Raw genomic sequence first — 112,283 nt, 5'->3', positions numbered from 1 at the left:
ACAGGGTCCGGCTTCGGTCGGGAGTGGACGCTGCCCGCCACCGGCACGCAGCTGCTGTCGGCCGTCGCGCGCGACGTCGTCGATGTGCTGACCGGCCCGCACGCCGACCGGGTGCGCGAGTGCGGCGGGAACCGGTGCGGGCTGGTCTTCCTGGACACCTCGCGGCCCGGCAGCCGCCGCTGGTGCTCGATGGAACGCTGCGGCAACCGCAGCAAGGTGCGCGCCCTGCGGGAGCGGCGCGCACCTGAGCCGGGTTAGCTCAGCTCTTGCCGCCCTTGTCCTGCTTCCAGGACCACGGGCCGGGCAGGTCGACGCGGTGGGCACGGGTGCGGGAGTTCCACGACCAGCGACCGATGCGCAGACTCCAGGAGGACATGCCGCCCTTGGTGAAGTTGAACCGCAGGGGGCCGAATTTGAAGGACTTGCGGAACAGCAGGCTCATGCACCCCATGTAACCGCACGCGCACCACTCAAAACGTCGTGGCGCGTGCCAGAAGCGCGGACCGGTCCAGCGGGTCCACTTCGGTCGCCGCGACCGTGCACGCGTGCGCCCCGGCAATCGCACCGTACGTCGCGCACCGCTCCGGCGGCAAACCGGTGAGCAGTCCATACAGGAACCCGGCAGCGAACGCGTCACCCGCGCCGTTGGAGTCCACGACCGGCCGCGGCGGGGTCACCGCGGCGAACCGGCGCACCGTGCCGTCGTCGCGGGTGAGCAGGTGACCGCCCCGGTCGCCGTCGGTGGCGACCGCGATCCGCGCCCGGCCCAGCGCCAGCACCCGGCGCAGCGCCGCCTCGGGGTCGGCCAGCGCCGTCGCCGAGACGAAGACCACGTCGGCGGCCGCGGCGAACTGCTCGTGGTACGGGTTTGCGCCGTCCCAGTTGTGCAGGTCCGTGGAGACGGTCACGTCCAGGTCCGCGAGCTGCGCCAGGGCGTACGCCCCCGGATGGGTGATGCACACGTGCACGTGCCGGCAGCCCGCGGCCAGCTCGGCCAGCAGCGGCTCCGGGAAGCGGTCGTGCTCGCCGCCGCGGCTGATGTCGTACAGCGACAGCCGCCGCCCGGCCGGGTCCACCAGGTTGACCGCACGTTTGGTGCCGGTGCTGCTCGGCAGCGCGGTGAACACGATGCCCGACTTCTCGTGCAGGGCCCGCACCAGCGCGCCCTCCGGGTCGTCGCCGAGCACGTCGACGTGGTGGACCGGCAGGCCCAGCGCGTGCAGCCCGAGCGCCAGGAAGTCCCCGGTCTGCCCGGCCCGCGTGGTGATCGCCGGGACCAGGTGGCTGTCCGCGTAGGGCAGCGGCAGCTGCGGTACCTGCACGATGGTGTCCACGCCCGCGCCGCCGAGCACCAGCACGCCGAGTTCAGGGTGATGAGGAACACGCATGGTGTGTCGCCTTTCGTCGATGGGTAGTCGACGTTTCAGCCCGTACGGTCCGCAGCCGAGGTCATGCGGTGTCCGCCGAGGTCGCGACAGGTGCAGTCGATCATCACGGAGACCGGGTGCCCCGTCAAGGCTGTGTCGTCCCGAGAGGCGACCATGGCGGAGCCTGACTAGGCTCCTGGAGCTGTGCCCCGGGACCGTATCCGGGCACCGATGGGGAGGGAACCACGTGAAGACACGACGTTTCGGTGTGGCGGCAGTAGGCCTGATCGCGCTCGCCACCCTGGCGACCGGCTGTAGCAAGGCGGCCGACAAGCCGGGCGCGACCGCGTCCGCGAGCACGTCGGCGGCGGCGTCCGCGCCGGCGGCGGCGCAGGGCTCGGCGTCCGACGCGCTCGCCGCGGCGGCGGCCAAGTTCAAGGACACCACCGCCAAGATGACGATGAGCATGGCCGGCGGGGGCGCGGCCGTGAAGATCACGGGCCAGCTCGACGGCCCGGGTAGGAAGTCCGCCTCGGTGATGGACGTGCTGACCCTCAAGATGGAGGTCCTCCAGCTCGCCGACCAGGTGTACATGAAGGCCGACGGCGTGCCCGGCATGCCGAAGGGCTGGATGCACATCGACGTCTCGAAGCTCGGCGCGCAGAGCTCGCTGCGCAAGTCGATCGAGGACCCGTCGTACAGCGCCAAGATGCTGACCACGGCCGCGCAGGTGCAGTGGGACGGGACCGGCAAGGTCAAGGGTGTGCTGGACCTGTCCCAGTCGCCGTCGATGAACCCGGCCCTGGTCGGCACGCTCGGTGACAAGATCAAGGCCGTGCCGTTCACGGCGACCATCGACGGCCAGGGCCGGCTGACCACGATGACGGTCGCCCTCGGCGGGCTGGCCCCGACCGCGGGCGTGGGCGACATGACGATCGCCTACAGCGACTTCGGGGCTCCGGTGACCATCGAGAAGCCGACCGGCGAGATCGTCGAGGCCCCGGCCGCGCTGCTGGCCACGCTCTGACACCGCCACGGCGCTGACGCCGCCCGCACCCGTGACCGGGTGCGGGCGGCGTTTTGCATACGGCCGCCCGGGTAGGGGTGGCGACGTGATCATTGAAACGGTGAACGGTGACGACGTGCCGACCTGTCCCGGAGTCCGCTGATGGACGCCGAGCGGCTGCTGCGTGCCGTGGTGGTGGTGACCGCGGCGCTGCTGGCGGCCATGGTCGCCGGATGGCTGTCCGCGCTGATCGTGCGCCGGGTCGGCCGCCGCCGGTACCGCCGCTTCATGGAGCAGCTCAGCCAGGCCTGCCGCCGCCCGTGGCGGGCCATGCTCGTGGTGGTGGCCCTGCTGGTGGCTCTGCCGTTCACCGACCTCGCCGGGTCGGCCCGGGAGATGGTGCACCACGCCCTGGTCATCGCTCTGATCGGGGCGTCGGCCTGGCTGGCGGTGCGGGTGCTGTTCGTGCTGGAGGACGCGGCGTTCCGGCGGCTTCCCGTGGACGTGGCCGACAACCGGCGCTACCGGCGGGCCCGCACCCGCATCGGCATGCTGCGCCGGCTCACCGCGGTCACCGTCACCGTGCTGGCCGTCGCGTCGATCCTGATGACCTTCGCGCCGCTGCGCACGCTCGGCGCGTCCCTGCTGGCGTCGGCCGGACTGGCCGGTGTGGTCGCGGCGCTGGCCGCGCACGCGACGCTGGCGCACATCTTCGCCGGCCTGCAACTGGCCTTCACCGACGAGCTGCGCCTCGACGACGTGGTGGTGGTCGAGGGGGAGTGGGGCCGCATCGAGGAGCTGCGGCTGACCTACGTCGTCGTGCGGCTGTGGGACGAGCGGCGGCTGGTGCTGCCCACCACCTACTTCACCACCACCCCGTTCCAGCACTGGACCCGCAACGACTCCCGGGTGCTGGGCGCGGCGATCCTCTACCTGGACCACCGCATGCCGGTCGACGCGCTGCGCGCCGAGGCGCAGCGCGTCGTGGAGGCGTCGCCGCTGTGGGACCGCCGGGACTGGGTGCTGCAGGTCGTCGACACCACCGAGACCACCATGGCGGTACGCGTGCTGGCCTCGGCCGACGACGCCGCGAAGGCATACGACCTGCGCTGCGAGATCCGCGAGAAGCTCATCGCGTACGTGCGCGAGCACCACCCGGAGGGCCTGCCGCAGACCCGGGTCGCCGTCATCGCGCCACCCGAGCAGCCGTGACCGCTCAGTAGCGCACGCTGATCCGCCGCTGCACGCCGTCGACCCGCACGTCCCCGCCGATCGGCAGGATCAGCTGCGGGTCGGTGTGACCGAGGTCGAGGTCGAACACGAGCACCGCGTCAGGCGCATACGCCGCCACGGCCCGGCGGACCGCGTCGCGCTGCTCGTCCCGGTACACCGCCTTCTGCTCTGCCGTGCAGCGCCGCTCGAAGCTCCACGCCTTGGGCCGTCCGACCAGCACGGCGGCGAAGCGCCGCAGCATGTCGCGCTCGCCCATGTTGCGCAGTGTCCGGAAGACCTCCTCGGCGGCGGGCATCTCCTCCGAGGTCTCGATGACGAGCAGGTGCCCGTCGAAGCGCTGGGGCGGCGCGACGAAGCCCGCCTGCAGCAGCCAGGACAGGATCTCCAGGCAGCCACCCCACAGCGGTCCCTCGACGAGCCGCTGGGGTCCTTCCCAGCTCCAGCCGTCGACGGGCCACATCCGCGGCGGCACGTGGCGCAGCGAGGCGTCGGCCCAGTCGTTCGGCTCGTCGCAGAAGTCGGCCGACGCGGTCAGCTCGTGCCAGCCCGGCGTGAAGAGGGCCGCGCGCAGGCTGCTCGCCGACAGCGGGTGCATCGCGCCGCCCCGGGCCAGCGAGGTCATCACCGCGCCGCCGTGGAAGGCGACCACACCGAGCCCGAACAGGTGGTTGAGCAGGTTGGTGTTGTCGGAGAAGCCGAAGAACGGCTTGGGGTTGGCCCGGATCACGTCGTCGTCGAGGTGGCGCAGCACGGTGATCTGGTCGTCGCCGCCGATGCTGGCCATGACCGCGCTGATCGACGGGTCGGCGAAGGCCGCGGTGATGTCATGGGCGCGCTCACGCGCGGAGGCGGCGGGCGCGCGGGTGGTCGGGAACTCCACCGGGATCAGCCCGAACTCGTCGCGCAGCCGGGACAGGCCCAGCTCGTACACGTCCGGGAAGACCGCGGGCAGCCCCGCACTGGGCGACAGGATCGCGATGCGGTCACCGGGGCGGGGCTTGGGCGGATAGCTCACGGCCATGCGCGGAACCTAATCGATTCACCCGGCCGGGGCACCCGAATTCAGTCGAGCAGGCCCTGTTCCTCGGCGCGGGTGATGGCGTCGGCCAGCACGTCGAGGTCGACGACCGCGTCGCGGATGGTCGCGGCCACCTCGAGCAGCGGCTCGGTCTCGGCGGCGCGCACCGAGAACAGGTCGGCCTCGGAGTCGAACTCGACCAGGTCGAGCACCTCCGGCGTGCGTTCGGCCAGCAGCACCTGCACCACGCCCTCCCAGGCGTAGCCGTTGCCGAGCCAGCCCTGCTCGTCGAAGATGTCCACATAGTCGTCGAAGTCGTCGAAGGTCAGGCTGAACTCACCGGAGTCGTGCTCGACCAGCTTGCAGGGGTCGAAGTCGGGGTCACGTGCCATGACCGCGAGCATAGGCCGTGACGCATGTCATTGCCGTTTCGTCGAAAGGCCGACTTCGCCTCCTCCGAACCGGTGAAATCTGCGCGGTCAACCCGCTGTTCGCAGCACGTCCACCCGCAGGGCACGCGAAGCGGGGAGTCCGGGCCGAGGTGAATTCCGGCCGGTGTGAGCAGGAAGAAGTGCTCTGAGTGGCGAATCAGCGGTTCGACCATCTGTGCGACCGCGCGAGAACATGGCAGGCTTTCTCATCGTGACGATGGTCAGGCAGTGGCAGCGGGTCTCGGCGTACGGATTGGCGCGCGAGGGCGACACCGTGCTGCTCGTGCAGATCGGCCGCAGCGCCCACGGGGACCTGGGCAAGTGGATGCCGCCCGGCGGCACCATCGAGCACGGCGAGCACCCGGCCGAGACGGTGGTGCGCGAGTTCGCCGAGACCACCGGCCTGGAGGTCCGGGTCGACGGGCTGCTGGAGGTCGGTTCCGACCACCGGCAGCTGACCGGCGGCATCGACTTCCACGGCGTGTTCATGCTCTACGGCGTGACCGTGCTCGGCGGCGACCTGCGTCCCCAGCCCGACGGCATCATGGTGGAGCCCAGCTGGCACAGCGCCTCCGAACTGGACTCCATCCCCATGCTCGACGCGGTGCGCGACGTGCTGCGCACCGCCGTCAAGAAGTAGGCTCGACGCCCACCGCCTCGCGCCGGGCCTGGCGCAGCGTCTCGGTGATGCGCGGGCCGCGGCGGGTGAAGCCCAGCTGCGTGGTGGCCTCGGCGACGACCTCGTCCTCGGTACGGTTGAGGCCGTCGCTCTCGATCCAGCGGATCAGCTCGACCAGCGTCTGCCGCGGCACCTCGGTGATCTGCGTGGCCGGCGGCAGTTCGGGCTTCGGGGCGCGGCGCGCGGTCGCCGACGGCAGCCGCAGGGTGACGCCCTCGGCGACGGTGTCGATCGGCAGCCCGGCCGACTCCGACACCGCGAGGTCGTACACGGCCCGCGCCTTGGCGATCTCCACCTCGCGCTGGCGCATCCAGTCGGTGGACCAGATCCGGTGGAAGCGCCAGCCCAGCCGCTCCAGGTGCTGCTGGCGCAGGCGGTCGCGGTCGCGCACGGTCGGCGAGGCGTGGTACGACGCCCCGTCGGCCTCGATCGCCAGCACCAGCCGCTCCGGGTCGTCCGGGTGCGTTGCGGCGAAGTCGATCCGGTGCCCGCCGACTCCGTGCTGCACCACCAGCGGGATGCCCGCCGCGGTGAGCTTGGCCAGCACGTCGGCCTCGAACGGGTTCAGCGCCGGCGCGGTGACCGTGGCCAGGGTCTCGCGACGGCCGCCGGAGGAGGCGTACGCCAGGAAGTCGCGCAGCATCACCGCGCCCTCGGCCCGCAGCCGCTGCGGGTCCATGTCCAGGTGGGTGAACGAGCTGACCACGGTCATCCGGCGGCGGGCCCGCGTGATCGCCACGTTGAGCCGCCGGTGGCCGCCCTTGGTGTTCAGCGGCCCGAAGCGGTAGAGCATCCGCCCGTCCAGGCCCTTCGGGTAGCCGACGGTCAGGATCACCGCGTCGCGCTCGTCGCCCTGCACCCGCTCGATGTTCTTGACGAAGAACGGCTCGTGCCCGTGCTCGGAGAAGTACGGCTCCAGCTCCGGGCGGGTGGCCAGCGCGCGGCGCAGCGCGGCGTCGACGCGCTCGGCGTGGGTGATGCCCATCGTGATGACGCCGAGCGACTCGGCGGGCCGCTGCGCGGCGTGGGCGAGGATCAGCTCCACCACCCGGCGCACCTCGGCACTGCCGCTCTCCGCCGACGCGTCCGGGTCGGCTTCGCCGGTGACCAGCACGTGGCTGATGCAGTCCCCGGCGTCCGCGCCCGGGAACGTGGTCAGCGCGTTGCCGTTCGGGGCGTACACGTGCCGGTCGGAGAACGCGATGAGCCGCTCGTCGCGGCTGCGGTAGTGCCAGGCCAGGTGCCGCACCTGCGGCAGCGGCAGGGTGTGCGCGAACGCCTGCAGCAGCGACTCGACGTCGTCGCCGAGCGCGGTGCCGTCGTCGGGGGTGTCGGCGTCGCCGTCGGCGCGCTGGAAGAAGTTGGTCGGCGGCAGCTGGTGCTCGTCACCGGCCACCACCACCTGGCGGCCGCGCATGATGGCGGGCACGCCGTCGACCGGTTCGACCTGGCTGGCCTCGTCGAAGATGACCACGTCGAACAGCACCCGGGCCGGCAGCACCTGGCTGACCAGCAGCGGGCTCATCGCCCAGCACGGCTTGAGCGCGGTCAGCGCGTCCGGGGCCTGCTCGAACAGCCGCCGCACCGGCAGGTGCCGGGCCTTCTTCGCGGCCTCGCGGCGCACCAGCTGCTGCTGCTCGGGGAACTCGTCCAGCACCGCCATCAGGTTGCGGGCGGCCAGGTGCCGCACCCGCTGCGCGGCCGCGGTGATGTGCGCGGCGTCGGCGGTGTGGAACTCGGTCACCGCGGCGTGCAGGGCCGCGCCGTGGAACGTCGACAGGTGCTCGTCGGTGAAGCGCACGTGCTCCAGCACCGAGCTGAGCCACGCGTGGTCGAACGCGGCCCCGGCCCGCTTGGTGTCGCCCCCGACGCCGCGGACCGCCAGCTCGTCCAGCAACCGCCGGGCCCGCCACTCCACCAGGGACGCGGCCAGCTCGTTGCGGCGCGCGGTGCGCAGCAGGTCGGCCTGGTCGCCGGCGAGCCGGTCCAGCTCCGGCTGCAGCAGTCCCAGGTCGTCGTTGTCGATCGGCACGTAGCCGCGCAGCGACTCCAGCGCCCCGGTGAACCCGGCGAACACCGCCAGCGAGGCGGCGGCCGACGGGCTGGTCCGCGGCGGCTGCCCGTCGCGGCTCACCACGCGCCAGCGGGCCAGCTGGTCGGCCGCGGCGACGGCGGCCTCGTGCAGCTCGGCGGTGCTCGGCCGGCCGGGCGCGAGCCAGTGCGCCCGGATCTGCTTGAGCACCTTGCGGCGCGGCCAGAAACCCATGCCGTCGCGCTCGGGGCCGGTGGCCGAGGCGGTGACCCAGGCGGAAAGGTCCGCGGTGTACGCCTCCGGGCGCAGCCGCCGCAGCGTGGCGTCCACCTCGGACAGCAGCGCGGCCATCTTCTGCGCCGAACTCAGCGTGCCCGGCACGGACAGGCCCAGCTGCGCGGCCAGCGCGGTGAGCTGCTGGCGGGCCGGGGCCAGCGTGGTCGCGGCCTGCCCGGCCAGCGCGTACGCCGACTGCGCGGCCGCGCGATCGGGGATCGTCGAGCGGACCCACGGCCCCGGGCCGGGCTCGGCGTCGAACGCGCCGAGCTGCGCCAGCTCCGTCACCGCGGCGCGCAGCCGGGCCGCGGTCGGCGCGTCGAGGCGGGCCAGGTCGTCGCCGGACCAGCGCTGCGGGGTCATGTCCGCGGGACTGATGCCCAGCAGCCGAGACTGCAGCTCGAACATGGACAGGCCCCACGGGTCGTGCTTGGTGTGCAGCGCGGCGTGGTGGGCCGACAGCGCGGTGCGCGCGTCGACCAGGCTGCGGTCGGTGTCCTCGGTGGTCGGCCGGGTCTCGTGGCGCGCCCGCTGCAGCCGCGAGTCCAGCGCGCGCGCCAGCTCGCGGCGGCTGCTCTGGTCGCCGTGCAGGTTCTGCACCAGGTCGTCGAGGCCGACCTGGTTCAGCCGGTCCAGCACCGCGTCGATGGCGGCGCGTTTCTCCGCGACGAACAGCGCCGTGCGTCCCCGCGCGGCCAGCGCCATGATCATGTTGGCGATGGTCTGGCTCTTGCCCGTCCCCGGCGGACCCTTGACCACCAGGTGGTGCCCGGCGACCGCGGCGTTGACCGCGTAGCTCTGCGACGAGTCGGCGTCCAGCACCAGGAACTCGTCGGCCGGGGGCAGCCGGTCGGGCGCGTCGGCTTCGACCGGCGCGGTGGCGTACAGCTCGCTCAGCGCCCGGGGGTCGCCCGCCAGCGCGGCGATGACCTCGCTGCTCTCCAGCAGCTCGCTGTGCTCGGTGATGTCGGCGACCATCGGCAGCTTCTCGTACAGGAACGTGCCCACCAGCAGTTCGGGGCTGACCGTGAAGCCGCGCACGTCCTGCGCCGCCTTGGCCAGCTGCTCGAACAGCGGCGCGGGATCGTAGGGCCCCTCCGGCAGCGCGTCGAGCAGCGTCTCCGGGTCGATGTCGAGCCGGTGCTCCTTGAACAGCTTGAACAGCAGCACCGGGTTGACCGTCGGCTCCGGATCGAGCGTCAGCGCGAAGTCCGTCTCCGCCGCCGACGTGGTGCGCACGGTCAGCCGGTGCAGCAGCACCGGCGAGCGCGGCGTGCGGTCGGCCTCCCACCAGCTCGCGATCCCGCTGGCCAGGTAACCGACGTCGACCCCGCGCTCCTCGGCCAGCGTGCGCATCCGGGTCCGGATGGTCCGCGCGCGCCGCATGGCATCGGCGTGCGCGACGTCGTCCGGAAACAACTGACGCAGCGTGACGGTGCGCCCGGCGGTCAGCACGGTCACCGCCTCCGGCCGCGCGCCGTCGAGCCGCAGCGTTCCGGCCCGCAGATCGCGGTAGTACGCCAGCTGGTTACGCCCGGAGTCGTCCACCAGCGCATCTGCCCACCGCCTGGTGGCGAGCGCGACATGGGACGGCTGCGGCAACTGCGGGGCACTGTCGGACACGGTCACGGCCCAACGATGGCAGACGCCCGCACCACCGCCAAGCGCCCCACCGAAAGGAAGGGCGCCGTCGGCTCGCGTCAGCGAGACGAGCAGCAACTCTGCACATCGCCATGTGTGGCGGAGGGGCGCCTTCCTGACGCCGGAGCGGCGTTGACCCGGCAGGACGGATCGCTGTGGTGGGGTCGGCGTGTCAGCGGGACGCCGAGCCGCGTTTCGCCAGGTCGCGCGCGGTGGGGTCGGTGGGGACGTGGTTGGTGATGACGTGCATCAGGTCGTCCAGGCCGGCGCCGAACTCGGCGTCCCAGTCGGGCGGCTGTGCCAGTACCCCCGAGAGTTCTTGATGTGCGGGCGCCTGACTGCCCGCGGCCTCGGCGCGCGCGTGGCGTCGCGGATCGACCGGCGCGAAGCGACCGGTGATCTCGCCGACCGCGTAGCCGAGCACGTAGGTCGAGACCAGCCGCTCCAGCCGTGGCACCTGCGCCGCCGGCACGCCCGCGTCCAGCAGCGCCGTGTAGAGGGCGTCGACCAGGCGCACCGCGTCGGGCGTGACCGCCGGGCGCGACAGCAGCAGGGGATAGGCGGTCGGGTGCCGGTGGGCGAGGGCGCGGCCCGCGTGGGCGATGGCGCGCAGCCGCTCGTGCCATGCGCCGGCGGTGCCCGCCGCGGGCAGCAGTTCGGCGAGCAGCAGGTCGACCAGGCCGTCGAGCAGGGCGTCCTTGTTGCCGACGTACGGGTACAGCGCCATCGGCGTCACTCCGACCCGCGTCGCGACCGCGCGCATGGACAGCACATCGAGGCCGCGCTCGTCGGCCAGCGCCAGTGCGGCGGTCAGGATCTCCCGCCGCCGGGTCTCGACACCCTGCTCCGCCATACTCTACAGTGTAGATCTATACAGCGTAGATCACAAAGGAGCGCGCCGTGCTGTACGCGTCCGGCCTGCGCAAGGCGTACGGCCCGGTCACCGCCCTCGACGGCTTCGACCTCTCCGTCGCGCCCGGCGAGATCTGCGGCCTGATCGGCCACAACGGCGCGGGCAAGAGCACCTTCGTCGAGATCGTCACCGGCCTGACCCGCCCGGACGACGGCGTCGTCACCATCGGCGGCCTGCCGCCGGCACAGGCCCGCCACCTGATCGGCCTCGCCCCGCAGGAGATCGCGCTCTACCTGTCCGTGACCGTCGCGCACAACCTGCGCCTGTTCGGTGCGCTCGCCGGGCTGCGCGGGCGCGGCCTGCGCCGAGCGATCGACGACACCGCGCAGGCGCTCGGCCTCACCGACGTGCTCCGCCGGCCCGTCGGCCTGCTCTCCGGCGGGCAGCGCCGCCGCGCCCAGGCGGCGACCGCGATGCTGCACCGGCCCGCGCTGCTGCTGCTCGACGAGCCGACCACCGGCGCCGACCCCGGCACCCGCGCCGCGCTGCTGCACCTGGTGCGGTCGCACGCCGCGGACGGGGCTGCGGTGCTCTACACCACCCACTACCTGCCCGAACTGGTCGACCTCGGGGCCACGCTGGCGGTCTGCCGGGCGGGGCGGGTCATCGCCCGAGGCAGCCAGGACGAACTGCGGGCCGGGCACGACACCCTCGACGACCTCTACCACGCCCTGGCGGCCGACCATGCGTAGCCTCGCCCTCGTCCGGATCAACGTGGCCTTGCTGGCGGCCGAGCCCGGGGCGGTGATCAGCCGCATCGGCATGCCGCTCGTGATGATCACCGTGCTGCGGCCGCTCTACCGCGCCGCTATCGGCGACCAGGGCACCACCCACGCGGTCACCGGCATGCTGGTGCTGTTCTCACTGCTGGGCCTGTCCATCGTCGGCGGCTCGCTGCTCACCGAACGCTCCTGGCACACCCTGGACCGGCTGCGGGCCACGCCCGCGTCGCCGGGGCAGATCCTGACCGGCAAGGCGGTCGCGCTCGGCGGGGTGCTGCTGGCGCAGCAGGCGGTCGTGCTCGGGTACGGCGTCGTCGCGCTCGGGCTGCGGGTGGCCCGCCCGGACCTGCTCGCCCTGGCCGCCCTGGCCTGGGCGGTCACGCTGCTGCTGCTCGGCGCTGCCGCGGCGATGACGGTACGCAGTCACAGCGAACTCGGCGCGGTCAACGACCTCGGCGCGCTGCTGCTGTCCACGCTCGGCGGCGCGATGGTGCCACTGTCTCTGCTACCCGGCTGGGCGCAGGCCGTCGCGCCCGCGTCGCCCGGCTACTGGGCGCTGCAAGCGCTGGGCGGCGCGGCGACCGGCGACGTGGCGGCGGCGCTGCGCGGCGTCGGCGTCCTGCTCCTGGTCGCGCTCGCCGCAGGCCTGTACGCCGCCTGGCGCATGAACCGCGGCTGGGGCCGCAGTCGCCTGCTCTGAACCCGGCCTCGCGAGCCGCCGGCCCCGTTTGTGATAGACGTTGGCCTATCTGGATGAAAAATCGGCGATCGTACTCATCTGGATAGGCCGACGTCAATGCAAGGCGCGGCTCGTGACGCCCCTCGGTTCACAGGTAGCAGCCGGTGGAGGGTTCGGGTGTGAGCTGGACCAGGTCGCGGTCGCCGCGCTGGATGGCGAACAGCTCCGCCAGCGTGGCACCGGACGAACTGAGGCCTACCGTGCTGCCCAGCCAGGCGCTCGCCTGGGCGAAGGGCAGCGGGCCGACCTCGATCTGAGCCAGGCAGCGGCCGGGCCGGACCACGGCGGGGTGCAGCTTGTTGAGCGGTTCGTTGGTGGTCAGGCCCACGAGCACGTCGCGGCCCTGCGCGAGCAGGCCGTCGGTCAGGTTCAGCAGGCGCGACAGCGCCTGGCCGCTGGACGCCTTCGCGGCCGAGGAGATCAGCTCGTCGCAGTCCTCGACCAGCAGCAGCCGCCAGCGCCGCTCCTCCTGCTCGTCGTCGCCGATGGCGACCTCCATCAGGTAGCTGGAGTCGTGGAACAGGTGCTCCGGGTCGAGCACGCAGTCGACCTGGCACCACGACGACCACGCCCGCGCGAGCGCGCGCAGCGCGGTGGTCTTGCCGGTGCCGGGCACGCCGTGCAGCAGCAGCAGGCGGCCGGAGATCGAGTCAGGGGTGAGCGTCATCAGGCGTTCCAGCGAGCCCGCGACGTCGGCGGAGTAGTTGTCCCGAATCGCGTCCCACGACGGTGTGGTGATCGGCCGGGTGCTGCGCTGCGCGCCGCGCTTGGCGGAGTGGTGCCAGAAGCCCATCGGCACCGTGTCGGCGCGCTCGACGTGGTCCTCGCGCGCGTTGCGCGTGGCGTCGTCGAGGATGCGCAGCGCCAGCTCCTCGGTGGTCGCGGTGACGGTGACCTCGGCGACGCCGCCGCGCCAGCGCGCGGCGCGCAGCGTCCAGCCGTCGCCCGCGGCGAGGTGGCTGCGCAGGCCGTCGTCGGTGGCCACGCGCAGCACCCGCCCCTCCTCCGGCAGCAGGTTGGCGTCCTTGCGGACGCGGGGCAGGCGGGCGGTGTGGGCGTACGGCTGCTCGCCCGTGCTGAACGGGGCGAGGATCATCGCGTCGACGACGTCCCGAGGAGTGTCGGAGTCATCAAGGGTGAGGTTGGTCGACAGCTGTGGCAGAGTGCCCATACGTCGATGATCTCGCAATTGGACCTGCGCACATAGCAGTTTTCCGGCCCCGTCGCCCGGGCTGAGCGTGCGCCGCGCTCAGATTCCGAGTTTCGCCCATGGCCCCCAGATCGCGAACGTCATCCCGTGTATGGCCAGGACGTTCACGAACAGCGTGTGCCCGTCCGGGCTGAACGCGCAGCCGGCGAACTCGTCGGCCTCGCGGGACACCCCGGCGCGGTTGGTGAGTCGGTTGAGCGCGATGTCGAGCACCTGCCCGTGCCGGGTCAGCCCGCGCACGTAGTTGTTGTTCGCGCCGTCCTCGCACAGGATGAGCGTGCCGTTGGGGCTGGTGGTGATGTTGTCCGGGAAGTCCAGTCCGTCGACGGCGGGGGCCTGGTAGACCAGCCGGAGCACCTCCTCCGCGCAGTGGTAGGCCCAGATCTGCCCGTGGCCGTTGCCGTAGCCGCTGTCGAAGGGCCCGTCGTCCTTCTCCGGCCGGCCGCCGCCCTGCGTGGAGGTGAAGAAGACGACGCCCTGCCGGATGGTCGAGCCCTCCAGGCGCGAGAACAGCGCCGCGCCGCCGTCGCGGCCCTGGTCGCCCACGTGCCGCAGCGCTTTGTGCTCGCTCGTCGGCGCGGGCACGCCCGCGGTGTACGGGAAGCTCGGCGCCGGGTCGTCGATGTCGACCCAGGTGACGGGGAAGACCGCACCGGGCTCCTGCGCGGCGGCGAGGTCCAGGCGGGGGCGGCCCTTCACGGCCAGCGCCTGGAGCCGGCCCCCGTCGGCGATGCCGCGCCCGTCGGTGCGCAGCGGATCCGGCGCACGCGGCGGCAGGTACCGGTAGAAGCAGCTGGCGAAGGCGAAGTTGTCCTCGGTCAGGTAGAGCGCGCCGCCGGCGGGGTCGTAGGCCACGGACTCGTGCGCGAAGCGGCCCGCCGCCGTGATCGGCCGCGGCTCGACGGCGCCCTGTGCGGGCACCTCGAAGATGAAGCCGTGCCGCTCCCGCAGCTGGTAGTTGCCCACCCCGGCCACGTCCGGGCCGTGCACGGTCTCCTCGCAGCTGATCCACGTGCCCCACGGCATCCGCCCGCCGCAGCAGTTGGTGTGCGTGCCGCTCAGGCTGGTGTGCGAGCGCACCACCTCGCCGTACCGGGTCACCTCGATCGTGGTCGTGCCGCCGCCGGCCGCCGGGTCGTAGGTGACGTGGCCGGGCCCGAACGCCGACCCGGTGACCTTGACCTCGTGGTTGCGCACCAGGATCGTGTTGCCGCCCGGCGCCTGGAACGCGCCCATGCCGTCGTGGCTGCCCGGCAGCCGGGAGCCGTCGTCGAGCACCACCGGCCACTCCGTGTCGTGAAAGGAGCGGTACGCGAAGCCCTCGGGCACCCACAGCCGCGGCACGCCGTCGCGCAGGTCGGCGGTCGGCGCGAGTTTGATCCGTGACGGCGGCTGCGGCGGCGTGCTCTGGCGGGCCAGGAAGCCGCTGAAGGGACCGGCGGCGAACAGCCCGCCCGCCACGGCCGCACCGCCGAGCAGCGAACGCCGTTTGATCACCATCATCGCGCTCACTTCCGTGCGTCGAGGGAGCTACGGAGGTGCAACGAGCGAACCACCCGCATGATCACGCATCGACGCCGGCGGAGGTCCCTCCGTGTGCGGCCATCCGGTCGAGCACCTTCGCGGCCTTGGCCGACAGCACCTCCGCCGGGTCGAAGCCCAGGCTCCGGATCGCCACGAACGACGCCAGCGCCACGTCGGCCAGCTCGTCGGCGACCTCCCGGGGCGTGTGCGTGACGCCCTTGCGCGGGTTCTGGCCCTGCACGCCGATCCAGGCGCTGGCCGCCTCACCCGCCTCCTCGGTCACCTTGAGGATGCGCATGGTCTGCTGCTGCGGTCCGCTGCCGTGGTGCGTGTCCAGCCACCGCACCGCCGCGTCCACCGCCCGCCGGCTCGTCTCGTCCACCCGGCGCACCCTACCGGGCCGGCGCTGCGGCGCGGGCTGTCGTACCGGGTGGTTAGCGTGCGGGCCATGTCGTTGGATGTGACGGTCGGGACGGGTCAGGTGGCCGAGGCGGCGGCGCAGTTGCTGCGGTTGCTGCCGGTGCGGGCGCACCAGCCGGCGCTGGCCGGGGTGCTGCTGCGGGGCGACGCCGACGGGCTGGAGCTGGCCGCGTCCGACGGCGAGGCCTGGGCGCGGGTGCGGGTGAGCGCCACCGCGCACACCGACGGCGAGGCGGTGGTGTCGCGGCGCGCGCTGGCCGACACCCTGGCCACGCTCGACGCCCCGCAGCTGCGGCTGTGCACCGAGGGCGCGCGGCTGGCGGTGCGCACCGACCGGGCCCGCTTCGCGCTGCCCCGGCTCGACCTGGACACCTTCCCCCGCCCGCCGCAGGCACCCGCCGCGGTGGGTGTGCTCGCGGGCGCGGACTGGCGGGCCGCCGCCGCGGTGGCCGGCGCCGCCTCCCGCGAGGACGCGCTGCCGCTGTTCACCGCGGTGCGGATGCGCTCGGCGGGCGCGGTCGTCTCGATGCTGGCCACGGACCGCTTCCGGCTCGCCGCGGCGCGCCCGGCCTGGTCGGCGGAGCCCGGCGCGGAGCTGGACGTGCTGGTCCCGGCGGTGCTGGTGGCCGAGCTGGGCCGCCAGGCGGGCCGCTCGGCCGAGGTGCGACTGCACGCCGAGGACGGCCGGTTCGCGCTGTCCTGGCCCGGCTGGACGGTCGGCACGGCCTCGCTGGCGGTGGCCTTCCCCGACCGGCAGCTCGACCGGCTGCTGGCCGCGCAGCCCGAGGCGACCGTGCGGGTGGACGCGGACGAGCTGGCCGCCGCGGTCGGCCGCGCGGCGCACTACGCCGGCCCGCGCGGCGCGGTCACCCTCGAACTCGGCGACGGCGAGCTGTGCGTGCGCGGCAGTGACCCGCTGGCCGGCGAGTCGTCCGAGACGCTCAAGGCCGACCTGCTGGGCGACCGGCTGACCCGGCAGTACCAGGCCCGGTACCTGCTCGACGCGCTACGCCCGTTCGCCGGCCGCCAGGCGCGCCTGGAGATCCAGTCGGCGCTGCGGCCCACCGCGTTCACGGCCGTGTCGCCCGAGCCGGGCATCGACCTGCGCTACCTGGTCGTGCCCCTGCGCCCCGCGGACACCACCCACCACGCCTGACCCTCGGTCAACCACGAGGACCGCCGACCCCCCAGGGTCGCCGACGCCGGGCGGCCTGCAGTTTCGGGGAAACTGCAGGAATCGACGTCCCCTTACGCGCACTTTCCCCGAAACTGCGAGACGGGCACGGTCAGAGGGGCGTCGCGGTGCCGGCGGCGCGTTGCTCGGCGGCGAGGGTGACCAGCTCGGGGTACCAGGGGCCGTCGGTGAGGAGCAGGCGGCGGGCGTCGTCGAGGGCGTGTGCGCGTACCTCGAGGACGGTCTCGCCGTCGTCGGGGTTGTCCGGCGCGCCCTCGACGCTCACCTCGGCGAAGCACCACAGCCAGGCCATCTCCGGGTGCGGCTGGTGCGGCCGGTAGGGCGCGGGCTGGTCGGACACCGCGTGGTGCGCGCCGATGACGTGCAGCGGGCCGCGCAGCACCGCCCCGGCCTCCTCGCGCAGCTCGCGGGCGGCGCACTCGGCGACGGTCTCGTCGGGCTCGCGGGTGCCGCCGGGCAGGAACCACACGTCCCGCTCGTCCCGGCAGAGCACGACCCGATCCCCGGCGAAGCCGACGACGTGCACGTTGGTGACGAGCCGGTCCGGCGGCGCGGTCGTGGAGAACCGGCAGTCGACGCCGGCCCACTCCCATCGCTGTGGGGCGAACAGCAACGGAAAACGGTCATGAGGGGATGCCACGGCCGGATCGTACCGGCGGGCGGCTCAGGACAGGGGGTTCGCGGCGGGGACGGCGAGCAGGTCGAGGAAGGCGTGCTGGGTGTTGCCGGTGTCGCGCAGCAGCTCGCGGGCCTTGGCGAGGGGGATGAAGCGGCAGGTGACGACCAGGCCGGTGTCCCAGACGCCGGGATCGCCGATGACGGTGTGCCGCCACTGGCCGCGGTCGTCGTCGGTGCGCAGGTGGAAGTAGACGTTCAGGTACGGGCGGCGGGTGTCGGCGAACCGGCCGCTCTGCACGCCCACGACGCTGAGCACGGCCAGCGCGCCGGACACGCCGGTCTCCTCGTACGTCTCCCGGACCATCGCGTCGTTGAGCAGCTCACCCCGCTCGACGCCCCCGCCGGGCAGATGCGTGCCGGGGGTGCTCGGATACTCAAAGATCAGCACTTCCAGCGCGTCGTTCGCGCCGCGTGTCACGTAGCCGGTGACCCGCACCCGGGTGGGCCGGTGCGCGCCGATGCCGCTGACCGAGACGAACAGCCCGACCTGCACCAGCGTGACGAGCAGCGCGCCGACCGCCCACCACAGTGCGAAGTCGCCGAGCACCGACGCGAGGACCAGGCCGAGTCCGAGGCCGCCCGCGATGGGCGCGGTGATCTGCCACCACAGCGGTGCGGCGGCCAGCCGGCGGCGGTCCCGCCAGATCCACCACCAGGCCAGTGCGGATCCGGCCAGGGCCAGCACCGCGCCGACCGTGTCGAGCAGGCCGGGGCCGTGCGCGTCGCTGAACGAGATCAGGCGGGGCCCGTCGTCGGGCAGGGCCAGCAGCGCGCCGCCCAGCAGGGTGCAGACCGCCCAGGCGGTGATGACGTGAGCACGGCGCACCTTGGGCTGCTCCTCCACTGACGACGGTGGTTGCACCATATCGGCCCGCCTCACCGCTGTGGGGGAGCGTCGTGGTGTCCGGCCAGCAGCTCCTGGAACCAGATCTTCGCTTTGATCGCGGGGCGCCGCAGCTGCACCTCCCGCCAGGTCGACTTGGCCAGCTTCGCGGCGGCTTTCGGGGTCGGCCGCTGGTAGCGCCAGCGGGCCCAGGGGGAGTGCGGGCGGGCCAGCCGGATGGCGCCGACGATCAGCAGCACCGGGATGAACAGGCCGATCAGCCCGGTCCAGATCTTGCCCTTGACCAGGGTGAGCAGGACCAGCCCCAGGTGCGTGGACGCGATGGCCCCGGCGATCACCCAGCCGATGCCGCCCGCCGCGGCAGCGGCCAGCATCAGGGAGTCGATCCCCGCCGGGCGTATGCCGAGCACCAGCAGCCCGGTCACGGAGACCGCCACGAACACCGCGTCGATCGAGGTGCGGCCCTTCTCCGACCAGTACACGTCCTCCAGGTGCAGGATCAGCGCGAACTCGTCGAGGACCAGTGCCGAGCCGATGCCGAACAGCGCGGCGAGGACCGACCGCCAGAACACGTAATCGTCCGGCACGACCAGCGCGGCCACGCCTGCCACCAGCATGAACACCACGCCGAAGACGACATGGTGGATGTGCAGGCCGCCGCCGGGGGTGACGTTGCCGGGCCACCACTTCACCTGCGCCCGGATCATGCGCACCGAGAACCGGATGAAGACGAACCCGAAGATCACTCCGGCGAAGAAGCAGAACAGGGGCAGCCGGCCGGTCTCGACGACCGTGCGGTGGAACCAGTCGGACACCGTCCCACCCCCGCCCCCATACCTGAGCTTTCATCATATTTGCTGCGTTAAGTGTAGTGAGTGCCATATGTTCGTGTTGACGGCCCGGATACATCGCCGACGAGACGAGGTGGCACGTGGTTCCACCTGCTGCAGACGCGGCGACCCGCGCGAACGGACGGAACTGGCGGGAGAAGGTCCCCCGCGTCTTCGCCATCCTGATCGCCTGCATCGCCGCGATCAGCGCGCTGGCCGCGGTCGGCGGCGCGCTCGGGCACAGCACCCAGCCGGTACGCCGCATCCTCGACGACGTCCTGATCCCGGTCCCGGCGAACCTCGCGTACGCGGCGTTCATGGCGGTGCTCGCCGCGGCCACCGCCCGGCGTAAGAAGATCGCCTGGTGGACCATGATCGTCTACCTGATCATCGACGTGGGATCGAGCGTGCTCGCGCTCGGCGTGATCACGCTGGTGCCCGAGGGCGAGCTGGTCGACGACGCCGGAGTGCCGCTGTTCAGTGGCTGGGGCCGGGTGGCCACCAGCATCGCGGTGCTCGTCGGCGTCGCGGCGCTGGTCATCCTGTTCCTGGCCCGCAAGCAGTTCTACGCCCGGATCCGCAAGGGCGCCGTGTGGAAGGCCCTCGCCGTCTTCGCGGGCGTCGCCGCCGTCGGCATCGGCCTGGGCTACAGCCTGGTCGCCGCGTTCCCCGGCACGCTCGGCTCGGACGCCGGGGAGCAGCTCGCGTACGCGGCGGAGAAGGTCCTCGGCGGCGCGTTCGAGTTCGACGTGACCCGCGACGGCGCCGCGCCCGGCTGGGTCAACTTCGTGCTCGGCCTGTTCGGTGCGATCGCGGTGTTCGCGGCGCTGTTCACGCTGCTGCGCTCGCAGCAGGTCAACTCCGTGCTCGAACCCGCCGACGAGGTGAAGGTGCGCGGCCTGCTGGACCACTACGGCGAGCGCGACTCGCTGGGCTACTTCGCCACCCGCCGGGACAAGCTGGTGACCTTCTCACCGAGCGGCAAGGCCGCCGTCACCTACCGCCCGGTCAACGGGGTGAGCCTGGCCAGCGGCGATCCCGTCGGCGACCCGGAGGCCTGGGGCCAGGCCATCGACGCGTGGCTGGAGGAGGCCCGCAGCTACGCCTGGACCCCGGCGGCCATGGGCGCCAGCGAGGAGGGCGCCACGGCGTACCACAAGGCCGGGTTGAAGGTGCTGGAGCTGGGCGACGAGGCGATCCTGCTGACCGACCGGTACTCCCTGGACGGGCGGGAGATGCGCCAGGTGCGCCAGGCCGTCAACCGGGTCGAGCGGGCCGGCTACACCTCGACGGTGCGCCGCCACGCAGAGATCCCGCCCGACGAGATGAAGGAGATCGCGGAACTGGCCACCCGGTGGCGCGACACCGACAGCGAGCGCGGCTTCTCCATGGCGCTGGGCCGCCTCGGCGACCCCAACGACGGGCAGTGCGTGCTGGTCGAGGCCCGCGACCGCGACGGCATCGTGCGCTCGATGCTGTCGTTCAGCCCGTGGGGCCGCCGCGGCCTGTCGCTGGACCTGATGCGCCGCGACCACGAGGCCGAGAACGGCGTCATGGAGTTCATGGTCACCGCGCTCATGAACGCCGCGCCCAAGCTGGGCGTGGAGCGGGTGTCGCTGAACTTCGCGGTGTTCCGGGCGGTGTTCGAGGAGGGCGGCCGCATCGGCGCCGGGCCGGTGCTGCGGCTGTGGCGGCGGGTGCTGATGTTCTTCTCCAAGTGGTGGCAGCTGGAGCAGCTGTACCGGTCGAACATCAAGTACCAGCCGGAGTGGGTGCCGCGCTACCTGTGCTTCGGCGAGCGGCGCGACCTGGCCAAGGTCGGTCTGGCCTCGGCGATCGCGGAGGGCTTCCTGACCGTGCCGGGCACGCCGGTGGCCGCGCTGGACGCCACCGCGGCGCCCGTGCTGGCGGGCCTGCCCGCGCCCGCGGAGCCGGCCGAGCCGGCCGGTGCGGCGCACGACGAGAGCGCCAACGAGCAGATGGCGGTACGCCTGGCCAAGCTGGAACGGCTGCGCGCCGACGGCGTCGACCCGTACCCGGTGGGCTTCCACCCGACCGCGACCTGCGGGCAGATCCGCGACCGGCACCCGGAGACGCCCGCCGACACGCGCACCGGCGACCGGGTGTCGACGGCCGGCCGGGTGATGCTGCTGCGCGACCACGGCCACATCGCCTTCGCGACCATCCGCGACTGGGACGGCGACCTGCAGCTGATGATCGACCGCGACGTCGCGGGGTGGACCGAGGCGATCGACATCGGCGACCACGTCGGCGTCACCGGCGAGGTGGTCACCACCAAGCGCGGCGAGCTGTCCGTGCACGTGGACACCTGGGAGATCACCGGAAAGTGCCTGCGCCCGCTGCCGGACAAGCACAGCGGCCTGACCGACCCGGAGGCCAAGGTCCGCCAGCGCTACCTCGACCTCATCACCAGCAATACGGCGCGCGACCTGCTGCGGGCACGCAGCGCGGCGGTGCACAGCCTGCGCCAGTCTTTCAACGACCGCGGCTTCATCGAGGTGGAGACGCCGATCCTGCAGCGCATCCACGGCGGCGCCAACGCCCGCCCGTTCACCACCCACATCAACGCCTACGACCTGCGCCTCTACCTGCGCATCGCGCCCGAGCTGTATCTGAAGCGGCTGGCCGTGGGCGGCGTGGAGAAGGTGTTCGAGCTGGGTCGCACCTTCCGCAACGAGGGCGTGGACTACAAGCACAACCCCGAGTTCTCCATGCTGGAGGCGTACCAGGCCTACGCCGACTACGACTCGATGCTGACGCTGACCCGCGAGGTGGTGCAGTCCGCGGCGCGGGCCGCCAACGGCGAATGCGTGATCATGCACGACGGCCAGCCGCACGACGTGTCGGGGGACTGGACCGTGCGCACCGTCGACGAGGCGATCTCGTCCGCGCTCGGCGAGGAGATCACCGCCGACACCGATGTGGAGAAGCTGCGCAAACTCTGCGACGACGCGAAGATCCCGTACGACCCGAAGTGGGGCCGCGGCGCGGTGGTGCTGGAGATGTACGAGCGGCTGGTCGAGGAGAAGACCATCATGCCGACGTTCTACAAGGACTTCCCGACCGACGTGTCCCCGCTGACCCGGCAGAGCCGCGTCGACGCGCGGCTGGCCGAACGCTGGGACCTGGTCGCCTTCGGCACCGAGCTGGGCACGGCGTACTCCGAGCTCACCGACCCGATCGAGCAGCGCCGCCGGCTCACCGAGCAGTCGCTGCTGGCCGCGGGCGGCGACCCGGAGGCGATGGAGCTGGACGAGGACTTCCTGCAGGCGCTCGAATACGCCATGCCGCCCACCGGCGGGCTCGGCATCGGCGTCGACCGGCTGGTCATGCTGCTCACCGGCCGGTCCATCCGGGAAACACTGCCGTTCCCCCTCGTTCGCGGTGCGCGCTGAACACATACGACCTATTTGGTCATTTTGGTATGGTGCTGGTACGTAGGCCGCAGGAGGAGTCATGCGCGCCGGATCGGCACCCGGGAACCGCCGGCGCGCTATCGTCACCGCGCTGGTGCTGGTCGTCGTCATCCTCGTCGGCGGATTCCTGCTCGGACACCTCGCCGGCAGCCGTTCCCGGACCGGGCTCGGCGACCGGTCGGACACCCCGAAGACCTCCCGTGACCGGGTCGGCCCGAACGCCCGGCTCGCACTGCCGCCGCTGCCGCCCCGGCCCCAGCCGATCACCGGGCCGGACCGGCCCCCGCTGCCCGTCGAGAAAGGCGGCCCGTTCGGCAGCCGGCTGACCACCGGCACCCCCGAGGTCGCGCTGACCTTCGACGACGGCCCGGACGAGGTGTGGACGCCGCAGGTCCTGGCGCTGCTGCGCGACTACGGCGTACGGGCCACCTTCTGCATGATCGGCGCGAAGGCCGCGAAGTATCCGCAGCTGGTACGCGATGTCGTCGCGGACGGGCACACGCTGTGCAACCACAGCTGGAGCCACGACGTGTGGCTGGGCCTGCGGGACGAGCCGACGGTGCTCGCCGATCTGCAGCGCACCAACGCGGCCCTGGTCGCGGCGGCGCCGACGGCGCGGATCTCGTACTACCGCCAGCCGGGCGGCAACTGGACGGCCACCCTGGTGGCGGCCGCGCGGCGGCTGGGCATGACGTCGCTGCACTGGCGGGTCGACCCGCGCGACTGGCAGAACGGGCCGTCGTACCGCATAGCGGCGGACGTCACCGGGCAGGCCGCCCCGGGCGCGATCGTGCTGCTGCACGACGGCGGCGGCGACCGCGCCCGCACGCTGTCCGCGCTGCGCACCATCCTGGCGAACCTGATCACGCGGTTCCATCTGGCCCCGCTGCCGCCGGGCATGGAAGAGCCCCGGCCGTCCGGAACCGGTCGGTTCCGACGGCCGGGGCAGTGACTCACCGCCGCGGTGGCGTGCGGTTATCGGGTCAGTGCGTCCACGACCTGCTGGGCACGGGTCTCGTGCTTGGCGTAGTGGTACGGGAAGGCCGACACCTGGACCTCCTGGATGGCCAGGGTCAGCGGCATGTCCTGCCAGCCCGCGACGTTGTCGAGGGCCTTGTAGAACTGGGTCGCCGCGTACTTGGGCTGCATCAGGTCGCGCACGGTGCCCCAGCCGGAGGTCGGGCGCTGCTGGAACAGGCCGACCGAGTCGTGGTCGGAGCCCTCACCCTGGTTGGTGTAGTCGTACGACTCCGCGTACACGGTGCTGGCCAGGTTGTACAGCTGGCTCTCCTGCATCGCGCAGGCGACCGCCGCCACGTAGGCGCGCTTGGGCAGGCCCAGCTCCTTGCCGGCCTGCACGATCGCCTGGGCGTTGCGCATCTGGGTCATGTCCAGCCCGGCGACGGGGCGCAGGACCGGCTTGGGGGCGGCCTTCGGCTTCACGGCCACCTTGGGCTTTGCGGCGATCTTGGGCGCTGCCTTCGGGGCGGCCTTGGGCGCTGCCTTGGGGGCTGCGGCCTTCGGCTGGGCCTTGGGCGCTGCCTTGGGGGCCGCGGCCTCGACCGGCTTGCTCGCGGTGGTCGCGGCGCGGTCCATCGACCGCGTCGCGGCCTGGTCGGCCACGGCCCGGTTGGCGCTCGCGGTCTGCAGGGTCACCTGGTGTTCGGGTGCGCCGGCGCCGGCCGCCACTCCGCCGACCGTGGCGGCGCCCAGGGCGCCGACGAGGCCGGTCACTGCCATCAGCTTGCGCGAGTCGGCCGACTTGAGCCGGCTGATCGCCTCCGCGAGGGACTTGAGGGGACTGGTCAGGGGATTCTGGCGGGTTGCCGCTCGGTGACGGCCGACTCCGCGCTGCTCGTGTGCTCCGTTGCCACGCATTCGCCGATCCTAGAAAGGCGATCGACCGCTGCCCACCTGCGAATAGTGGTCGGGACCACTGTTGAGCGCTACGAAGGCGCAGGTCGTAGGTCTAGTCCATGCATTCAGGCTGTGTTGATGTAGTACTTTCGGACGAGGGTGATACGGACATTTCGCGCTGCCCGGGTCCATGACCAATCGGTCTGAAACGGTTCGAAACCGGATAACCTGAGAGTCGGACTCAGGCAGGAGCGCTATGGACTGGAACCTGCTGGCCTGCGCCCGGCACCACCTCACCTACGCACCGGACGAGCCCGAACTTCGCGATCACCTGCGGGTGGACACCGTCGACGGGGCAGCCTGGCGCTGCCTGCGCTGCGGGGACTACGTGCCCGGCCCGCCGCGTGCCGCCGGCCCCGCCGACGAGGCACCCGTGCCGCTGCGCGGGCAACTGCTGCGCGACGCCGTGGTGCTGCGGGCCCTGGCGGTCGAGCGCGCGATCCGTGGCGGGCTCCTGCTGCTGGGGGCGTACGCCGTGTGGCGCTTCCGCGGTGCCCAGCCCGCCGTGCGGATCGCGTTCGACCAGGATCTGCCCCTGCTGCAGCCGCTGGCCGACCGGCTGCACTGGAACCTCGCCGAGTCGCCGCTGGTGCACCTGGTGCGCACCGCGCTGGCCACCCGGCCGCAGACGCTCACCTGGATCGCCGCCGCGCTGGCCTGCTACGGCCTGCTCCAACTGGTCGAGGGCACCGGGCTGTGGCTGCTGCGCCGCTGGGGCGAGTACCTGGCCGCGATCGCCACCGCGGCGTTCATCCCGCTGGAGGTGTACGAGCTGATCGAGCGCGTCACCTGGGTCCGCGTCACCGCCCTGCTGATCAACATCGGCGCCGTGGCCTTCCTCGTCTACCGCAAGCGCCTGTTCGGCGCACGCGGCGGACGCGCCGCATACGACGCCGAACGCCACCACGCCAGCCTGATCCAGGTGGCCCGCGCCGCCACGGGCGCCTGAACGCCCACGGTCCCCGCCCGCCGGGGTGCGCAACTCTTGACGAGTCGCGGCTTCCCGGACCTTCTGATGCCGCAACTCCTTAAGAGTTGCGACCGGGGGCGGGGGTGGGGGCGGGCGGCAAAGCGCCCGCCCGGCGGGGCCGGGCGGGCGCTGGTGCAGGCGGTCGCTGGTGGGTCACTGGCCGAACAGCTTGCCCATCATCTGCTGGAGCTGCTGCGGGTCGGGCATCTGGCCCTGCGGCGTCGCCTGGTTGACGATCTCCGGCAGCACCTTGGCGAGGTCGTCGGCGGCCTGGCGCGGCGTGGTGCCGGCCTCCTGGGCCACGTGCTCGAGCGTGCCGCCGCCCAGTGCCTGCTGCAGCTGCGCGCCGGTGACGTTCTCGTTCTTGCCGGTGCCGATCCAGGACTGCACCTGGGGGCCTAGGCCCGACTTGCTCAGCTGATCCACCAGACCGCTGAGGTTCGCCTGACCGCCACCGCCGCCACCGCCGCCGCCGCTCATCTGGCTGAACAGGCCCTTGAGCAGGTTCTGGATCTGCGGGTCGCTCATCAGCTTCATGATCTGGTTGAGGTCGACTGCCATTTCCCGTTACCCCCGTACTCGGTGCTGGACACTCTTCCTCGAACCCTAGAAGGTCAGCCGAACGGCTGAGGCAAAAGCGGTGAAATGCCCTCAGGCATGGGCTTGCTTCGCCCAGAATGTGCCGCATGACGGAATACACCGATCAAGAGCGCCAGACCCTGCGTACCGCGGCCTTCGGCGCAGTCTTCCTCGTGTCCCATGCGGACCCCGGCTTCTTCGCGAGCTTCAAGGAGAGCATCGCGGGCGCCAAGGCGCTCGCCGGCGCGTCACCCGAGCTGCAGAGCGTGTTCAAGTCCGGCGGCCTGCCCGAGATCCCCAAGGGCTCGCCCGCCGAGCTGGAGTCCGGTGTGCTCACCGCGCTGCAGCAGTCGGCGGGCATCCTGCAGGCGAAGTCCCCACAGGACCTGACCGAGTTCCGCACGGTCATCACCGGCGCCTGCGACAAGGTCGCCAACGCCTCCGGCGGCGTCAAGGACACCGAGACGGCCGCCATCGCCAAGGTCAAGTCCGCCATCGGCGCCTGACCGCCCTCGATCGTCCGACTTGCCTGGCACCTGGGCGTATCCCTGACCAAGATACGCACGGGTGCCGGGCAAGTCTGTTGATCGTGGAGCGAGATCAGGGGAGCAGGTGGGCGGCGGCGCGGAGCTGGGTGGCGTGGCGGTGGAGGTCGGTGACGATCTCGGCGACGGTGGTGTCGCGCAGGCGGGCCAGGGGCACCGAGACGCTGATGGCGTCGACGGCGGGGGTGCGCAGCGGCACGGCGACGGCCAGGCACATGATGCCCTCGGTGTTCTCCTCGCGGTCCTCGGCGTGGCCGGACTCGCGCACCCGCGCCAGCTCGGCGTGCAGCGCGTCGGGGGTGGTGAGCGTGTGCGGGGTGAGCGCGGCCAGCGGCCAGTCGAGCAGGCGGTCGACCTCGGCGTCGGCACGGGTGGCCAGCAGCGCCTTGCCCAGCGCGGTCGCGTGGGCGGGCAGGCGGCGGCCGATCGCGCTGAACAGCCTTAGCGGGTGTGCCGATTCGCGTTTAGCTATGTAAACGACGTTCGGCCCGTCGAGCCGTCCCAGGTGCACGGTCTCGCCGAAGCGGGCCGACAGCGCGTCCAGGGTGGCGTTGACCAGCCCGATCGCGTCGTCACTGTCCAGATAGGCCGCCCCGACCTGCAGTGCGCGCACGCCCAGGCCGAAGCGCGTGCCCGTGGCGTCGGTCTCCACCCAGCCGCGCTGGCTCATCGTACGCAGCAGGCCGTGCAGGCTGCTCTTGGGAATGTCCAGCTCCCGGGACAGTTCGACGAGCCCGCGCGGACCGCCGGCGGCGAGCGCCTCGAGCAGTTCGAGGGTGCGGTCGGCGGACTTCACCGGCGGGCGGTCGGCCCCCTGCTGGTTCATTGCCAATCCCTTCGTCTGCCACTAGGGTCACATACGTGACTGTAGTTCACCAACATGAACGCTCATCCGACATCGTCCGGCTGCTGGCCGGTGACCGGCTGCTGCCGGTCGTCATCCTCCCCGACGCCTCCGCGGCTGAGCCGCTGGCCGCCGCGCTCACCGCGGGCGGCCTCCACTCCATAGAGGTCACCCTGCGTACGCCTGCCGCGCTCGACGCGATCAAGCGGCTCGCGGCCTCCTCGGACCTGCTGGTCGGCGCGGGCACCGTGCTCAGCCCGGAGCAGGCCGAGCGGGCCGTCGACGCTGGCGCCCGCTACGTGGTCTGCCCCGGCTTCAGCGCCGCGGTGGTGCGCCGCTGCCAGGAACTCGGCGTGCCGGTGTTCCCCGGCGTGGCCACGCCCACCGAGATCCAGATGGCCCTGGAAGCGGGCCTGGAGGCGGTGAAGTTCTTCCCGGCCGAGCAGCTCGGCGGAGCCCCGATGGTCAAGGCGCTGTCGGCCCCGTTCCCCGGGGTGCGTTTCGTGCCCACGGGCGGGGTGACCACCGCGAACCTCGCGGCCTACCTGGCCGTGCCGGCTGTGCTCGCGGTCGGCGGCACCTGGATGGTCGCCGCCGACCTGCTGGCCGCCGGGGACTACGCCGAGATCACCCGCCGCACCGCCGCTGCCGTCGCGGCCACCCGCCCGGCCGAGACCGACCCGAGGGGAGAGTCCGATGCCCGTTGAGGTCCGTCCCGCCGAGGCCTGCCGCTACGACCTGGTCTCCCTCGGTGAGGTGATGCTGCGCCTGGATCCAGGCGAGGGCCGGGTGCGCACCGCGCGCTCGTTCCGCGCCTGGGAGGGCGGCGGCGAGTACAACGTCGCGCGCGGGCTGCGCCGGTGCTTCGGCATGCGTACCGCGCTGGTCAGCGCGTTCGCCGACAACGAGGTGGGCCGCCTGCTGGAGGACATGATCCTCACCGGCGGCGTGGACACCTCGCTGGTCAAGTGGCTGCCGTACGACGGCATCGGCCGCACCGTGCGCAACGGCCTCAACTTCACCGAACGCGGCTTCGGCGTGCGCGGTGCGGTCGGCGTCTCCGACCGCGGGCACACCGCCGCCGGCCAGCTGCGCCCGGAGGACGTCGACTGGGAGCACCTGTTCGGCACGCTGGGCGTGCGCTGGTTCCACACCGGCGGCATCTACGCGGCGCTGTCCGACACCACGCCCGACGTGATCGAGGCGGCGATGGCGGCCGCCCGCCGGCACGGCACGATCATCTCGTACGACCTCAACTACCGCCCCAGCCTGTGGAAGGCCATCGGCGGCAAGGCGCGGGCGCAGGAGGTCAACCGGCGGCTGGCCCGCTACGTCGACGTGATGATCGGCAACGAGGAGGACTTCACCGCCAGCCTCGGCTTCGAGGTGCCCGGCACGTCCGATGACCTGTCCGACTTGGAGGCCGAGAACTTCGAGAAGATGATCGGCCAGGTCGTGCAGGAGTACGACAACTTCAAGGTGGTCGCCACGACGCTGCGCACCGTGCGCAGCGCGACGGTCAACGACTGGGGCGCGGTGGCCTGGAGCCGCGACGGCTTCGCGCACGCCACGCACCGCCCCGGCCTGGAGATCATGGACCGGGTCGGCGGCGGGGACAGCTTCGCCAGCGGCCTGATCTACGGCCTGATCAGCACCGGCGACCTGGGCCGCGCGGTCGAGTACGGCGCGGCCCACGGCGCGCTGGCGATGACCACCCCCGGCGACACCTCGATGGCGACCCGCGCCGAGGTCGAGTCCCTGATGGCAGGCGGCGGCGCCCGCGTCCAGCGCTGACCACCGGTTCCGCCCAGGCCGTCATGACGGCCTGGGCGGAACCTCGCCGGCTCGGCGCGCAGCGGAGCGTCACGGACTGCGGGGCAGGGCTTCTACGGCCCGTCGGCGCCCTACGCAGCGACAGCCGCGTGCCATATTCTTGCGTGAGAAGGGCGGGTGCGGTCGTGGAGCATCGAGCAGACGGAAAGAAGCGCACGGTGACCAAGGAGGCCGTCAAGCGCTTCGCGGCCAGGTCCGCGAAGGCCTCGGCACAGTTGGAGCGTCGTGACGTTCCGGCAGGGTACGTACGCTCCGCGAATGTCGAGGCGATCCTGGCGGCACGCCGGGCGCAGGGCTGATGCCGCTCACCCCGGGATACGGCGAGACCCCGATTCCTGATGACGAACTGGTGGGCCTGCTCCCGGGCATCCGGGATGCGCTCGGGGAGCCGGTCGGCAAAGCCGCCATTTACGACCTTGAGCAGGCGGTGTATGCCGCTGTGGTGGAACGACTAGTGCCGGAGATCATCGACGGTGACCTCACCCTCAGCATGCTCCTGAGCGACAGCTTCGTCCGCGACCTGCACCGACAGCTCTAGGCGACATCTGGACCTGGGCGGGCATGTACCGCAAGCACGAGGTGACCATCGGCGTCGCGCCGGAGCAGGTGGCCGTCGAACTTCGGAATTCGCTGCAGACGATCCTCTACCGCTGGGAACACACCGACGACTGGACACCACGTGAGCTCGGTGTGGCGGTTCACGCTGAGACGGTCAGAATTCATCCGTTCACGGACGGCAATGGCCGCACCACCCGGCTGCTTGCGGATCTGGTGTTCCTCGCCTCGCAAGACGGCGAGACGCTCGAGACCTACGACTGGAACCTCGACAAGCCGACGTACATCGAGCTTCTACGCCGGTACGACGGGAATCGTGACCCGCGCGATCTTGCCTCCTTCGTCGCAGTGCAGCCGCTCGAGTAGGTGCTGCCGCCAAGGCCGCGCCTGTCCGCCCGCTCAGGCGGCGGGCAGTGGGTGGTAGAGGTCGCGGGCGTGGTCGGCGACGGCTGCGCCGACGATGGTCGCCTCCAAGGGCAGCATGTCCAGGCACAGGCGGATCGCACCGGTCATGCGCACCAGCGGCACCCGCATGGACAGCGTGCAGTGCGGCACCCAGGCCCCGGGCTGGTAGAACGAACCGGTCTCGATGCCCGCCGCGGTCAGCCGCCCGTGCACGGCTGCGTGGTGGGCCAGCAGTTCGGCGGTCGGCACCGGCCCGAGCCAGAGCACCCGACCCAGGAACTGCCCGATGTGGTCGAACGTCAGCTTGATCGGCGGTGCGATCGCCAGCCCCTGCAGCGCCGCCTCCACGGCCGGCCCGTCGAGCACGTCCGCGCTGGTGATGGAGAGGTGCGGCCGGTGCTTGCGGTGGGTGAGGTCGCGCAGGGTGGGCACGCCCTCGGCCTCCAGGGCATTCCAGAGGGTACGCAGGCGCGCGGTGGCGACGGGGTCGAGATAGAGCTCCAGGGCGGCGGCCATGGTGGCAGAGACTACCGCCATGATCGTTCCCGGACCACGCAGTATTGACGGCTTAAAAGGGGCATTTCGCCGTACGATCGAACACCGTGGACCTGGACCCGTTCTACGCCGCGGTGGCCGCGATCAACTTCACCCTGCTCGGCCTATGGCTGGTGGTGGTGACCGACCGCAAGGAGCTCAGCCGCCACGACGCCGCGTCACGCCGCATGGCGTACCTGGTCTCGCTGCAGTTCGCCATCCCCGGCACGCTGTCCCTGCTGGCCCAGGTCGCCCCGACCGTGGTCCTGCTCTGGCGCACCGCCTTCACCCTGGCCGGCATCGCGGGCGGCATCGGCGCGATCCTGCTCACCCGCCAGATCCACCGCCAGACCGGCAGCCAAGGCATCGCCAACCTGCTCCGCTACATAGCCGTCCCCGCCTACGCCCTGGTCACCCTCATCGCCGTACTCCCCCCGAGCGCCGTGAAGTCCCTAGGCATCGGCCTAACCCCACTCCAACTCGAAGCCGTACTCCTGTCCATCCTGGTCTTCCTCGGCGTCCAGGAAGCCTGGGCCGTAGCCATGGCCCCTCGCCCCACCGACACCCCACCCGCCGCCCCCGTCCCCTGATCACGACGATCTTGCGCGGCCTGTGGGTACGACACGCCCGTAACGGGCATATCCTCAACAGTTCGCGCAAGATCGTCGTGATCTTCAGGACGGGTGGGCGGCGATGAGGGCGGCGACCATGCGGGGCAGGGCCTCGCCGATGGGGTCGCGGACTACCTCGTCGGCCACGACGTCGTAGGGGGTCGGCTGGGCGTTGACGATGGTGGTCTTCGCTCCCTCTGTCATGGCGATGGCGCACAATGAGGCGGCCGGCTGGACCTGCAGGGAGGTGCCGACGGCCCAGAAGATCTGGCACGCCTTCGCGATCGAGCCGGCCTGGTTCAGGGTGTCGGAGTCCAGGTTCTCGCCGAACATGATGGTGCCGGCCTTGAGGATGCCGCCGCAGGACAGGCAGGCCGGGTCCGGGTCGCCGGCCTCGACGCGGTCCAGCGCGTCGCGCATGGTGCCGCGCTCGCCGCAGCCCATGCAGCGCACCGTGAACATGGTGCCGTGCAGCTCCAGCACCTTGCGCGGGGCCGAACCCGCCTTCTGGTGCAGGCCGTCGATGTTCTGCGTGATGATCCGCACCGGGAAGCCGGCCCGCTCGAGCTCGACGAGCGCGAGGTGGGCCGGGTTGGGCTGGGCTGTCCACGCCGCGTTGTCGGCACGGGCCCGCCACGAGGCGCGGCGCACGGCCGGGTCGGCCATGTAGTACTCGTACGTGAACATCTTCTCCGCGGCCGGATCCCGGGTCCAGACACCCTGGGGACCTCGGAAGTCGGGGATTCCGGAGTCGGTGGAGATCCCTGCCCCGGTGAGCACGGCGATCATCGGCTTGCGCTCGGTCATGGCAGCACGATAGTGAACAGCAGTGGACTCAGCAGCTCGATATACCTGGGGCAGTGGTTGTGAGTCCGTGCCGGATACCGTGACCGGACGCGAGAGTCGGGGGACGAGACATGGACAGGCTTCCGGTCCGAAACGTAGGCGACCGTGTGGTCTGCCTCTTCATCGAGCCGCTCGGCATGGACTACTGGATGCTCCCCGGAGACGAGTTCGTCGTCATGGGCGACCCGGAGGCGCCCGACTCCGGACTGTCGATCGACACCATGCCCGACCACGTGATCATCCTCGTCAACGAGGGCGACTGCTACAACGTCACCGTGCACGACCGCCGGACGGGCGCCGAACTCGAATGCGGCCACCAGCGTCCCGCGGCCGGCTGATCACTGCGCTGGCTCAGCCCTGACTCGGCGGCAGCACGCCTTCGCGTGGGCGGCGGTGGTAGCCGGGGCCGCCCGGCTTGTTCATCTCACCGCGGTAGACGCCGTGCCGGATCTCGGACTCGTATTCCGCGTACTCGGGCATGCCCATCGCCCGGGCCACCGCGAGCTCGGCGTCCACGTCGTACGGCACCCGCACGAACTGGATCGAGAACGGGGCCTCCGCCGCGGAGCCGAAGACGCCCTCCATGATCACGTAGACCGGGGTCGGGTCGTCCATGGAGTTGCCGACGCTGCCGGTGTTGAACAGCGTGCGCCGAGCGCGGTCCACCTCGTAGTACGGGTCGTGGGTGTCGCCGTACCCGACGACGGTGGGTTCCGGCCCGTCGCCGGTCGCCGGAGTGTTGGCGAACATCGACAGGAACTCCGCCTCGTCGTGGTCGAACCGCACCCGGTGGTGCACCGAGTCCGACGACGCGTGGAAGAGCCGCACCCGCCGCCCGCTCATCAGGAAGTCGTGGCTGAACGGCAGCGCCCGCAGCCATGCGCCCTGCCCGTCGGACAGCTGCGCCAGCCACCATGCGATCGCCCCGCTCGGGGTGTCGAAGGTCCGATCCGGATCGGGCAGGGAGTCGTCCCAGTTGCCGAGGATGTTGACCTCGCACTGCTCGCGGCACAGGTCGATGACCTCGCGCCCGCGCGGTCCCTTGCCGACGTAGTCGCCGAGGTTGAAGATCCGGGTGATTCCGCGGGCGTCGATGTCGTCGAGCACCGCTTCCAGGGCGGTCAGGTTTCCGTGTACGTCGGAGATCAGGGCGATGCGGTCGAGGGGCTGGCGCATTTCATGATCCTATTGCCGGCGCCGGCAGGCCGCTGTCCCGTCCGCGGCGTCCGGTCAGCGGGCGGTCAACGGTTTGACCCAGCGGGACCACTGCGGCTGCGGCCGGTATCCGGCTGCGGTCCAGGCCGTGGCGGCGAGGTCGTTGTCGTCGAGCACCATCGCGTCGGCCCGCCGGCCGCCCAGCGCTGCGAATCGCTGCTCGGCGGCGTCCAGCAGGGCACGCCCGATGCCCTGGCGGCGGCGATCCGGGTGCACCGCGTACCGGTAGAGGTGGCAACGCCACCCGTCCCATCCGGCGATCAGCGAACCTACGATCTCGTCGCCGTCCACGGCCAGCAGCAGCGCCTCGGGGTCGCGGGCCAGCAGCGCGGCCACCGCCTCGACGGCGTCGTCGCGGTCGGTGTTCTCGGCGGCGGTCTTCCAGAAGGCGAGCAACTGCTCGATGTCGGCGGCGTCGGCGGTGCGCAGGGAGAAGGGCATGGCGGGATTCTGCCTGCCGTGGTGGAGCGGGGTGTGGTCGGCTATTCCGATCGGGTGAGCGACATCGGCGACTGACGCCGACCGGCTGCCGTGCCCGACGTCGGGTGAGCGGTCGGGTCGCCCCCGTCGACGCTGTGCCTGACTGCCTGAACGGGTCGACCCGAGGGTCCGCGCGGCCGTGCGGCGGCCCGCACCTGTACCGCTGCGGCGCCCGCGAAGAGCGCCAGTGCGGCGAACAGGATCACTCGCACGGCTTGGTCGCCGATCAGCCGCACCGGGTGCAGGGGCAGCGATGCCAGGCCGAGAGCGAACACCAGGGTCACCACGGACCAGAACGGGACGGGCCGTGGCGTGGCCGTCGACGGTCCCGGACCGTACCAGCGCCGCAGCAGGCGGGTTCGGCCGACATGGACCAGCAGCGCGATGGCGGCGGCGAAGCCGACGAGGTTGGAGGCGGCGGACAGGAACTCCCACCACGGCATGCCCGGCCATGCCTGGCGATGCAGGACCGGGAAGAGGACGCGGCCGCCGTCGACGGTGGGATGGGTGAACGCGTCCCAGCCGATGTGGCTGAGCGCGCCGATGAGCGCCGAGGTGGCGGTGACCTGCCATCGGTGACGGGCCAGGCCCAGCGCGCCGTAATCGCGCAAGGCCAGCGGGCCGCCCGCGGGCAGGTGCGCGGCGACCGTCGGCGCTGCCCAGCGGACCAACCGGGTGCCGACGACGGTCAGCGGCAGCGCCCACCACAGGAGCGCGTGCCACGCATGGCTGTGGATCGTCACGCCGTAACCGTCGGCGGCGAAGGCGAGGTCGGGCGCGACCGCGCCGACCGTCAACGCGACACCGTCGAACCAGCGGGGACGCCACAGCTTGAGCGGGACGACGGCGACAGGGTGGGTCGGCAGCGTCAGTGGCATGATCCGACTCTAGAGAGGGCTCGGCCGCGACGATCACCCCGCATCGGCCATGCGAGGCGGGCGGCGTCAGCCCTGACGGGTGTACGCGGTCAGGAACGCCAGCTCGTCCGCGTACAGGTCCAGGGTCCGTGACACGGACCGGCTGCCGTGCCCCACGTCGCCCTCCCGGCGTAGCAACACCGGTCGCGTGCTCGACGTGGCGTGCTGCAGCGCGGCCGCGAGCTTGCGGGCGTGCAGCGGATCCACCCGGCTGTCGCCGTCGAACACCGTGAACAGCACGGCCGGGTAGTCCGTGCCCTCGTGCACGTGGTGGTACGGCGAGTAGGACAGCAGCCAGCCGAGCTGCTCGGCGTCGACCGCGGTGCCGTACTCCCCGGCCCAGGTCGAGCCGAGGCCGAACAGCTCGTAGCGGACCATGTCCAGCAGCGGCGCGGAGCAGACCACGGCGGCGTACGCGTGCGGCCGCTGGGTGAGTGCCGCGCCCACGAGCAGGCCGCCGTTCGAGCCGCCCATGATCGCCAGCTGGCCCGGTGTGGTCGTGCCCGAGGCGACGAGCCAGTCCGCGGCGGCGTGGAAGTCGTCGAAGACGTTCTGTTTGCGGGCGAGCATGCCGTCGCGGTGCCACTGCTCGCCTTCCTCGCCGCCGCCGCGCAGGTTCGCCACCGCCCACACCCCGCCGGCCTCCGCCCAGGCGATGGCCATCGGCGAGTACCAGGGGGTCAGCGAGATGTTGAAGCCGCCGTACCCGTACAGCAGCGTGGGCCGGGGCCCGGTGGCGGCCGCGGCGGGCGCGACCACGAACATGCGCACGTCGGTGCCGTCGGCCGAGGTGTAGGTGACCTGCTCGGTCACCACGTCGCCGACCACGACCGCGCCGGGTGGCCGGGCCCACAGGCCGACGGTGTTGTCGCGGGCGTCGAGGCGGTGCACCGTGCCGGGCGTGGTGTGGTCGCCATAGCTGAACCAGGCCTCGTGGCCGCCGTCGCGGCGCGACGTCAGCGGGCCGAGACTGCCGACGCCGGGCAGCGCCACCTTGGCGATCTCCTCGCCGGTGGCCAGGCCGTGCACGGTCAGCTCGCTGAGCGCGTGCCGGGTGGTGGCCACCAGCAGCACCGGCGACTCCAGCGCCGGGCCGTCGAGGATCTCGTAGTCGTCGAGCACCGCCCCGGCGTCCTCGGCGATCAGCTCGCGCCAGTTCGCGTACGCCGGATGGGCCGGGTCGGCCACGCACAGCCGCCACCGGGGTGCGTCGCGGTTGGTCTGCAGGTAGACCAGCCCACCGTGGAAGTGCGGGTAGGTCATCGCGTCGACGCCCTGCTGCACGGCCCGCAGCGCGGGCGCGTCGGGCGGGCTCGCCGACAGGTCGGCCAGCCACAGGTCGTTGCGCGGGTCGGTGCCCTGGGTCTCGCTGATGGTGAGCCAGCGGCCGTCGCGGGACACCCGCGGCATGAAGTAGCGGCCGCGGGGCGAGCCGTCGCCGAGGATCAGCGGGTCGGTCTCCGGGTCGGTGCCGAGCCGGTGCAGGTACACCCGGCGGTGCAGCTTCGGGTCGTCGCCTTCGACCGCGCCCGGCGCGAGGAACCGCGAGTAGTAGAAGGCCTCGCCGCCGGGCAGCCAGGCGATCGCGGTGTGCCGCAGCCGGTCGATCGGCCCGTCCACGATCACGCCGGTGGCCACGTTCAGTACTCGCAGCAGAGGCTCCTCGGTGCCGCCCACCGACAGCGCGTACGCCAGCAGCGTGCCCTCCGGCGACGGGTAGTACCAGTCCAGCGTCGTCGCGCCGGTCGGGTCGACGGCGTTCGGGTCGAGCAGGACCCGCTCGGTCCCGTCGGGTTCGATCACCAGCAGCACCGCGTGGTCCTGCTCGGCCGCCCGCCGCTGGAAGAAGCCGTGCTCGCCGTACCAGACTGGCGCCGTGACCGCGCCGACGGCGAGCAGCTGCGCCAGCCGGTCGCGCAGCGCGGCGCGGTCGGACCAGCCCGCCCGGTGCCCGGCCAGCAGCTCGTCCTGCGCGCGGGACCAGGCCGCGGTGTCCGGGTCGGCGGGGTCCTCCAGCCAGCGGTAGGGGTCGGCGATCCGGTGCCCGTGGATCTGCTCCACGAGGTTCAGCCGAGCGGCGGGCGGGTAGGCGGAGGGGACGCGGTCCGTGGACATGCCGTAAAGGATGCACTACACGCGGTGTTGTCGCACGTGCGAGCAGTGGCGTCTGACGCTGGCCGATAGACCCGGCAAGCCGGGCATCATGGACACGGCCGGGCCGGCGGGCGAATGCCTGTCGGATGACGACCGACGAGCCTAGGGTGACGGCTATGCGAGGTTTGATCGTCGAGGCGGGACGCCCGAACTCGGCCCAGTACGTCGACGACCTGCCCGAACCGGACGAATCCGAGGGGCAGGTGCTGGTCGCCGCGCTCGCCGTCGGCGTGTGCGGCACCGACCGCGAGATCGTCGCGGGGGAGTACGGCACCGCGCCCGGCCCGGGCGACCGCCTGGTGATCGGGCACGAGTCGCTGGGCCGGGTCATCTCCGACGACTCCGGTCGCTGGCAGCCGGGCGACCTGGTGGCCGGCATCGTCCGCCGGCCCGACCCGGTGCCCTGCCTGAACTGCCTGGTCGGCGAGTGGGACATGTGCCGCAACGGCCGGTACGTGGAGTGCGGCATCAAGGAGCGGCACGGCTTCGCCCGCGAGCGCTGGCGTGTCGAGCCCGACTTCGCGGTCGGCCTGGACGCCTCCCTGCTCGAGGTGGGCATGCTGCTGGAGCCCACCAGCGTGGTCGCCAAGGCCTGGGAGCACATCGAACGCATCGGCCTGCGCGCCCGATACGACCCGAGGACCGTGCTGGTCACCGGCGCCGGCCCGATCGGCCTGCTGGCCGCGCTGCTGGGCCGCCAGCGCGACCTGGAGGTGCACGTGCTCGACCGGTCCACCGACGGGCCCAAACCCGAACTGGTCGCCGGCCTCGGCGCGACCTACCACACCGGCCAGGTCTGCGACCTCGGCTTCGAACCGGACCTGGTGCTGGAGTGCACCGGCGCGCCGCCGGTCATCGCGCAGGTCATCGACCAGGTCGGCCCCAACGGCACGGTCTGCCTGACCGGCGTCTCCAGCGGCGGCCGCAAGCTGGCGCTCGACCTCGGCGGACTCAACCGCGACATGGTGCTGGAGAACAACGTGGTCTTCGGTTCGGTCAACGCCAACCTGCGCCACTGGCAGGAGGCCGCCCACGCCCTCCGATCCGCCGACCCCGCCTGGCTCTCCGCCCTGATCACCCGCCGCGTTCCCGCCGCCGACTACGCAACCGCCCTCGAAAACCAATCCGACGACATCAAAGTCGTCCTCGACTTCGCCTGAAACGAAGGAAGGGCACCTTCTTAACGGACGTCCGTGTAGAAGGTGCCCTTCCTAACTCGTCACGGGCGCTGATCAGGTGCGGCGGGTGGTGGCGAGGATGACCTCGGCGAGCAGGGCCGGGTCGTCGCTCATCGGCACGTGGCCGCACCCGGGCAGGGTCACGTGGCGGGCCTGCGGCAACCGCTCGCGGGCGATCCCGGCCTGGCGCGGCAGCAAGACCCGGTCACGGTCGCCCCAGGCCACTGTCACCGGCACGGACGGCTCGCCGCGGAACTCGTAGCCCCGCGCGGCGATCCGCGCGACCGGCCCGAACCCGGCGCCGGTCCGCAGTGCGAGGGCGTCGGCGACCGCACGCTCGGCGTCGATGCGGCCGGGACGGCTCATCAGCATCGCGAAGGCCAGCGCCCGGGTCCGTGAGGGCCGCATGTTGGCGCGCACCACCGGCTGCGGCAGCAGCGTGCCCCAGCGCAGCGCGGTCAGCACGGTCAGCGCGTACCGCACCTGCCAGCGCTTCCAGAAGCCGGCCGGGGCGATCGCGGTCGCGGAGGCGACGAGCCCGGCCGCGGCCAGCTCCAGCGCGATCGCGCCGCCGAGGCTGTTGCCCGCCACGTGCGGCCGGTGCAGGCCCTGCTCGTCGAACCACTGGGCGACGGCGGCGACGGTCTGGGCCATGTCGCCCGGCATGCCGTCGGCCGGGACCGGCGATCGGCCGAAGCCGGGCAGGTCGATCGCGATCACGTCGTGGGCCTCGGCCAGCAGGTCGAGCACCGGTTCCCAGGCCCGCCAGTGATGGCCGATGCCGTGGATCAGCACCAGCGGCTCGCCCGCGCCGCGGCGCTCGTACGCCACCTCGATCGTCATGCCCGCACCCGCTCCCGTCACCTGCTCATCGGATCTGTCCGCGGCCCGACTCGGCGCTGTGCACGCCGAACGACCGGCCCAGCGCCGCCACCTCCTGCTCCAGCTGCGGCACCAGCGACCGTGACCGCCGCCCCACCAGCCGGTCGGCGAACGCGCTGTTCACCGCGGTGCGCAGCAACTGCACGCCGCCGATGGCGCGTGGCACGTACACCCGCCTGCGCCGCCGCTCCAGCCCCCGCACGAACGCCTGGGCGCACCGCTCGACGGAGCTGGTCGCGCCGACCGGCCAGGGCAGGCTGCCGAACGCGGCGCGGAACGACGGCAGGTCGTCCTTGGCGTCGCGGACCAGGTCGGTGTCGACCCACCCGGGGTGGGCGGTGCCGACGGCGACGCCGTGGTGGGCCAGCTCCAGCCGCAGCGCGTTGCCGAAGTGTTCGACCCCGGCCTTCGCCGCGCAGTACGCGGACATGCCGGGCAGCGCGGTGAACGCCGCCGTCGACGACACCAGCAGGTAGTAGCCGCGGGCGGCGATGACCGGCGCGGCAGTGGCGGCGGCCGTGCGCATCACCCCGATCAGGTTCACCTCGACGGTGCGGGCCAGCGCCTCGACGTCGCCGGTCGCGACCGTGCCGAGACCGGCGATCCCGGCGTTGGCGAGCACGCAGTCGATGCGCCCGAAGGCCTGCAGCGTCCCGGCGACGGCCTGTTCGAGCGCGGCCGAATCGGTGACGTCGGCCTCGAACCAGGCCGCGTTGCCCGCGCCGGCGGTGTTCAGCTCCTCGGCCAGCAGGCGCAGCCGGTCCGGTTCGAGCCCGACCAGGGACAGCCGGGCACCGTGCGCGGCGGCCAGGCGGGCGGTGTGCGCGCCGATGCCCCGGGCCGCGCCCGTGATCAGTACGACCTGGTCACGCAGCGGCTGCTTCATGCCCGCTCCTCGCTGCGCTCGTCACCGGCATGGGGACCTGGCGACATGATTCGCTCGCGATGCTCGCTCATCGGTGCTCCTCGGCGACGGAGGTGCGGGCCGGCACGGCCCGGTAGGCGGCGGCGTCGAAGCGGCGCGTGCGCAGCCAGTACGACCAGGTGTAGCCGGGCCACAGGGTGGAGTTGCGGCCGCTGGGGTCGAGGTACCAGCTGCGGCAGCCGCCGCTGGTCCACACCGTGCCGTCCATCGCGCGGTCCAGCGCGGCGTTGTACGCCCGCTGCGCGTCCGGCAGTGGCTCGATCGCGTCGGCGCCGGTGGTGTCGAGGTGGCGCAGCGCGCCGAGCAGGTAGCCGAGCTGGCATTCGATCATGAACACGACGGAGTTGTGGCCGAGCCCGGTGTTGGGGCCGAGCAGCAGGAACAGGTTCGGGAAGCCGGTGACCGCGGTGCCGCGGTACGCGTACATGCTGCCCGCCCAGTGCTCGGCCAGGGTGCGCCCGTCGGCGCCCCGGATCGCCCGCGCCATCGGCAGGTCGGTGACGTGGAAGCCGGTGCCGAACACGAGGGTGTCGACGGGGTGCGCCCGACCGTCGGCGGTGACCACGCCGTCGGCGGTGACCCGGGTGATCGGCTCGGTGACCACGTCGACGTTGGCCCGGCCGAGTGCCGGGTAGAAGTCGTCGGACAGCAACACCCGCTTGCAGCCCATCGTGTACGAGGGTGTGAGTCGCTCGCGCAGCCCCGGGTCGGCGACCGACCGGCGCAGATGCCGGCGGGCCATGCCCTGCCCGAGCCGCATCAGTGCCGGGCGCAGGAATGCGGTGGCCTGGAACTCCCGTCCCCAGTACACCCCGGCCCGCATCAGCCAGTGGAGCAACGGCGCGGAGCGGAACAGCCGCCGCTCGACGGCCCTGATGCGCCGGTCGCGGCGCGGCAGCACCCAGGCGGGGGTGCGCTGGAACAGCGTCAGCGCGGCCACCTGCGGCGCGATCTGGGGTACGAACTGGATCGCCGACGCCCCGGTGCCGATCACGGCGACCCGCCGCCCGGTCAGGTCGAGGTCGTGCCGCCAGCGCGCGGAGTGGAACGTCTCGCCGCGGAAGTCGGCGAGGCCGGGCAGCTCGGGGATCGACGGTTCGGTGAGCGGCCCGCCCGCCGCGACCAGGATCTGCGCCGTGTAGGCCCCCTGCGAGGTGTCGAGCCGCCACAGCCGGGCCTGCGCGTCCCAGGTGGCCGCGTGCACCTCGTGCCCGAGCCGCAGGTGCGGGCGCACGCCGTGCTCGTCGGCACAGCGGCGCAGGTAGGCCCAGATCTCCGGCTGCGGCGAGAAGCTGCGGCTCCAGCCCGGATTGCGGACGAAGGAGAAGGAGTAAAGGTGCGAGGGCACGTCGCAGGCGCAGCCGGGGTAGGAGTTGTCGCGCCAGGTCCCGCCGACCTCGTCGCCGCGGTCGAAGACCAGGAAATCGCGGTAACCCGCGCCGCGCAGTCGGATGGCGGTGCCGATCCCGCCGAAACCGGCGCCGATGACCGCGATGCGGGTGTGGCGCTCCGCATTGCCGCTGCTCACGAGCGACCTCCTATGTGGTACCACTGCGTACCAGTCCTTGCCCGAGAAATTACCATCGGGTAACAGGGCAGGGAAGGCCCGAAATCGTCACGAGCCACCGGTACAGTCTCCACCCATTCGACCCCTGACGCGCCCGACCAGCGGAGGAGCCTTGGCCGCCCCCACCCGGACGCCCGAGTCGGTCCGCCGTGACCTGACCACGGCGCTCGCCACCTGCGTGGCCGAGAAGGGCTACGCATCGACGACCATCGCCGACATCGTGGCGCTGGCCAGGGTCTCCAAGCGCACCTTCTACGAGCACTTCACGGCCAAGGAAGAGTGCCTGATGGCGCTCTACGAGCACGTCTGCGACCGGCTGATGCTGATGATCCGCGCGGCGGCCTCCGGCGACCAGCCCTGGCCGCAGCGCATCAGCGACGGCGCGGCGGCCTACCTCGGCGCGCTGGAGACGATGCCGGCGTTCACCCGGACCATGCTGATCGAGGTGCAGGCGGCCGGGCACCGCGCGTTCATGCTGCGCCAGCTGACCCTGCAGCGCTTCGCGGGCACCCTGGTCGACCTGGTGGAGGTGGGCCGGCTCAGCGACCGGGACCTGCGGCCGCTGTCGCAGGCGCAGGCGCTTGCCATCGTCGGCGGCATCAACGAGCTGCTGCTGCACGCCATCGACCCGTACACCGGGTCGGCCGGCGCGGACGTCGAGGGCCGGTTCGCGGCGCTGCACGAAGACGTGGTCCGGCTGATCTCGGCGGTGCTCAACCACCGCGGCTGAAACTTTCACCGGCAGGTCAACGCATAGATGGCCGGTATTGTGTCGCGCTTGTTTCGTGTGCGACGATGACCGCATTCGCGTTGGGAGCACACGCGATTTTCATCGCCGAGGGCACCCGGTGTCTCACCGGGACGGCGTTGTCACGGACCGCGTTCCGGTCGTCTGCGTTCACCTCAGTTCCGCCCGCCGGGCCGGGCAATCCGCACCACCTTCGTGGCGCCTCGGCGCGGCCCTCCTCCCGGCCGTGCCCGGTCCACACCGGACCCCTGCCCGGGGCTCCGGACACGGCCCAAGGAGAAGGCAATGAGATTCCCGATCAGGCTGTCCGGAAGGCGCAAGGTGATCGCGCTGACCGGTGCGAGCGCCCTTGTGGTCGCCGGCCTTGTCACGCTCCCCGCGGCGATCGCGCACGCCGCGCCCGGTTGTGACATCACGTACACCACCAACGACTGGACCGAAGCCCCCGGCAGCGGCGGCTTCACCGCGTCCATCACCGTCAAGAACACCGGTGACCCGATCACGAGCTGGTCGCTGAAGTTCGCGTTCCCGTCCGGCCAGACGTTCACCCAGGGCTGGTCGGCGAACTGGACCGCCTCCGGCGCCAACGTGACCGGCACCAGCCTGTCCCACAACGGCAGCCTCGGTACCGGCGCATCGACCAGCATCGGCTTCAACGGCCGCTGGACCGGCAGCAACCCCAAGCCGACGTCGTTCACGCTGAACAACAACACCTGCACCACGGGTGGGGTGACGCCGACGCCGACCGGCGGCCCGAGCAGCAGCCCGAGCACCCAGCCGAGCCCGAGCACCAGCCCGAGCCCGCAGGCCCGTTCGATCATCATCACCCCGTCGTCGGTGAGCGTCGCCGAGGGTGGCAGCTCGTCGGTCAACGTCAAGCTCAGCGCCGCCCCGACGGCCAACGTGACGGTTGCCCTGGCCCGCAGCGGCGACACCAGCATCAGCGCCCCGACGTCGGTCACGCTGACCCCGTCGAACGCGGTCGCCGGCGTCAGCGTCTCCATCACCGCCGCCGAGGACAGCGACCAGACCAACGGCACTGCGACGGTGGCGGCGTCCGCCTCGGGCTACACCGGCGCCTCGCTGGCCGTGACCGAGATCGACAACGACATCACGCAGAGCGGCAAGGTCGACAACCCGTACGCGGGGGCGCGCGGCTACGTCAACCCGGAGTGGAGCGCGAAGGCGGCCTCCGTCTCGGGTGGCAACCGCGTGTCGAACGTGTCCACCGCCGTCTGGCTGGACCGGATCGCGGCGATCGCGGGCACGTCGGGCAGCAGCTCGAACGGCTCGATGGGCCTGGCCGCCCACCTCGACGAGGCGCTGCGGCAGTACAACGCGGGCACCGGCCCGCTGGTGGCCCAGTTCGTGATCTACAACCTGCCCGGCCGTGACTGCTCCGCGCTCGCTTCCAACGGCGAGCTGGGCGTGGACGAGCTGCCGCGGTACAAGTCGGAGTACATCGACCCGATCGCGGCGATCATGGGTCAGAGCAAGTACGCGCCGCTGCGCATCGTGGCGGTCATCGAGATCGACTCGCTGCCGAACCTGGTGACGAACCTGAGCGTCGCCAAGTGCGCGACGATGAACTCCAACGGCGGTTACGTCAAGGGCGTCGGGTACGCGCTGAACAAGCTGGGCGCGATCTCGAACGTCTACAACTACATCGACTCGGCTCACCACGGCTGGATCGGCTGGGACACCAACTTCGGCCCGACCGCGCTCAAGCTGAAGGAGGCGGCCGTCGCCGAGGGCAGCACGGTCAACAACGTGCACGGTTTCATCACCAACACCGCGAACTACTCGGCACTGGTGGAGCCCTACTTCACCATCAACACCTCGGTGAACGGCACCTCGGTGCGCCAGAGCAAGTGGGTGGACTGGAACTACTACGTCGACGAGCAGTCGTTCGCGCAGGCGTTCCGGTCCCGGCTGGTGACCGAGGGCTTCAACTCCAACATCGGCATGCTGATCGACACGTCTCGCAACGGCTGGGGCGGCGCCAACCGGCCCACCGCGGCGAGCACGTCGACCAGCGTGGACACGTTCGTCAACCAATCGCGCATCGACCGCCGCATCCACGCCGGCAACTGGTGCAACCAGTCCGGCGCGGGCATGGGCGAGCGTCCGCGCTCGGCCCCGGCGACCGGCATCGACGCGTACGTGTGGGTCAAGCCGCCGGGCGAGTCCGACGGCTCCTCCTCCCTCATCCCGAACAACGAGGGCAAGGGCTTCGACCGGATGTGCGACCCGACCTACACCGGTAACGGCCTCAACGGCAACAACCTCACCGGCGCCCTGCCCAACGCCCCGATCTCGGGCGCGTGGTTCTCGGCCCAGTTCGCCGAACTGATGGCGAACGCCTACCCGCCGCTCTCGTAGCCGGCTAGCACGAAGGAAGGGCACCTTCACAACGCCATGCGTTGTAGAAGGTGCCCTTCTTAACCCTCTGTGGCAGTTGGCCTGCGCCTGTGCGACAGCGCCGGCGTCAGCGGCCCGATCCGGGCAGCTGACCGCCGCCCGCCTGGCCGCCCCCACGGCCCGGTCGGCCGTGACCGCCGGAACCGCTGCCGCTGTTCCCGTCGCCGTCCGAGCCGTTGTCGCCGCCGGAGCCGTTGTCGCTCCCGCTGTCGCCGTTGCCGTTGCTGTTGTCGTCGCCACGGCCGGGTCGGTCGTCGCCGTTGTCGTGGGAATTGTTCCCGTCGTGGGACTCGTCCCGGGGCTCGTCGGAGGGTTCCGGGTCGGGCTGGGACGAGAACGCCGATTCGCGCAGCGGGGCCGGGAAGTCCTTGACCTCGAGCCCCTGCGAACCGGTCGCCAGCGTGGCCCCGACGGCCCGGTACACCTTCGACAGCACCGCCGCGCCGACCGCGTCGGTGGGCGTGTCCGGGTTCGCCGCGATGGCGGCCGCGGCCAGCTGCGGCGTGTACGCCACGAACGACTCGGTCATGTTGTCCGTCGAGCTGCCGGTCTTGCCGGCCACCGCGCGCCCGCCGAGCAGCCCCGACACCGCTGTGGCGGTGCCGCCGTCGCAGCGGCCGAACGCCCCGGACTGCCCGACCGGGCAGCGGGCCGCGTCGGTGGCCGCCCGCGCGATCTCCGGGCTGATCGCCGGCGCGCACGACGTGTTCGCCACGTCCAACTGCCGGCCGGCGCCGTCGGTGACCGCGGTGACCGGCAGCGGCGAGCAGTACACGCCGTCGGCGGCCAGCGTCGCGTACGCGTTGGCAAGGTCCAGCGGGGTGGTCAGCGAGACGCCCAGCACGAACGAGCCCCAGCCGGCCGCGTCCGTGGCCGCGTGCGAGGCGTTGTCGGGGTGCCGGAACCTGACGCCCAGCCGCTGCGCCATCTCGATCGTCTTGTCCGCGCCGACCTGCTGCTCCAGCCAGACGAAGTAGGTGTTCACCGATCGGCCGAAGCCGGTCCACATGTCGCGCTCGCCGTCCATGAACTCCGGGTTGGCGTTGCGGGGGCACCAGAACCCGTCGCAGCTGGCCGGGCCGGGCGCCTCGGGCCAGGCGGTGGTGAGCTTGGTCGGCGCGTCGAACCGGGTGTCCAGGGTCTTGCCGGCCTCCAGCGCGGCCAGCATGGTGAACATCTTGAACGTCGAACCGGCCTGGTAACCGTGGATGCCGGTGCCGCCGGCGACGAGCTGGTTCATCGTGTTGCCCGCGCCGGGCGCGGCGCTGTAGTAGCGGTTCACCGCGAGCGCGAGCACCTTGCCGGTGCCGGGCTCGACGACCGCCATCGGCAGGGCGCGCTTGTCGGTGTTCCCGTACACCTTGGTCACCTGGGCCTGCGCCGCGTTCTGGAGCTTCGGGTCGAGCGTGGTGACGATGCGGTAGCCGCCCTGGCGCAGCGCCTGCTCGCGGTCCTCCGCGGTGTCGCCGAACGTGTCCTGGTCGCGCCACCAGCTGCGGAAGTAGTCGCAGAAGAAGCCCCAGCCGGCCCGTGACGCGGTGCAGTCGTTGGGGCTCGAACCCTTCTTGACCACCGGCGTGCTCGCCTTGGCAGTCGCGGACTGCGCGGCGGTGATCGCGCCGGTGCCGGTCATCGCGGTGAGCACGTAGTCCCGGCGGGCCAGGGCACGCTCGATGCCGCCGTTGAGCGGGCTGTCCGCCTCGGGCGACTGGAGCAGCCCGGCCAGCAGCGACGCCTCGCTCAAGCTCAGCTGCGCGGGGTCCTTGGAGAAGTACGTGTGCGAGGCGGCGTAGATGCCGTACGCGCCGGAGCCGAAGTACGCGATGTTCAGGTAGCGCTCAAGGATCTGCGCCTTGCTCAGCTCCTTCTCGACCGCCAGCGCGTACCGGGCTTCGCGGATCTTGCGCGTGGGGGTCTGCTCGGTGGCCGTGGCCCGCTCCTCGGCCGACAGCGAGGGGTCGCTCTTGAGCACGTTGCGCACGTACTGCATGGTCAGCGTGGACGCGCCCTGGGAGACGCCGCCGCTGGCCCCGTTGGCCACCACGGCGCGCAGCACGCCCTTGAGATCCACGCCGTGGTGGGAGTAGAAGCGGGCGTCCTCGGCGGCCACCACGGCCTGCGGCACGACCGGGTTCACCTCGGCCAGCGTCACGTCGCGGCGGTTCTCGTCGTAGAAGGTGGTGACGACGGTCTTGCCGTCGTTGGCGTAAAGGTAGCTGGCCTGCGCCGTGGTGGGGTGCTTGAGCACCTCGGGGAGCGTGTCGTAGGCGGGCGCGGACTTCTCCACCGCCCAGTTGGCCAGTGCGGCGGCGGGCATCGCTCCGGCGGCGACCACGGCTCCCGCGACCACGGCGAGCAGCGTGAGTCGAGTCATCCGGTTGAGCGGCATCGCGGCACCTTCGGGGGAGAGGAGCGGGATGCTCAAGACTGCACGGAGTTCCCCGTTGTGCCAGGATTTGTGGCGTGCATCTCATCTGAAATGGGCATATGTCGACCGGCTACGCGGTCTACCTGTTAATGCACCTGTGGTGGTGACCCGGAAAACAGCGTGGCGTTGGGGGAAATATCGTTGCGATGCGTATAGTTGAACCGTCACGTAAACAGCTTCGACCAACCGGAAGGCACTGACATGACCACGCTGAGCGCTCGCACCTGGAACGGCCTGACCATCCCCACGGCGGGCACCTACGCCATCGACCCCGCGCACACGCGCGTCGGCTTCGTGATCAAGCACATGGTGGTCAGCAAGGTGCGCGGTTCGTTCAAGGATGTAGCCGGCGAGATCGTGATCGCCGAGGACCCGCTGGCCTCGTCGGTGAACGCCGTCGTCCAGACCGCGAGCATCGACACCGGTGTCGCCGACCGCGACAACCACCTGCGCACCGGTGACTTCCTCGAGGTCGAGAAGTTCCCGGAGCTGAGCTTCCGCAGCACCGGCCTGCGGGCCGTGTCGGGGGAGGACTTCACCCTCGTCGGCGAGCTCACCATCAAGGACGTCACCAAGACGGTCGAGCTCTCGCTCGAGTTCGGCGGCGTGAACAAGAACCCGTGGGGCCAGGAGATCATCGGCTTCACCGCCACCACCGAGATCGACCGCGAGGACTACAACGTGACCTGGAACCAGGCGCTGGAGACCGGCGGCGTGCTGGTCGGCAAGACCCTCAAGATCGAGATCGAGGGCGAAGCCACCCGCCAGGCCTGAGCCCACTCGGGCTCCGCGCGGCCGCGACCAGAGGTCCGCTGACGCCCCGCCCCGTGGTGCTTGGGGGAGCACCTCGGGACCTGCGGGAGGCGTCCGGCCGGTCACGGCCGCAACCCGCCGGGCGCACACGTGGCCGCGTGTGGCGCCCGGCGATCGGGGAACCCGCCGCCTTCCTTCTCCTCGAGGCGGCGGGTTCCCCGACACATGTCCGGCGGCGGCCCCGCTGCGGCCGAGCTGCCCGACTTACCGGAGGGCCGGACCGCGCAGCTGTCGCAGATGCCAGGGGTAGATTCGCGGCATGACCGCATTTCGGATCGGTGAAGCCGCGGAGCTGCTCGGCGTCAGTGCGGACACGGTGCGGCGGCTGGTCGACTCGGGCCGGCTGCGGGCGCACCGCGACGAGCACGACCACCGGATGGTGGCCGGGGCCGACCTGGCGGCGTACGCGCGCAGCCAGGCCGACGATCCCGACGGCCGCGCCGACCGCTCCTCGGCCCGCAACCGGATGCGCGGCATCGTCACCGCCATCGTCAAGGACACCGTGATGGCCCAGGTCGACATCCAGGCGGGCCCCTTCCGGGTGGTGTCGCTGATGAGCCGCGAGGCCGTCGAGGAACTCGGCCTCGACGTGGGCAGCGTCGCCGTCGCCGTCATCAAGTCCACCAACGTGGTGGTCGAACGTGACTGACCCGCGGACCGCCGTCGGCACGGGGTCGACGGTCGGGGGCTGGCCCGCGGAGCGGGCGCTGGTGTCCGCGCACCTGGTCGTCGAGCGGCCGGGGTTCCGGCTCGACCTGGCGTTGTCCCTCGACGCCGGCGAGGTCGTGGCGCTGCTGGGGCCCAACGGCGCGGGCAAGACCACGGCCCTGCGCGCGCTGGCCGGGCTGCTGCCGCTGAACGCCGGGCGGCTCCGGCTGGGCGAGGAGGTCCTCGACGACCCGGCCGCCGGGATCTTCATCCCGCCGGAGCGCCGCCGCGTCGGCGTGGTGTTCCAGGACTATCTGCTGTTTCCGCACCTGTCCGCGCTCGACAACGTCGCCTTCGGCCCGCAGGCGCGGGGCGCGTCGCGCCGTGTCGCGCGCGCTGAGGCGGCCCGCTGGCTGGCCCGCGTCGACCTGACCGCGCTGGCCGGGCAGCGGCCCCGGCAGCTCTCGGGCGGGCAGGCCCAGCGGGTGGCGCTGGCGCGGGCCATGGCGGTGAGCCCGGACCTGCTGCTGCTCGACGAGCCGCTGGCCGCCCTGGACGCCCGCACCCGGATGGAGACCCGGGCGCGGCTGCACCACGATCTGCGTACCCATGAGGGCGCGACCTTGCTGGTCACCCACGATCCGCTGGACGCGCTGGTGCTGGCCGACCGGCTCGTGATCGTCGAGGACGGCCGGATCGTGCAGGAGGGCGACGCCGCGAGCGTCACCGCGCGGCCGCGCACCGAGTACGTGGCGCGGCTGGTCGGCCTGAACCTGTATCGCGGCCGGGCCGCCGGGCACACCGTCACCCTGCCCGGCGGGTTCGCCATGGTCGCCGACGACGAGGTGCACGGTGACGCGTTCCTGGCCTTCCCGCCGTCCGCGGTCGCGCTGCATCCGCAGCAGCCAGCGGGCAGCCCGCGCAACACCTGGGCGGCCACCGTCGTCGGCGTGCTGCCGCACGGCGATCACCTGCGGGTGGAGCTGGGCGGCCCGATCCGCGCCGCCGCCGAGATCACGCCCGCGGCCGCCGCCCAGCTCGGGCTGCTGCCCGGCACCGAGGTATGGGCCGCCGTGAAGGCCACCGAGACCCGCGCGTACCCGTACTGACCCGGCACCCGTCCCGGCAGGCGTTTGAAGGGCACCTTCCGCTACGCATGGCGATGCGAAGGTGCCCTTCCTTTCACACGTGGGCTAGGTAGGTGGGGGAGGGGTGGCGGGTGACGGCGGTGATCACGCCGGCGTCGCGGACGTCGCGTTCGATGAGGGAGAAGGCGTCGTCGTCGGGGGCGGTCAGGGTGCGCAAGGGGGTGCGCATCGAGACCTTGGCCTCGGACTTCGCGCGGCGCACCGCCTCGATCGCGGCCGTCGCGGCGGCCAGCGGCGCCGGATCGCCCGCCATGGCGTCCAGCTCGGCCGGGGTGGGCCAGGCGGCGCGGTGGATCGAGCCGGGCTGCCACCACGACCAGGCCTCCTCGGTCACGAACGGCAGCACCGGCGCGAGCAGCCGCAGCAGCACCGACAGCGCGGTGCGCAGCGCGAGCCGGGCCGAGTCGCCGGCGGCCGGGCCGTGCTGGCCGTAGGCGCGCAGCTTCACCAGCTCCAGGTAGTCGTCGCAGAACAGCCAGAAGAAGCGCTCGGCGGCGTCCAGGGCCCGGCTCTGGTCGTACTGCTCCAGCGCCGCGGTCGCCTCGGCGATCACCGGCTGCAGCGCGGCCAGCAGCGCGCGGTCCAACGGCTCGGTCACCTGGGCGTCCGGCGCTGGTTCGCCGAGGCCCAGCACGAAGCGCGTCGCGTTGAGGATCTTCATGGCGAGCCGCCGGCCCACCCGCATCTGGCCGGTGTCGAAGGCGGTGTCGGCGCCCGGCCGGGCCGCCGCGGCCCAGTAGCGCACCGCGTCGGAGCCGTGCTCCTCCAGCAGGCCCAGCGGCGTCACCACGTTGCCCACCGATTTCGACATCTTCTTGCGGTCCGGGTCGAGAATCCAGCCCGCGATGGCCGCGGTGCGCCAGGGCAGCGCGTCGTGCTCGGTGTGCCCGCGCAGCACCGTCGCGAACAGCCAGGTACGGATGATCTCGTGCGACTGTGGGCGCAGGTCCATCGGGAACACCCGGGCGAACAGGTCGTCGTCGAACCCCCAGCCGCCCGCGATCTGCGGCGTCAGCGACGAGGTGGCCCAGGTGTCCATCACGTCGGGGTCGGCCGTGAACCCGCCCGGTCGGCCGCGCTGGTCCTCGGCGTACCCGGGCGGGGTGTCCGAGCTGGGGTCGATCGGCAGCGCGTGCTCGGCGGGGGTGATGGGCCGGTCGTGGTCGGGCACGCCGTCGGCGTCGAGCGGGTACCACACCGGGATCGGCACGCCGAAGAAGCGCTGGCGGCTGATCAGCCAGTCCCCGGCCAGCCCGTTCACCCAGTGCTCGTAGCGGGTGCGCATGTGTGCGGGCTGCCAGTTCAGCTCCTGCCCGCGTGCGCGCAGCCGCTCGCGCAGCGCCTCGTCGCGCCCGCCGTTGCGGATGTACCACTGCCGGGTGGACACGATCTCCAGCGGCTTGTCGCCGCGCTCGTAGAACTTCACCGGATGGTTGATCGGCTCCGGCTCGCCGAGCAGCTCTCCACGCTCGCGCAGCAGCGCGATGATGCGCTCACGGCCGGTGTGCACGGTCGCCCCGGACAGCGACGCGTAGGCCGCCCGGCCGTCCTCGGACAGGCCGTCCGGGGCGTCGGGCAGGAAGCGGCCGTCGAAGCCGAGCACGGGCCGGGTGGGCAGGTCCAGTTCACGCCACCAGATCACGTCGGTGGTGTCGCCGAACGTGCACACCATCGCGATGCCGGTGCCCTTGGCCGGGTCGGCCAGCCGGTGCGCCAGCACCGGCACCCGCGCGCCGAACAGTGGCACGCGCACCGTGCCGCCGAACAGCGGCCGGTATCGCTCGTCGTCCGGGTGCGCCACCAGCGCCACGCAGGCGGGCAGCAGCTCCGGGCGCGTGGTCGCCACGACCACCGGCTGGCTCTGCGTGGCCGCGGTGATCGGTGCGGCGCCGGCCGCGTCGGGGTGGAAGATCAGCTGGTGGTACGCCCCCGGGCGGTCCCGGTCCTCCAGCTCCGCCTGCGCCACCGCGGTGCGGAACGTGGTGTCCCACAGCGTCGGCGCCTGTGCCGGGTAGGCGTCCCCGCGGGCCAGCGCCCGCAGGAAGGCGCGCTGGGACACGGCGCGGGCCCGCGCACCGATGGTGGTGTAGAGCAGCGACCAGTCCACGGACAGGCCCACCAGCCGCCACACCCGCTCGAACGCCTCCTCGTCGCGGGCGGTCAGCCGCTCGCACAGCTCGATGAAGTTGCGCCGCGACACCGGCACCTGGTTCTTGCCCGGTTTGTCCGGCGGGGTGAAGCCCGGGTCGTACGGCAGCGACGGGTCGCAGCGCACCCCGTAGAACTGCTGCACCCGGCGCTCGGTGGGCAGCCCGTTGTCGTCCCAGCCCATCGGGTAGAACACCGCCCGGCCGCGCATGCGCTGGTACCGGGCGATCATGTCGGTCTGGCTGTACGAGAACACGTGCCCCACGTGCAGCTCACCGCTGGCGGTCGGGGGCGGGGTGTCGATGGCGAACACGCGCTCGCGCGGCGCGTCTCGGTCGAAGCGGTACACGCGCTCGGATTCCCAGCGCTGCGCCCACTTGTCGGGCAGACCGTCGATGGTCGGCTTGTCCGGAAGGCTCATGACCTCACCTCGGTGGGGAAAGGCGCCCGAACGCGAGAGAGGTGGGGTGACCGCCACGCGCCCTGGGGCGCGGCGATCGAAGAGACTACGCGCGGCCCGAGTCGGCTACGCGTACGACGAACGACGTGAAGAGCGTGTGGGTCATGGCTCCTCCTCCGACGTCGTCCGTTGCGTCGATGATAACCGGTCGCCCGGTTCCGCGCCGTCCCGTGTCGCGCCCGTTCGGCGCCGGGGGCCGCCGCTGTATCCTGATTCTCTTGTGACCACCTCTGAGCTGGCCGACGCCCTCGACGGCGACCGCCACATGACGCGCATCACCACGTTCTACCCCCGTCGCGGACGGGTGAGCGGGCGGCACGAGGACGCGTTGACCAGGCTGTGGCCCGTCTACGGGGTGACCATCGCCGACCCGGCCGAGCCGCCCACGCACCTGCCGCTGGACACCGCGGCCCTGTTCGGCCGCCGGGCCCCGCTGGTGCTGGAGATCGGTTCCGGGATGGGTGACGCCACGGTCGCCATGGCCGCCGCCGACCCCGGCCGCGACTACCTGGCCGTCGAGGTGTTCCCGCCCGGCCTGGGCAACCTGCTGGCCGTCGTCGAGGAGCGCGGCCTGGCCAACGTCCGGGTCGCCCAGGGCGACGCGCTGCACCTGCTGCGGCACATGCTGGCGCCGGACAGCCTGGACGCGGTGCACGTCTACTTCCCCGACCCGTGGCCCAAGGTGCGCCACCACAAGCGGCGGCTGATCCAGCCGGACAACGTGGCGCTGCTGCGCTCGCGGCTGGCCGTGGGCGGCGTGCTGCACTGCGCCACCGACTGGGCCGACTACGCCGAGCAGATGGCCGAGGTGCTCGACGCCGCGGACGGCCTGGCCAACCTGCACGACGGCTTCGCCCCGCGCCCGGCGCACCGCCCCGTCACCAAGTTCGAGCAGCGCGGCATCGCCGCCGGTCGCCGGATCTTCGACCTGCTCTACCGCCGCACCGCCTGACCGCCCCCGCCTCAGCGACCTTCCCGGGGGTTCGCGTGCGCGTGTTCTGGAGTTAAGTTTCGTCGTCGAGTTGTTACTCGTAGGTTATCGACGACATCGATGTATTCTCATTAATGTGTGGCCACCAGATCCTCTTACCCCGGGAGGCCTCGAATGGTGGCTACCGCCACACCCCTGCTGCGCCGTGCCGCGGCGTTCGCGGGCGGCGTCGCGCTGACCCTCGGCGCGCTGCTGTCCGTGCCCACCGCCGCGCAGGCGAGCACCGACTACGGCCCGGCGGCCTGGGTGCCCGCCAGCACCAGCAACTACACCAACGCCAGCCGTGAGTCCGACTACAACATCAACTACGTGGTCATCCACACCGTCCAGGGTTCGTACACCAGCGCCATCAACTGGTTCCAGAACCCGGCCGCGCAGGTCAGCGCCCACTACGTGGTGTCCAAGGGCGGCGCGGTCACCCAGATGGTGCGCGAGGCCGACGTGGCCTGGCACGCCGGCAACTGGACCTACAACACGCAGTCCATCGGCATCGAGCACGAGGGCTTCGTGGAGCAGGACGGCTGGTACACCGAGGCCATGTACCAGGCCTCGGCGGCCATCGTGCGCAGCGTGACCAGCAAGTACGGCATCCCGCGGGACCGCGCCCACATCATCGGCCACAACGAGGTCCCCGGCGCGACCCACACCGACCCGGGTGCCCGCTGGAACTGGTCTTACTTCATGCAGCTGGTCAACGGCACGACGCCGCCGCCGTCGTGGACGTCGACCGTGGACAACACCACCGCGGGCCGGTTCACCGCCTCGGCCAACTGGGGCACCTCGACGTACTCGGCGCAGCGCTTCGGCGCGGACTACCGGTTCGCCAACCCGGAGGCCGTCTCGGACGCCGCCTGGTACAAGTTCAACATCCCGGCGACGGCCAGCTACCGGGTCGAGGTCTGGTATCCGGCCAACACGGGCTACAACGCGACCACGCCGTACGTCGTCGCCACCACCGGCGGCAATCAGACGGTGCACGTCAACCAGCAGGGCAGCGGGGGAGTCTGGGTGAACCTGGGCACCTTCAGCCTCGCCGCCGGCGACTACAACGCCGTCGGGGTGAGCCGCTGGAGCGGCGGAGCCGGCTATGTCATCGCCGACGCCGTGAAGCTCACCCGGGTCTGACCCGCACTGCCAGACCGCAGCCGTGCCCGTGCCGCCCCGGCGGCGCGGGCACGGCTGCGTGCGCAGGCCCCGTTGCGCGGATGCGGATCATCGTGCGGCCTGCTAGGCTCCTGCGCATGTACATCTGAGCGTGATCCCCACGCCCGCGCCGTGTCACCTGCGCGGCGAGCGTGCCGCGCCGGCCCACGGGCCCGCGCCGTCTGATCCGTCTTTAACCACGCCCCTGCCCGTACCGGCAAGCGTCGGCGTGCCCGCATCCGTAGGAGACATTCATGCGTGAAGATCACAGCTCGGAGACCCCCGCCGCGGACGAGACCGCGGAAGAGGTCGAGCAGCAGCCCATGAACCGCGCCGAGCGCCGGGCCAAGGGCAAGAAGACCCAGCAGCAGGCGTACGGCAAGCAGGCGGTCACGCCCAAGTCGAGCCAGGGCCACGGCCCGCGGCTGTGGGCCAATCGCCGCGCCGGCTGAACCGCGGTTCGCCGTCCACCGTCACCGTCCGCCGATCCCGGCCGCACCCGCGGTCCGGGGTCGGCGGATCTTCTTTGTCGGTGCCCCTGCCTACACTCCCGCGGCATGACGATGCAGACCATTGTGGACCGTCTCGCCTGGGCGGGTGGCGGATGTCCGGCCTGGTGACCTACACCGAACTGCTCGACCGGGTGGAGCGCCTGGCCGGCGGCGGAGAGTTCGACGCGGCCGCGTCGGCGCTGGTGGCGCTGCGGCGCTCGGGCGGCGCGGCGGGAGTGGACGGGATGCGGCCGCTGCTGGAGCTGGCGGCGGCGATGCCGCCGGCACGGCTCACGGCACTGCTGCGGGCGCTGCTGCGGCACCGGAGCGCCGACCGCGGCTGGCACGTCGACAGCGTGATCGGGGCGCTGTGCCCGCTGCTGCCCGACGAGCTGCCCCCGGACCTGGTCGCCGAGCTGCTGACGTTCGCCGAGGACAGCTCGTACGACATACCGGTGATGACGCTGGCCAAGCTGGTCGCGCTGCACCTGCGGCACGCCCCGCTGCCGGCCGCGGTGCTGGCGACCATGGAGCGGCGCAAGCGGGAGAGCCTGTGGCTGCGGGAGCTGGCCGCCACGGCGGCGGCGCGGTCGTCCCGGTGACCGCGCCGGTGGCTCGTCGCAGCGATCCGCCTGGACGGCGCACGGCTCCAGCGGCGATCAGGGGCGGGCCGCGGGGGACCGCCGCCGGTCGGTGCACACCGGGGCCGCCATCACCGTCTGGTCGGCGCTGTACGCCAGCGTGACCGTGACGCAGTAGTCCCGGCGCGGGTCGAAGCCGGGCAGGGTGACCGTCTCCGTCCCGGCGGGCAGCGACTGCAGTGCGCGCATCGGCTGCCCGGCGGGGGCGGCCGACAGCACCACCGCCGCGGCCGCGCCGTCGGGGTAGGACCAGCTGATCCGCAGCCGCGTGCCCAGGTCGGCCACGGCCAGCCCGGTCACCGGCGGCGGCGCCGACGGGGCCGGGCCGCTCGGGGTGGCGGCGGGCGACGGCGTCGCCTCACCCGAGCCGCGGTCCGTGGCCAGGATGAACGTGCCCACCAGTGCCACGATCGCGACCACGGCCGCGACCACGGCCAGCGCCGCCGCCCCGCCTCCGCGCCGCCGTCGTGGGGGCGGTGTCGTTCTCGGCGCCACGAGCAGCCCGGCCGGGGGTGTCGTGGCGATCGGGTAGGCCGGGTCGGCGGGCACGTAAGGCCGGCCGGGCGCGAGGTACAGCGCGGGAATCACCTGCGCCGCGCGCACCGGGTCGGTCTCCCGCGTCGGGCCGCGGTAGTCGGGCAGGTCATCGAATTCGCTGTCGGCGTCGTCCCCGCGGTGCGGCGGCGCGCCCGCCCGGCCGGATCGCCCGGCGCGGGCCTGGCGGGCCGGATCGTCGAAGCGTTCGAAGATCTCGTCGTCGGGCCACTCGTCGGGCTCGGCGGTGCGCGGTGCGGGCTGGTGCGGGCCGGAGATGAGGTCCTCCGCGTGCGGGATCAGCACCGGCAGCACGCCCGGCCCGGGGTCCTGCGCGCGCCCGGCCTCCTCCGCGGAGGGCGCGGTGCCGCACCGGTGGTCGGTCTGGGCGCGGGCCCGCACCGCCGCCTGCAGCAGCCGGTGCACGTCGTCGTCCGCGGGCAGCGTGGCGGCCTGTTCCCGGGCCGTGGCCAGCAGGGCGTGCGCCTGGTCGAAGTCGCCGCAGTCGCGCCACATGCCCGCCAGCCGGATGGTCATGCGCAGGTTGACCGGGTGCCCGGGGCCGTGCCGGGACAGGTGCGCCGCGAGCACCTCCGACAGCTGCCGGCGGCCGTCGGCGCAGCTGCCGCGCGCGTGCTCCACCCCCGCCGCGTCGGCGCGGGCGGACAGGGTGCGGTCGGCGTCGGGCCCGTCGGCCGTGGACAGGTCGCGGACCAGGTCGCGGTAGAGGTCCGCCGCGTGGTCGAGCGCGCCGGTGCGGTGCAGGCAGACGGCCAGCACGCCGAGGGCGTGCAGGGTGCGCCGGTCCAGGTCGCCGTGCAGGGCCTGGGCGGCGGTGTGGGCGTACGCCGCCCAGCTGCGGGCCGCGTGCGGCTCACCCAGGTGCAGCAGCACTCCGGCGTACAGCGCGGCGGTGTCCGCCTCGGTCGCGTCGGCGTGCCGCGGATCCTGGTGGGCGAGTGCGAGCTGTTCGCGCAGCTGTTGCTGGGCAGCCGGGAAGTCGAGCCGGCTCACCAGCTCGCGGGCACGCGCCAGCCGTCCCCCCTCAGGCATGGGACCCATCGTGCCCGCACCCGCACGATCTGTAAAACCCCGGACTCCCGTCACTCCCACCCGGACGGTCACCCCGCGGCCGCCGTACCCAAGCGGGGAGGCGTGGGGGACGCGGGCGGCGTTAGGGTGTGCCACCCGCGCGTGCGGGAGTGGGCGAAGGGGTGCGGGGCATGGGGCGGGACGTCGTGGGGCTGACGGTGGCGGTGACCGGCGCGGCCCGGGGGATCGGCCTGGCGATCGGCGCGCGGCTGGCCGTGGCCGGCGCCAACGTCGTGCTCGGCGACCGTGACCTGCCCGCGTTGACCCAGGCCGCCGCGGCGCTGCCCGGCACCCTGGCGGTCGGGCTGGACGTCACCGACCAGGCGAGCATGGACGCGTTCCTGGACCGTGCCGAGGAGGCGTTCGGGCCGGTCGACGTGCTGGTGAACAACGCGGGCGTGATGTGGGTCGGGCCGTTCGCGCAGGAACCGGCGCAGGCCGCGCGGCGGCAGTTCGACGTGAACGTGCACGGGGTGCGGCACGGGTTCCTGGCCGCCGCGCCGCGGATGCGCGCCCGCGGCCGGGGGCAGATCGTCACCATCGCCTCGGCGGCGAGCCGGATCAGCCCGCCCGGCGAGGCGACCTACGCCGCGACCAAACACGCGGTGTACGGCTATGCCGCCGCCGTCCGCCACGAGCTGCGCGGCACGGGTGTGCAGGTCAGCCTGGTCATGCCGGCGGTGGTGGAGACCGAGCTGGCCGCCGGGACCAGTCACGGCGGGGTGCCGAGGCTGCGCCCGGAGACCGTCGCCGCGGCGGTGGAGCGGGTGATCAGGCGTCCCCGGTTCGAGGTGTTCGTGCCGGGCCGGCTGGACCCGCTGACCCGGTTGCTGGCGCTGCTGCCGCAGTCCGGCCGGGACCTGGCCTACCGGCTGCTGGTGCCGGACCAGGTGGCGCTCGGCGACGGCGCGGCACGGGCGGCGTACCAGCGGGACGCGGGACTGTCCGAAGCGGACGACCAATAGGGATTCCGGGTCTTGTGACCTAGGCCACACGGACATTACCCTTCGGTAACCGCGTGCCCGCGCGGTGGTTCGTACCCCCTTATCCGCGTTTTCCGTACCCCCGGAAGGCAGGCTCCCATGCGTCTCGCGCGTCCGTCCCTCGCGCTCGCCGCTGCCCTGGCCGCGGTCGTCCTGTCGGCGAACCCGGCAGCAGCCGCAGGTCCCATCCCCAACTCGATGGCCAGCATGGGTGACTCGATCACCCGAGGCTTCAACGCCTGCGGCTGGTACGTCGACTGCACCGCCCGCTCGTTCAGTACCGGCAGCTACGCCTCGGTCAACAGCCACTACCGCCGCGTCCTGGCCAAGAACGCCGCGATCAACGGCCGCAACTACAACGACGCCAAGAGCGGCGCGAAGGCCGCCGACATGCCCGGCCAGGCGAACACCGTGGCCGGCCGCAACGTCGACTACGTGACCATGCTGATCGGCGCGAACGACGCGTGCACCGGCTCCGAGTCGAGCATGACCTCGGTGGCCGCGTTCCGGGCGTCCATCGACACCGCGCTGAGCACGATCAAGACGCGCCTGCCCACCGCGCGGGTGGCCGTGATCTCCATTCCCGACGTGAAGCGGCTGTGGGAGGTCGGCAAGGGCTCGTCGTCGGCCCGCAACACCTGGTCGCTGTTCGGCATCTGCCAGTCCCTGCTGGCTAACCCGACCTCGACGGCGCAGGCCGATGTGGACCGCCGCGACCGGGTGCGCCAGCGGGTCGTCGACTTCAACGCCCAGCTCGCGCAGGCGTGCGCGGCCTACGGGGCCAACTGCGACTTCGACGACAACGCGGTGTTCAACTACCCGTTCGCGCTGTCGCAGGTGAGCACGTGGGACTACTTCCACCCGAACACGGCCGGGCAGACGGTGCTGGCCCAGATCTCGTACGCCGCCGGCCACAACTGGTGAGCTGACGGGACCGGGGGCGCTCCGCGGGGTTGGGGCGCCCCTTCGCGCATGCCAGAATCGACAACACTCTTTACTGTTAACCGTCTTTAAATTAGTGTGGCATTCAAGCTCATGAGCGTATGACCGTCCCACAGCTCGCCGTCGGGCGACGTGCTCCCCGCAGCCGTCGCCCGCCGCGCGCTACCTCGAAAGGACCACCGCCTCATGAGAAGGTCCCTGCGGGCCGGGCTCGCCACGCTCGGCGTGGCGCTGCTGGCCGGCGCACTGTCCCTCGTCGCGTCGTCGCCGGCCCACGCCGCGACCGCGACGTTCACCAAGGTCTCCAGCTGGGGTACCGGCTACGAGGGCAAGTTCACCGTCACCAACAACACTTCGTCCACCATCACCAGCTGGAACGTGCAGTTCGACCTGCCCGCCGGCACCACCATGGGCGTGTTCTGGGACGCCGCGGTGACCACCTCGGGCCAGCACGTCACCGCGACGAACGTGGGCTGGAACGGCACCCTCGCCGCCGGCGCGTCGACCAGCTTCGGCTTCAACGCCGCAGGTTCGGGCAACCCGACCAACTGCACCGTCAACGGTGCGAGCTGCGGCGGCGGCACGCCGCCGAGTTCCTCGCCGCCGCCGGCGGGCGTGCCAGGCAAGCCCGGCAACCCGTCCGTCACCTCGGTCACCAACAGCTCGATCTCGCTGAGCTGGGGCGCGTCGACCGGCACGGTCACCGGCTACCGGGTGTACGAGGGCAGCACCGTGCGCGCCACCGTCACCGGCACCTCCGCCACGCACAGCGGCCTGGGCACCTGCACCGCGCACACGTACACCGTGAAGGCGTACAACAACAGCGGTGAGTCGCTGGCCAGCAACGCCGTCAGCGGCACCACGACCGGCTGCCCCACCTCGAACTTCAAGGGCGCCGCGCCGTACTACTACGTCGGCTGGGGCAACCCGCCCGCGCCCGCCACGGTCATGAGCGCCACCGGCATCAAGTGGTTCACCATGGCGTTCATCCTGTCCGGCGGCGGCTGCACGCCGGCCTGGGACGGCAGCCGCCCGCTGACCGGCGGGGCCGACCAGTCCACCATCAACGCGATCCGGGCCGCGGGCGGCGAGATCGTGCCGTCGATCGGCGGCTGGAGCGGCAACAAGCTCGGCCCGAACTGCTCCTCGGCGGCCGCGCTGGCGGGGGCGTACCAGCAGGTCATCAACGCGTACAACCTCAAGGCGATCGACGTCGACATCGAGAACACCGACGAGTTCGAGAGCGAGGTCGTGCAGGACCGCATCCTGGGCGCGCTGAAGATCGTCAAGCAGAACAACCCCGGCATCAAGACGATCCTCACGTTCGGCACCACGACCACCGGCCCGAGCTACTGGGGCACCCGCCTGATCAACCAGGCGGCGGCGACGGGCGCGAACATCGACATCTTCACGATCATGCCGTTCGACTTCGGCGGCGGCGCCAACATGTACCAGAGCACGGTCAACGCGGCGGTCGGCCTGCGCAACGCGCTGAAGACGGCGTTCGGCTGGAACGACGCCACGGCGAACGCCCACCTGGGCATCTCCGGCATGAACGGCCTGTCCGACCAGCAGGAGCTGACCAGCACCGCGACCTGGACCCAGATCAAGGACTGGGCCAACGCCAACGCGATCGCGCGCCTGGCGTTCTGGTCGGTCAACCGTGACCGCGGCTGCGCCGGCGGCGGAGTCCAGGCCGCCTGCAGCGGCATCGCCCAGCCCGACTGGGAGTTCACCCGGATCACCGCGGGCTTCACCCGCTGACCCGAACCCCCGGCCCGCGGCCATCCCCCGATGCGCGGGCCGGGTCCCCTCCCGGCGGGGTAGGCCGGCCGCGGCGACGCGACGATCCACCGATTTGCCTGGCAACCGGGCGTATCCGCGGTCAAGATACGCACAGGTGCCCGGCAAGTCGGTGGATCACGGGTGAACCCGGAACATGAGGCGGATACGCCATTATCGTGATCACATGGACCGCAGTGGCGAGCTGAGCTCGGTGCGGCGTAACGCCGTATTCGGGACGGTGGCGCTCGGGCTGCTGCTGGCGGCGCTGGACCAGACGATCGTGGGAACGGCGCTGCCGACCATCGTGGGGGACCTGGGCGGGGCGTCGCACCTGTCCTGGGTGGTGACGGCGTACCTGCTGGCCGAGACGATCGCCACCGCGCTGGCCGGCAAGCTGGGCGACCTGTTCGGGCGCAAGCTGCTGTTCCAGATCAGCATCGCGGTCTTCATCGTGGCCTCGTTCTTCTGCGGGTTCGCGCACAACATGGCCTGGCTGGTGGCCTGGCGCGGCGTGCAGGGTGCCGGCGCGGGCGGCATCCTGGTCACCGCGATGGCCCTGATCGCCGACTACATCCCGCTGCGCGAGCGCGGCAAGTACCAGGGCGCGCTGGGCGGGGTCTTCGGCGTGGTGACCGTGCTCGGACCCCTGCTGGGCGGCTTGTTCACCGACCACCTGTCCTGGCGGTGGGCGTTCTACATCAACATCCCGCTCGGCCTGCTGGTCATGCTCATCTGCGGCTCGACCATGCCGAAGCTGCCCACCTCCCGCCGCCCGATCATCGACTACCTCGGCATCGCCATGATCGCGGTCGCCTCCACCTGCCTGATCCTGATGACCAGCTGGGGCGGCACGGAGTTCCCATGGCTGTCCCCGGAGATCATCGGGCTGGGCGTCGGCGGTCTGGTCGCACTGCTGCTGTTCGTGGTCGTGGAGCTGCGGGCACGGGAGCCGATGCTGCCGATGCGGCTGTTCCGCAATCCGGTGTTCACCGTCTGCGGGCTGCTCAGCTTCATCGTCGGCTTCTCCATGTTCGGGGCGCTGACCTTCCTGCCGACCTTCATGCAGTACGTCCAGGGCGCCTCGGCGACCGCGTCGGGCCTGCGCATGCTGCCGCTGGTGTTCGGCCTGCTGATCACCTCGATCGCCAGCGGCACGATCGTCGGTCGCACCGGCAACTACAAGTGGTTCCCGGTCGCGGGCGGGCTGATCACGGCGCTCGGCATGTGGCTGCTGGCGCAGATGACCGCGCTGACCACGCTGTGGGTCGAGTCGGCGTTCCTGTTCGTGCTGGGCCTCGGGCTGGGCATGAGCATGCAGACCCTCACCATCGTCGTGCAGAACACCGTCAACTACCACGACCTCGGCGTGGCCACCTCCGGCGTGACGTTCCTGCGCACGCTCGGCAGCGCGTTCGGGGTGGCGCTGTTCGGCACGGTGTACACACACTCGCTGCAGACGCAGCTGGAGCGGTTCGGACCGCTGCTCGGGGCGCTCGACCCGCGCCGGTTGGAGAGCCCCGCCGGCGTGCACAGCCTGCCCGCCCCGATCCGGCTGCTGGTGGTCGGCGGCTACACCGAGGCGTTGCAGATGGTGTTCATGTCGGCCGTGCCGGTGGGTCTGCTGGCCGCGTTCATCGCACTGTTCCTCAAGCAGGTGCCGCTGCGCGACACGGCTCGCGCCGCGGCCACGGATCTCGGCGAGGGCTTCGGCATGCCGGAGTCGCCGGACCGCACCGAGCAGCTGGAGCGGGCCGTCGCCACGGTCTGGCGGCAGAAGGGCAACGCCGTCGCACCGCAGGTGCTGGCCTCGGCCGGGGTCGACGGCGGGGTCGGGCTGGCCTGGTGCCTGTCGCGGGTGGTGCTGTTCGCCGAGCACTACGGGCAGGCCCGGGTGGCCGACATCGCCGAGCACTACCACCTGCCGCCGCAGGTGCTCTGGCCCGCGTTCCAGCGCTACGTCGTCGACGGCTACCTGGGCGCGGTCGACGGGACGGTGGCCCTGACCCCGCGCGGCACCGCCGAGTACGACCGCATCGCGACCGCCTGGCGGCAGTGGCTGTCGGGCGAGCTGTCCGACTGGGACGACACCTCCGACGAGGAGTTCGAGCAGGCGGTGCGCCAGGCCGGCCGCGAGCTCGTGTTCGAGGACGAGACCCCGCCCGCGCCGGTCTCGGCGGTCCCGGCACTCCCGGCGGCTCCCGTACGGGCAGGTCCCGGCCGGCACCGGGCGTAGGCGCCCGGTGCCCGTGTCCTGCGCCGGATGCGAGCCGACGGCCGGGCGGGTTCGCGCCGCGGTGCGTGAAAACGGCGTTGCCGGAGTGTGAACCGCGTCCGATCCTCGGGATGATCATCGCCAGACCGGGTGATCACGTGTCACGCTGGCAACCATGGACCTGACCGGGCTGATCGTCGGAGGCGTGGCGTTGCTCGCCGCCTCCGCGTACGGCGTGGTCCACCGCCGCCGGGCGGGTAGGGTTCGCGCCGTGCCCGCCACCGCCGACCCCGTGCCGCCCCTGCAGGCCGACCTGCTGGCCGAGCTGGGCGTGCCATCGGGTCAGGTCACCCTGCTCCAGTTCTCGTCGGCGTTCTGCGCCCCGTGCCGGGCCACCCGTGTCGTCTGCGCCGAGGCCGCTCGCACCACGCCCGGTGTGGCCCACGTCGAGGTCGACGCGGAGAGCCGCCTGGACGCGGTCCGCGCCCTGGACATCTGGAAGACCCCGACCGTGCTGATCGTCGACGCGCACGGCCGCATCGCGGGCCGGGCCCAGGGCGCGCCGACCCGCGCCCAGGTGCTGGCCGCCGTCGCGCCGCTGCTGCCCGCCGCGGCCGAGCTGACCGAGGAGAAGGCATGACCGACCCCCGTGGCCCCCGGTTCGCGGCGGCCGTCACCACCGTGGTGATGGTGGCCGTGCTGCTCACCGGCTCCGGCTGGCTGGCCCTGGCGCAGGCGGCCGTGTTCGCGCTGACCGCGGCGTCACCCCGCCTCGGCCCGTACGGGCTGGTCTACCGCACCCTGGTCGCCCCGCGCCTCGGCAAGCCGGCCGAACTGGAGCCGCTGGCCCCGGTGCGCTTCGCGCAGGCGGTCGGTTTCGTCTTCGCCGCCGTCGCGACCCTGGGCTACCTGCTCGGCTCGCCGCTGGCCGGGGCGATCGCCGCCTCCTTCGCGCTGGCCGCGGCCTTCCTCAACGCCGTCTTCGGCCTGTGCCTGGGCTGCGAACTGTTCCTGGCGTACCGCCGCCTGACCGGCCGCCCCCTGGCCGCTCGCGTCCCGGCATCCTGACCCCGGCTCCTGTCGGACCCTCCTGTTAGAACGGCGGGATTGACCGGGCAAGGCGAAGGAGTGGACTGATGGCGACACGGATCCAGGTGACGATCGACTGCGCGGACCCGGGACGGCTGGTGGAGTTCTGGGCGCTCGCGCTGCACTACCAGCCCCAGCAGCCGCCGGACGGGCACCCCACCTGGCGCTCGTACTGGCTCAGCAAGGGCATCCCGGAGGAGGAGCTGGAGGGCGCCGACGAGCTCGACTCGATCGAGGACCCGGACGGCGTCGGGCCGCGCTTCTGGTTCCAGCAGGTGCCGGAGTCGAAGGCGGGCAAGAACCGCCTGCACCTGGACCTCGCGGTCAGCGGCGGCCGCAGCGTCCCGCTGGAGATCCGCCGCGAGCGCGTCGCGGCAGAGGCCGAGCGCCTCATCGCGGCCGGTGCCACCCGCCTGCGGGTGCTGCATACCGAGGGCGCCGACCACTACGGCGAGGTCATGCAGGACCCCGAGGGCAACGAGTTCTGCCTGCACTGATCGATCGCGCGGCGGGCTCGCTCCAGCGGGGACAGCGCGGTCGCCTGAGCCGCACTATGCTCCCGCGATGATTCTCTCCGAGCAGGAGTCACCCCGTGCCGTGAGCCTGTGGCGCGACGGCGACTTCGTCCGGCTGTGGGCGGCACGGGTGGTCTCGGTGGCCGGCTCCGCGGTCACCGCGGTGGCGCTGCCCGCGCTGGTGTACGCCCAGACGCAGTCCCCGGTCCTGACCTCCTTGCTGGCCGCGGCCTCGGCGGCGCCGTACCTCGTGTTCGGACTGCTCGCCGGGGCCATGGCCGACCGGACCGACCGCCGGCGGCTCATGGTGTGGACGGATCTGGCCAGGGGCGCGCTGCTGGCCACCGTGCCGCTCGTCGCGCTGGTCGCCGAACCCGCCTGGTGGCACCTGCTGGCGGTGGCCTGGCTGGTGGCCAGCGTCGGCGTGTGGTTCGACGCGGCGAGCTTCGGCGCGCTGCCCACCCTCGTGCGGGCCGAACAGCTGGTGGAGGCCAACAGCCGGGTGTGGTCGGCGAGCACGGCCGCCCAGATCGCCATGCCTGCGCTGGCGGGCCTGATGATCGCGTCGATCGGGGCCGGTGCCTCCATCGCCGTGGACGCGGTCAGCTTCGCCGTCGCGGCGGCGCTGGTGTACGCCATCGGCCGACCGCTCAACCTGCCCCGCGACGCGGCCGAGCGGTCCGGCCGCAGCCTGCTGGCCGACGTGCGGGAGGGGCTGCGGTTCCTGTTCACGGAACCGACCATCAGGCTGTTCACCGCACTCGGGGTGAGCAGCGCGTTCAGCGGCGGTGCGCTGATCGGCCTGCTGGTCGTGTACGCGGACCGGCGGTTCGGCATCGGCCAGAGTGACAGCAGGCTCGGCCTGATGTTCGCGGCCGGCGGCGTCGGCGCGCTTTTGGCCACCCTGCTGCTGCCGCGGCTGTCGCGGCGGTTCGCCCCGCAGCCGCTGACCCTGGTCGGCATGGCCGCGGGCGCCGTCGTGCTGGTCGGGCTGGCGTTCGCGCCGAGCTGGCCGGTGGGCGTGGCGCTGCTGGCCGCGTGGGGTGTCGCGTCGATGTTCGTCATCGTCAACGGCATCAGCGTCCGGCAGGCGCTGACGCCCGAGCACCTGCAGGGCCGGGTGAACATCGTCGGCCGCATGCTGACCTTCGGCGTCGGCCAGCCGCTGGGCGCGGTCGCGGCCGGCCTGCTGGCCGAGCGGCTGTCCGTGACGACGACGCTGCTGCTGTGCGCGATTCCCCTGGTAGTCGCCGTGGCACCCGGCATCGCCGCCGCGCGCCGCGAAACATCTGACGACGTCCGATGAGCCGCGGCCCGGCCTGATCGTCGCCGGCCGTACATGATCTGTTCTTGTGGACGCTGGACGTCGCCCTGGCAACGTCCAGCGTCCACAAACAGATCTTCGTGCTGGGTGGGGGCCGGAGATGGACGGAGCCCCGTCCCCGCCGGTGTGGTGGCGGGGCCGGGGCTCCGTGGTCGGACCGGTCAGGAGCGGCCGGGCTCGTGGCGGCGCAGCGCCAGGCGGGTGAGGAAGATCAGCACGATCATCTGCACGCCGAGTAGGACCATGCACTTGATCCAGTTCTCGGCGGTGTGCGTGAACAGCGGATCCTGGAAGGTCTTGGGCAGCATCGCGCCGACGTCGACCGTGGCCGCCGCCGCGCCGAAGCCCCAGCGGGTCGGGAAGATCCAGGAGATGATCTCCATGACCTGCTGCCCGGCCAGCACGAACAGGCCGCCGGAGAACACCAGCTGCGCCATGACCAGGACCACCATGATCGGGGTGGTCTGCTCCGTGGTGCGGGCCAGCGCGCTGACGAGCAGGCCGAACACCGTCGACACCAGGGAGATGCCGACCATGGCGACGATGATCTCCGCGGTCTGGCTCGGGATGACCAGCGACTCCGTCGGCGGGCCCTCGAACAGCGTCAGGTAGACGAACAGTGCCACCTGCGCGGTGTTGATGATGAAGAAGACCGTGATCTTCGAACTCAGGTATGCCGCGGCCGACACACCCACGGCCCGTTCCCGGGCGTAGATCGGCGCTTCGGCGACGATCTCCCGGACCGAGGCGGCGGTGCCCAGGAAGGCCGCACCGGTCACCAGCACCACCAGGAGCTGTTGTGCCTGCAGGCTGAAACCGGGCAGCTTGACCAGGCCGTCCGAGCCCGGGACCGTATAGGCGAGCACCGCCAGGATCAGCGGCATGGCCAGCAGGAACGCGCTGAAGCCCCGGTCCGACAGGATGACGTTGATCATCCGGAGGCAGAGCGTGAAGTACTGCCGGATGGGCGCGCTGGGGTTCCGCGCGAACAGTGAGAACTTCCGCCGGTCGATGTTGGCCCGGCCGGGTTTCGTGGCGGCCACGTTGGGCCTGACCCGGGCCAGGGCGTCGTCGACGCTGACCGAGGCGGGCTCGGCGTCGTCGACCGGTGCGTCGGGCACGGGCAGCACCGCGACGGGCTCCGTGAGGTCGGGCTCGTCGGTGCGCTGCGTCGGCACCAGCGGCTGCTGGGTCGCCGTCGGGTCGAACACCACGTCGGCCGGCGCGGGCGGCACCGGCAGCACGGCGGGCTCGGCCCGGTTGGACGGGGTGACCGCGCTGACGTAGCGGGCGTACAGCGGGGAGTTGCGGAAGGCTCGGGTCCACCGCTCCGGCTCTTCGGTGATCTTCGTGAAGACGTCGGCGTAGTCCTCGGCGCCGAAGAAGGCGAGCAGCTGGTCCGGCGGGCCGAAGTAGCCCATCGTGCCGCCCAGGCACATCACCAGCACCCGGTCGCAGATGTCCAGGTGCAGCACGCTGTGCGTGACGACGACGACGGTCTTGCCCTTGTCGGCCAGCTCCCGCAGCTCGCCCATCACCTCCTTGTCCAGCGCCGGGTCCAGGCCCGAGGTGGGCTCGTCCAGGCACAGCAGCGACGGCTCGGTGAGCAGCTCCATCGCCACCGAGGCGCGCTTGCGCTGGCCGCCGGAGAGCACGTCGATGCGGGCCTTGGCGCGCGGGGTGAGCCGCATGGTGTCCATGACCTCGTCGACCTTGGCCCAGCGCACCTTGCGCGGCACGTCGTCGGCGAAGCGCAGCGCGGCCGCGAAGCGCAGCGCGGTGCGCACCTTGAGCTGCTTGTGCAGCACGTCGTCCTGGGGCACCATGCCGATGCGGTAGCGCAACTGGGCGTAGTCGGCGTAGAGGTCGCGCCCGCCGTACCAGAGCCGGCCCTGGGTGGCCGGGCGCAGCCCGGTCAGTGCCTTGAGCAGCGTGGACTTGCCGCAGCCGCTGGGGCCGATCAGGGCGAGCAGGCTGCCCTCGGGCAGGGCGAAGCTGACGTCGTCGATGAGCACCTTGTTGCCCAGGCGCACCGTGAGGTCGTCGGCGATGATCGACGCGGGGCCGGTGTCGACGTGGTCGTGCAGCTGCACGCCGTCGAAGAGCAGCTCGTGCCGCCCGATCGAGACGATGTCGCCGGCGTGCATCAGGGTTGCCTTCTGCACCTGCCGTCCATTGAGGAAGGTGCCGTTGCGGCTGCCCAGGTCGACGATGTGGAAGGCGTCGCCGAGGCGGCGCATCTCGGCGTGGTGGCGTGAGGCCTGCAGGTCGGCCAGCACGATGTCGTTGTCGGCGTCGCGCCCGAGCCGGGTGCGGATCGAGCCGTCGGCGGCGGTCGTCTGTCCGGAGGCGACCGCTGAGGCGGCGCTCTTGCGGCGTCGAGGCGTGCGGGAGATGGAGGGGTCTGTTGACACTCGCACATCCTTGCGGCAAGACCAGTGCAGATCAAGCGCCATCCGGTCGGATCCGGCCGCCGTCGGGAACCCGATCGAGCAGGGGGCAGGCCCGCGCGTCCGGGTGATATTCCCGCACCATCGTGAAGATCGTCACGGCGGCGGTGTTCGGCGCGCGCGGATTTCGGAGCTAAGGTGGTCGAGGTCGGTGCGTGGACAGTGTCCCCGGGCCTCACTTACAAAAGCCTTCACGGAATACCGTTCGGCTGGAGCCGTGTCGCGCCACTCGCCGCGAGGCGACCGCACGCACCGACCATAAATCTCGCAGTTGCCCGCCCGCTCCGGTGCCCGATCATCACCGGAGCGGGCGGTGCTCTCTGCCCGCGGCAGGGTGGCTGCCGTCGTTACTTCGGCGAGACTACCAACAAACTCGCACGAAATCCATGGCCGTCTCTTGATCGTGTCGTGCCGCTGTTAACGCCAGGTCATGACGTGCAATGGGCGGTATGGACCAACGCACCGTCATCCTCGTGCTGCTGGTGCTCGGTCTGCTCTGCGTGCCGGTCGGCGCACGGTTGCGACTGCCGGCGCCCGTGGTGGCCACCGTGTTCGGCGCCGCGCTCGGCCTGCTGCCCGGCCGCTCGCTGTCCCTGCATCCCGAAGTCATCCTGCCCGTGCTGCTGCCGCCGCTGCTGTTCGCCGCGGTCCAGCGCAGCTCCTGGCGGCGCTTCGCGCGCGGCTGGAAGCCCATCCTGCTGCTCGCGGTCGCCCTGGTCTTCGTGACCACGGCCGCGGTCGCCGCCGTCGCGGCCACCGTCCACCCCGCGCTGGCGCTGGGCGCGGCCGTGGTGCTCGGCGCGATCACCTCCCCGCCCGACCCGGCCGCCGTCTCCGCGATGGCCGGCCGGCTGGGCCTGCCCCGCCGCACCGTCACCCTGCTCGAAGGGGAAGGGCTGTTCAACGACGTCACCGCGCTGACCATCTACCAGGTCGCGGTGGCCGGAGTGCTCACCGGAACGCTGTCGGTCTGGAGCGCGGTCGCCTCGTTCGGCTACACGGCCACGGCCGGCGCCGGCGTCGGCCTGGCCGCCGGGATCGTCTTCGGCTGGCTGTTCGACCGGCTGCCGACCGCCGAGCTGCGGGCCGGGCTGAGCCTGCTCACCCCGTACGCCGCGTATCTCACCGCCGACTCCGTGCACGCCAGCGGGGTGCTGGCGGTGCTCGCGGCCGGGTTCTGGCTGGGCGCGACCCGGGCCGACCCCGACGACGTCGCCGGGCGGCTGTCCGGACGCAACTTCTGGGACGTGGTGGAGGAGCTGGTCACCGGCTTCACCTTCGGGCTGATCGGGCTGGAGTTCATCGAGGCGCTCGACGACCTGGACGCGGGCGTGTGGCCGTACACCCGCTTCGCGATTTTGATCTGCCTCACCCTGGTGGCGGTGCGCTTCGCGTGGATGTTCGGCGTCGGCGGGCTGGCCAAGCGGATGGGCTCGCGCGATCCCGCGGACGTGCCGGTGGGGTGGGGCGAGACCCTGATCGTGGCGTGGGCGGGCATGCGCGGGGTGGTCACCATCGCGACCGCGCTGGCACTGCCCAGGGACTTCCCGGCCCGCTCGCAGATCGTGTTCGTGGCGGCGGTGGTCGCCGTGGTCACCCTGCTGCTGCCCGGCGTGACGCTGCCCTGGCTCGTGAAGCGGCTCGGGCTGAGCACCGGCGCGAAACGCCGCCGCCAGGCCGAACAGGAGGTCATCGCGATGGCCCAGGAGGCCGGGCAACGCCGCCTGGAGCAGTTGCGGGCCGACGGCACGGTGAGCGCGGAGACCGCGCACCGGCTGGCGCAGTGGCAGCGCGCCATTCTCGTCGACGAGGAGGCGGAGGACGACGACTGGGTACGCCAGCGCCAGCGCCTCGGTGACGTGCGGGCGGAGCTGCTGGCGGCCTCGCGGGCCGCGGTGCTCGACCACCGGACACGCGAGCCCGAGGCGGTGGACGACGTGCTGCGCCGGCTGGACCTGCACAGCGCCGTCTACTAGGCCGAGCGGCCCGGACACGCCTCCGGCCACGGTCATCCGCGCCGCCCGCCTCTCCCGACAGGCGCGAGCCCTCACCCGCACGTCGCCCGACGGCGTGTCCCGCCGTTTGCCGGGCCGCCTGAGGCGATGCTGTCTTGGCCGCGTGACCTGCGGTTATGCACCTATCCCGACATGGAAGGCGGTCTCGATGAGACCTTGGCGAATGTTCGCCGCACTCGCCGGCCTCGCGCTGGCGACGGCCCTGACCGGCGGCGCCGCGCAGGCCGCTCCGCCGGCCGAGCACGACTGCATCACGCCCTCGGGCGCGAACCTCAACCAGATCTACGGCATCAAAGAGCGCATCGTCAGCCCGCCGATCTGCCTGGAGGTGCTCGCCGGCGAGCGGTGGGTCGTGTTGGCGAACTCGTGGACCACGGCGGCCGGCCCCGACGGGGCCGTCTACCCGGCCGGGTACACCCCCGAACTGCCCGCCCCGATCGACGACCTCAGCGCGAAGTTCCGCAGCGCGAAGTACGTGATCGACGGCGGCACCGACCGGGAGCGGGTCGTCACCGCAGGCCCCGAGGTGCTGCGAACGTTCGTGGGCGAGGACGGCCTGCCGTTCGCGACCTTCCCGTCGCCTGCGCTCAAGCCGCTGCGTCCGGGCACGCACACGTTCGCCGTGTACCTCGTCCTGTCCGCGCAGCACTGCGACGGCCTCGGCGTCAACGTCGCGCTGAACTGCCTGCCCGCAGGGGAAACCGAGTGGTTCGCGCAGACGCCGTTCGAGGTGGTCGAGAAGTACGGGACGCCGGGGCGGCCCTGAGCCGTGCCGACGGGTGGCGCCCCCGCGGACGGGGGCGCCACCGTTCATCGGTGCGTCACGGACTCGTGCAGGTCAACGTCGGCGGGTTGTTGGTCCCGCTGTGGTTGCCCAGGAACCCGAACGTGGTGCTGGCACCCGAGCCGAGGCTGCCGTTCCAGGCCACGTTCTTGAACGTGGTGGACCCGGTGGCGTTGGTGTAGGTGCTGCTCCAGCTCTGGTTCACGGTCTGGCCGTTGGCCCAGGTGGCCTTCACCGTCCAGGCGGTGATCGCGGTGCCGCCCGCGGTCACCTTGACCTCTCCCTGGAACCCGTTGTTCCAGTTGCCGATCTGGGTGTACGTCGCCGAGCAGGCGCCCGGCGGGACGGACGGCGTCGCGGGTCCAGGCGTCGACGGCGCCGGGCTGCTCGGCCGCGGTGAGGCGGCACTGGGCGACGGCGACGCCGACGGCGGCCGCGACGGCGAGGCCGACGCGGACGGGATCGGCGACGGGGTGGTCGGCGGGTTGTTGATGCCGGTCACCTGGCCGTTGCCGCCGTCGAAGATGACGTCCGAGCAGCCGTAGAAGGTCTCCTGGCTGTCCGAGCGCTTCCAGACGGAGTAGATGACGTGCCGGCCGGACTTGCCCGAGGGCAGATTGCCGTTCCAGTAGTAGTAGCCGTCCGGGGCCGGGGCCGACATCGGCGGGTGGTCGATGCTCAGGAACGGCTGCTCTTCCATGTTCGCCCAGGTGAGCGCCTGGTTGGGGTTGTAGCCGTCCTTGGTGATGTAGAGGTAGAACCAGCCCGGGTGGGCGGCCCAGTTGCTGTAGCGCCAGCTGTGGTTGGCGCCGGAGGTGAGGTGGGTCAGCGGCCAGTCGCTGCGCGGCGCGTCGAAGCCCGCGAACTTGGTGAAGCCGCCGCTGCACAGCGCGCCGTCGGGGATGAAGCCGCGGGTGCGGCCCTGCCCGTCGGAGCGCAGCACGCCGAACCAGTCGTAGAACGGCTGGGTGCCGCCGACGGCGGCCGCGTTCTGGCAGGCGCCGTTGGTCGGCTTGATCTCACCGGTGCTGGACTTGCCGTCCAGATAGCACAGGTAGGTGCGGCTGCCCGGGGTGAGCAGCGCGCCGTGCGCCGCCGCGGTGCCGGGATTGATCATCGTGATGGCGAGGCCGGCGGCGAGCGTGGCGGCCGCCGCCAGAGCGGCGGCCTTCAGCTTGTTCATGTGCTGTCCTTTCCAGCACGGGCGCGCGCCACGTCCGGCGGAGGATCCCGGCGGCGCCGCCGTAGGGGCGGACCGCGGGGAAGACCGGAGTGGACGGGACGAGCCGTGCTGCGGATGCGGGATCACCCCTGCCGCGGCCACGGTGGACCGGGGACAGGGGTAAGGGACGATCCGTCGCGTCGGCGCGGCTCACGCACAGGCCGCGGCGCGCTCCACGTCTGCCCTCGCAGCACCACGGCATCGACATTCCACCATGTGATCAACCACGTCGGCAATGGTTGCGCCGTGCCATCGCGGGTGCGAGCATGTGCGGCGTGTCGATGTCCGCGGTACGCCGCAACGCCTGGTGGCTCCTGCCCGAGCTGCTGGCGCTGGCGTTGGTGGCCGGGCTGTTCGCCGTGGCGGCGCCCGCGGATCTGAAGGACGTGCTCGCCGACCGCGTCGCGGTGATCCTGGCGCAGTCGTCGCCGTCCGAGCACCATGAGCACGGCCACGACGTCGCCGCCGAGGACACCGTGCTGTGCACGGCGGAGACCATGGGCATGGAGCCAGCGGACGCGACCCGGGCAGCCGACGTGCGCGTGGTGTACGCGTACTTCTTCTGCGCCGCCGGGGAGCCGGGACAGCCGTGGGACTTCGCCGCCCGCATCTCCGGGCCGGTCGTCGTCGAGCTGACCGACCCGCCGCGGGTGCGCATCGCCGAGGCGGGACTGGGCTACCCCGACCGGGTCAAGGCCATGCTGCCCGACCAGTACGAGCCGTGGGCCTTCGGCGGTTTCCACGACCCGAGCCTGCCGACCGCGCTGCAGCAGCGCTATCTCGACGAGGTCGCCAAGGCCTGAACGGCACCGCGTCGCCGCCGTGGCGGCCGAGGCCGGGCGCGCACAGGCCGCCGCCGCGCCGGACCGGTGGGCGACTAGGCTGATCTTCATGCGATTCGGATTGTTCGGCACGGGCTACTGGGCGGAGCAGACCCAGGGCGCGGCACTGGTGGCCCACCCCGAGGCCGAGCTCGTCGGCGTATGGGGCCGCGATCCGGCCAAGGCCGCCGCGCTCGCGTCGCGGCTGGGCACCCGCCCCTATGCCGACATCGACGCGCTGATCGCCGACGTGGACGCCGTCGCGGTGGCGCTGCCGCCGGACGTGCAGGCGCCGATCGCGGAGCGCGCCGCCCGCGCGGGCCGCCACCTGCTGCTGGACAAGCCGCTGGCGCTCACGACCGCCGACGCCGACCGCGTGGTCGACGCCGTCGCCGAGACCGGCGTGGCCAGCGTGGTCTTCTTCACCGCCCGCTTCGACCCCGACGTCACGCAGTCGCTGGAGCAGGCGGCCGCCGCGGGCGGCTGGAGCTCGGCCCGGGTCACCATGTACGCCTCGATCTTCGCGCAGGGCGGCCCGTACAGCGAGTCGGCCTGGCGCAAGGTGCACGGCGGCCTGTGGGACATCGGCCCGCACGCGCTGTCGCGGCTGCTGCCCGTGCTGGGCCCGGTGACCGAGGTGACCTCGCTGGCCGGCGCGCACGCCACCAGCCACGTGCTGGCCCGCCATGAGAGCGGCGCGGTCAGCGTGCTGATGCTCACGCTGGACGCCCCACCGACGGCGTTGCTGTTCGAGTACCAGCTGCACGGCGAGGCCGGCGTGCTGGACCTGCCCGGCGGCTCCGGCGACCCGGTGGCCGCCTTCGGCCGGGCGATCGACGAGCTGCTCGTGCAGGCACGCCATCCGGGCGAGGGCGGCCCGGCGCACCCGTGCGACGTGCGTTTCGCCCGCGAGGTCGTGTCGGTGCTGGAGGCGGCGCAGCTGTCCCAACAGGAGGGACGTGCGGTCGCCGTCCGGTGACCGGGGTCGCGAGGACCCGGACCGGTGGGGAGCTGGATCGTTCAAGCGATCCGGAATCGTGTCCGGGCAACCGTTGACACCACAGCGGATCATGCAGCAACGTGCCGTTCATGACCGAGTACGCCTACCCGCTGCGCGCCGGCGACCTGATGGTCGAGCGGTATCGACTGATCGACAGGATCGGTGTCGGCGGCATGGCGGTCATCTGGCGGGCCCGCGACGAGACGCTGGACCGCCTGGTGGCGCTGAAGGTGCTCGACCCGCGGCTGTCCGGCGACGAGCGGCTGCGCGAGCTGGCTCGGCGTGAGGCGTGGGCGGTGGCCCGCCTGAACCACCCGGACGTGGCCGGGGTGCACGACTTCGTGCGCACCAGCACTCCGGACGGGCAGGAGATCGCGGTCATCGTGCTCCAGCTGGTGGCCGGAGAGCCGCTGGCCGACCGGATCGCGCTGGGTGCGCTGCCCTGGCGGGAGGCGGTGCGCATCGGCGTACGCATCGCCGCCGTGCTGGAGGTGGCGCACCGTCGGGGCGTGGTGCACCGCGACATCACCCCGGACAACGTGATGGTGCACGGGGAGCAGGTCACCGTCCTCGACTTCGGCATCGCGGCCCGCGTCGGCGAACCCGACGACGACAGCACCGGCGCCAGCTTCGGCACCCCGGCGTACGTCGCCCCCGAGCGCCTCGACGGCATGCCCGCCGAACCCGCCACCGACGTGTACGCCCTCGGTGTGGTGCTCTACGAGATGCTCACCGGCCGCCCGCCGTTCCGGGTGCGCGGCTGGGACGACGTCGCGGCAGACCACGGCCCCGTGGCGCCGCCGGATGTGCTCGGGCTGCCCCGCTCGGTGGCCTCGGTGGTGACCGCCGCGCTGCGCCGCGATCCCGCGACGCGCCCGACGGCCGCCGAGGTCGCCCGCGTCCTGCGTGCGGTGCCCGCCCGCTCGCCGCGGCGGCTGCTGCCGATGGCGGCCGCGGCGGCCGGGGTCGCGGTGCTCGGCGTGCTGGTGTGGACGCTGCCCACCCGGGAGTCGCCGCGGGACCCGGGCCAGGCGGTGGGCACGCCCCCGGCGAGCACGCCCGGCTTCGGCGCGCAGTCCGCGTCGGCGGCCCCGTCCGGCACGACCTCCCCGACCCCCGCCCTCTCAGCCACCGCGAACGGTTCGCGGCCCGCTGCGAGCACGCCGCCCCCGGCGGGGCAGAGCCCCGGCCCGTCGCCGGCGCCGGTGCTCACCGTCAAGCAGGCGCAGGACGCCGCGCTGAAGACGATCGACGACGCGGCCCGCGACGGCAGGGTGCGCACCGACGTTGCGACCGACCTGCGCAACACCGTGAACAACCTGGTCCAGGCCAGGCCGACCGGAGCGTTGCTGGCAACCCAGGTGCAGGCGGCCCACGAGAAGATCGACCAGCGGGTGGGCGAGGGGGACACGCTGGCCTGGGAGGTCGGCGAGCGGTTGCACGGCGACCTCGCGGCGCTGGCGCGGTCGCTTGCGGCCTGACGGCTGGAAACGCTACGGGCCGGGCGACCGTTGAGGTCACCCGGCCCAGTCACCCGGCAGCGTGGACGCGAGGGTCACCCACCGCCGAGGAGGCTCTACAGGCCGTTGTCGCGGATCACTCCGCTGTACCAGCGCGCACTGGCCTTGGGGGTGCGCTGCTGGGAGGCGTAGTCGACGTAGACCAGGCCCCACCGCTCGTCGTAGCCTTCCTGCCACTCGAAGTTGTCCATCAGCGACCACACGTGGTAGCTCTCCAGGTTCACCCCGTCGGTGATGGCCCGGTGCGTGGCGGCGAAGTGGTCGCGCAGGAAGGCGATGCGGCCGGTGTCCTGCACGGTGCCGTCGGGGCCCATCACGTCGGGGCAGGGCAGCCCGTTCTCGGTGATGGTCAGCGCGATGTCGCCGTAGTCCTTCTTGATGCGGGTCAGGATGTCGTACATGCCCTCGGGGTAGATCTGCTGCCAGAACGCCTCGCTGGTGGGGTGCTTGCGCACCGTCTCACCGGCGCCGGTGACGTAGATCGGGCAGTAGTACTGCACGGCCAGCAGTTCCACCGGCGACGAGATGACCTCGAGGTCGCCGTCCTTGATGTGCTGCTGCATCGGCGAGAACCGGGCCACGTCGTCCAGCACGTCCTGCGGGTAGTGGCCCTTCAGGATGGGGTCGAGGTAGAGGCGGTTCTCGTAGCCGTCGTACAGCACGGTGGCCTGCTGCGCCTCGGCGCTCTCGTCGGCGGGGTAGCACGGGTGCAGGTTCAGCGCGGGGCCGATCCGGGTCTGCGGGCCCAGGTGCGGGCGCATCGCCTGCACGGCGAGGCCGTGCGCGAGCAGCTGGTGGTGTGCGACCACGTAGGCGGCGGCCTCGTCGCGCTTGCCGGGGGCGTGCGAGCCGTACAGGTAGCCGTTCTGCACGACGGTCTTGGGCTCGTTGAGGGTGAGCCAGTTGGGCACGACGTCGCCGAGCGCCTCGGCCAGCACTGCGGCGTACTCGGCGAAGCGGAAGGCGGTGTCGCGGTTCTCCCAGCCGCCGATGTCCTGCAGCTCCTGCGGGGTGTCCCAGTGGTAGAGGGTCACCATCGGGGTGATGTCGCGCTCGCGCAGGCCGTCCACCAGCCGGCGGTAGAAGTCCAGGCCCTTGCGGTTGACGGGGCCGCTGCCGCCGGGCACCACCCGGGGCCAGGAGACGGAGAAGCGGTAGGACCGCAGCCCCAGCTCCTTGATGAGGTCGAGGTCCGTGGACCAGCGGCGGTAGTGGTCGGTGGCGACGTCGCCGGTCTCACCGTTGCGCACACGGCCGGGAGTCTTGGCGAAGGTGTCCCATACCGACGGTCCGCGGCCGTCGACGGCGGCGGCGCCCTCGATCTGGTAGGCCGACGTCGCGGCGCCCCAGACGAATCCGTCGGGGAACTGCAGCCCCGTGGCGGTGGGCGACGGATCCGGCGTCGGATCCGTCGCGTCGCTGCTCGTCAGCGTGGCGGCCACGATCGGGGTGGCCACGCCGGTGGCGGCGCGGGCTGCGGTGGAGGCGTAGGCCGCGGTCCAGCCGGCACGGCGTGGCACCGCGCGGCGGGTGAGAGATCGGCCGACAGGACCTGGCATGTGGTGCTCCTCAAATACTGGGATAAGGACTGATCATGGATGGGAACGCTCCCATGATCAGGTACAGTTGTCCTCATCCCTGTGACGGGTGGAGATTGGTGTTAAGACTTTCGCACATGTGGCGTAAGTCTGGTGCTGCTGGGCGCTGAGGCGGAGAATGCCGTTTGGTATGGGGACGGGGAAGGGCAGTCCCCGCCCCCATCGGGTGCTCACGCCCTGTGTCTGCCGAGCGGCAGGGTCACGAGGCAGCGTGACGCGCGGGAGCCGTTGGCACGCGACGTAGTCGCGAGCTTCACCTCCTCTCCGGCACCCGGAGGGAGGTCGGTCGCCGGTCGTAGGGAGATCGGCGACCGACCGCCTCTGGGAGCGGCCGGCGATGGCGTCCGGGCGGGCCATCGACGGGACGAATTCTTACATTGATGAACATCCGTGGAAGCGTTCCCATGGACGTTTGTTGGAACGATAGCGACAACTTCGCCGGAGGGGAAGACCCTTCATCGCCCCAGAATCTGTAGGCAACCACCAGGAAATCCTTGGCTGGTAACCGAATCGGCCCCTACCTGCGGAAGCGCTCCCACGGGCCAGGCGTCGATGTGTCGGGCATGTTTCCACATTGACACGAACCGACGCCCGGACCGCCCTGGACGGACCCCGGCCGGGGCGCTTCGGCCGGGTGCCCGGGCTCGGCGGAAGCTAGGGACGGTGGCCCCGGCGACCATCAGGCCGCGGCGGGATCGCGCCACAGCGTCCACTGTGGCGGGCCGGAGCGCATCGGCGGCTGTCCGGTGACCGAGAAGCCGTGGCGGCGGTAGAAGCTCAGGTTGCGCTCGTTGGACGACTCCAGGTAGACCGGCAGCCCGGCGGCGTCGAAGCGGGCCAGCGCGTCGGTCAGCAGCAGCGAGCCCAGTCCGGTGCCCCGAGCGGCCACCGTGGTGCCGATGAACTCCAGGTACCAGTGGTCGGCCGGCTGGCGCTCGTGCAGGCGGTCTATCTCGCCCATCCGGCCCAGCAGCCGGGGCAGCCGCGTGCCGGTGGCCCGCAGCAGCGGCACGGCCGCCCGGACGACCGCGGGGGTGGGCAGCTTCCACTCGTGCGGCGGGGCCCACATCGTGACCGCCTGCCGGTCTGCCGTGGTGTAGACGTGGCCGCGCGGGATCGCATACCGCAGTAGGGCGCCGAAGATGCGCTCCAGCCGGGCGGGGCGGCCGTGCGGGGGAACCATCCAGGTCCATACCGGGTCGTCGCCGAACGCCTCGGCCAGGGTGGTGGCCAGGGCCGGCAGGTCGGCGGGTGCGGCGACGCGAACACTATTCACGTCTGGCATCCTGCCCCACTTCCCGCCGCCGCACGAGCCCCTTCCTGGCGACCTTCGCCCCGTCGCGGGTCACCCCTACCTGTGGTCGGCGCTCGTGCGTCCGCGCGTGATCATCTGCAGTTTCGGGGAAACTGCACGAATCAATGGTGCGATCCGTGCAGTTTCCCCGAAACTGACGTCCGGCTCGCTCGCGTCGGGGCGTCGGGCGCGTCCGTGTGTCGAGGCGGGGGGTGTCGGTGGGCCGGGTGCGAGGGCGTGTCGACGGTAGGGTCGCCGCATGAACGATCATGGGGAGAACAGGCCGCTGGCGGTGATCAGTGGTGCGGGCACCGGCATCGGCTCGGCCACCGCGCTGGCACTGGCCGCACGCGGACACGACATCGTCGCGATCGGACGCCGGGCGGACGTGCTCGAACAGTCCGCCGCAGGCATCCGTGCGGCGACCGGGGCGGCGGTGACGACGATCACCGCCGACCTGAGCGTGCCCGCGGGGGCCGAGCGCGTCGCTGTGGCGCTGGCCGGGCGGGTGGTGGACGTACTGGTGAACAACGCGGGCGGATACGTCGGCCGCGACGGCGCAGGGCTGACCGCTGTGGCCGACCAGTGGCGGGCCACCTTCGAGACCAACGTGCTCACCGCGGTGCTGCTCACCGAGGCGGTGCTGCCGCTGTTGCGACGTCCGGGCGGACGGGTGGTGCTGCTGAGTTCGATCGCCGCGCAGCGAGGCGGTGGCGGCCCCTATTCCGCAGCCAAAGCGGCGCTGCACGGCTGGGTGATGGACCTGGCGGCACAGCTCGGCCCGGACGGCGCGACGGCCAACGTCGTCGCACCCGGCTATGTCGCCGAGACGGAGTTCTTCGACGGCCGGATGACGCCGCAGGGCCACGCCTCGCGGGTGGCGCAGACGCTGGTCGGGCGGGCGGGACGGCCGCAGGACATCGCGGACGCGGTGTGCTGGCTGGCGGGGGAGTCCGGCGGGTACGTCACCGGCCAGATCGTCAACGTCAACGGCGGTTCCGTGCTCGGCCGCTGACCGTCCGGTCCCGGATGCCGGGCGCGCGCACCCACCACAGCGCACGGCATCGGTCCTGCACGGCCATGGGAAGACGTCAGGAAGGGCACCTTCTGCAACGCACAGCGTTAAGAAGGTGCCCTTCCTTCGGGCGGGTCAGCCCTTGACGCTGCCGGCCAGGAGGCCGCGGACGAAGTAGCGCTGCAGGGACAGGAACACCGCCAGCGGGACGATGATCGAGACGAAGGCGGCGGCGGTGAGGCGCTGCCACTCGTTGCCGCGGTTTCCGGCCAGCTCGGCGAGGCGCACCGTCAGCGGGGCGTTCTTGGGGCCGCCCGCGAAGATCAGGGCCACCAGCAGGTCGTTCCAGACCCAGAGGAACTGGAAGATGGCGAAGGACGCCAGCGCCGGCACGATCAGCGGCAGCACCACCGAGCGGAAGATCTTGGCGTGGCTGGCGCCGTCCACCCGCGCCGCCTCGACCAGGTCGCCGGGCAGCTGTGCCATGAAGTTGTGCAGCAGGAAGATGCCCAGCGGCAGGGCGAAGCAGGTGTGCGCGAACCAGACCGTGATGAACTTGGCCGGGCCGTCGAGATCCCAGGCGGGCAGCAGCTGCACCCCGCCCAGCGAGACGCCGTAGTTGAAGAACGACAGCAGCGGGATCAGGGCCATCTGCAGCGGGACGATCTGCAGGGCGAAGATGGCGATGTAGATCCAGTCACGGCCGCGGAACCGGGTCCACGCCAGCGCGTACGCGGCGAGCGCGCAGAAGGCCAGCGGGAACAGCACCGACGGGATCGTGATGACCAGCGAGTTGATGAAGTAGCCGGCCAGCCCGCCGGAGGCGGACCGGGAGCCGAACAGCACCTGCTCGTAGTTCTCCAGGGTGAACTGCGGGTTGGCGAAGAAGTTCCACCAGCCGTTGGACTTGATCTCGTCCTCCGGCCGGATCGACGAGACCAGCACTCCGATCGTGGGCACGGTCCACAGCAGCGCGATCACCAGCGACACGGCGCTGGCGGTGCGGCTGGTCAGCTTCTTGCGCACCCGGCCCGCCACGGTGGGCGGGACCTCCGCATCGGGCGCGGCGAGAACGGTCTCGGTGCCGGTGCTCATCGTTCCTCCTCGCTGCGCTCGTCGTCTCGATGAGCTTCCCTGAGCTGCTGGATTCGCTCGCAAAGCTCGCTCATCGGGCGCCCTCCAGCCGGCGGCGGCGCATGAGCCTGACCTGGTAGATCACGATGGGTATGACGAAGAGGAACAGCAGCACCGCCAGTGCGGCGCCCTTGCCCTTCTCGTCGGCCCGGAACGAGTACGTGTACATCTCGTTGGCCACCACGCTGGTGCCGAACTGGCCGCCGGTCATGGTGCGCACGATGTCGAACACCTTCAGGGTGCCGATGGAGATGGTGACCAGCACGACGACCAGGGCCGGACGGATGCTCGGGATGGTGACGCGCCAGAACATCTGCCAGGGTGTCACGCCGTCGATGTGGGCGGCCTCGACGATGTCGGCGGGGATCGCCTTGATCGCCGCGGAGAGCACCACCATGGAGAAGCCCGCCTGGATCCAGACCAGCACCACGATCAGGAACAGCGTGTTCCACGGCCCGTCCAGCAGCCACTGCTGCGGAGTCCCGCCCAGCGCGACCACGAACTGGTTGAGCAGGCCGATCTGCTCGGACCCCTCCTGGCGGTACTCGTAGACGAACTTCCAGATGATGCCGGCGCCGACGAACGAGATGGCCATCGGCATGAAGATCAGCGACTTGGCGAACGACTCGAATCTGGCGCGGTCCACCATGACCGCGTAGACCAGGCCGACCGCGGTCGACACGGTGGGCACCAGCAGCACCCAGAGCAGGGTGCTCAGCAGCACGCCGTACTGCACCGGGTCGGTGCTGAAGTCGGGGAGCATGCCGGAGTTCTTGTCGGTGAACATCCAGCGGAAGTTCTCCAGGCCCACGAACTCGCTGGAGTCGGCGTTCATGAAGGCCAGGACCATGGTGCGGATCGCCGGCACGATCAGGCCCACGAGCAGCAGCAGGCCGGCCGGCGCGAGCAGCCCCAGCGCGATCCACCGGTCCTTGCGCGCGGGCAGCACGTCCAGCACCAGCAGCAACAGGCCCACCACAGCGGCGAAGGCGATGACGCCGTACAGCAGCATCATCAACTTCGGGGCTTCGGCGGTGAAGTCGAAGTTCAACGCGTTCTCCTCGGGGACCCGGTCGGGAGGAAGACTACGCCGTGTGGGCCCCGGACCGGGACCCACACGGCGTAGAAAGATCAACTACCGGCTCACTTGGGCCAGGTGCCCTCGATGTAGTCGAGGGTGGCCTTGGTGTCGGTGCCGTTGATCCAGTTGGTCATGCCCTTCCAGAAGGAGTTCGCGCCGACGGCGGCGGGCATCAGGTCGGAACCGTCGAAGCGGAACACCGCGCCGCTCTCCTGCAGGATGCCGACCGCCACCTTGTCGATCGGGTTGGACACGTTCGCCACGTCCAGGCCCTTGTTGGCGGAGATCCAGTTGTTCAGCTTGGCGCGGCTGTTGGCCCAGTCGGCGCTGGCCAGGTAGGTCTGCACCGCCTGCACGGCCGGGGTGTCGGTGAACGCGCCGACGAACTCGCCGCCGCCCAGCACCGGCTTGCCCTTGGCCGGGTCGATCGCCGGCAGGTAGAAGGCGAACGCGTCGCCGTCCTCGGCCACCTTGGTGCCCTGCGGCCACTGGTTGGCGTAGAACGAGGCCTGGCGGTGCATGCCGCACTTCTTCTGCACGACGGGCAGGCCGCCGTCCTGGAAGGTGGTGGTGGCGATGGACTTCACGCCGCCGATGCCGCCGTTGACGTACTTCTCGTTCTTGAGGATCGAGCCCACCCGGTCGGTCGCCGAGACGATCCGCGGGTCGTTGAACGGGATGGTGTGGGCGACCCACTGGTCGTACACCTCGGGACCCTGGTCGCGCAGCAGCACGTCCTCGATCCAGTCGGTGGCCGGCCAGCCGGTGGCGTCACCGGAGCCGATGCCCGCGCACCACGGCTTGATGCCGCCGGCGGCCATGGTGTCGCTCAGCTTGATCATCTCGTCCCACGTCTTCGGGACGGTCCAGCCCTTCTCCTTGAACAGGGAGGGGGAGTACCACACGAACGACTTCACGTTGGCGCCCAGCGGGGCGCCGTACAGCGTGCCGTTGACGGTGCCGTACTTCAGCCAGTCGGGGGAGAAGTTCTGCGTGGCCATGGCCTTGGTCTTCTCGCCGGCCGCCTTGAGCTTGCCGCCCTTGGCGAAGAACTCCAGCAGACCCGGCTGCGGGATGAAAGCGAGGTCAGGCGCGTCGCCACCTTCGACACGAACCTTCAGCTGCGCCTCGAACTCGCCGCTGCCCTCGTACTCGATCTTCACGCCGGTGCAGTCGGCGAACTTCTCCCACGACTTCTCGAGGAGGGTGGCCTCGGTGTCGCGGATCGAGGCGTAAATGCTGACCGATTCGCCGGAGATGCCCGTGTAGTCCTTGTATGCAGCGCACTCGGGGGTGTCGAGCTTGCCCTCCGAGGTGTTGCCGGAGTCGCCGCCGCCGCACGCGGCGACGGTGAGCGCGAGCATTGCCGCACCGGAAAGGGCGAGCAGACGCCGCTGTCTGTTGGATGCCATGGAGTTTCCTCCTCGTGAGCTTGTCGGAGCGCAGTCCCCTGGTACCGGACTACCGCAAGGTGACGCAAGCCATGCAAGCGCTTTCGGTCTCGAACTGTCCAGCGCTGACAACAGTAAGGTTCGTAACGATTCGGAAACCACCCCGGAACCTGTAATGACGATCATCCCGGCCTCCCACAGCCGCGCGATGTGGGCTACACTCGTGCTTGGTTTTTGATGTACGTGGTCTGCTCGCGTTGCCCTCCCTGAGAATGAGAGGACCGCCGGTTGCCGCTACTCAGTGGCCAGCCCCCGCACGAGGTGTGCGGCGCGGTTCAGTTTGTGCAAGGAAATGGTGAAAATGGCTCAGGGAACCGTCAAGTGGTTCAACGCCGACAAGGGCTTCGGCTTCATCTCCGTCGACGGTGGTGGCGCTGACGTCTTCGTGCACTTCTCTGCGATCCAGGCCAGCGGCTTCCGCAGCCTCGAGGAGAACCAGCGCGTCGAGTTCGAGATCGTCCAGGGCGCCAAGGGCCCGCAGGCCGACGCGGTCCGCCCGCTCTGATCTTCCTAAGGTGACGCCACCGGGGCCTGGTGCTCCGGCGGCGCTCGTCTGACCCTAACGGGCCGGTTCACGCCGGCCCGTTTGTCGTTCCGCGTGGCCTGTGGGCCCGCCGGAGCGTGTCGAGCCCCGCATCATGCCCTGTATGCGGGGCTCGATGCTGTTCCCGGACCAGGTTGCGGAAACTTCCGGCGGCAGGCTATCTTCAAACCAAGACGTACGTACGGTTTGTTGAGCTGGAGGCCCGCCATGTGGAACCCCGACACCTACCTGCGCTTCGCGGACGACCGCGGCCGCCCGTTCCACGACCTGGTGGCCCGGGTGGGCGCCGAACGGCCGTACCAGGTCGTCGACCTGGGCTGCGGGCCCGGCAACCTCACGGCCACCCTGGCCGCGCGCTGGCCCGGGGCGCAGGTGAGCGGCATCGACTCATCGGTCGAGATGATCGACAAGGCGCTGGCCGACCAGGGCGGCCCGGGGCCGGTGGCCTACCGCGTCGGCGACGTGCTCGACTACCTGCCGGGGCCCGAGGTCGACGTGATCGTCACCAACGCGGTCCTGCAGTGGGTGCCCGGCCAGGAGGACCTGGTCGGCCGGTGGGCGCGGGCGCTGCGCCCGGGCGCGTGGCTGGCGCTGCAGGTTCCCGGCAATCACGACAATCCAGCCCACCGGGCGCTGCGCGAACTGTGTCTCACCTCACGCTGGTCCCCGCTGCTCGGTGAGATCGGCGAGCGGCCGCGGTCGGTGCCCGGGCCGCAGGAGTACGCCCGGCTGCTGCGCGAGGCCGGCTGCACAGCCGACACCTGGGAGACCACGTACGTGCACCAGCTGCCCGTCGGCGAGGGCCCGCACCCGGTGCTCACCTGGCTCACCGGCACCGCCCTGCGGCCTGTCCGCGCCGCGCTGGCCGGCGAGCCCGGCGCGTGGGAGGCGTACTGCGCGGAGCTGGAGCCGGCGCTGCGCGAGGCCTACCCGGCCGACGGGGGCGTGGTCGACTTCCCGTTCCGGCGCGTGTTCGCGGTCGGCCACCGGACCTCCGCAGCCTCGTGACCGGGGTCCGGACGGTAAAGTGCCGGCATGGCTAAGGACGATCTTGCGAGTTTCGTGGCGGGACTGCCCAAGGCCGAGCTGCACGTGCACCACGTGGGTTCGGCGTCCCCTCGCATCGTGGCCGAGCTGGCCGCCCGGCACGAGGGCCGTAGCCCGGTGCCGGCCGACCCCGCACTGCTCGCCGAGTACTTCACGTTCACCGACTTCGCGCACTTCATCGAGGTCTACCTGAGCGTCGTGGACCTGATCCGCGACGCCGAGGACGTGCGCACGCTGACCTACGGCGTCGCCCAGGATCTGGCCGCGCAGCAGGTGCGCTACGCCGAGCTGACCGTCACGCCGTACTCCAGCGTCAACCGGGGCATCCCGGCCGAGGCGTTCTGCGAGGCCATCGAGGACGCGCGGCGCGAGGCGGAGAAGGAACTGGGCCTGGTGCTGCGGTGGGTGTTCGACATCCCGGGCGAGGCCGGTCTGGCGTCGGCCGAGCAGACCCTGCGCATCGCGCTGGACCAGCGCCCGGACGGGCTGATCAGCTTCGGCCTCGGCGGTCCGGAGATCGGCGTGCCCCGGCCGCAGTTCAAGCCGTACTTCGACCAGGCCCGCGCGGCCGGGCTGCACAGCGTCCCGCACGCGGGGGAGACCACCGGCGCGCAGACCGTCTGGGACGCGATCCGCGAGCTCGGCGCCGAGCGCATCGGCCACGGCATCTTCGCGGCGCAGGACCCGCAGCTGCTGGCGTACCTGGCCGAGCACGCGATCCCGCTGGAGGTGTGCCCCACCTCGAACCTGCGCACCCGGGCCGTGGCGGACCTGGCCGAGCACCCGCTCGCGGCGATCGTGGCCGCGGGCGTGCCGGTCAGCATCAACTCCGACGACCCCCCGATGTTCGGCACGACCCTGAACAACGAGTACGAGGTGGCCGCCCGGCTGCTCGACCTGGACACGGCGGGCGTGGCCGAGCTGGCCCGCCAGGGCGTACGCCACTCCTTCGCCACCGACCAGGTCAAAACCACCCTGCTCGCCGAGATCGACACCTACACCACGACGGCCACCGCCTGACCCCGATTTGCATAGACGTTGGCCTATCTGGATGACAAAAACGCGATCGAAGTCATCCGGATAGGCCAACGTCTATAAAAAAGGGGGGCGGGCCGGGGGCGGGCTGCGGTGGGTCAGGCGTGGTGGAGGGCCTTGACCTTGCGCCAGGTGGGGGTGTCCAGGGCGCCGGCGCGGTTGGAGAAGGCGGCCGTGGTGATGGTGATCGGGTCGCTGAGGTCCAGGTAGCTGTTGTGGTCGGCGTCGGCGTCCCACGACCTCGTCGCGATCTCGATGTGGTCGCTCCGGTGGCTCTGGTCCTGGCTGGTGATCTTCAGGATCTCGTACGCCCCGCCCTTGGCCCGCAGCACCACGCACGGGCGCACCTTCGACCCCGGACCGTCCTCGTAGGGCACGTCGGCCCACCAGATCTCGCCGGGCTGCGGTCCGCCCGCGGGCGCGGGAGCCTTTTTCGTGGCGGTGGGACGGCCGGGCGGGCGTTTGCCGGCGGGCCGCCTGGCCGCGGGGCGGGCGGCCGGGCGCGACGTCTTGCGCCACCGCCACCAGATGGCGGCCGTGAGCACGGCGACCGAGAACAGGGTCAGGAACAGCCACATGATCGGCAGTCTAGGCGGGCTCGCCGAACAGGGTGCAGGCCACGTCGGCGGGCACCGGCCGGGAGAACAGGAAGCCCTGGCCGTACCCGCAGCCCAGACGGATCAGGAAGTCCCGCTGCTCGGGCGTCTCGATGCCCTCGGCGATCAGGTCGAGCGACAGGTTGCGTCCCATCAGGACGATGGTGCGCACCAGCTCGCCGCTGCGCCGGTCGGTGTCGATCTGCCAGACGAAGGAGCGGTCGATCTTCAGTGCGTCGATGGGCAGCCGGTGCAGGGCCTCCAATGAGGAGTAACCGGTGCCGAAGTCGTCGATGTGCAGCTGGCAGCCGAGGTCGTGCAGGGTGTGCAGGATGTCGCGGGCCGGGGCGACGTTCTCCATCACCACGCCCTCGGTGATCTCCACGGCGAGGCTGCCCGCCGGCGGCTGGTGCCGGTCCAGCGCCTCGGTGATGTCGTCGATGACGTTGCCGCTCCAGAACTGGCGGTTGGACACGTTGACCGCGACGGACAGGCCGGGGGTGGCGATGCCGGCCGCGTACCAGGCGGCCAGCTGGCGGCAGCACTCGTCGACGACCCAGCTGCCGATCGGGATGATCAGACCGGTCTCCTCGGCGACCGGCATGAACGCGGCCGGTGACAGCAGCCCGCGCAGCGGGTGCCGCCAGCGGATCAGCGCCTCGAAGCCCTTGGTCCGGCCCGAGCGCAGCGCCACGATCGGCTGGTAGTGCACCTCGAACTCGCCGTTGTCGAGCGCCTGGCGCAGCTCGGTCTCGATCTGCAGCCGGGTCACCGCCTTGGCATGCATCGCCACGTCGAAGACGGCGTGGCGGCCCTTGTGCCGGGACTTCGCCGAGTACATCGCGATGTCGGCGTCGCGCAGCAGGTCCTCGGCGTTGCTGTAGCGGCGGCTGCTCATGGTGATGCCGATGCTGGCGGTCACCACCACGTCCTGGCCGTGCAGCTGGAACGGCTGCGCGAGCACCCCGTGCAGGCGCTCGGCGACCTGGGCGGGGGTGTGCGGCGCGGTCACGTCGTCGAGCAGCACCAGGAACTCGTCGCCGCCGAAGCGGGCCACCGTGTCCGACTCGCGCAGGGTCGACTTGATCCGCTTGGCGACCTGTTTGAGCAGCCGGTCCCCGGCGGAGTGGCCGAGGCTGTCGTTGACCACCTTGAACCCGTCCAGGTCCAGGAACAGCACCCCGAACGGCCGCCCGCTGCGCCGCCGCGACTGCCGGATCGCCTGGCGCAGCCGGTCCAGGAACAGCGACCGGTTGGGCAGGCCGGTCAGCTCGTCGTAGAGGGCCGCGATGCGCAGCTGCTCCTTCTGCCGCAGCGACTCCTTCAACAGCGCCTGCCGGTCCAGCGCCACCGCCAGCAGCGCGGCCCACTGGTTGAACGGCTCCCGGCCGGTCGCGCCGCCGGTCGACACGGAGTCCACCACGGCGAGGAAGCCCCAGTCGCTGGCCCCGCCCTTGACCGGCACCACGAAGACGATGAGGTTGGCCGCGGGGTCGGCCAGCTCCCGCACCCGCAGCGGCGGGAACGCGCTGACCGGCACCGACGGCTCCGCCGACGGCGGCGCGCCCGGCACGAACAGGCCCGCGATCTCCAGCGCCGCGTCGGCGAGCGAGGGCGGCAGGCCGCCGGCCCACAACCCGAGACAGCCGCCGCGGACCCAGGTGCGCCGCATCCACTCCAGCCGGGCCGGTTCCCGGTGCCCGCGCAGCAGCTCCATGCCGACCTCGTACTGCGCGGTCAGCGTCTCGCGCAGCAGGGAGCTGTCCCGGAACAGGGTCCGGCCGCGCATCTCCATGAGGATGAGCAGCACCCCGTTGGCAGGCTGGCCGTAGTCGCGGATCAGCTGCGCGATCTCGTACAGCGCCTCCGGCCGCCCGCCGGACATCCGGAGCAGCAGCTCCAGCGCCAGCCGCACCTCCTCGCAGGCGGGCCGTCCCGCGGCCGCGCCGGCGGAGGCGTCCTCCACGGCGCGCGCCACCGTCTCGGCGGCGTGCACGAGGTCGGCCGCGTCGGCCGTGGACAGCGATCCGTGCACCGGCGCGACGGTGGTGGCGATGAGATCGGCCAGGCGGCGGTGCGGCGGCGGCGGGTCGACGTCGGCGTGGAACGCCACATCGCCGACGCACCCGCAGGACTCGCGCACGATGAGCGAGGTGGGCACGAGGATGCGCGACGGCGGTTCGGGCACCGCGCGGATCAGATCGAGCAGCGTCGTCACGGCCGCCCGTCCGATCATCTCCGTCGGCTGGCGCACCGTGGTCAGCCGGGGGACCAGGTACGCGCTCGAGCGCAGGTCGTCGAAGCCGATCACCGCCTGGTCCCCGGGCAGCCGCAGCCCGGCGGCGGCCAGGGTGCGCATGATGCCGGTCGCGTTCTCGTCGGTGCCCGCGATCACCGCGGTCGAGGGCAGCCCGGCGGCCAGCATGAGCTCGGCGGCGAACTCGCCGCCGTCGACCTGGTTGGTCGGTGCGGCGAACAGCAGCCCCGGGTCGGGTTCGATGCCGTGTACGGCCAGCGCCTTGCGGTACGCCTCGTACCGCTCCCGGATGTCCTCGGTTTCCAGCCGGCCGGCGAAGGCGATCCGGCGGTGCCCGTGGGCGACCAGGTGGTCGACCGCCTCGGTCACGCCGGTCCGGTTGTCCGGCATGATCACGGGGTAGTCCAGGTCGTGCAGCTCGTGGCTGACGGACACGAACGGCCGCCCGGTATCGGCGAACAGGTGCAGGTAGCGGTGCGTCACCGCCTGCAGCACCACCACGAAACCGGACACGTGCTGCCAGGCGACCGGGTAGGACAGGTCCGGGGCCTCGGTGACCTCGATGTGCTCGGTGCCCGCGTCGAGGGTCTGGATCGCGATGATCCCCGCACCCGCCTCCGCCGCGGCGCGCGCGATCCCCGCCAGCACGCCGCCGTAGTACCAGCCCCCGAGGAACGGGGACAGGACCCCGAGCGTGAGGTCTGGTGACACCTTCAGACGGTACCGCGCAGAGCAGTCCTCACCGGGCGAAACGGTCGCTCAGGGCCGCCGCAGCACCCAGCGGTACGCCTGCACCAGCCCGGTGTCGAAGCTGGCCGCCGAACCCCACAGGAACAGCCGGAACCGGCGGTACAGCGGGTCTCCCCAGCGCCGGACGACCTCCTCGCGGGCCGCGTCCAGTCGCCGGGCCCACTCGGCGCAGGTCAGGTGGTAGTTGTGCCGGTCGTCGTCGACGCTGACCAGCTCGAACGGCGATCGCGCCACGTGACGTAGGTAGGAGTGCAGCACCAGCGGCGACGACTTGCCCGGGTAGATGTAGCGGCTCATGAACGTGGACACCTGGTGCTTGGCCCGCATCGCCAGCGCGTCCAGGTACACGTGCCCGCCCGGTTTGACCAGTTCGGCGTACTTGCGCAGGCTCGCGCCGTAGTTGGGCAGGTGCTCGGTGACGCCCATGTTGACGATCGCGTCGTAGCGGCGCGGCGACTCGTAGCGCAGCAGGTGCCGGCGCACCACGGTGGCGGGCAGCTGCTCGCGGGCGAACAGGTCGGACAGGTAACGCTCGGACTCCTGCGCCAGGGTCAGCGTGGTGACGTGCACCCCGCGCCGGGCGGCGAACTCGGCGAACGCGCCCCAGCCGCCGCCGACCTCCAGGATGTGGTCGCCGGGGGAGACCTTCAGCGCGTCGAGCGCCAGCTCCATCTTGCGGGTCATCGCGTCCTCGAGCGGCTCGTCGTCGCGTGCGAAGACGCCCTGCGTGTAGCAGCGGTGCCGGGAGTCCATGAAGGTCAGGAAGAACTCGGACTCGTTGTCGTAGTGCGACGAGATCGCGCGGCGGTCGTGCTCTGCGCCGCCGAGCCGCAGCGCCGGGGCGAACCGGGCCAGCCACGCGATCGGGTGCCGGTCGTGGAACATGCCGCGCATCTTGAGCGCGGCCATCAGGTCGCCCTCGATGTCGAGCCAGCCGCGCAGGTAGGCCACGCCGATCTGGAACTGGTCGAGCCCGGCCAGGGCCTTGGCCCCGCGCGGGTCGCTGATCACGATGGTGAAGGCCGGCTCGCCCGCACCCAGGACGCTGGGTGGCGCGCCGTCGCCGTTGCGGACCGCGAACGGCACTGCCGCGCGGTCGGCGAAATAGGTCTGATAGCGACGATCGAGGGTCCTTGCCAGGTCAGCGCTCGCCATGGCGCCAATCTAACGCCGTCGAAGCCGGTGTGAAAGAGCATCCGGATGAACCGCGGGCGGCCGGAACCGGTAACCGGCATGATCAGCGCGCCCGATAGCATGGCCGGAGCCGGACAAACCGCAGCAGAGGACTTGAGGAGATCACCGTGAGCGTTTCGATCAGCCCGCCGCAGGCCGACCCCGTCGTCGTCCGGGCCGGGACGACGGGCGCGGAGGCGATCGCCGAGGCCGGCCTGCCGGTGCACGGCCCCAAGGCGATCGTGGTGGTCCGCGACCCCGAGGGCCGTCTGCGCGACCTGGACTGGTCGCCCGCCGTCGACACCGCGGTCGAGCCGGTCGCCATCGACAGCAAGGACGGCCTCGACGTGCTGCGCCACTCCACGGCGCACGTGCTGGCCCAGGCGGTGCAGGACATCTTCCCCGAGGCGAAGCTCGGCATCGGCCCGCCCATCGAGAACGGCTTCTACTACGACTTCTCGGTGCCCAAGCCGTTCCACCCGGACGACCTGGACAAGATCGAGAAGCGGATGCAGGAGATCGTCAAGTCGGGCCAGCGCTTCTCCCGCCGCCGCTTCGAGACGCTCGACGAGGCCAAGGCCGAGCTGAAGGACGAGCCGTTCAAGCTCGAACTGGTCGACATCAAGGGTGACGCGGGCGACGACGTCATGGAGGTGGGCGGCGGCGAGCTGACCATCTACGACAACCTCGACGCCAAGACGGGCGAGCGCTGCTGGGGTGACCTGTGCCGGGGCCCGCACCTGCCGTCGACCCGCCTGATCGGCGCGTTCAAGCTGATGCGCTCCGCGGCGGCATACTGGCGCGGTTCGGAGAAGAACCCCCAGCTGCAGCGGGTGTACGGCACCGCGTGGCCGACCCGCGACCAGCTCAAGGACTACCTGAAGCTGCTGGAGGAGGCGGCCCGCCGCGACCACCGCAAGCTGGGCACCGACCTCGACCTGTTCAGCTTCCCCGACGAGATCGGCTCGGGCCTGGCCGTCTTCCACCCCAAGGGCGGTGTGATCAAGCGCGAGATGGAGGACTACGTCCGCGCCCGCCACATCGAGGAGGGCTTCCAGTACGTCGGGACCCCGCACATCACCAAGGAAGGCCTCTTCCACACCTCGGGTCACCTGCCGTACTACAAGGAGACCATGTTCCCGCCGATGGACATGGAGGGCAGCGACTACTACCTCAAGGCCATGAACTGCCCGATGCACAACCTGATCTACCGCTCGCGCGGGCGTTCCTACCGTGAGCTGCCGATCCGGCTGTTCGAGTTCGGCTCGGTGTACCGGTTCGAGAAGTCGGGCGTCATCCACGGCCTGACCCGGGTGCGCGGCTTCACCCAGGACGACTCGCACTCCTACGTCACCAAGGAGCAGGCGGCCGCCGAGATCAAGCACCTGCTCGACTTCGTGCTCGGCCTGCTCAAGGACTTCGGCATCACCGACTTCTACCTGGAGCTGTCGACCCGTGACGACAGCAAGCCGGAGAAGTTCGTCGGCTCGGAGGAGGACTGGGTGACCGCGACCGCGGTGCTGGAGCAGTGCGCCCTGGAGACGGGGCTGACCCTGGTGCCGGACCCGGGCGGCGCGGCCTTCTACGGCCCGAAGATCTCCGTGCAGGCCAAGGACGCCATCGGTCGCACCTGGCAGATGTCGACCATCCAGTACGACTTCAACCAGCCGAAGGGCTTCGAGCTGGAGTACCAGGCGGCGGACGGGACGCGGCAGCAGCCCGTCATGATCCACTGTGCCAAGTTCGGCTCGATCGAGCGCTTCATCGGCGTGCTCACCGAGCACTACGCGGGCGCGTTCCCGGCCTGGCTGGCCCCGATCCAGGTGGTCGGCATCCCGATCCGCTCCGACGACGAGGCCGGGCACACCGCCTACCTGTACGAGTTCGTGGCGAAGCTGCGCAAGGCCGGCATCCGGGCCGAAGTCGACAGCTCCGACGAGCGCATGCAGAAGAAGATCCGCACCGCGCAGCAGCAGAAGATCCCGTTCATGGCGATCGTCGGCGACCAGGACCTGGCCGACGGCACGGTGTCCTTCCGCTACCGCGACGGCTCGCAGCGCAACGGCGTGAGCCTGGACGAGGCCGTCGCCCACGTGACCGAGATCGTGCGCTCCCGCGTCAACACCGGCCCGTCCGCCGCCGTGGCGGAGGCGGTCGAAGCCGCGTGAGCGAGCGCAGCGAGCGAACCATGTTGTCCGGTTCTCGCGCTGACGACGAGCGCAGCGAGGAGGAAGCGTGAGCGAGCGCAGGAACGAGGCCGGGTTCGTGCTGGACACGGACCCGGCCCGGCTCGACCTCGACGTCGTCGAGCGCTGGCTGGCCCAGGAGAGCTACTGGGCCACCGGGCGCGAGCGCGCGGTCATCGAGCGCTCGCTGGCCGGCTCCACCGTGTACGGGGTCTACGCCCCGGACGGGACCCAGGTCGGCCTGCTGCGCGTGGTCACCGACGGGGCCACCTTCGCCTGGCTGTGCGACGTGTTCGTCGACAGCGCGTACCGCGGGCAGGGCCTGGCCCAGTGGGCGGTGGCGGCGGTCCGCGACGACCTGCACGCGCTCGGCGTGTACCGGATCCTGCTGGCCACCGCCGACGCGCACGGCGTCTACGCCAAGGTCGGGTTCGTCCCGCTGCCCGAGCCGGACCGCTGGATGCAGTTGACCACCCGGGTCATCGGCCTGCCCGACGTGCCCCACACCGCGCGGGCGCAGGCATGAGCTCGCCCGACCCGGACGGCCTCGAACGGCTGTGGACGCCGTGGCGCATGGCGTACGTCAGCGGCGGCGCGAAGCCGACCGAGTGCCCGTTCTGCGTCGCGCCGGTCTCCGACCCGGACGGGCTGGTCGTCGCGCGCGGTGAGGCCGTGTACGCGGTGCTCAACCGGTTCCCGTACAACCCGGGCCACCTGCTGATCTGCCCGTACCGGCACATCGACGACTACCCGGAGCTCGACGCCACCGAGACCGCGGAGCTGGCCGAGTTCACCAAGACGGCGATGCGGGTGGTCCGCAAGGTCTCCAACGCGCACGGGTTCAACATCGGGCTCAACCAGGGCCACGCCGCGGGCGCGGGCATCGCCGCGCACCTGCACCAGCACGTGGTGCCGCGGTGGGGCGGGGACAACAACTTCCTACCCGTGGTCGCGCGCACCAAGGCGCTGCCGCAGCTGCTCACCGACACCCGCGACCTGCTCCGCGAGGCCTGGCCGGCCTGATTTCCGCATGACGGCGCGCCGCGCGGGTATCCGGCTGCTGTCACACCCTCGCGGAAGGATGGCTGCCATGATTGGCACCCTGCGCACCGTCGTGCTCGACGCACCCGACATCAAGAGCCTGGCCGCTTTCTATGCGGACCTGGCCGGGCTGGACGAGCACTACGCCGACGACGAATGGATCACACTCAAGGTCGCCGACGGCACCCGCCTCGGCTTCCAGCGCGCGCCCGACCACGTGCCGCCGCGCTGGCCCGACCCGGCATACCCGCAGCAGCTGCACCTCGACCTGCGCGTGCCGGACATGGCCGCGGCGGTCGAGCACGCCGTCAAGCTCGGCGCGACCCGCCTGCCCGGCGGCGGCGAGACCTTCACGGTGCTGGCCGACCCGGCCGGCCACCCGTTCTGCCTCTGCCAGGGCGAGGTGGACAGCACCGCCCTCGCCGACGTGGCGATCGACTGCGCGTCCGCCGGGCCGCTGGCCCGCTTCTACAGCGAGCTACTCGGCCTGCCGGTCACCTGGGAGGGCGAGGGCGGCGCCATGATCTCCACCGAGGGCCGGCTGCCGGTGATCTTCCAGGAGATCGCCGACCACCAGGCCCCGCGCTGGCCCGACCCGGCCCACCCGCAGCAGCTGCACCTCGACGTGGAGGTCGCCGACGTCGAGGCGGCCGAGACCGCGGTGCTCGCGCTGGGTGGCACCCGGCTGACCGGCGGGGGCGACAACTGGCGGGTGTACGCCGACCCGGTCGGCCACCCGTTCTGCCTGGTCTGGTGACCGGCGGGTGCCCTCGCACCGGTGGCGCGGGCACCCCGCACCGTCACGTTGTGTGACGTGATCGCGCAAAGGGAACCGAGGAGGGGCCCTCGCACGTCACCATCGGCGTAGACGGCCCGCTGCCGCCGCCCGGCCACCGGGCGGCGGGGGAGCGGGGGACGGGGGTCCATCATGGTTTCTCGGCGCGAGTTGGTGCGCCTGCTGGCCGTGGGCGGCGCGGGCGCGGCCGCCGCCGTGGCGGCGCCGAAGGTGCGCTCCTGGTTCGGGCCGGACCGGCTGCCGCTGGACGGCGGATACGCCCCCGCCGGCAACGAGCTGGGCTGGCACAACGGCGCGGTGCGGGTGCTGTGGCACGTCACCACCGACCGTCCGCTGATCGCGCTGACCTTCGACGACGGTCCGGAGCCCGACTGGACGCCCCGGGTGCTCGACGCCCTCGACGAACTCGACGCCAAGGCCACGTTCTTCGTCGTCGGCGAACGGCTGGTGCGCAATGCCGCCCTGGTCAAGGGCCGGTACGCCCGCCACGAGGTCGGCAACCACACCTGGGCGCACAAGGACCTGGCCCAGCGTGACGAGAAGGGCGTACGCGACCAGCTGCGCCGCTGCCACGACGCCGTCGCCGAGCACGTCGGACGCGCGCCGACGCTGCTGCGCCCGCCGTGGGGCCACCTCGCCGGCACCACGCTGACCGTCGCCGAGGAGTTCGGCTACGACGTGGTCATGTGGTCGCAGCGGATGCGCGAGAACCTGTTCCTGGACCACCCCGGCGGCATCGTCGCCGACACGGCCGAGCAGGCCCGCCGCGGCGCGGTGATCCTGGCGCACGACACGGGCCCGGCCGACCGCCTGGTCTGCATCGCCAACCTCAAGGGCATCGTCACCGCGCTCCGGATCCGCGGCTTCGAGCTGGTCACCGTCTCCGAACTCCTCGCCGCCGGCCGCCCCGCCACCACCTGACCCGCCCACCACCTGCGGCCCGTTCGTCATAGACGTTGGCCTATCTGGTTGAAAATCCGTAGATCGGACTCATCCAGATAGGCCAATGTCTATGTAAAGCGGGATCGGGTCAGCGGGTGGGGGTGTGTTCCTTGCGGGCCTGGTCGGCGAGGTGGCCGGGCATCGGCTCGTAGCGGGCGAACTCGCGGGTGAAAGTGCCCGCCCCGGCGGTCATCGAGCGCAGGTCCACCAGGTATCGCAGCAGCTCCACGGCGGGCACCTCGGCGCGGACCTGGGTGCGGTCGGCGCCGCCCGGGTCGGACTCGGAGCCCAGCACCCGGCCGCGCCGGCCGGACAGGTCGCTCATCACCGCGCCGACCGCCGAGTCGGGCACCGTGATGACCACCTCGTCGACCGGCTCCAGCAGGGTGATCTGCGCCTTCTCGGCGGCGTCCTTGAGGGCCATGCTGCCCGCGGTCTGGAACGCCGCGTCGGAGGAGTCGACGCTGTGCGCCTTGCCGTCGACCAGCGTCACCCGGAAGTCGACCACGGGGTAGCCGGCCACGATGCCCTTCTCGGCCTGCGCGCGTACCCCCTTCTCGACGCTGGGGATGTAGTTGTGCGGGATCGCGCCACCGACGATCTTGTCGACGAACTCGATGCCTGTGCCGCGCGGCAGCGGCTCGAGCTGGATCGAGCAGACGGCGTACTGGCCGTGCCCGCCGGACTGCTTGACGTGGCGGCCCTGACCGGCGGCGGGAGCGGCGAACGCCTCACGCAGGGCCACCTTCGCGGGTTCGGTGGACAGCTCGACGCCGCCCGCCCGCAGCCGGTCCAGCACCACGTCGGCGTGCGCCTCGCCCATGCACCACAGCACCAGCTGGTGGGTCTCGGGGTTGCGCTCCAGGCGCAGCGTCGGGTCGCCCGCGACCAGCTTGGCCAGGTTCTTGGCCAGCGCGTCCTCGTCGGAACGGGTCTTGGGCACCACGGCGACCGGCAGCAGCGGCTCGGGCATCTGCCACGGGGCCATCAGCAGCGGCCTGTCCCTGCCGGAGATGGTGTCGCCGGTCTCCGCGGCGGTCGACTTGGTGACCGCGCAGATGTCGCCGGCCACGCACATGCTCACCTCGCGCAGGTTCGCGCCGAGCGGGGAGTAGACGTGCAGGACGCGCTCGTCGGCGTCGTGGTCGGGGTGCCCGCGCTCGGCCAGGCCGTGGCCGCTGATGTGCACCGGGGTGTCCGCGCGCAGTGTGCCGGAGAACACCCGGACCAGGCTGACCCGGCCCACGTACGGGTCGATGGTGGTCTTGACGACCTCGGCCACCAGCGGCCCGTTCGGGTCGCACTCCAGCGCGTCGCGGGGCGAGCCGTCGATGGCGGTGACCGCGGGCAGCGGGTGCTCCAGCGGGGTCGGGAAGGCCCGGGTCAGCAGCTCCAGCAGCGCGTCCAGGCCGACGCCGGTCTCCGCGCACACCGGCACCGCCGGGTGGAAGTGGCCGCGGGCGACGGCCTTCTCCAGGTCGTCGATGAGCACCTGGGAGTCGATGACCTCGCCCGCGAGGTACCGGTCCATGAGGGTCTCGTCCTCGCTCTCGGCGATGATGCCCTCGATCAGCTCGCCGCGGGACTCCTCGATCGCGGGCAGGTGCTCGGCGTCGGGCTGTCGTACCTGGGGCGGGTAGCCGCCGGAGTAGTCGTAGACCTGCTGCGAGATCAGGCCGATCAGGCCCTCCACGGACTGGCCGTCGTCGCCGTGCATGGGCAGGTACAGCGGCTGCACCTCCTCGCCGAAGACCCGCTGGCACAGGGCGAGGGCCTCGTCGAAGTCGGCCCTCGGGTGGTCCAGCCGGGTGATCGCCACGGCGCGTGGCATGCCGACGGCGGCGCACTCCTCCCAGAGAGTGGCCGTGGCGGCGTCCATGCCGTCCCAGGCGCTGACCACGAACAGGGCCGCGTCGGCGGCGCGCAGGCCCGCGCGCAGCTCGCCCACGAAGTCGGCGTAGCCGGGGGTGTCCAGCAGGTTGACCTTCACGCCCTGGTGGGTGAGGGGGGCGCAGGCCAGCGCGACCGAGCGCTGCTGCTTGACCGCGGCCGGGTCGTGGTCGGTCACCGTGGTCCCCTCGGTGACCGTGCCCGCCCGGCTGATCGTCTGCGTGGCCGTGAGCAGCGCCTCGACCAGCGTCGTCTTACCGCTGCCGGCGTGCCCCACCACCACCACGTTGCGCACGTCTGACGGCTGCTCGGCGACCTGCGCCGGAGCCTGTGAGACCTTCTCCTTGTCGCCGCGCGCCATCTGTCCGCCTCCTGTTGCCGTGTCGGTTACTGCATTGTTTCCGATCCCACACCCATCGGGCGTACGGACACAACCCCGGCGTCAGCGTGTCGCCGCTGTCGGACACGCTGACGCCCACCGCTATCGTTAGCGCCATCATGGCGAAGATCCTCAGCGTGGTCGGCAAGGCCGGCACGGCCCGCCTGCTCGATCCCCTCAGCCGGGCGCTCCTGCGAGCGGGTGTGAGCCCGAATGCGGTGACCATAGTCGGCACCCTGGGCGTGCTGGTCGGCGCCTTCGGCTTCGCGGCGCGCGGCCACTGGATCGCCGCTGTCGTGATCATCACGGTGTGCGGGCTCACCGACATCATGGACGGGGCGATGGCCCGCGCCCGCGGCAGCGCCAACCGCTACGGCGCCCTGCTGGACTCGACGATGGACCGGATCGCCGACGGCGCGATCTTCGCGGCCATCGCCTGGTGGTACGCCGGCACCGGCGACCGCCTCTCCCTCGCCGCCGCGCTGATCTGCCTGGTCACCGGGCAGGTCGTCTCCTACGTCAAGGCACGTGCCGAGGGGCTGGGCATGTCCTGCCACGTCGGCCTCGTCGAGCGGGCCGAACGCCTGATCACCGTCGGCGTCGGCGCGCTGCTGACCGGATTCGGCCTGGCCTGGGGCCTGCCCGCGTCGCTGTGGCTGCTCGCGGCGGGCTCGGTGTTCACCATCTGGCAGCGCATGTGGCACGTGCACAAGCAGGAGTCGGCCGGGGAGTCGGTGTGAGCGGCCGGGAACGGTTGGTCGAGTTCGGCTACGCGGCCGGGTGGCGGCTGGTCCGGGCACTGCCCGAGTCCGCCGCGTCGGCGCTGTTCCGGGCCGGCGCGGACCGGGCCGCCGCGAAGCGGGGACCGGGCGTGCAGCGGCTGGCCCGCAACCTGGGCCACGTGCTCGGCGGGACCGCCTCCGACGAGCTGGTCCGCGACGCCGTGCGCTCCTACGCCCGCTACTGGCTGGAGGCGTTCCGGCTGCCGTCGAAGTCGAAGGCCCAGCTGCGCGACGGCTTCCGGCTGCACGGCGTGGAGAAGCTGATCGCCGCCCACGAGGCCGGCACCGGCGCGATCGTCGCGCTGCCGCACGCCGGCAACTGGGACGCAGCCGGGGCCGTGGTCACCGCGCACGGGGTGCCGCTGACCACGGTCGCCGAGCGGCTCAAGCCGGAGGGGCTGTACCGCCGCTTCCTGGAGTACCGCGAGAACCTCGGCATGACCATCATCCCGACCGTGGGCGGCAAGGGTTCGCCGATCGACGCGCTGGTCCAGGCTCTCGGGCAGGCGCACATCGTGCCGCTGCTGGCCGACCGGGACCTGTCCGCGCGCGGCGTCGAGGTGGAGTTCTTCGGCGGGCGCACGCGTATGCCCGCCGGTCCGGCGATGCTGGCGCTGCGCACCGGCGCGCCGCTGTTCGTGGTGGACATGTGGTACGAGCCGGACTCCGGCTGCGGCCGGGTGGTCGGGCCGCTGCCGGTGCCCGACGCGGCCGCCGGGCCGCTGGACGTCCGGGTCAAGCTGCTCACCCAGCAGGTCGCCGACGGTCTGGCCCGCGGCATCGCCGCGCACCCGGCCGACTGGCACATGCTGCAGAAGCTGTGGCTGACCGAGCCGCCCGCGGGCGACCCGGCGGCCGCCCGCGCCACCTCGGCCGCGGGCGCCACCGACCCCGAGGAGTGACGTGCGGATCGGAATCGTCTGCCCGTACTCGATGGACGTGCCGGGCGGGGTGCAGTTCCACGTGCGCGACCTCGCCGAGACGCTGATCGCGATGGGGCACGAGGTCAGCGTGCTCGCGCCGGCCGACGACGACCAGCCCCTGCCGCCGTACGTGGTGGCCGCCGGTCGGGCCGTGCCGGTGCCCTACAACGGGTCGGTGGCCCGGCTCAACTTCGGCCCGATCTCGGCCGCCCGCACCCGCCGCTGGCTGCACCAGGGCGACTTCGACGTGCTGCACGTGCACGAGCCGCTGACGCCGAGCCTGTCGCTGCTGGCGGTGATGTCGGCGCGGGGCCCGGTGGTGGCGACCTTCCACACGGCGATGACCCGCTCGCGCGCGCTGGCCGCCGGTGCGCCCGTGGCCCGGGTGGTTTTGGAGCGCATCACCGGCCGTATCGCGGTCAGCGAGCTGGCCCGCCGGGTGCAGGTGGAGCACCTGGACGGCGGCGCGGTGGAGATCCCGAACGGCGTCTCGGTGGCGCACTTCGCCGACGCCGAACCCCTGCCGGGCTGGCCGGGGGAGTGCCGTCCCGGGTACGGCGGCACGGTGGGCTTCCTGGGCCGCTTCACCGAGCCCCGCAAGGGCTTCGACATCCTCGCCCGCGCGCTGGCCGAGGTGATGCCGCGGCGTCCCGGCTTGCGGCTGCTGCTGGCCGGTCCCGGCGACCTCGACGAGGTGGACCTGCCGCCGGTGGTGGCCGAGCGCACCACGTTCCTGGGCAAGGTGTCGGAGGAGGACAAGGCGCGCATGCTGCGCAGCGTCGACCTCTACATTGCCCCGAACACCGGCGGCGAGTCGTTCGGCATGATCCTCACCGAGGCGATGGCGGCGGGCGCGCCCGTGGTCGCCACCGACCTGGACGCGTTCCGGCGGGTGCTCGACGGCGGCCGGGCCGGCGCGCTGTTCCCCAACGGCGACGCCGCCTCGCTGGGGGAGGCCGTCACGGCGCTGCTCGACGACGGCGAACGCCGCCGTGAGCTGGCCGAGCACGCCGAGCGGGTGGTCGCCGCGTACGACTGGCCGGTGGTCGCCGCGCGGGTGCTGGAGGTCTACAACAGCGCCATCGAGGCGCTCGGCGAGACGGTGAGCGGAGCCGATCCCCCCGCGCAGTGGTGAGGCCGTAACAGCGCACCACTACGATGCCCGGCATGGGTTGGGTGATCGGCGTCGTGGCCGTGGTGGTCGTGATCGCGTCGTACGTCACCTGGACCGCGGGGCGGGTGGACCGCCTGCACCTGCGGGCCGCCTCGGCGGGCCGGGCGCTGGACTCCCAGCTGGTGCGCCGCGCGGCGGCCGCCGCGGTGTTGGCCGAGACCGAGCTGGCCGGCGACCCCGCGGGCGCGGACCTGTACGCCGCGGCCCGCGCCGCGCTGGACGCCCGCGAGGACGACCGTGAGGCCTCGGAGAACGACCTGACCCGGATGCTGCGCAAGCAGGCCCTCGATCCGCAGGAGCCGAACGGGGCGGCCGTGATCGCGGCCAGCCGCCGGGTGGCGCTGGCCCGCCAGATGCACACCGACCTGGTCCGCGCCGCGCTGGGCGCGCGCGAGCGGCCGCTGGTGCGGCTGCTGCGGCTCAACCGCAAGCACACCCGCCCGGCGTACTTCGACATCGACGACCCGACCTTGAGCGTGGGCTGACGGCTCGGGTACATTTGCGGCCTCCGCTGAGTTGTCCCAGGTCACACCTGTGACCCGTGTCACAGGCCGGGCCACAGGGTGCTGATTGGCCGTCGGGTGGCCCGCTCGCCCCCGCGTAGAATTCAGGCCAGCGGAGCCTGCCGCCCGCCCTGCGGTGATCGCAAGACGCCGGGCGGCCTCCTCCGCGGTCCTCGAGATCCCGTGTGTCAGGAGAAGCGCGACATCATGTCTGCAACCGAGTCTGTGAACGTACCGGTGACCGGCACCGCCCGCGTGAAGCGCGGTATGGCCGAGATGCTCAAGGGCGGCGTGATCATGGACGTCGTCAACGCGGAGCAGGCGAAGATCGCCGAGGACGCCGGCGCCGTCGCCGTCATGGCGCTGGAGCGCGTGCCCGCCGACATCCGCGCCCAGGGCGGCGTGTCCCGCATGAGCGACCCCGACATGATCGACGGCATCATCAACGCCGTCTCCATCCCGGTCATGGCCAAGGCCCGCATCGGCCACTTCGTCGAGGCCCAGGTGCTCCAGGCGCTCGGCGTCGACTACGTCGACGAGTCCGAGGTGCTGACCCCGGCCGACTACGCCAACCACATCGACAAGTGGCAGTTCACCGTGCCCTTCGTCTGCGGCGCGACCAACCTGGGCGAGGCGCTGCGCCGGATCACCGAGGGCGCGGCCATGATCCGCTCCAAGGGCGAGGCCGGCACCGGTGACGTCTCCAACGCCACCACCCACATGCGCAAGATCCGTGGCGAGATCAAGAAGCTGGCCTCGCTGCCCGCCGACGAGCTCTACGTCGCGGCCAAGGAGCTGCAGGCGCCGTACGAGCTGGTCAAGGAGATCGCCGAGACCGGCAAGCTGCCCGTCGTGCTGTTCACCGCGGGCGGCATCGCCACCCCGGCCGACGCCGCGATGATGATGCAGCTCGGCGCCGAGGGCGTGTTCGTCGGCTCCGGCATCTTCAAGTCGGGCAACCCGGCCCAGCGCGCCGAGGCGATCGTGAAGGCCACCACCTTCTACGACGACCCGGACGTTCTCGCCAAGGTCTCCCGCGGCCTGGGCGAGGCCATGGTCGGCATCAACGTCGACGAGATCCCGCAGCCGCACCGCCTGGCCGAGCGCGGCTGGTGAACCCGGGACCGGCCGCGTGGCTGGTCACTGTGGAACTTCAGGATCGCCGTCTCGTGTCCGAACCTCGGGTCATACCTGAGGCTTCGACATGAGACGGCGATCTTCGTTTCCACGCCGAGTCACATCGGGCCGATGTCCCACTTCCGGATGTGGGAGAAGATGAGCTGGGTTTCCAGGTGGGCCACCTCGCGGCGGGAGGTGAAGCCGTCGAGGAGCAGGCGCTGCAGGTGGGCGGCGTCGCGGACGGCGACGTGCACCAGGAAGTCGTCGGCGCCGGCGATGTGGCTCAGTGCGATCGTCTCGGGCAGGTCCAGCACGAAGCGGATGAACGGCTCCACCACGTCGCGGTTGTGCGGGCGTACCCGTACCGCGATGTAGGCCTGCAGCGGGCGGCCCAGCGCGGCCGGATCGGCGTCGGCGTGGAAGCCTGCCAGGACCCCGCGGCGCTGCAGCGCGCGTACCCGCTCCAGGCAGGTCGAGGCCGCGACATTGACGCGCGCCGCCAGATCCTTGTTCGAGATCCGCGCATCGTTCTGCAACTCGCGCAGGATCGCCGCGTCGATCGCATCAAGCACGGTGTTCTCCGCCATACCCCGAAGAGTATTCGGAACCGGTTTACCGGGGCCGAAGAAGGCCCGAAGATCACGCCCATGACCTACGCCGTCGACACCCGTGCCGTGCACGCGGGCCGCGCTGACCTGGCCGAGCTCGGTGTGCACGCGCTCCCGCTGGACTTCTCCACCACGTACCCGATGCACGACCAGGTCGCCGCGGGCGCGGCCCTCGGTGCGTTCGCCGACGGCGCGGCCACCGCCGCGACCCCGGTCTACCAGCGGCTCTACAACCCGACCACGGCCCGCTTCGAGCAGGCGCTCGCCGAGCTGGAGGGCACCGAGGCCGCCGTCTCGTTCGCCTCCGGCATGGCCGCGATCACCGCGGTGCTGCAGGCGGCCTGCCTGATGAGCGACCGGCGGCACGTGGTGGCCGTACGCCCGCTCTACGGCGGCACCGACCACCTGCTCTCGATCGGCCTGCTCGGCCTGTCCGTGACCTGGGTCGACCAGGACGAGGTCGCGGGCGCGATCCGCCCCGACACCGGCCTCGTCGTGGTCGAGACCCCGGGCAACCCGACCCTGGGCCTGGTCGACATCGCCACCGTGTGCATCCAGGCCGGTGACGTCCCGGTGCTGGTCGACAACACCTTCGCCACGCCGGTGCTGCAGAACCCGGCCAAGCTGGGCGCGTCCTACGTGGTGCACTCCGGCACGAAGTACCTCGGCGGGCACGGCGACGTGCTCGGCGGCGTGGTCGCCTGCGCCGAGCAGCGGGCCGGCGCACTGCGCCAGGTGCGCATCCTCACCGGCGCGGTGCTGCACCCGCTGGCCGGCTATCTGCTGCACCGCGGGCTGGCCACCCTGCCGCTGCGGGTGCGCGCCGCCCAGGCGACCGCCGCGACGCTGGCCGTACGCCTGGCCGTGCACCGCGGCATCGGCAAGGTGCACTACCCGGGCCTGCCCGGCAACGACCCGCGCGGGCTGATCGGCCGCCAGATGCGCGGCCCCGGCGCGATGATCGCGTTCGAGACGACCGGTGACGCCGCGGCCGTGGTCGCCGCGCTGCGCCTGATCACCCCGGCCGTCAGCCTCGGCTCGGTCGACTCGCTGATCGAGCACCCGGCACTGCTGACCCACCGGCTGGTCGACGCCGCGGGCAAGCAGACCGGCGGCATCACCCCGAACCTGCTGCGCATGTCCGTCGGCCTGGAAGACGTCGACGACCTGTGGGCAGACCTCGACCAGGCCCTGACCGCCGCGACCCGCGCCACGGTCACCGTGGCCGCCGCTCCTGCGGCCTCGCCCGCACCGGCCACGGCCTCCGCAGCCGACCAGGGCACGGTTCCGGCCGCATCGGGCTCCGCCCCGACCGCGCCTGGCACGGCTCCGGTCGCTCCGGCCGAGCAGGCGTTCGCCGAGGAGTTCGCCGCGCTGGCGGACGCCGAGGCGGTGTCCGCCACATCGGCGCAGGCCGTGAACGGGAGCGCGCCCGTCCCGGCATAGACTCGACCTACAGTGGATGATCTTCTTGGGAGGACCCGTGCCAGACCTCGTCATCGGCGTACTCGCACTGCAGGGTGACGTGCGTGAGCACCTGGCCGCACTGGCCGAGTGCGACGTGATCGGCCGGCCGGTGCGCCGCCCCGAGGAGGTCGCCGAGATCGACGCCCTGGTCATCCCGGGCGGCGAGTCCACCACCATGAGCAAGCTGGCGCTCGCGTTCGAGGTGTACGAGCCCGTGCGCAAGCGACTCGCCGAAGGCATGCCGGCGTACGGTTCGTGCGCCGGCATGATCATGCTCGCCGACGAGGTGCTCGACGGGCGGCCCGACCAGAAGACGTTCGGCGGCATCGGCATGACGGTGCGCCGCAACGCCTTCGGCCGGCAGGTCGACTCCTTCGAGGCCCCGGTCGACATCGCGGGCGTCGAGGGCGAGCCGGTGCACGCGATCTTCATCCGCGCGCCGTGGGTCGAGTCGGTCACCGGCGATGTCGAGGTGCTGGGCCGGGTCACCGCAGGCCCCGCCACCGGTAGGATGGTCGCGGTCCGGCAGGGCAACCTGCTGGCCACCTCGTTCCACCCGGAGCTCACCGGGGATCTGCGGGTGCACCGTCTCTTCGTCGACATGGTGCGTGACCAGGCCTCCTGACCCGGGGGAGTCTTCACCAGCGCGCTGACGGAGGATCTGATGTCCGGCCACTCAAAGTGGGCGACGACCAAGCACAAGAAGGCGGCGATCGACGCCAAGCGGGGCAAGCTGTTCGCCCGCCTCATCAAGAACATCGAGGTGGCGGCGCGCACCGGTGGGGCCGATCCGGCGGGTAACCCGACGCTCTACGACGCGGTCCAGAAGGCCAAGAAGAACTCGGTCCCCAACGACAACATCGACCGGGCGCTCAAGCGGGGCTCCGGCCTGGAGGCCGGCGGCGCCGACTGGCAGACCATCATGTACGAGGGCTACGGCCCCAACGGCGTGGCGATCCTGATCGAGTGCCTCACCGACAACCGCAACCGCGCCGCGACCGAGGTGCGCACCGCACTGACCCGCAACGGCGGCAACCTGGCCGACGCCGGCTCGGTGTCGTACATGTTCTCCCGCAAGGGCCAGGTCATCGTGCCGAAGAACGGCCTGACCGAGGACGACGTGCTCGGCGCGGTGCTCGACGCCGGCGCGGAGGAGTGCAACGACCTCGGCGAGTCGTTCGAGGTCATCAGCGAGGCGGGCGACCTGCTCTCGGTCCGCAACGCCCTGCAGGCGGCCGGCATCGAGTACGAGTCGGCCGAGTCGACCTTCGTGCCCAGCGTGCAGGTGGCGCTGGACGAGGACGGCGCCCGCAAGGTGCTCAAGCTGATCGACGTGCTCGACGACTGTGACGACGTCCAGGACGTCTTCGCGAACTTCGACATCTCCGACGACATCATCGAGAAGATCGAAGCCTGACCGCCGCGGGTCCGCCCCGCAGCTTGATCGCCCGACCCGCCGGGCACCTGTGCGTATCTTGAAGTCGGATACGCCCGGTTGCCTGGCAGGCCGGGCGATCTTTGCGTCCGGGGCGGTCTTGTTTCCGCTATTCGGGTGACGGCGGGCGAATTCTGGGCATCATGGTCTCTATGGTCGAAGTCCTCAACCCCGGTGAGCTGGAGCAGGGCCTGGCCGCTCTGCGCGGCTGGACCGGCGACGTGCACGGCATCACCCGCACCGTGAAGCTGCCCAGCTTCCCCGCCGCACTGGCCGTGGTGGCCCGGGTAGGGGAGGCGGCGGAGCGCATGGACCACCATCCGGACATGGACATCCGCTACCGCCATCTCACCTTCACGTGCTGCACCCACGCCGCGGGCGGCCTCACCGACCTGGACCTGCGCCTGGCCCGCCTGATCGACGAGATCGTCGCCGACGCCACGGCCGACCAGCCCGCCAACCACTGACCTCCCCCGGCACCGGCCCGCGTCTTCCCAGGTCACGACGGGTGGGACGTCAGGAAGGGCACCTTCTTCAACGCGGAGCGTTAAGAAGGTGCCCTTCCTTCGTCGACGGCCTCAGTCGGTGAGGCGGTCGGGGATGACTTTGATGACGGAGAAGAAGGCGCCCTGGGGGTCGGCCAGGACGGCGAAGCGGCCGGGTGGGATGTCGGTGGGCGGGACGGAGACGGTGCCGCCGAGTTCCTGGGCGCGGGCGACGGCGGCGTCGCAGTCGGCGACGTGGAAGTACACCATCCAGTGTGGCGGCAGGTCCTCCGGCCACTCGTCGCCCTCCATCGGCATCATGCCGCCGATGCGGGCCCCGTCGAGCTGGAACTCGGTGTAGATGACCGGGCCGAGCGGCATGTCCTGCGGCTTCCAGCCGAACACGCCGCCGTAGAAGATCTTCGAGCCCTCCGGGTCGCGGGTGGTGAGCTCGTTCCAGGCCAGCGTGCCGGGCCTGCGGAAGATCTCGCCGCCGCCGTGGGTGCCGGGCTGCCACACCGCGAACATCGCCCCGGCCTGGTCCAGGAAGACCGCCATCTGGCCGTATCCGAGCACGTCGAACGGTTCCAGCAGGACACTGCCGCCGAACTCGACGACCTTGGCGGCGGTGGCCGCCGCGTCCGAGGTCTCGACGTACGTCGTCCACATCGGTGGCTGGCTCTCGCCCTGGATCGGGCCCGCGCCGGCGACCTGCTTGCCGTCGATCAGGTATGTCGTGTAGCCGCCTGCCTCGGGTTCTGGGGTGACCTCGGCGTCCCAGTCGAACAGCTGGGTGTAGAACTCCGTGGCGCTCTTCAGATCGGTGGTGCTCAGGTCGACCCAGGTGGGAACGCCGGGTGCGTTGGCCATGCCGATACCCCTCTGTTTCGTGACACGGACCGGTTTGTCCGCTTCATCCGATGGTGGCAGACGAGGGGAGCGGAACCGCGCGAATCGCACATCGTCGACGTGTCGATTGTGTGGACGCGTTACATGGCTGTTGCCGCCTGATGAGTCATACGTTTCCCGGGCATTCGCAGTGACCCGGGTCACGTAGTACGAAGCATCCCAAGGAGCAACACATGGGCTCAGAAGGTTCCGCAGGTCAGCACCCTGCCTTACGGGCTCGCGGGCTGACCAAGGAGTTCCGCGGCTTCCGCGCGGTCGACGGCGTCGACCTCGCCGTGGCGGCGGGCAGCGTGCATGCGCTGGTCGGGCCCAACGGAGCCGGCAAGACCACGCTGTTCAACCTGCTCACCGGCTTTGCGCCGCCGACCGCCGGTCGCATCGAATTGGCGGGTGTGGACCTCACCGGCCTGGCCCCGGAGGGCTTCGCCCGCCGCGGCGTGGCCCGTTCCTTCCAGATCACCAGCCTGTTCGGCCAGCTCACCGCCTTGGAACACGTCGAGCTGGCGTTACAGAGCGGATCGTCGCTGGGCTGGAAGTTCTGGCGGTCGGCGAAGCTGATGCGCCGCTACACCCCGCGGGCGATGGAGCTGCTGGACATGGTCGGGCTGGCCGACCTGGCGCACACGACCGCCGACGCCCTCGCGTACGGCCGCAAGAGGGCCTTGGAGCTGGCGCTGGCGCTGGCCCTGGAGCCGTCGGTGCTGCTGCTGGACGAGCCGACGGCGGGCATGGGCCTGGAGGACGTGGACCGCACCGTCGCCCTGATCGCTGCCATCCGTGCAGGTCGGACCGTGGTCATGGTGGAGCACAACATGTCCGTGGTCGGCGCGCTGGCCGACCGGGTCACCGTGCTGCAGTCCGGCCGGGTGCTGGTGGAGGGCCCGTACGACGAGGTGCGCGCGGACGAACGCGTGATCACCGCCTACCTGGGTGAGGGAGCCGTCCGTGCTGCGCATTCATGAACTGTCGGCCTGGTACGGCGAGGCGCAGGTGCTGCGCGGGGTGAGCCTGGAGATCGCCGCGGGCGAGGTGGTCACCCTGTGCGGGCGCAACGGCGCGGGCAAGACCACGCTGCTGCGCTGCGTGATGGGCCTGCACCAGGGCCAGCGCGGCACCGTCGAGCTGGACGGCACGCCGCTGACCGGGCAGCCCGCGCACCGGCGCGCGCGGGCCGGGCTGGGTTGGGTGCCCGACGACCGCGGTTGCTACGCCACGCTGACCGTCGCCGAGACGCTGTCGCTGCCGCCCGTGGTCGGCCCGGCCCCGTGGTCGCTGGAGCAGGTGTACGACGCGTTCCCGCACCTGCACGCCCGCCGCGGCGCCCCGTCGACGACGCTGTCCGGCGGTGAGCAGCAGATGCTCGCGCTGGCCCGGGTGCTGCGGATGGGCGCGCGGCTGCTGCTCTGCGACGAGCCCACCGAGGGCCTGAGCCCGCTGCTGGTCGCGCAGGTCGGCGACATCCTGCGGCAGGCCAAGCAGCACGGGGTGGCCGTGCTGCTGGTGGAGCAGAACCTGCACTTCGCCACCACCGTCGCCGACCGCCATCACCTGCTGGCGGAGGGCCGCGTCGTGGAGTCGCTGGAGAACTCCGAGGTCGCCGCGCGCGAGAAGGACCTGCTGGCCTACCTCGGCATCTGAAAACGCACCACCCCCACACCCCCAGGGAGATGTCTTGCGTACCAAAGCGCTTTTGGTGATGTTGTGTTCCACTGCGCTGCTGGCCTCGGCCTGCGGTGGCGGCGGCCCGCAGTCGGCTGCCGCCGGTGGCGGGCTGTCCGACGGCAAGGTCGTGTTCGGCGTGCTCAACGACCAGTCCGGCGCGTACTCGCAGCTGTCCGGCAAGAACTCGATCAAGGCCGTGGAGCTGGCCATCGCCGATTACCAGGAGAAGTACGGCGACAAGGCCGTGGTCAAGGAGTTCGGCGTGGAGACCGCCGACCACCAGAACAAGCCGGACGTGGCGAATGCCAAGGCCGCCGAGCTGTACGACCGCAAGGCCGTCGACGTGATCCTGGACGTGCCGACCTCGTCGGCCGCGCTGAAGGTCGCCGACGTGGCCAAGGAGAAGAAGAAGCTCTACTTCAACATCTCCGCCGCGACCACCGACCTGACCGGCAAGTCCTGCAACAAGTACACGTTCCACTACGCCTACGACACGTACATGCTGGCCAACGGCACCGGCCGCAACACGACGGAGGAAGGCAAGAAGAACTGGTACATCGTGTACCCGGACTACGCGTTCGGCCAGGACATGGAGAAGAGCTTCTCCGCGGCGGTCGAAGCGGCGGGCGGCAAGATCGTGGGCCGGGACGCCGCCCCGTTCCCGAACACCAGCGGTGACTTCTCGACGTACCTGCTCAAGGCCCCGACGCTGACCCCGAAGCCGGACGTGCTGGGCACCATGCAGGCCGGCGCGGAGCTGGTCGCGCTGGTCAAGCAGTACAACGAGTTCAAGCTGCGGGACAAGGGCGTCGGGCTGGCCGTCGGCCTGATGTTCCTCACCGACATCCACTCGCTGACCCCGGCGGCGCTGGCCGGCACGACCTACACCGACGCCTGGTACTGGAACTACGACCTCACCAACCGCACCTTCGCGGACCGCTTCAAGACGGCCGCGGGAGTCCGCCCGACCTTCGCCCACGCCGCCAACTACTCCGCGGCGCTGCAGTACCTGGAGGCCGTGCAGGCCGCCGGCACCGACGGCTCCGACGCCGTGGTCAAGCAGCTCGAGGGCAAGACCGTGTCGGACCTGTTCCTGCGCAACGGCAAGATCCGCGCCGAGGACCACCGCGTCGTGCACGACGCCTACCTCGCCCAGGTCAAGGCCCCCGCCGAGGTCACCGAGGAGTGGGACTACGTGAAGATCCTCCGCACCATCCCCGCCGCCGAGGCCTTCCGCACCCCCAGCCCCGACTGCAAGCTCTGACGAAGGAAGGGCATCGTCGGCTCGCGTCAGCGAGACGAGCAGCAGCTCGGCACCTCGCTATGCGTTGTAGAGGGTGCCCTTCTTAACCCGGAAGGCCCACGCCTCATGGTGAATTTCCTGCAACACACGTTCAACGGGCTGGTCGGCGGTGCTTTCCTGGCACTGCTGGCGCTCGGTCTCGCGGTCATCTTCGGCATGCTCCGCGTCGTCAACTTCGCCCACGGCGCGATCTACATGCTCGGCGCGTTCGGGGCGTACGTCCTGCTCACCGAGGTCGGCCTGTCGTTCTGGTGGGCACTGATCGTCATGCCGCTGATGCTGGCCCTGTTCGGCATGGCGCTGGAACGGCTGGTGGTCGCCCGGCTGGCCCGCCTCGACCCGCTCTACAACTTCCTGCTCACCTTCGGCCTGACGCTGATCCTGCAGGACGCGGTGAAGTCCCGCTACGGCGTGCAGTCCAGCCCGTACGACGCCCCGGAGGTCCTGTCCGGCACCCTCGACCTCGGCGCGTTCGACTTCCCTGCGTACCGCGTGTTCGTGCTGGTCATGGCGGTGGCGGTGTGCGTCGGCGTGTGGTGGCTGCTCAGCCGGACCCGGGTCGGCATGGTGGTGCGGGCGGCCACCGAGCGCCCCGAGCTGAGCACCGCGCTCGGCATCGACGTGGGCCGCTGGGTGACGCCGGTGTTCGGGTTCGGCATCGGCCTGGCAGGGCTGGCCGGCGTGCTGGCCGCGCCGATCCGGGCGGTGAACCCGCTGATGGGCGCGGACCTGATCATCGTGGTCTTCGCGGTGGTGGTGATCGGCGGGCTGGGCTCGATCTTCGGCTCGGTGGCCGCCGGGTTCGCGATCGGGCTGGTGCAGGCCTGGGTGCAGGCCCTGGGCGAGCACTGGGCGCTGCTGTCGCAGGTGCTGGTCTTCCTGGTGATGGCCGGCGTGCTGCTGTGGCGCCCGGCCGGCCTGTTCGGACGAGAGGAGGCCCCGGCATGAGCGAGCAGAGCGCGCCGGAGCAGGAGACGGCCGCCGCCGGGTCCGTCGCGGTCGAGGACCAGGCCGTCGGGGTACGGGCCGAAGCCCGCGCCACGGCCACCGGCACACCCGTCCCGGCCGGGGGCACGATCGTGCCGCGTTGGCTGCGCTGGGCGCTGGTCGGGTCGGCGCTCGTGGTCGCGCTGTGGCTGCCCAACGGGCTGTACCCGACGGTCGCCGTCGACATCGCCTGCTGGGCGCTGTTCGCGGTGGCGGTGGACCTGCTGCTCGGATACACCGGGCTGATGTCCTTCGGGCACGCTGCCTTCTGGGGCACCTCGGCCTATGCCACCGGCCTGGCCGCGATCAACTGGGGCCTGCCGTTCCCGGTCGCGGTGCTGCTCGGCGCGCTGGCCGCCGTCGTGTTGGCGATCCCGGTCGGTTATCTGGCAGTCAAGCGGGTCGGCATCTACTTCGCGATGGTCACCCTCGCGTTCGCGCAGATGGTGTACTACATCGCCAACCAGTGGCGCTCGGTCACCCAGGGCGAGAACGGCCTGCAGCGGGTGCCGCGCGAGCTGTTCGGGCTGGACCTGACCGACGAGTACTACTTCTACTACGCGGCGCTGCCGATCGTGGCGGGCGGGCTGTTCCTGGTCTGGCGCGCGGTGCACTCGCCGTTCGGCCGGGTGCTGGTGGCGATCCGGGACAACCCGGCGCGGGCGCGGGCGCTCGGCTACCCGGTGCACCGGTACAAGCTGGCCGCGTTCCTGCTGTCGGCGTTCACCGCCGGGCTGGGCGGCGGCCTGTTCGCGATCGGCCACCGGTTCGTGTCGCTGGACGTGCTGCACTGGACCACCTCGGGCAAGGCCGTGATCATCGTGGTGCTCGGCGGCATCGGCACGCTGTGGGGCCCGGTCGTCGGCGCGGCGGGCGTGACCCGCCTGGAGGACTGGCTCTCCTTCGCCGGCTTCGAACAGATCGGCCTGGTCACCGGCGCCATCTTCGTGCTGACCGTCCTCATCTTCCGCCGCGGCCTCTGGGGCACCCTCGCCCACTGGCTCCGCCGCCGCTGACCGTCGGGCCCGGTCCGGCCAAGATCGCCCGACTTGCCGGGCACCTGGGCGAATGGCGGCTCAGGATACGCACGTTGCCCGGCAAGTCGGATGATCGAGGGGCGCGCCCCGGCATGGATGCCGGGGCGCGCGGGGGTGTGGCGGGGGGGGGGGGGGGGGCCGGTAGGAGAGGGGCGGGGTG

At 71.8% G+C, this 112,283-nt stretch carries 104 protein-coding genes (1 of these 104 cut by a window edge); 64 read left to right on the top strand and 40 right to left on the bottom strand.

What is annotated here, in order from left to right:
• A protein-coding gene (locus F9C41_RS27745) for a CGNR zinc finger domain-containing protein (RefSeq protein WP_155389792.1) crosses the window boundary here: on the top strand, positions 1 to 258 show its final stretch. 348 nt of this gene lie to the left of the window's left edge; the window shows 258 of its 606 coding nt (coding positions 349–606); the start codon falls outside the window, past its left edge; it ends in the stop codon at positions 256 to 258.
• 1 nt (position 259) lies between these two features.
• Here F9C41_RS27745 and F9C41_RS27740 read toward each other — a convergent pair whose 3' ends face one another.
• Positions 260 to 442 (bottom strand): DUF4236 domain-containing protein, encoded by a 183-nt coding sequence (locus tag F9C41_RS27740; RefSeq protein ID WP_144125757.1) that lies wholly within the window; start codon positions 440 to 442, stop codon positions 260 to 262.
• Between the two features lie 28 nt (positions 443 to 470).
• Positions 471 to 1,388: a PfkB family carbohydrate kinase gene (locus F9C41_RS27735; RefSeq protein WP_155389791.1), complete on the bottom strand. Its 918-nt coding sequence runs from the start codon at positions 1,386 to 1,388 to the stop codon at positions 471 to 473.
• Between the two features lie 226 nt (positions 1,389 to 1,614).
• Between F9C41_RS27735 and F9C41_RS27730 the strand changes: the two genes are divergently transcribed.
• A complete protein-coding gene (locus F9C41_RS27730; RefSeq protein ID WP_155389790.1) occupies positions 1,615 to 2,394 on the top strand; it encodes a hypothetical protein in 780 nt (259 codons plus the stop codon).
• Between the two features lie 141 nt (positions 2,395 to 2,535).
• Complete coding sequence (locus F9C41_RS27725) at positions 2,536 to 3,585, top strand: mechanosensitive ion channel family protein (RefSeq protein WP_155389789.1); 1,050 nt, start codon at positions 2,536 to 2,538, stop codon at positions 3,583 to 3,585.
• A gap of 4 nt (positions 3,586 to 3,589) precedes the next feature.
• Here the strand turns inward: F9C41_RS27725 and F9C41_RS27720 are convergent, their stop codons facing one another.
• The gene (locus tag F9C41_RS27720) at positions 3,590 to 4,627 is read right to left on the bottom strand and encodes a S66 family peptidase (protein WP_155389788.1); all 1,038 of its coding nucleotides are present in this window, start codon (positions 4,625 to 4,627) and stop codon (positions 3,590 to 3,592) included.
• Positions 4,628 to 4,668: 41 nt separating this feature from the next.
• Positions 4,669 to 5,016 carry an Imm51 family immunity protein gene (locus F9C41_RS27715; protein ID WP_196279986.1) on the bottom strand — a complete coding sequence of 116 codons (348 nt, stop codon included), beginning with the start codon at positions 5,014 to 5,016 and terminating at the stop codon, positions 4,669 to 4,671.
• 256 nt (positions 5,017 to 5,272) lie between these two features.
• On the opposite strand from F9C41_RS27715, the gene F9C41_RS27710 reads away from it, so the two are divergent.
• A complete protein-coding gene (locus tag F9C41_RS27710) occupies positions 5,273 to 5,695 on the top strand; it encodes an NUDIX hydrolase (protein WP_230690074.1) in 423 nt (140 codons plus the stop codon).
• On the opposite strand, the gene F9C41_RS27705 is transcribed toward F9C41_RS27710, so the two are convergent.
• Positions 5,685 to 9,671 carry an AAA domain-containing protein gene (locus F9C41_RS27705; RefSeq protein ID WP_155389786.1) on the bottom strand — a complete coding sequence of 1,329 codons (3,987 nt, stop codon included), beginning with the start codon at positions 9,669 to 9,671 and terminating at the stop codon, positions 5,685 to 5,687. The two genes, F9C41_RS27710 and F9C41_RS27705, sit on opposite strands and share 11 nt — an antisense overlap.
• A 184-nt stretch (positions 9,672 to 9,855) precedes the next feature.
• Positions 9,856 to 10,536: a TetR/AcrR family transcriptional regulator gene (locus F9C41_RS27700; protein ID WP_155389785.1), complete on the bottom strand. Its 681-nt coding sequence runs from the start codon at positions 10,534 to 10,536 to the stop codon at positions 9,856 to 9,858.
• Positions 10,537 to 10,583: 47 nt separating this feature from the next.
• On the opposite strand from F9C41_RS27700, the gene F9C41_RS27695 reads away from it, so the two are divergent.
• A complete protein-coding gene (locus F9C41_RS27695) occupies positions 10,584 to 11,288 on the top strand; it encodes an ABC transporter ATP-binding protein (protein WP_155389784.1) in 705 nt (234 codons plus the stop codon).
• Entirely contained in the window at positions 11,281 to 12,018 is a 738-nt protein-coding gene (locus F9C41_RS27690) for an ABC transporter permease (RefSeq protein ID WP_155389783.1), read from the top strand. The genes F9C41_RS27695 and F9C41_RS27690 overlap by 8 nt, the downstream gene beginning before the upstream one ends.
• 127 nt (positions 12,019 to 12,145) lie before the next feature.
• On the opposite strand, the gene F9C41_RS27685 is transcribed toward F9C41_RS27690, so the two are convergent.
• The 3 genes from F9C41_RS27685 to F9C41_RS27675 form a co-directional block, all read right to left on the bottom strand.
• Positions 12,146 to 13,228 carry a DUF5925 domain-containing protein gene (locus F9C41_RS27685; RefSeq protein WP_155389782.1) on the bottom strand — a complete coding sequence of 361 codons (1,083 nt, stop codon included), beginning with the start codon at positions 13,226 to 13,228 and terminating at the stop codon, positions 12,146 to 12,148.
• A 78-nt stretch (positions 13,229 to 13,306) separates the two neighbouring features.
• Positions 13,307 to 14,770 (bottom strand): PhoX family protein, encoded by a 1,464-nt coding sequence (locus F9C41_RS27680; protein WP_230690065.1) that lies wholly within the window; start codon positions 14,768 to 14,770, stop codon positions 13,307 to 13,309.
• A 61-nt stretch (positions 14,771 to 14,831) separates the two neighbouring features.
• Positions 14,832 to 15,173 carry a MazG-like family protein gene (locus F9C41_RS27675; RefSeq protein WP_155389781.1) on the bottom strand — a complete coding sequence of 114 codons (342 nt, stop codon included), beginning with the start codon at positions 15,171 to 15,173 and terminating at the stop codon, positions 14,832 to 14,834.
• 66 nt (positions 15,174 to 15,239) lie between these two features.
• Here F9C41_RS27675 and F9C41_RS27670 point away from each other — a divergent pair, with 66 nt between their 5' ends.
• Positions 15,240 to 16,367, top strand: coding sequence for a DNA polymerase III subunit beta (locus tag F9C41_RS27670; RefSeq protein ID WP_230690064.1), 1,128 nt, complete (start codon positions 15,240 to 15,242; stop codon positions 16,365 to 16,367).
• A gap of 130 nt (positions 16,368 to 16,497) precedes the next feature.
• Here F9C41_RS27670 and F9C41_RS27665 read toward each other — a convergent pair whose 3' ends face one another.
• The 3 genes from F9C41_RS27665 to F9C41_RS27655 are packed head-to-tail and all read right to left on the bottom strand — an operon-like array spanning position 16,498 to position 18,743.
• Complete coding sequence (locus tag F9C41_RS27665) at positions 16,498 to 17,046, bottom strand: NUDIX hydrolase (protein ID WP_155389780.1); 549 nt, start codon at positions 17,044 to 17,046, stop codon at positions 16,498 to 16,500.
• A 24-nt stretch (positions 17,047 to 17,070) separates the two neighbouring features.
• Positions 17,071 to 17,910 carry an NUDIX domain-containing protein gene (locus F9C41_RS27660; protein ID WP_196279985.1) on the bottom strand — a complete coding sequence of 280 codons (840 nt, stop codon included), beginning with the start codon at positions 17,908 to 17,910 and terminating at the stop codon, positions 17,071 to 17,073.
• A gap of 50 nt (positions 17,911 to 17,960) precedes the next feature.
• Entirely contained in the window at positions 17,961 to 18,743 is a 783-nt protein-coding gene (locus F9C41_RS27655; RefSeq protein ID WP_155389778.1) for a hypothetical protein, read from the bottom strand.
• Positions 18,744 to 18,859: 116 nt separating this feature from the next.
• On the opposite strand from F9C41_RS27655, the gene lysX reads away from it, so the two are divergent.
• Positions 18,860 to 22,174 (top strand): bifunctional lysylphosphatidylglycerol synthetase/lysine--tRNA ligase LysX, encoded by a 3,315-nt coding sequence (lysX, locus tag F9C41_RS27650; protein ID WP_155389777.1) that lies wholly within the window; start codon positions 18,860 to 18,862, stop codon positions 22,172 to 22,174.
• A gap of 61 nt (positions 22,175 to 22,235) precedes the next feature.
• Positions 22,236 to 23,147 carry a polysaccharide deacetylase family protein gene (locus F9C41_RS27645; RefSeq protein ID WP_155389776.1) on the top strand — a complete coding sequence of 304 codons (912 nt, stop codon included), beginning with the start codon at positions 22,236 to 22,238 and terminating at the stop codon, positions 23,145 to 23,147.
• A 23-nt stretch (positions 23,148 to 23,170) separates the two neighbouring features.
• Here F9C41_RS27645 and F9C41_RS27640 read toward each other — a convergent pair whose 3' ends face one another.
• The gene (locus tag F9C41_RS27640) at positions 23,171 to 24,073 is read right to left on the bottom strand and encodes a hypothetical protein (RefSeq protein ID WP_155389775.1); all 903 of its coding nucleotides are present in this window, start codon (positions 24,071 to 24,073) and stop codon (positions 23,171 to 23,173) included.
• A 235-nt stretch (positions 24,074 to 24,308) separates the two neighbouring features.
• Between F9C41_RS27640 and F9C41_RS27635 the strand changes: the two genes are divergently transcribed.
• Positions 24,309 to 25,061 (top strand): DUF2127 domain-containing protein, encoded by a 753-nt coding sequence (locus tag F9C41_RS27635; protein ID WP_155389774.1) that lies wholly within the window; start codon positions 24,309 to 24,311, stop codon positions 25,059 to 25,061.
• A 174-nt stretch (positions 25,062 to 25,235) separates the two neighbouring features.
• Here the strand turns inward: F9C41_RS27635 and F9C41_RS27630 are convergent, their stop codons facing one another.
• The gene (locus F9C41_RS27630; protein ID WP_155389773.1) at positions 25,236 to 25,643 is read right to left on the bottom strand and encodes a YidB family protein; all 408 of its coding nucleotides are present in this window, start codon (positions 25,641 to 25,643) and stop codon (positions 25,236 to 25,238) included.
• Positions 25,644 to 25,768: 125 nt separating this feature from the next.
• Here F9C41_RS27630 and F9C41_RS27625 point away from each other — a divergent pair, with 125 nt between their 5' ends.
• Positions 25,769 to 26,167, top strand: a complete 399-nt coding sequence (locus tag F9C41_RS27625; protein ID WP_155389772.1) for a hypothetical protein — start codon at positions 25,769 to 25,771, stop codon at positions 26,165 to 26,167.
• 94 nt (positions 26,168 to 26,261) lie between these two features.
• Here F9C41_RS27625 and F9C41_RS27620 read toward each other — a convergent pair whose 3' ends face one another.
• Positions 26,262 to 27,032, bottom strand: a complete 771-nt coding sequence (locus F9C41_RS27620) for an IclR family transcriptional regulator (protein ID WP_155389771.1) — start codon at positions 27,030 to 27,032, stop codon at positions 26,262 to 26,264.
• Positions 27,033 to 27,067: 35 nt separating this feature from the next.
• Between F9C41_RS27620 and F9C41_RS27615 the strand changes: the two genes are divergently transcribed.
• The 5 genes from F9C41_RS27615 to F9C41_RS41530 all read left to right on the top strand — a co-directional run bounded on the left by F9C41_RS27615 (position 27,068) and on the right by F9C41_RS41530 (position 29,804).
• Positions 27,068 to 27,757, top strand: a complete 690-nt coding sequence (locus F9C41_RS27615) for a bifunctional 4-hydroxy-2-oxoglutarate aldolase/2-dehydro-3-deoxy-phosphogluconate aldolase (protein WP_155389770.1) — start codon at positions 27,068 to 27,070, stop codon at positions 27,755 to 27,757.
• A complete protein-coding gene (locus tag F9C41_RS27610) occupies positions 27,747 to 28,844 on the top strand; it encodes a sugar kinase (RefSeq protein WP_155389769.1) in 1,098 nt (365 codons plus the stop codon). Before F9C41_RS27615 ends, F9C41_RS27610 begins: the two co-directional genes overlap by 11 nt.
• Before the next feature lie 164 nt (positions 28,845 to 29,008).
• Entirely contained in the window at positions 29,009 to 29,182 is a 174-nt protein-coding gene (locus F9C41_RS40840; protein WP_196279984.1) for a hypothetical protein, read from the top strand.
• Positions 29,182 to 29,421, top strand: a complete 240-nt coding sequence (locus tag F9C41_RS41535) for a hypothetical protein (RefSeq protein ID WP_155389768.1) — start codon at positions 29,182 to 29,184, stop codon at positions 29,419 to 29,421. Before F9C41_RS40840 ends, F9C41_RS41535 begins: the two co-directional genes overlap by 1 nt.
• A 23-nt stretch (positions 29,422 to 29,444) precedes the next feature.
• A complete protein-coding gene (locus F9C41_RS41530; protein WP_155389767.1) occupies positions 29,445 to 29,804 on the top strand; it encodes a Fic family protein in 360 nt (119 codons plus the stop codon).
• Positions 29,805 to 29,837: 33 nt separating this feature from the next.
• Here F9C41_RS41530 and F9C41_RS27595 read toward each other — a convergent pair whose 3' ends face one another.
• Positions 29,838 to 30,380 carry a 2'-5' RNA ligase family protein gene (locus tag F9C41_RS27595; RefSeq protein ID WP_330164783.1) on the bottom strand — a complete coding sequence of 181 codons (543 nt, stop codon included), beginning with the start codon at positions 30,378 to 30,380 and terminating at the stop codon, positions 29,838 to 29,840.
• Between the two features lie 65 nt (positions 30,381 to 30,445).
• Between F9C41_RS27595 and F9C41_RS27590 the strand changes: the two genes are divergently transcribed.
• A complete protein-coding gene (locus tag F9C41_RS27590; RefSeq protein ID WP_155389766.1) occupies positions 30,446 to 30,967 on the top strand; it encodes a hypothetical protein in 522 nt (173 codons plus the stop codon).
• Positions 30,968 to 31,051: 84 nt separating this feature from the next.
• Here the strand turns inward: F9C41_RS27590 and F9C41_RS27585 are convergent, their stop codons facing one another.
• Positions 31,052 to 31,795, bottom strand: coding sequence for an SIR2 family NAD-dependent protein deacylase (locus tag F9C41_RS27585; protein WP_155389765.1), 744 nt, complete (start codon positions 31,793 to 31,795; stop codon positions 31,052 to 31,054).
• Positions 31,796 to 31,941: 146 nt separating this feature from the next.
• On the opposite strand from F9C41_RS27585, the gene F9C41_RS27580 reads away from it, so the two are divergent.
• A complete protein-coding gene (locus F9C41_RS27580) occupies positions 31,942 to 32,172 on the top strand; it encodes a hypothetical protein (RefSeq protein ID WP_230690063.1) in 231 nt (76 codons plus the stop codon).
• A gap of 13 nt (positions 32,173 to 32,185) precedes the next feature.
• Here the strand turns inward: F9C41_RS27580 and F9C41_RS27575 are convergent, their stop codons facing one another.
• The 4 genes from F9C41_RS27575 to F9C41_RS27560 form a co-directional block, all read right to left on the bottom strand.
• On the bottom strand, positions 32,186 to 33,010 hold the full coding sequence (locus tag F9C41_RS27575) for a metallophosphoesterase family protein (RefSeq protein WP_155389763.1): 825 nt from the start codon (positions 33,008 to 33,010) through the stop codon (positions 32,186 to 32,188).
• Between the two features lie 54 nt (positions 33,011 to 33,064).
• Positions 33,065 to 33,490, bottom strand: coding sequence for a GNAT family N-acetyltransferase (locus F9C41_RS27570; RefSeq protein ID WP_155389762.1), 426 nt, complete (start codon positions 33,488 to 33,490; stop codon positions 33,065 to 33,067).
• A 41-nt stretch (positions 33,491 to 33,531) separates the two neighbouring features.
• The gene (locus tag F9C41_RS27565; protein ID WP_155389761.1) at positions 33,532 to 34,407 is read right to left on the bottom strand and encodes a DUF4184 family protein; all 876 of its coding nucleotides are present in this window, start codon (positions 34,405 to 34,407) and stop codon (positions 33,532 to 33,534) included.
• A 66-nt stretch (positions 34,408 to 34,473) separates the two neighbouring features.
• Complete coding sequence (locus tag F9C41_RS27560; protein WP_155389760.1) at positions 34,474 to 36,561, bottom strand: prolyl oligopeptidase family serine peptidase; 2,088 nt, start codon at positions 36,559 to 36,561, stop codon at positions 34,474 to 34,476.
• A gap of 155 nt (positions 36,562 to 36,716) precedes the next feature.
• Between F9C41_RS27560 and F9C41_RS27555 the strand changes: the two genes are divergently transcribed.
• A complete protein-coding gene (locus F9C41_RS27555; RefSeq protein ID WP_155389759.1) occupies positions 36,717 to 37,760 on the top strand; it encodes a glucose 1-dehydrogenase in 1,044 nt (347 codons plus the stop codon).
• A gap of 72 nt (positions 37,761 to 37,832) precedes the next feature.
• Here F9C41_RS27555 and F9C41_RS27550 read toward each other — a convergent pair whose 3' ends face one another.
• The 3 genes from F9C41_RS27550 to F9C41_RS27540 form a co-directional block, all read right to left on the bottom strand.
• Positions 37,833 to 38,621 carry an alpha/beta fold hydrolase gene (locus F9C41_RS27550; RefSeq protein WP_155389758.1) on the bottom strand — a complete coding sequence of 263 codons (789 nt, stop codon included), beginning with the start codon at positions 38,619 to 38,621 and terminating at the stop codon, positions 37,833 to 37,835.
• A gap of 25 nt (positions 38,622 to 38,646) precedes the next feature.
• The gene (locus tag F9C41_RS27545) at positions 38,647 to 39,546 is read right to left on the bottom strand and encodes an SDR family oxidoreductase (RefSeq protein ID WP_155389757.1); all 900 of its coding nucleotides are present in this window, start codon (positions 39,544 to 39,546) and stop codon (positions 38,647 to 38,649) included.
• Between the two features lie 67 nt (positions 39,547 to 39,613).
• Complete coding sequence (locus tag F9C41_RS27540; protein WP_155389756.1) at positions 39,614 to 41,113, bottom strand: flavin-containing monooxygenase; 1,500 nt, start codon at positions 41,111 to 41,113, stop codon at positions 39,614 to 39,616.
• Positions 41,114 to 41,264: 151 nt separating this feature from the next.
• Here F9C41_RS27540 and F9C41_RS27535 point away from each other — a divergent pair, with 151 nt between their 5' ends.
• Positions 41,265 to 41,882: a TetR/AcrR family transcriptional regulator gene (locus F9C41_RS27535; RefSeq protein WP_196279983.1), complete on the top strand. Its 618-nt coding sequence runs from the start codon at positions 41,265 to 41,267 to the stop codon at positions 41,880 to 41,882.
• Between the two features lie 303 nt (positions 41,883 to 42,185).
• The gene (locus F9C41_RS27530; protein WP_196279982.1) at positions 42,186 to 44,282 is read left to right on the top strand and encodes a glycoside hydrolase family 6 protein; all 2,097 of its coding nucleotides are present in this window, start codon (positions 42,186 to 42,188) and stop codon (positions 44,280 to 44,282) included.
• A 106-nt stretch (positions 44,283 to 44,388) separates the two neighbouring features.
• Here the strand turns inward: F9C41_RS27530 and F9C41_RS27525 are convergent, their stop codons facing one another.
• The gene (locus F9C41_RS27525; protein WP_196279981.1) at positions 44,389 to 46,710 is read right to left on the bottom strand and encodes a transglycosylase domain-containing protein; all 2,322 of its coding nucleotides are present in this window, start codon (positions 46,708 to 46,710) and stop codon (positions 44,389 to 44,391) included.
• A gap of 240 nt (positions 46,711 to 46,950) precedes the next feature.
• Between F9C41_RS27525 and F9C41_RS27520 the strand changes: the two genes are divergently transcribed.
• The 3 genes from F9C41_RS27520 to F9C41_RS27510 all read left to right on the top strand — a co-directional run bounded on the left by F9C41_RS27520 (position 46,951) and on the right by F9C41_RS27510 (position 49,319).
• Complete coding sequence (locus tag F9C41_RS27520) at positions 46,951 to 47,523, top strand: YceI family protein (RefSeq protein WP_155389754.1); 573 nt, start codon at positions 46,951 to 46,953, stop codon at positions 47,521 to 47,523.
• Positions 47,524 to 47,821: 298 nt separating this feature from the next.
• Positions 47,822 to 48,211 carry a TOBE domain-containing protein gene (locus F9C41_RS27515; protein ID WP_155389753.1) on the top strand — a complete coding sequence of 130 codons (390 nt, stop codon included), beginning with the start codon at positions 47,822 to 47,824 and terminating at the stop codon, positions 48,209 to 48,211.
• A 58-nt stretch (positions 48,212 to 48,269) separates the two neighbouring features.
• Positions 48,270 to 49,319 (top strand): ABC transporter ATP-binding protein, encoded by a 1,050-nt coding sequence (locus tag F9C41_RS27510; RefSeq protein ID WP_196279992.1) that lies wholly within the window; start codon positions 48,270 to 48,272, stop codon positions 49,317 to 49,319.
• Positions 49,320 to 49,392: 73 nt separating this feature from the next.
• Here the strand turns inward: F9C41_RS27510 and valS are convergent, their stop codons facing one another.
• Positions 49,393 to 51,927 (bottom strand): valine--tRNA ligase, encoded by a 2,535-nt coding sequence (gene valS, locus F9C41_RS27505; RefSeq protein WP_155389751.1) that lies wholly within the window; start codon positions 51,925 to 51,927, stop codon positions 49,393 to 49,395.
• Positions 51,928 to 52,231: 304 nt separating this feature from the next.
• Here valS and trmB point away from each other — a divergent pair, with 304 nt between their 5' ends.
• The 4 genes from trmB (at position 52,232) to F9C41_RS27485 (ending at position 55,193) form a co-directional block, all read left to right on the top strand.
• On the top strand, positions 52,232 to 52,918 hold the full coding sequence (trmB, locus tag F9C41_RS27500) for a tRNA (guanosine(46)-N7)-methyltransferase TrmB (RefSeq protein ID WP_230690072.1): 687 nt from the start codon (positions 52,232 to 52,234) through the stop codon (positions 52,916 to 52,918).
• Between the two features lie 153 nt (positions 52,919 to 53,071).
• Positions 53,072 to 54,082 carry a golvesin C-terminal-like domain-containing protein gene (locus F9C41_RS27495; protein ID WP_155389749.1) on the top strand — a complete coding sequence of 337 codons (1,011 nt, stop codon included), beginning with the start codon at positions 53,072 to 53,074 and terminating at the stop codon, positions 54,080 to 54,082.
• 272 nt (positions 54,083 to 54,354) lie between these two features.
• Entirely contained in the window at positions 54,355 to 54,552 is a 198-nt protein-coding gene (locus tag F9C41_RS27490) for a hypothetical protein (protein ID WP_155370467.1), read from the top strand.
• A gap of 152 nt (positions 54,553 to 54,704) precedes the next feature.
• On the top strand, positions 54,705 to 55,193 hold the full coding sequence (locus F9C41_RS27485) for a hypothetical protein (protein ID WP_155389748.1): 489 nt from the start codon (positions 54,705 to 54,707) through the stop codon (positions 55,191 to 55,193).
• Between the two features lie 57 nt (positions 55,194 to 55,250).
• Here the strand turns inward: F9C41_RS27485 and F9C41_RS27480 are convergent, their stop codons facing one another.
• Positions 55,251 to 56,819 carry a hypothetical protein gene (locus F9C41_RS27480; protein WP_155389747.1) on the bottom strand — a complete coding sequence of 523 codons (1,569 nt, stop codon included), beginning with the start codon at positions 56,817 to 56,819 and terminating at the stop codon, positions 55,251 to 55,253.
• A gap of 170 nt (positions 56,820 to 56,989) precedes the next feature.
• On the opposite strand from F9C41_RS27480, the gene F9C41_RS27475 reads away from it, so the two are divergent.
• The 8 genes from F9C41_RS27475 to F9C41_RS27440 all read left to right on the top strand — a co-directional run bounded on the left by F9C41_RS27475 (position 56,990) and on the right by F9C41_RS27440 (position 65,690).
• Positions 56,990 to 57,823 carry an SDR family oxidoreductase gene (locus F9C41_RS27475; protein ID WP_155389746.1) on the top strand — a complete coding sequence of 278 codons (834 nt, stop codon included), beginning with the start codon at positions 56,990 to 56,992 and terminating at the stop codon, positions 57,821 to 57,823.
• A 117-nt stretch (positions 57,824 to 57,940) separates the two neighbouring features.
• On the top strand, positions 57,941 to 58,765 hold the full coding sequence (locus F9C41_RS27470) for an SGNH/GDSL hydrolase family protein (protein ID WP_155389745.1): 825 nt from the start codon (positions 57,941 to 57,943) through the stop codon (positions 58,763 to 58,765).
• Positions 58,766 to 58,969: 204 nt separating this feature from the next.
• Positions 58,970 to 60,547 (top strand): cellulose binding domain-containing protein, encoded by a 1,578-nt coding sequence (locus F9C41_RS27465; RefSeq protein ID WP_155389744.1) that lies wholly within the window; start codon positions 58,970 to 58,972, stop codon positions 60,545 to 60,547.
• 205 nt (positions 60,548 to 60,752) lie between these two features.
• Positions 60,753 to 62,801 carry an MDR family MFS transporter gene (locus tag F9C41_RS27460; protein ID WP_230690062.1) on the top strand — a complete coding sequence of 683 codons (2,049 nt, stop codon included), beginning with the start codon at positions 60,753 to 60,755 and terminating at the stop codon, positions 62,799 to 62,801.
• A gap of 154 nt (positions 62,802 to 62,955) precedes the next feature.
• A complete protein-coding gene (locus tag F9C41_RS27455) occupies positions 62,956 to 63,420 on the top strand; it encodes a TlpA family protein disulfide reductase (protein ID WP_230690061.1) in 465 nt (154 codons plus the stop codon).
• Positions 63,417 to 63,848, top strand: coding sequence for a DUF4395 domain-containing protein (locus F9C41_RS27450; RefSeq protein ID WP_155389742.1), 432 nt, complete (start codon positions 63,417 to 63,419; stop codon positions 63,846 to 63,848). The genes F9C41_RS27455 and F9C41_RS27450 overlap by 4 nt, the downstream gene beginning before the upstream one ends.
• Positions 63,849 to 63,916: 68 nt before the next feature.
• On the top strand, positions 63,917 to 64,366 hold the full coding sequence (locus tag F9C41_RS27445) for a VOC family protein (protein ID WP_155389741.1): 450 nt from the start codon (positions 63,917 to 63,919) through the stop codon (positions 64,364 to 64,366).
• A 67-nt stretch (positions 64,367 to 64,433) separates the two neighbouring features.
• Positions 64,434 to 65,690 carry an MFS transporter gene (locus F9C41_RS27440; protein ID WP_155389740.1) on the top strand — a complete coding sequence of 419 codons (1,257 nt, stop codon included), beginning with the start codon at positions 64,434 to 64,436 and terminating at the stop codon, positions 65,688 to 65,690.
• A gap of 179 nt (positions 65,691 to 65,869) precedes the next feature.
• On the opposite strand, the gene F9C41_RS27435 is transcribed toward F9C41_RS27440, so the two are convergent.
• A complete protein-coding gene (locus F9C41_RS27435; RefSeq protein ID WP_196279980.1) occupies positions 65,870 to 68,122 on the bottom strand; it encodes an ATP-binding cassette domain-containing protein in 2,253 nt (750 codons plus the stop codon).
• A gap of 485 nt (positions 68,123 to 68,607) precedes the next feature.
• Here F9C41_RS27435 and F9C41_RS27430 point away from each other — a divergent pair, with 485 nt between their 5' ends.
• Both F9C41_RS27430 and F9C41_RS27425 read left to right on the top strand, forming a co-directional pair.
• Positions 68,608 to 70,134 (top strand): cation:proton antiporter, encoded by a 1,527-nt coding sequence (locus tag F9C41_RS27430; RefSeq protein WP_196279979.1) that lies wholly within the window; start codon positions 68,608 to 68,610, stop codon positions 70,132 to 70,134.
• A 187-nt stretch (positions 70,135 to 70,321) separates the two neighbouring features.
• Entirely contained in the window at positions 70,322 to 70,939 is a 618-nt protein-coding gene (locus F9C41_RS27425; RefSeq protein WP_155389737.1) for a hypothetical protein, read from the top strand.
• 55 nt (positions 70,940 to 70,994) lie between these two features.
• Here the strand turns inward: F9C41_RS27425 and F9C41_RS27420 are convergent, their stop codons facing one another.
• On the bottom strand, positions 70,995 to 72,140 hold the full coding sequence (locus F9C41_RS27420; protein ID WP_155389736.1) for a lytic polysaccharide monooxygenase auxiliary activity family 9 protein: 1,146 nt from the start codon (positions 72,138 to 72,140) through the stop codon (positions 70,995 to 70,997).
• Positions 72,141 to 72,454: 314 nt separating this feature from the next.
• Between F9C41_RS27420 and F9C41_RS27415 the strand changes: the two genes are divergently transcribed.
• The 3 genes from F9C41_RS27415 to F9C41_RS27405 all read left to right on the top strand — a co-directional run bounded on the left by F9C41_RS27415 (position 72,455) and on the right by F9C41_RS27405 (position 75,481).
• Positions 72,455 to 72,982 carry a hypothetical protein gene (locus F9C41_RS27415; protein ID WP_155389735.1) on the top strand — a complete coding sequence of 176 codons (528 nt, stop codon included), beginning with the start codon at positions 72,455 to 72,457 and terminating at the stop codon, positions 72,980 to 72,982.
• A gap of 88 nt (positions 72,983 to 73,070) precedes the next feature.
• Positions 73,071 to 73,979, top strand: coding sequence for a Gfo/Idh/MocA family protein (locus tag F9C41_RS27410; RefSeq protein WP_196279978.1), 909 nt, complete (start codon positions 73,071 to 73,073; stop codon positions 73,977 to 73,979).
• Positions 73,980 to 74,089: 110 nt separating this feature from the next.
• Positions 74,090 to 75,481, top strand: a complete 1,392-nt coding sequence (locus F9C41_RS27405; protein ID WP_155389734.1) for a serine/threonine-protein kinase — start codon at positions 74,090 to 74,092, stop codon at positions 75,479 to 75,481.
• Positions 75,482 to 75,576: 95 nt separating this feature from the next.
• Here the strand turns inward: F9C41_RS27405 and F9C41_RS27400 are convergent, their stop codons facing one another.
• Complete coding sequence (locus F9C41_RS27400; protein WP_155389733.1) at positions 75,577 to 77,079, bottom strand: GH1 family beta-glucosidase; 1,503 nt, start codon at positions 77,077 to 77,079, stop codon at positions 75,577 to 75,579.
• Positions 77,080 to 77,797: 718 nt separating this feature from the next.
• Complete coding sequence (locus tag F9C41_RS27395) at positions 77,798 to 78,394, bottom strand: GNAT family N-acetyltransferase (protein WP_230690060.1); 597 nt, start codon at positions 78,392 to 78,394, stop codon at positions 77,798 to 77,800.
• A 277-nt stretch (positions 78,395 to 78,671) separates the two neighbouring features.
• On the opposite strand from F9C41_RS27395, the gene F9C41_RS27390 reads away from it, so the two are divergent.
• On the top strand, positions 78,672 to 79,427 hold the full coding sequence (locus tag F9C41_RS27390; RefSeq protein WP_155389731.1) for an SDR family NAD(P)-dependent oxidoreductase: 756 nt from the start codon (positions 78,672 to 78,674) through the stop codon (positions 79,425 to 79,427).
• Between the two features lie 135 nt (positions 79,428 to 79,562).
• Here the strand turns inward: F9C41_RS27390 and F9C41_RS27385 are convergent, their stop codons facing one another.
• The 3 genes from F9C41_RS27385 to F9C41_RS27375 all read right to left on the bottom strand — a co-directional run bounded on the left by F9C41_RS27385 (position 79,563) and on the right by F9C41_RS27375 (position 83,054).
• Positions 79,563 to 80,522, bottom strand: a complete 960-nt coding sequence (locus F9C41_RS27385) for a carbohydrate ABC transporter permease (protein WP_155389730.1) — start codon at positions 80,520 to 80,522, stop codon at positions 79,563 to 79,565.
• Between the two features lie 70 nt (positions 80,523 to 80,592).
• Entirely contained in the window at positions 80,593 to 81,612 is a 1,020-nt protein-coding gene (locus F9C41_RS27380) for a carbohydrate ABC transporter permease (RefSeq protein WP_155389729.1), read from the bottom strand.
• A gap of 92 nt (positions 81,613 to 81,704) precedes the next feature.
• Complete coding sequence (locus F9C41_RS27375) at positions 81,705 to 83,054, bottom strand: ABC transporter substrate-binding protein (RefSeq protein ID WP_155389728.1); 1,350 nt, start codon at positions 83,052 to 83,054, stop codon at positions 81,705 to 81,707.
• A gap of 340 nt (positions 83,055 to 83,394) precedes the next feature.
• Here F9C41_RS27375 and F9C41_RS27370 point away from each other — a divergent pair, with 340 nt between their 5' ends.
• From F9C41_RS27370 to F9C41_RS27360, 3 genes are all read left to right on the top strand, one after another.
• A complete protein-coding gene (locus F9C41_RS27370; protein WP_120320032.1) occupies positions 83,395 to 83,598 on the top strand; it encodes a cold-shock protein in 204 nt (67 codons plus the stop codon).
• 246 nt (positions 83,599 to 83,844) lie between these two features.
• Entirely contained in the window at positions 83,845 to 84,645 is an 801-nt protein-coding gene (locus F9C41_RS27365; protein WP_155389727.1) for a trans-aconitate 2-methyltransferase, read from the top strand.
• Positions 84,646 to 84,672: 27 nt separating this feature from the next.
• Positions 84,673 to 85,704, top strand: coding sequence for an adenosine deaminase (locus F9C41_RS27360; RefSeq protein ID WP_155389726.1), 1,032 nt, complete (start codon positions 84,673 to 84,675; stop codon positions 85,702 to 85,704).
• A gap of 113 nt (positions 85,705 to 85,817) precedes the next feature.
• Here the strand turns inward: F9C41_RS27360 and F9C41_RS27355 are convergent, their stop codons facing one another.
• The 3 genes from F9C41_RS27355 to F9C41_RS27345 are packed head-to-tail and all read right to left on the bottom strand — an operon-like array spanning position 85,818 to position 90,477.
• Positions 85,818 to 86,297 carry a type II toxin-antitoxin system PemK/MazF family toxin gene (locus tag F9C41_RS27355; RefSeq protein WP_155389725.1) on the bottom strand — a complete coding sequence of 160 codons (480 nt, stop codon included), beginning with the start codon at positions 86,295 to 86,297 and terminating at the stop codon, positions 85,818 to 85,820.
• A gap of 10 nt (positions 86,298 to 86,307) precedes the next feature.
• Positions 86,308 to 89,283: an EAL domain-containing protein gene (locus tag F9C41_RS27350; RefSeq protein ID WP_155389724.1), complete on the bottom strand. Its 2,976-nt coding sequence runs from the start codon at positions 89,281 to 89,283 to the stop codon at positions 86,308 to 86,310.
• Between the two features lie 48 nt (positions 89,284 to 89,331).
• On the bottom strand, positions 89,332 to 90,477 hold the full coding sequence (locus F9C41_RS27345; protein WP_155389723.1) for a class I SAM-dependent methyltransferase: 1,146 nt from the start codon (positions 90,475 to 90,477) through the stop codon (positions 89,332 to 89,334).
• Positions 90,478 to 90,623: 146 nt separating this feature from the next.
• Here F9C41_RS27345 and thrS point away from each other — a divergent pair, with 146 nt between their 5' ends.
• The 5 genes from thrS to F9C41_RS27320 all read left to right on the top strand — a co-directional run bounded on the left by thrS (position 90,624) and on the right by F9C41_RS27320 (position 95,439).
• Complete coding sequence (thrS, locus tag F9C41_RS27340) at positions 90,624 to 92,663, top strand: threonine--tRNA ligase (RefSeq protein ID WP_155389722.1); 2,040 nt, start codon at positions 90,624 to 90,626, stop codon at positions 92,661 to 92,663.
• A gap of 67 nt (positions 92,664 to 92,730) precedes the next feature.
• Positions 92,731 to 93,207 (top strand): GNAT family N-acetyltransferase, encoded by a 477-nt coding sequence (locus F9C41_RS27335; protein WP_155389721.1) that lies wholly within the window; start codon positions 92,731 to 92,733, stop codon positions 93,205 to 93,207.
• Positions 93,204 to 93,704 (top strand): HIT family protein, encoded by a 501-nt coding sequence (locus F9C41_RS27330; RefSeq protein WP_155389720.1) that lies wholly within the window; start codon positions 93,204 to 93,206, stop codon positions 93,702 to 93,704. Before F9C41_RS27335 ends, F9C41_RS27330 begins: the two co-directional genes overlap by 4 nt.
• A 67-nt stretch (positions 93,705 to 93,771) precedes the next feature.
• The gene (locus F9C41_RS27325; RefSeq protein ID WP_155389719.1) at positions 93,772 to 94,479 is read left to right on the top strand and encodes a VOC family protein; all 708 of its coding nucleotides are present in this window, start codon (positions 93,772 to 93,774) and stop codon (positions 94,477 to 94,479) included.
• Positions 94,480 to 94,650: 171 nt separating this feature from the next.
• The gene (locus F9C41_RS27320) at positions 94,651 to 95,439 is read left to right on the top strand and encodes a polysaccharide deacetylase family protein (RefSeq protein WP_155389718.1); all 789 of its coding nucleotides are present in this window, start codon (positions 94,651 to 94,653) and stop codon (positions 95,437 to 95,439) included.
• Between the two features lie 109 nt (positions 95,440 to 95,548).
• On the opposite strand, the gene F9C41_RS27315 is transcribed toward F9C41_RS27320, so the two are convergent.
• A complete protein-coding gene (locus F9C41_RS27315; RefSeq protein ID WP_155389717.1) occupies positions 95,549 to 97,711 on the bottom strand; it encodes an elongation factor G-like protein EF-G2 in 2,163 nt (720 codons plus the stop codon).
• A gap of 137 nt (positions 97,712 to 97,848) precedes the next feature.
• Here F9C41_RS27315 and pgsA point away from each other — a divergent pair, with 137 nt between their 5' ends.
• The 5 genes from pgsA (at position 97,849) to pdxS (ending at position 102,227) form a co-directional block, all read left to right on the top strand.
• Complete coding sequence (gene pgsA, locus F9C41_RS27310; RefSeq protein WP_155389716.1) at positions 97,849 to 98,469, top strand: phosphatidylinositol phosphate synthase; 621 nt, start codon at positions 97,849 to 97,851, stop codon at positions 98,467 to 98,469.
• Positions 98,466 to 99,413, top strand: a complete 948-nt coding sequence (locus F9C41_RS27305) for a phosphatidylinositol mannoside acyltransferase (RefSeq protein ID WP_230690059.1) — start codon at positions 98,466 to 98,468, stop codon at positions 99,411 to 99,413. The genes pgsA and F9C41_RS27305 overlap by 4 nt, the downstream gene beginning before the upstream one ends.
• Position 99,414: 1 nt before the next feature.
• Entirely contained in the window at positions 99,415 to 100,569 is a 1,155-nt protein-coding gene (locus tag F9C41_RS27300) for a glycosyltransferase family 4 protein (protein WP_155389715.1), read from the top strand.
• Positions 100,570 to 100,601: 32 nt separating this feature from the next.
• A complete protein-coding gene (locus F9C41_RS27295) occupies positions 100,602 to 101,093 on the top strand; it encodes a hypothetical protein (protein WP_196279977.1) in 492 nt (163 codons plus the stop codon).
• Between the two features lie 225 nt (positions 101,094 to 101,318).
• Complete coding sequence (gene pdxS, locus F9C41_RS27290) at positions 101,319 to 102,227, top strand: pyridoxal 5'-phosphate synthase lyase subunit PdxS (protein WP_144125515.1); 909 nt, start codon at positions 101,319 to 101,321, stop codon at positions 102,225 to 102,227.
• A 119-nt stretch (positions 102,228 to 102,346) separates the two neighbouring features.
• Here pdxS and F9C41_RS27285 read toward each other — a convergent pair whose 3' ends face one another.
• Entirely contained in the window at positions 102,347 to 102,817 is a 471-nt protein-coding gene (locus F9C41_RS27285) for an Lrp/AsnC family transcriptional regulator (RefSeq protein ID WP_144125512.1), read from the bottom strand.
• A 60-nt stretch (positions 102,818 to 102,877) separates the two neighbouring features.
• Between F9C41_RS27285 and F9C41_RS27280 the strand changes: the two genes are divergently transcribed.
• The 4 genes from F9C41_RS27280 (at position 102,878) to F9C41_RS27265 (ending at position 106,207) form a co-directional block, all read left to right on the top strand.
• Complete coding sequence (locus tag F9C41_RS27280; RefSeq protein ID WP_155389713.1) at positions 102,878 to 104,284, top strand: trans-sulfuration enzyme family protein; 1,407 nt, start codon at positions 102,878 to 102,880, stop codon at positions 104,282 to 104,284.
• A gap of 16 nt (positions 104,285 to 104,300) precedes the next feature.
• Positions 104,301 to 104,930, top strand: a complete 630-nt coding sequence (gene pdxT, locus F9C41_RS27275; protein WP_120320051.1) for a pyridoxal 5'-phosphate synthase glutaminase subunit PdxT — start codon at positions 104,301 to 104,303, stop codon at positions 104,928 to 104,930.
• Between the two features lie 39 nt (positions 104,931 to 104,969).
• Entirely contained in the window at positions 104,970 to 105,722 is a 753-nt protein-coding gene (locus F9C41_RS27270; protein WP_155389712.1) for a YebC/PmpR family DNA-binding transcriptional regulator, read from the top strand.
• A gap of 170 nt (positions 105,723 to 105,892) precedes the next feature.
• On the top strand, positions 105,893 to 106,207 hold the full coding sequence (locus tag F9C41_RS27265; RefSeq protein WP_155389711.1) for a 4a-hydroxytetrahydrobiopterin dehydratase: 315 nt from the start codon (positions 105,893 to 105,895) through the stop codon (positions 106,205 to 106,207).
• Between the two features lie 111 nt (positions 106,208 to 106,318).
• On the opposite strand, the gene F9C41_RS27260 is transcribed toward F9C41_RS27265, so the two are convergent.
• Positions 106,319 to 107,095, bottom strand: coding sequence for a VOC family protein (locus F9C41_RS27260; protein WP_155389710.1), 777 nt, complete (start codon positions 107,093 to 107,095; stop codon positions 106,319 to 106,321).
• A gap of 212 nt (positions 107,096 to 107,307) precedes the next feature.
• Between F9C41_RS27260 and F9C41_RS27255 the strand changes: the two genes are divergently transcribed.
• The 5 genes from F9C41_RS27255 to F9C41_RS27235 all read left to right on the top strand — a co-directional run bounded on the left by F9C41_RS27255 (position 107,308) and on the right by F9C41_RS27235 (position 112,102).
• A complete protein-coding gene (locus F9C41_RS27255; protein WP_155389709.1) occupies positions 107,308 to 108,096 on the top strand; it encodes an ABC transporter ATP-binding protein in 789 nt (262 codons plus the stop codon).
• Entirely contained in the window at positions 108,080 to 108,772 is a 693-nt protein-coding gene (locus tag F9C41_RS27250; protein WP_155389708.1) for an ABC transporter ATP-binding protein, read from the top strand. The genes F9C41_RS27255 and F9C41_RS27250 overlap by 17 nt, the downstream gene beginning before the upstream one ends.
• 58 nt (positions 108,773 to 108,830) lie before the next feature.
• Positions 108,831 to 110,060, top strand: a complete 1,230-nt coding sequence (locus F9C41_RS27245; RefSeq protein WP_155389824.1) for an ABC transporter substrate-binding protein — start codon at positions 108,831 to 108,833, stop codon at positions 110,058 to 110,060.
• Positions 110,061 to 110,165: 105 nt separating this feature from the next.
• Positions 110,166 to 111,047: a branched-chain amino acid ABC transporter permease gene (locus F9C41_RS27240; protein ID WP_155389707.1), complete on the top strand. Its 882-nt coding sequence runs from the start codon at positions 110,166 to 110,168 to the stop codon at positions 111,045 to 111,047.
• Positions 111,044 to 112,102 (top strand): branched-chain amino acid ABC transporter permease, encoded by a 1,059-nt coding sequence (locus F9C41_RS27235; RefSeq protein ID WP_155389706.1) that lies wholly within the window; start codon positions 111,044 to 111,046, stop codon positions 112,100 to 112,102. Before F9C41_RS27240 ends, F9C41_RS27235 begins: the two co-directional genes overlap by 4 nt.
• Positions 112,103 to 112,283: the final 181 nt, after the last annotated feature.

The sequence above is a fragment of the Catellatospora paridis genome, assembly GCF_009720365.1.
In the GTDB taxonomy this organism is placed as follows: Bacteria; Actinomycetota; Actinomycetes; order Mycobacteriales; family Micromonosporaceae; genus Catellatospora; species Catellatospora paridis.
This window is presented reverse-complemented; position numbering and strand designations above follow the sequence as displayed.

Bases quoted from the DNA above. Each gene is read 5' to 3' on its own strand.
- F9C41_RS27465 (WP_155389744.1), top strand. From the start codon at position 58,970: ATGAGAAGGTCCCTGCGGGCCGGGCTCGCCACGCTCGGCGTGGCGCTG.
- F9C41_RS27475 (WP_155389746.1), top strand. From the start codon at position 56,990: ATGGGGCGGGACGTCGTGGGGCTGACGGTGGCGGTGACCGGCGCGGCC.
- F9C41_RS27670 (WP_230690064.1), top strand. From the start codon at position 15,240: ATGTCGTTGGATGTGACGGTCGGGACGGGTCAGGTGGCCGAGGCGGCG.
- F9C41_RS27365 (WP_155389727.1), top strand. From the start codon at position 83,845: ATGTGGAACCCCGACACCTACCTGCGCTTCGCGGACGACCGCGGCCGC.
- F9C41_RS27555 (WP_155389759.1), top strand. From the start codon at position 36,717: ATGCGAGGTTTGATCGTCGAGGCGGGACGCCCGAACTCGGCCCAGTAC.
- F9C41_RS27370 (WP_120320032.1), top strand. From the start codon at position 83,395: ATGGCTCAGGGAACCGTCAAGTGGTTCAACGCCGACAAGGGCTTCGGC.
- F9C41_RS27620 (WP_155389771.1), bottom strand. From the start codon at position 27,032: ATGAACCAGCAGGGGGCCGACCGCCCGCCGGTGAAGTCCGCCGACCGC.
- F9C41_RS27550 (WP_155389758.1), bottom strand. From the start codon at position 38,621: ATGACGATCGAGGTGGCGTACGAGCGCCGCGGCGCGGGCGAGCCGCTG.
- F9C41_RS27575 (WP_155389763.1), bottom strand. From the start codon at position 33,010: ATGCGCCAGCCCCTCGACCGCATCGCCCTGATCTCCGACGTACACGGA.
- F9C41_RS27320 (WP_155389718.1), top strand. From the start codon at position 94,651: ATGGTTTCTCGGCGCGAGTTGGTGCGCCTGCTGGCCGTGGGCGGCGCG.
- F9C41_RS27400 (WP_155389733.1), bottom strand. From the start codon at position 77,079: ATGCCAGGTCCTGTCGGCCGATCTCTCACCCGCCGCGCGGTGCCACGC.
- F9C41_RS27390 (WP_155389731.1), top strand. From the start codon at position 78,672: ATGAACGATCATGGGGAGAACAGGCCGCTGGCGGTGATCAGTGGTGCG.
- F9C41_RS27375 (WP_155389728.1), bottom strand. From the start codon at position 83,054: ATGGCATCCAACAGACAGCGGCGTCTGCTCGCCCTTTCCGGTGCGGCA.
- F9C41_RS27685 (WP_155389782.1), bottom strand. From the start codon at position 13,228: ATGGGCACTCTGCCACAGCTGTCGACCAACCTCACCCTTGATGACTCC.
- F9C41_RS27315 (WP_155389717.1), bottom strand. From the start codon at position 97,711: ATGGCGCGCGGCGACAAGGAGAAGGTCTCACAGGCTCCGGCGCAGGTC.
- F9C41_RS27740 (WP_144125757.1), bottom strand. From the start codon at position 442: ATGAGCCTGCTGTTCCGCAAGTCCTTCAAATTCGGCCCCCTGCGGTTC.
- F9C41_RS27610 (WP_155389769.1), top strand. From the start codon at position 27,747: ATGCCCGTTGAGGTCCGTCCCGCCGAGGCCTGCCGCTACGACCTGGTC.
- F9C41_RS41530 (WP_155389767.1), top strand. From the start codon at position 29,445: ATGTACCGCAAGCACGAGGTGACCATCGGCGTCGCGCCGGAGCAGGTG.
- F9C41_RS27405 (WP_155389734.1), top strand. From the start codon at position 74,090: ATGACCGAGTACGCCTACCCGCTGCGCGCCGGCGACCTGATGGTCGAG.
- F9C41_RS27520 (WP_155389754.1), top strand. From the start codon at position 46,951: ATGACCACGCTGAGCGCTCGCACCTGGAACGGCCTGACCATCCCCACG.
- pgsA (WP_155389716.1), top strand. From the start codon at position 97,849: ATGGCGAAGATCCTCAGCGTGGTCGGCAAGGCCGGCACGGCCCGCCTG.
- F9C41_RS27385 (WP_155389730.1), bottom strand. From the start codon at position 80,522: ATGAGCACCGGCACCGAGACCGTTCTCGCCGCGCCCGATGCGGAGGTC.
- F9C41_RS27570 (WP_155389762.1), bottom strand. From the start codon at position 33,490: ATGCCCTTCTCCCTGCGCACCGCCGACGCCGCCGACATCGAGCAGTTG.
- F9C41_RS27525 (WP_196279981.1), bottom strand. From the start codon at position 46,710: ATGCCGCTCAACCGGATGACTCGACTCACGCTGCTCGCCGTGGTCGCG.
- F9C41_RS27545 (WP_155389757.1), bottom strand. From the start codon at position 39,546: ATGAAGCAGCCGCTGCGTGACCAGGTCGTACTGATCACGGGCGCGGCC.
- F9C41_RS27630 (WP_155389773.1), bottom strand. From the start codon at position 25,643: ATGGCAGTCGACCTCAACCAGATCATGAAGCTGATGAGCGACCCGCAG.
- F9C41_RS27450 (WP_155389742.1), top strand. From the start codon at position 63,417: ATGACCGACCCCCGTGGCCCCCGGTTCGCGGCGGCCGTCACCACCGTG.
- F9C41_RS41535 (WP_155389768.1), top strand. From the start codon at position 29,182: ATGCCGCTCACCCCGGGATACGGCGAGACCCCGATTCCTGATGACGAA.
- F9C41_RS27480 (WP_155389747.1), bottom strand. From the start codon at position 56,819: ATGCCTGAGGGGGGACGGCTGGCGCGTGCCCGCGAGCTGGTGAGCCGG.
- F9C41_RS27585 (WP_155389765.1), bottom strand. From the start codon at position 31,795: ATGACCGAGCGCAAGCCGATGATCGCCGTGCTCACCGGGGCAGGGATC.
- F9C41_RS27715 (WP_196279986.1), bottom strand. From the start codon at position 5,016: ATGGCACGTGACCCCGACTTCGACCCCTGCAAGCTGGTCGAGCACGAC.
- F9C41_RS27645 (WP_155389776.1), top strand. From the start codon at position 22,236: ATGCGCGCCGGATCGGCACCCGGGAACCGCCGGCGCGCTATCGTCACC.
- F9C41_RS27265 (WP_155389711.1), top strand. From the start codon at position 105,893: ATGGTCGAAGTCCTCAACCCCGGTGAGCTGGAGCAGGGCCTGGCCGCT.
- F9C41_RS27710 (WP_230690074.1), top strand. From the start codon at position 5,273: ATGGTCAGGCAGTGGCAGCGGGTCTCGGCGTACGGATTGGCGCGCGAG.
- F9C41_RS27735 (WP_155389791.1), bottom strand. From the start codon at position 1,388: ATGCGTGTTCCTCATCACCCTGAACTCGGCGTGCTGGTGCTCGGCGGC.
- F9C41_RS27565 (WP_155389761.1), bottom strand. From the start codon at position 34,407: ATGCCACTGACGCTGCCGACCCACCCTGTCGCCGTCGTCCCGCTCAAG.
- F9C41_RS27425 (WP_155389737.1), top strand. From the start codon at position 70,322: ATGAGACCTTGGCGAATGTTCGCCGCACTCGCCGGCCTCGCGCTGGCG.
- F9C41_RS27700 (WP_155389785.1), bottom strand. From the start codon at position 10,536: ATGGCGGAGCAGGGTGTCGAGACCCGGCGGCGGGAGATCCTGACCGCC.
- F9C41_RS27485 (WP_155389748.1), top strand. From the start codon at position 54,705: ATGTCCGGCCTGGTGACCTACACCGAACTGCTCGACCGGGTGGAGCGC.
- F9C41_RS27595 (WP_330164783.1), bottom strand. From the start codon at position 30,380: ATGGCGGTAGTCTCTGCCACCATGGCCGCCGCCCTGGAGCTCTATCTC.
- F9C41_RS27325 (WP_155389719.1), top strand. From the start codon at position 93,772: ATGATTGGCACCCTGCGCACCGTCGTGCTCGACGCACCCGACATCAAG.
- F9C41_RS27355 (WP_155389725.1), bottom strand. From the start codon at position 86,297: ATGTGGCTGTTCCTGACCCTGTTCTCGGTCGCCGTGCTCACGGCCGCC.
- F9C41_RS27455 (WP_230690061.1), top strand. From the start codon at position 62,956: ATGGACCTGACCGGGCTGATCGTCGGAGGCGTGGCGTTGCTCGCCGCC.
- F9C41_RS27420 (WP_155389736.1), bottom strand. From the start codon at position 72,140: ATGAACAAGCTGAAGGCCGCCGCTCTGGCGGCGGCCGCCACGCTCGCC.
- F9C41_RS27285 (WP_144125512.1), bottom strand. From the start codon at position 102,817: ATGGCGGAGAACACCGTGCTTGATGCGATCGACGCGGCGATCCTGCGC.
- F9C41_RS27470 (WP_155389745.1), top strand. From the start codon at position 57,941: ATGCGTCTCGCGCGTCCGTCCCTCGCGCTCGCCGCTGCCCTGGCCGCG.
- F9C41_RS27280 (WP_155389713.1), top strand. From the start codon at position 102,878: ATGACCTACGCCGTCGACACCCGTGCCGTGCACGCGGGCCGCGCTGAC.
- F9C41_RS27235 (WP_155389706.1), top strand. From the start codon at position 111,044: ATGAGCGAGCAGAGCGCGCCGGAGCAGGAGACGGCCGCCGCCGGGTCC.
- F9C41_RS27460 (WP_230690062.1), top strand. From the start codon at position 60,753: ATGGACCGCAGTGGCGAGCTGAGCTCGGTGCGGCGTAACGCCGTATTC.
- F9C41_RS27560 (WP_155389760.1), bottom strand. From the start codon at position 36,561: ATGTCCACGGACCGCGTCCCCTCCGCCTACCCGCCCGCCGCTCGGCTG.
- F9C41_RS27295 (WP_196279977.1), top strand. From the start codon at position 100,602: ATGGGTTGGGTGATCGGCGTCGTGGCCGTGGTGGTCGTGATCGCGTCG.
- F9C41_RS27680 (WP_230690065.1), bottom strand. From the start codon at position 14,770: ATGATGGTGATCAAACGGCGTTCGCTGCTCGGCGGTGCGGCCGTGGCG.
- pdxT (WP_120320051.1), top strand. From the start codon at position 104,301: ATGATCTTCTTGGGAGGACCCGTGCCAGACCTCGTCATCGGCGTACTC.
- F9C41_RS27690 (WP_155389783.1), top strand. From the start codon at position 11,281: ATGCGTAGCCTCGCCCTCGTCCGGATCAACGTGGCCTTGCTGGCGGCC.
- pdxS (WP_144125515.1), top strand. From the start codon at position 101,319: ATGTCTGCAACCGAGTCTGTGAACGTACCGGTGACCGGCACCGCCCGC.
- F9C41_RS27625 (WP_155389772.1), top strand. From the start codon at position 25,769: ATGACGGAATACACCGATCAAGAGCGCCAGACCCTGCGTACCGCGGCC.
- valS (WP_155389751.1), bottom strand. From the start codon at position 51,927: ATGAGCCTTCCGGACAAGCCGACCATCGACGGTCTGCCCGACAAGTGG.
- F9C41_RS27345 (WP_155389723.1), bottom strand. From the start codon at position 90,477: ATGGCGAGCGCTGACCTGGCAAGGACCCTCGATCGTCGCTATCAGACC.
- F9C41_RS27430 (WP_196279979.1), top strand. From the start codon at position 68,608: ATGGACCAACGCACCGTCATCCTCGTGCTGCTGGTGCTCGGTCTGCTC.
- F9C41_RS27490 (WP_155370467.1), top strand. From the start codon at position 54,355: ATGCGTGAAGATCACAGCTCGGAGACCCCCGCCGCGGACGAGACCGCG.
- F9C41_RS27515 (WP_155389753.1), top strand. From the start codon at position 47,822: ATGACCGCATTTCGGATCGGTGAAGCCGCGGAGCTGCTCGGCGTCAGT.
- F9C41_RS27245 (WP_155389824.1), top strand. From the start codon at position 108,831: ATGTTGTGTTCCACTGCGCTGCTGGCCTCGGCCTGCGGTGGCGGCGGC.
- F9C41_RS27240 (WP_155389707.1), top strand. From the start codon at position 110,166: ATGGTGAATTTCCTGCAACACACGTTCAACGGGCTGGTCGGCGGTGCT.
- F9C41_RS27255 (WP_155389709.1), top strand. From the start codon at position 107,308: ATGGGCTCAGAAGGTTCCGCAGGTCAGCACCCTGCCTTACGGGCTCGC.
- F9C41_RS27330 (WP_155389720.1), top strand. From the start codon at position 93,204: ATGAGCTCGCCCGACCCGGACGGCCTCGAACGGCTGTGGACGCCGTGG.
- F9C41_RS27495 (WP_155389749.1), top strand. From the start codon at position 53,072: ATGGTGGCTACCGCCACACCCCTGCTGCGCCGTGCCGCGGCGTTCGCG.
- F9C41_RS27260 (WP_155389710.1), bottom strand. From the start codon at position 107,095: ATGGCCAACGCACCCGGCGTTCCCACCTGGGTCGACCTGAGCACCACC.
- F9C41_RS27725 (WP_155389789.1), top strand. From the start codon at position 2,536: ATGGACGCCGAGCGGCTGCTGCGTGCCGTGGTGGTGGTGACCGCGGCG.
- F9C41_RS27640 (WP_155389775.1), bottom strand. From the start codon at position 24,073: ATGCGTGGCAACGGAGCACACGAGCAGCGCGGAGTCGGCCGTCACCGA.
- F9C41_RS27360 (WP_155389726.1), top strand. From the start codon at position 84,673: ATGGCTAAGGACGATCTTGCGAGTTTCGTGGCGGGACTGCCCAAGGCC.
- F9C41_RS27445 (WP_155389741.1), top strand. From the start codon at position 63,917: ATGGCGACACGGATCCAGGTGACGATCGACTGCGCGGACCCGGGACGG.
- F9C41_RS27270 (WP_155389712.1), top strand. From the start codon at position 104,970: ATGTCCGGCCACTCAAAGTGGGCGACGACCAAGCACAAGAAGGCGGCG.
- F9C41_RS27635 (WP_155389774.1), top strand. From the start codon at position 24,309: ATGGACTGGAACCTGCTGGCCTGCGCCCGGCACCACCTCACCTACGCA.
- F9C41_RS27410 (WP_196279978.1), top strand. From the start codon at position 73,071: ATGCGATTCGGATTGTTCGGCACGGGCTACTGGGCGGAGCAGACCCAG.
- F9C41_RS27440 (WP_155389740.1), top strand. From the start codon at position 64,434: ATGATTCTCTCCGAGCAGGAGTCACCCCGTGCCGTGAGCCTGTGGCGC.
- trmB (WP_230690072.1), top strand. From the start codon at position 52,232: ATGACGCGCATCACCACGTTCTACCCCCGTCGCGGACGGGTGAGCGGG.
- F9C41_RS27530 (WP_196279982.1), top strand. From the start codon at position 42,186: ATGAGATTCCCGATCAGGCTGTCCGGAAGGCGCAAGGTGATCGCGCTG.
- F9C41_RS27720 (WP_155389788.1), bottom strand. From the start codon at position 4,627: ATGGCCGTGAGCTATCCGCCCAAGCCCCGCCCCGGTGACCGCATCGCG.